Genomic DNA, 86015 nt, shown 5'->3' with positions numbered 1-86015 from the left:
GCCTCTTTTGTTTGTTATTTTACTTAGCACGCAACGTGTATTGTGTTCAGAAACACATATCAAAAACACTTAGGATTTAATTTCTCTTCTTCCTCTCAAAATACCCCTGCAATCGATACTCACAAATCTGCTTCGTGAAATCATAAACAATTCCTTCATCTTCTGCCCCAACATCAAAAGTAGGGCCGAACACACCTTTTTGAAACTGCAACATACCCTTAGAACTTCCACTCCACTTAGTCATTGGCATTTTTTCAATTAACCCTGCAACCTTGCTTTCGTTGTAATTCCACAGTTTTTTCGTTGTATTGTCACTAAAATCAATACGTTTACGATATTCTTTTTCTGTTAGATATTTATGAAAGAAGTAAGCCACTTCCTTAGCTGTAATAGGCTTCATCCAGTTACTAGGTCCTCTTTCGAGCATAGCTAATAGCAATATCATCTTATAACTTTTTGCCATTCCTGTTCTTTCTACTTCATAGAACCAGTCTTCATACCGTTGGAAGACTTCTCTTTCATGTTCATTTAATTGATCTGCCCACTGTAGGAAGGCAAAATACGATTTAAATTCTTGCTTGAATAATCGACTATCTTCAGAGCCATGCATATGCATTTCTAAATATGATGGTCTTCTTCCTAACTCCAACTTTACTTGCTCATAGCTCGCTTTAAGCATGTCTTTGCGTGGCATCTTTTTCTTCGCTAGTTCTTCGATTAATTGCTTCGCTTCTAGCTCAATCTCTACCAGACAACCTTCTGGTAATACTCGCTCTTGAGCTGTTTTTTTCTTCTCATCTCCAGGTAAGTAGAATAACGACTGTTTGATGTCAGCATTTCGATAATTGGCAATTAAATCAATAATGACACAATACGATTTTCCTTCTGCGATTCGCAAGCCACGACCAATTTGCTGCGTGAAGACAGTTAATGACTCTGTTGGACGAGCAAACAATAATGTATCTACAGTAGGAATGTCCACTCCCTCATTAAATAGATCGACTGTCATAATGCAATCAAGCTTACCTTCAGCTAATTGTTTAATGGCTTTTTCACGAGCAATAGATGATTTCGAGTGCAGACTGACTGCCTCTACACCTTGTTTATTAAAGTATTGAGATAAATAATCCGCCTGTACAATACTAGAACAAAAAACGATAGTTCTCGTTTGACGATATTTCATCCACGATTGAAATATATGCTCAGCAACTTCTTCCTTCAATTGTGCAACAGCAAGCTCAGCTGCATCATATTTTGTTCCTAACCAACGAATTTGCGAGTAGTTCGTTTCATCGTAGACTCCATAGTAATGGAAAGGAGCTAGCCACTGCTTTTGAATTGCTTCAATAAAGTCGATACGGTAAGCCACATTCCCATCACAAATGGCATAAATATCTCGGAAATCATTGCGATCTGGTGTTGCAGTAATCCCTAATAAAAATTGTGGTTGAAAGTACTGCAACGCTTTCTGATACGTATTTGTTGCTGCGTGATGAAATTCATCGACAATAATTAAATCAAAATCGTCTGGTGAGAATATTTGTAAATGACGCTTTCTACTTAAGGTTTGAATAGAAGCAAAGATAACTTCTGCATCAGGATTTTTTTGTTTTCCATTATAAATACCAGTTGATTTATCGGAAATAACCTTTTTAAAGGACGCTTCTGCTTGATACAGAATTTCCTCTAAATGAGCAATAAATAAAATACGTGAATAATGTTTGGCAAAAAAAGCGGCCAAATACGTTTTTCCTAAACCAGTGGCCATGACAATCATCGCTTTGTCATAACCTTCTTCTCTACTATTTTCTAATTCTGCTAGCGCATCGATTTGAGCAAATCGTGGAGCGATAACCGTATATGGCGCAGTAGGCTCAATTATTTGTTCTGTATACTCAGCACCATCTTCTCCTTTATCAACTGGTAGTGTCATTTCAATTTCTTCTCGTTCTGACCATACGCGGACTAAACTAGTATTCTTTTGATGGAATTGATCATACTCTTCCTTATATTGTTTAGCCGTTTCTTCATTTAAAGAGACAGTAGATTCATGATAAAAGACGTTAAAGAATTCAGTTACTACCCGTTCAAAGGCTGTTCCTTCTTCACCCTCTTGTACAGAAATATTCCACTCTACCCCTTTTGTCAAAGCCGATTTTGAAAGATTAGAAGAACCTACAATGAATGAACCATTCTCTTCACTCTCAAATATATAAGCCTTCGGATGAAAGGAAATTCCTCTACTTTTCCATAAGCGAACTTCAATCGACGGATGAATTGAAATCAAGTGCTCCAATGCTTCAGGTTGCGTAATATACAAATAATCACCTGTCACAACCTTGATATCCACACCTCGTACAGCTGCTTCTGTTAAGATAGGATCCAATAGCTTTACTCCTGAGTTCATAACAAAAGATGTTAATATGTAGCATGATTTAGCATGACTTATATTCTCTTTCAAACTCGCTACCAAATCATGCGTAATTAATTGAACCTTACTTGTCATCTTCAACCTCAATTAAATAAATCTTCTCTTGAAATCCACCACGCTTAGCTGCCTTCTCTTTACGAACCTGCTCTAGCTTCTCAGGAGTTGAACCATGACAATATGTTAATGTATGAATTATTTCAAGCAAGTCCGCTAATTCTTCTACAGCATCCTCATCATTTTCTGCTTCAAAATACTCATTCAACTCTTCCTTACTCTTAATCTTTAATTCTTTTACATATTCTTCTTCATCCAAAATTCTTGTTGTAAACTTCTTTCCTGTTTTTTCAATTATATTTGGAATTAAATCTCGAACTAATTTGTTATGTACTGGCATAACAACACTTCCTTTCTGTTATTGATAATTAATTTTTTACTTTTGAAGGTTGCTTATTTCAGTAAAATCCTCTAACAGGATTTGTACAAGAAAATCGAACTACATACTCCTTACCCGTTATTTTTTGAAGAGTTTTCTTAATCAGTAAAGTATACCTCTCTTCTAACTAGTCTCGTGCAAATTCGTTAGGAGTCGCTACGATAATTGTATCGAATTCTATTCTTAATACATTTGTATTTTTTAACCAATTTTCAAAGCTTGGCTTACTCACTATTTTCTTCAATTCTACTAATACTTCTGTCCAAATTTCTTGAATATTATCTAAAGGTTTTTCACTTTTTGCTTTCGAAGAACCTTCTTGCACTTCCTCTTTAATAGTGTCTACCTTATATTTTCTTGATTTTTCAAGAATTCCTGTAGCAATACTATATTTTTATTAAGAATTGTCTTCATTATATTCATCTCTTCTATCATATCTTGGACTTGTTCAACTGTTAAAGGTTCTTTATTCATAGGATTTAACTGCCTCCTTATTTGTAATAAACATGGTGTGTCTCAACTATATACAAACTTCTAGATCTCAGCTTCAATGATGTAAACCTAAATAATTATTAACCTTCATATACGTTATCAATTATAACAAGAACTAGAACTATACGTTGTTTTCTCAATTTTAAAAAGTACTCTTATAAATCAATATAGTCCGTATAGCCTAATATTATTTCTACTACTAAGCTCTACTTTTTCTTTTTTAATACATTAATTCCTTACCAGTGTAAATAGTTGATCCATTTGTCATTAGCCACCACCTTTTCAACTATGCTATATTGAAAATAAGAGGTGACATAAGTGATTACAAATGAAGAGATAAGAAGTTTATTGAAAAACAAAGAACTGCTTGAACTTTATATTCAACAAAAAGAAGTAAACACGTTAATTAAGCTACTCATTACAAATTTAGATCCGGCTTTACCAAACATACAAAATGTTAGTAGTGCATTTGAAAACAATCAGCCCTCATCACTGTCAGACCTTCTAAAAATCTTACTTCCATCCGAAGACATCCATTTTTATAACAAAAAAAATAAAGAAAACAGAATCCATAAATTTCGCAAGCTTCCTATAAAAGAATACGATGTGCATGAACTGTGGTCTCATATTCTATTAGATCTTAGTAAAATAGTGAAAAAACCTAGCTTTGAAACATGGTTATTATCTGCCAACGCAGAAGCAATTTCCAAAACCACTTTGACTGTATCTGCTCCCAATGAGTTTGCTAGAGATTGGCTAGAAAATAGATATAGAACACTCATAGTCTCTTCACTTCAAGAATTAACAGGTCAATCATTCACTATTTCTTTCATTGTTAAACAAAAAGAACTAACTTAATTAAGATTACAGCAAATATAAATAATCGTTAATTATTCATTAAAAAGCGATTGGGCCAATTAATCCAATTATCAAGCAGCAAGATTAATCATTAAATACATATATTTTTACACATATGATATAAGTATTAGCAAGTTAAAAGGAAGTACCTATAATTCAAAATTATTCTATACACATACACTTCAAGGACAGAAAGTCTGTTACAAAAGTTTTCTGTCCTTAAAGATACTTTTAATCTACTTAATTCTTCTTATTTTTATAAAACGGACTCAAGTTCATAAATAATCCCTTCATCTCTTCACTAGTCACCCCATTATTAAATAGATATTCTAGCAAATCTTCCTGCCGTGCTTGACCAAGGCTTAGTCGATAAAGAGATAAGATTTTGATCAGTCTTTCATATTTTGCACCATCTCGACTTAGTGGGTAGGATGGAACAATTCGTTCAATTTTATAAGGTTGATTACCAGGCAGACACCAGAATGGAATCAGCTCACATGAATCATCTGTTCTTTCTTGCTCATTCGCGACGGCGAACAATTCATTCCAAATGTCTTTTTCAAAATGAATCGTTTTATATTTTTCCGCTATGTTTTTTCGAATCGCTAGGCATTTGTAACGATTGATTCTTCCTTCTCTTTGCTCCAAATCAATAGGATTCGAAGGTAGATTCCAATGAACAATTTTCCGACAATAATGGTGAAAATCTAGACCCTCCTGTCCAATGGACGTGCTCGCTAATACAAATGGTCTAAAAGGCGAGTTAAAAGCAAGGCGAATATTGTCTTTTCGCTGAGTGCTTTTTTCATCTATTTTCACATCAACAAATCCGACAGCATAATTGGTTCTCATTTTCATATAGCTGTCTCTTGTTCCTTTTTTCCGTTTTTTTGCAGTACTGATTCGATTCTTAAATGTATTGAAATTGTCGACATTATAGCTAGCCGTATGGGTTCTTAGTGAGTTGGTCATTTTGTCGGTTAGTATCTCATTAGCGAACTCTTTGCCTTCTTCAGATACATCCAGTCCTTCAGAAAGCATGTGAGCGTACTCATCTAGCATCGCTTGCATATTGCCATCGACACAGTATTTCAATACATTTTGCCAATGCGCTCCTTCTTTTCCAGTCCCATATTCTAATTCAACGATAGCAATCGCTTCTTGTCCGTTGAAGCGGTCAATTATTGTTTTAGCAATCGCTACTGCTTGCATAGGTGCTCGCGGAACATTCACTCCCAGCATACGCAAGGCGCAAACCGCAGGTGAACCAAGCACCATATTCGTTAACACATCCACTAAATCACTTGGTTTTTTCCCTAATACCGGTCGCTCTTCACTTTCATATAATTCTCTTAAACGATCAAAATGCTTTCTTAATGCCCCTTGATCATCTGATTCATCTGTTTTTCCTGCCATCATTTGTGGTTCTTCAAACCAGTTTTGAATCACTTCTTCCTTTAAATCTAATAATAGTGGTGCCATGTAATACCAGCGCTGATCCTCTCTTCCATCCTCATCCTTGGTTATATATGAAATTTGATGTAATAATTGGTTTATTTTCTCTTTGATTTGATGCTTCCATTCCGCTAATGAACGCTTTTCATTAAGTGCTATAATTGGATTAAAAAGTTTGGCCAACGTTACAGACGGATACAATAAGCAAAGAAAATTCATATTGGCCGGAAGCTGATCTCTCATTGTAAAGGTTAAACGTGGTGCTGGAAATCTTCTCTGTGCAAAATATGTTCGATTATCAACTTGTTTATTTTTGATTTTCTTCTTCGTTTTCGACGTTACCGAAATTAATTGCCCTACCGTTCGCTTTTCCGCTTCATATGAAACCAAAGTGGCAATCGAACGAGGTACCATTTCCCAAGCGGAGAACACTAACACCTTTGAAAAATGCTCGTGATTCTTAAAGGAACCACCAAACTCATAATACGGTAGAGACGGTGGAATCCACATAAGCTTTTCTGCTCCCTTTGGAAGTGCATTTTCCTGTAAATTTTTCATGCGGGCATTCGTAATCGGTAAATCACCGTATTTATTAATGGTCGCTCGATTTACCCATAACTTCGCATTTTTTGCTTTACTAATTTCATTTGGATGCTTGATGAAATAGTTCGTGATTTTTTCCTTCAATTTATAATGCTCCATATACGACATCGTGTATGGTGCTGATTTGATGTATTCCACTGGTAGATTTTCTGGTAAGCCGATGTTTTTCAATAAATGATTCATTTCTACATATGACAAAACATCGTCCTCAGAAATTTCTAGCTTTCCATTGTGATTACTCACATCAATTAAATCGGCTGATCCTTCAATGACTGATCTTTCTGTTCGGACAATGCCTTTATACAGCATGTCCTCGGCAGCTGTTTTCTTAGCGGTAATCATTGCAAAATGATCCCTTGTCATCTCTCCTAATGAAATCGAATAATCCTGCCAAATCGCCGTGAACTTTTCCTGCTGTTCAGGATGATTTTCAAACAAAAACTGTGTGACCTGCATAAATTCTTTGTAGTGACTATCCTCTTGCTGCTCATTCATTTCTTCTAGTGTTGAATACAGCTTATATGGAGTAGCTGACAACAGTAAAATTTTCACTTTTTCATTATTCTCTTGCTCTATATTGAAAAATTTCTTTGCTAATAAAGCTGTTTCGCTATCACTATCCGAGTGAATCAATTCTGGAAATCGTTGAAACTCATCCATAATCACTAAATCAGGCTGTATTAAATCCACACTAATTTCAGCCATCATTTTTCGAAGTCGATGAATCACTTTATTTCTTTCTCGAGTATTATTCTCACCCTTTTTTATGTGATTGCATGCTAAAATGATTTCTTGAAGCATAGATTCATATTGTTGAAAATACAAATCTATTTTTTCAATCATTGTTAGAAGATAGTTCCCTTCATTACTTGCATCACACTCAGCTACCTTTCGTTCATACTCTGGTGCCCAATATCCCCACCCTATGAACGCTTCATTGATGAGTAATGTCTCTAATTCAGTAAGATGTCTTTGAAATGCAGGATGTTTCTTTAACACAGCAAATATAAGAGCTCGCTCATTTACATTTCCAGAACCACTAGTCAAATTAAAAGAAGTAGAAGGTGTTAAAGGAATCAATTGAATATAATTGTTCTTAAGCTTCGTATCATGTATGCTTTCAAATATTTTCAAATGCTGCATCGATAGTCGAGTATCAGAAGAATTTTCTACCGTTACATTTGGATCAATTTTCAATTTATTAAGGTTTTGCCCAGCAATACTTTGATTCGAGCAAACATAGACCACCTTAAATAAATCATCGTCCAGTACCTCGCGATGATATCGTGCCATTTTCGCTATCACACCACGGCCAATTAATGTTTTCCCAAGACCTACCTCATCTGCAACTAACACACGTGAATAGTCATGAATAAACAAATCGGATACTCGATCAACTGTGGCCCGTTGAAAGTCTTTTAATCCTGCTAAAATGTTATCCTCAATTCTTTGTATATCCATTATCTTTTCACCTTCTTCGCTACTGCTAGAAACGTTGTATATACCGATTCAAAATCTTCTGGAATAATTTCTTTATCCCGAATCATTTCGATGATTTGATGGATATCCTCTAGCTTGTGTGGTGCTTCTGCTGTTGCCTTTAACATATTCTCATATATAACAGGCTGACTTGTTTCACTAGCATGTGTAAGGACTCCCAATGAATGACGTTTTAACTCCATTTGTTCCATTGCTGACAATAAATAATCATCCGCTAATAAGAAAGAGACATATTGAAGAAAGGTTTGCTTATCTTGAATAATAAGCTGATAGACCTCAGAATCTCTTTCTTCAGGAATTCCTTCTGTAACAATTTTGATTACTCTTTCAAGCGATTGACCATCCTTACTCACTTTTACTGAATAAAATTCACCTAATTCAATTAAACTTAAGTTATCAAAAACTGTGATTTTTTCTAGTGCTTGTTCTCGCTTACTTAATAATGGTGATATCGTTAGCTTTACATCCAAAGGTATTTCAGCTAGATGAACTTCGACACGATAGATATCATCTTTTTGTTTGACCTCTGCACTAGGCTTTGTGCGACAGATTTGTTTAATCGCTTTTTGTAACTGGTTTGATAGCTCATCGTCTACTTGTTCAAAATTCGGTCGTTCACTTACCAATTCAAATGGACTTTCTGCTTCATCCTCACCGAATAAATCATCCAAAAGCTGTGTAATTTTAAACCCGTATTTTTGATATTGAAGCTTCAACAAAAACTCGACATTTCCATTAAAGGCATTGTGGGAGCAGTTGGCTGAACCTATATAAATATGATGCTGACTATACTTTGTTCGCAAATACATTTTAGCGTGAATATCCTGTAGCTTAGCGACACTTTGTTGTTCATTGTTCTCACTTAAGCTACTCTCACCCTCAACCACAAAATCCTTTAGTACATAGATAGTAAAACCGTCAAATATCTCATCACACAACTTAGCTAACTCCGCTCTTCTCGTTATTAATATTTTCGTAGCATTTGTTAACGAAAGAGAATGGAGCTCCTTCAAAGTACCTTCACTTAAAAAAGGAGAAAAAATCAGCAGATGATGATACGTCTGAAAAATTTCTGTTTCTTCTTTTCCATATCCTTCAATGCCAATAGGGTGAAAATCAAAGGACGGGATGTTTTTATCAAGCGGATTAAAATGAACATAATCTAATTCTTCAATCAGCTTTTTCATCTTTTTCGTTTTTCGATCCCGTTTCGCAAATGGAATGAGAAAGGAAAGAAAATCAGCTAATGGTCTATTCTTTAAGGTTTTACGTTTATTTTTCTTGCCTTCTAAGCAAACAACCATATCCCAGCTTCGATCAAAGGTTAAGTTTCGACTTAAAACAATTAAGCGAAAAAGCGATTCTCCCTCGTTATTCAAATATTTAATGACCCATAGCTTTGGATGAAAGGATTTTTCATTTTGTAACGCCACTTCAAAGACATTGTTTTCAAGTAGCGAAAAGATAGAATTACTTTTTTGCGGTACTTTAATTTGACCGGCCTCACAAAAAACCGCGAACTTATCCGTACTTTTCCGCAGACCTTCTAACATAAATAAAGGATTCGATGTAAAGGTTTCATCCATTTCCTCTGATAAGCTTAGAGATAAAGGAATCCCAATCAACGCCTCTAGATCTAAGGAATACGTTGTCCCCATTGCAAAGTCTAACTCATAGCCTTCGGCTGGAATGAGCAAATCACTATAGTTCAGTCTATTCTCAGCTGGTTTTAACATCATGCCTTCTCCAATCCATTGTAAATATCTGCAATAATTCTCTTCGCGTCATGAAATCTATACTGCAAACGAGTATGTCCACCGTACCAGTCGCCATCCTTATAGGCATACACCTTATAGTTTCGTAGCTTTGCTCGTTCTTTTCCTTTAATACTCATTTCTCGCTTTATAATAACCTGATCGATAGCCTCTTCATTATTCGTTAGAACAACTTCTTTCCATTCTTTAATAAAATGACGAAGCTTGATATTCGTAATGTCTAATCGAGAAAATATGCTTTCATAATCAAAAGTAGCAAGTTCCTTTTGTACATATGAACTATTGATCCATTGCTGCCACTTTTTATTTGCTTCTTCATTTTTCCCATCGGATAAAATAACGTTATATCGAATAATCGCTCCAAAGATAAACTCACTGAAATCTGTCGCCATCTTAAAATCAGCTTTTATATGGTCAGGCAAATCATTCAGATGAATCGACTCGAAATAGCTAGCGTCAAAAATGGACTCTCCATCCTTTTGCAAAATATGAGCAAATAACGAGTCTTTGGTTGCTTGTGCCTTTAGAATGCGATCCTTTAAAAACTTTGCCTCTTCTGCTGTTAACTCCATCGAAATATCTTCCTTCCAATCCTCATCAGGAAGAAGGCTTCTCCAAAACGTACTAGAGATTTCTCCAGAAAGAGCATCTGAATCATCCTCTTGCATTCCTTCCTTTTCAAATCCACTTGATTTCAACATATCTTTATGGTTCTTTATCTTACAAAATTCTTTTGCATAGCCATCTAATGATAAAAGTGGATATTTGAATATTTCAAACGTCCGCAAGCCACTCCAATAAATACTGGAAGGCTTTCGTTTTAACCCTTTTCCCGCACGTGCACCAATCACACCTTCTGTTCCCTTTTCCTTTAAAACTGGAATTAACGCTATTTCTTCGCTATATAATTTTTTAAGAAATTTCTTCGAATCTCGTATATTACCTCTTTCTAGTTCCATTAGAATATACGGTACAATAAAGAAATACTTCGCTCTTGTCTGGATCGTAGAAGTCCCTGGAAAAAATACATCCGCAAATCCATCCCTAATTAATCCAATTCCTAGTTCATCAATTGCCTCTGGTGTCGCTAAAGCTTGAAGGACTGACATCACTTTATTTCGATGTTCATTCGAATAATCAATCCAACCTAGTTGTATTTTTTGTAACATCTTCTATCTCTCCATTTTTCCTTGATTGTTTAAGTTTATAGGACAAAATTCATAAATCTATTATATCAACATTTTTTTATCAACTAGCGATAAATCCGATGAGCATTACTTCGTTTATTAACATATAGAATACGTTATATAACCTTTACATGCGAAAGAAAGTCTTCCATCAAAAGAAGGAAGACTTTCTGTTTAGTATCTTTACAAAATAAGATTTAATATTTGATAATGACTTCAATCTTGGTAAATCTAAAGCCTATCAATCGGCTTTCAAATCGAAAACTCCTCCCGATACCACTTCCAGAGTTCTTCTGTCGTTGTAAATTGTTGAGCTAATTCATGACGATTAACTGCTGAAATAAAAGGATCATTTTTAAATGTATCTAAATCAACTTCTTCTAAAATCCATTCACCATTTCGATCATCTTGAAATGTAAAACCATGGTCAAAGATCTCTTTTAGTTCTCCAGGAAACATATGCCCTCGATTTGTATCGTAAAAACACAGTTCTTTTCTGCCAGGAGAATCATAACTGTCCCGAATGATGACATGTAAACATAACTGTCCACCCTTATTTTCATTAGATATAATTGGATTTTTTCTTATGACATAAAGTGCTTGGCCATTTGGCTGCTTTGTTATTTCATTCACTCCAATATTCCTATTTACCCACACACGTAAAAGGCTAATAGCTTTTGAATATCAGCAATGCTATTTCCTTTTTTAAAAGTCTTTTCAATCGGTGTGGTAGAGCTTGAAATCCAAATTTTCAGTTCAGCATCTAAATCAAATGTACCCGCCGTTTCCGTACTAAAGTGAGAAATGCTTTTGTATGGAATCGAATGATATTCTACCTTCTTCCCTGTGATTCCTTGTTTATCAACTAAAATTAATCGATTCCCTGTAAATACGATTAAATCCCTAATTAACTTATATGCTTGCTTTACTTCTTCTCCTGGAAATAAAACATCCTTTAGTTCGTCTGCCACTGCTTCAACATTAACTGAAGACGAATTTCCTAATAAACCATCCATAATACCCATTTCAGGCACCTCCATAAGATTCTTTATTTTTTCGAGTTATCTTTTAAATTTCTTTTTTCAAAATAGCTGTTCCCCATTGAAAATGCACATTTATCATCTAGCTTCACAATGGAATGGATAAAGCAAAATACATGCTCAACACATCATTCTATGAAGGATAAACATTTCTTTATTCCCTTTTTCTATTCACTATATTAGCAAAGAACGTGGCAATATACATGTCACATTAAAAAAGTTTCAAAGTAATAAAATTGCGACTATTTTATAAAGCATACAGAATATTTCATCAACTAAGACTAGAATTCTATCAACAGACTAATGTATAGTAATATCACAAAATCATAAAAGACTGTTTCCTAAAAGATTGTTGTATAAGATTAGTTGAATCATACATCATGAAAGGGAAATGGAGTTGAGAGGAAAGTGCGAGACTCCTGTGAGATCAACGAGACAGATTAGCCCCCACAAGAGAGCGTTAAGGTTCATCATCCGCTTTGTGGAAAGCGAGCATCCTGAAGCAGATTTTTAACTTTTACTCCATTCCTGTTCATAAGCAACAATATTTTCCAAAACGGTCTAATCCAAATATAGGAGGAGTTACTATTGAAATATGAAAGCCAAATTCTTACGTATTTTGACTATTTTCATGCCCATCCTGAAGTAAGCTGGAAGGAGTATAAAACGACTAATAAAATTGCTGAAATACTAGATGACCTAGGGGTAACTTATCGGCGTTTTTCTGATGTAACGGGACTTATTGCCGAGATTGGTGAAGACGATGAAGTAGTAGCCGTACGTGCTGATCTAGATGCTCTTTGGCAGGAAGTGGATGGCGTCTGGAAAGCGAATCATTCCTGTGGACATGATGCTCACATTTCCATCGTTCTTGGAGCACTTTTATACATAAAAGATCAAAAACCTCGTAAAAGGATTCGTTTTATTTTTCAACCAGCTGAGGAAAAAGGCAACGGCTCGATTGCTATGATTCAACATGGGGCCTTAGATGAGGTTCAGTATTTATTTGGAGTTCATCTTCGCCCTATTGAAGAGCTACCTTTTGGAAAAGTGGCCCCTTCTATACAGCATGGAGCAGCTGTTTTTTTAGAAGGAAAAATCAAAGGTACGGATGCACATGGTGCAAGGCCTCATCAAGGTCAAAATGCTATTGATGTACTTGTTGCTCTTCATCAATTCGTGAAAAGTATTTACGTCTCGCCTTTTGAGCCACATTCAGTCAAATTCACAAAAATGATGGCTGGTGGAGAAAGTGTCAATATAATACCCGGAACAGCTGAGTTCTCCCTTGATGTACGCGCACAAAATAATGATGTTTTACAAGCTTTACAAAAACAAATTGAAAAAGGAATAGACGGTTTAAAAACTTTTTATGGAAGAGAAATCGAATATAACTGGTTAGACTTTACACCTGGTGCGGTTATTTCAAACGAGGCAGAAGCCATTGCTGAAGCGGCGATTAAAGAAGTAATGGGTGAAGAAGCTGCTGCGCCTTCTGTGATTTCTAGTGGCAGTGACGATTTTCATTTTTATACGATTAAGCATCCTACCGTAAAAGCGACAATGATTGGATTAGGTGCAGATCTTTCACCAGGCTTACACCACCCTCATATGAGCTTTAATAGAGCTGCTCTTGATTATGGCGCTCGTATTTTAGCCGCAACATTGATGCGGGCTTAGATCACCATTTTGGATATAAAAGGATGTTAAGGAATTTTATATAATAAATTGACTAAATTTACAGAAAAGTATATTATTACATTTAACGACTATTTAAAGACGTTTTTAAATAGTCGTGTCATTTTTAACAGGCTGTTTTCGATAAGATGGTTGTTTTACATGCGTTCGGTATATAAAGCCAGTTGATTAAGACATTGGCTGATTGAAACGTTGCTGCGATATTTCAGAAGCTGGTTTTCATTTATACTCACTACTTGGTATAGACAACGAAGATCACGAGCACAGCCAATAAAAAGAACAAAGGGATTTGGGGGAAAACATATGAAAAAAGAAATCAAGTTTAGTGTAGCCATCATACCATTAGTGGTTATGATTATTGTGATGGCTATAGCCGTTGTTAAACTAGAGCAAGGTCCTCACATACCATTAATCATCGGGACAATCACAGCTGCTCTTGTCGCATGGCGCTCTGGCTATACTTGGAACGAAATTGAACAATCAATGTATCACGGTATTCGTCTTGCTCTACCAGCTGTTGTCATTATTATGCTCGTTGGCTTAACAATCGGTGCATGGATCGGTGGAGGTATTGTGGCAACCATGATTTATTATGGTTTACAAATTATTACACCTTCCTTCTTTCTCGTTTCCATTACCATTATTTGTGCTGTTGTTTCTTTAGCTATCGGAAGTTCTTGGTCAACGATGGGAACAATCGGTGTTGCAGGAATGGGCATTGGTTTAAGCATGGGTATTCCTGCTCCAATGATAGCTGGAGCTATTATTTCCGGCTCATATTTCGGCGACAAAATGTCACCTCTTTCAGATACAACAAACTTAGCCTCAGGCTTAACTGATACGGATTTATTCGTTCATATTCGTCACATGCTGTATACAACTATTCCAGCACTAATCATTACCTTAATTGCTTATACGTTTATCGGTAAAAAATTCGGTGATAATCATTTAGATTCTGCCAACATCGATCAGACGATCCAAGCCTTACAAGACAACTTTGTTATTTCTCCATTTCTATTACTCATTCCATTACTTGTTATTATTCTTGTAGCACGAAAAGTACCAGCCATTCCTGGACTCATCATCGGAATCATTCTTGGTTTCTTTGCACAGATTTTTATTCAAGGAGGTTCTTTCGCAGAAGCATTTACAGCGCTTCAAAGCGGCTATGTGATTGACTCCGGAAATAAAATGGTGGACGACCTCTTTAACCGAGGTGGATTAGATTCCATGATGTATACGGTTTCCATGACGATTGTCGCTATGACATTTGGTGGTATTCTTGAAAATGCCGGCATGCTTGATGCCATTGTGAAACAAATTTTGAAGCTAGCTAAATCAGCTAAATCTTTAGTTGTTTCTACCATTTTATCTTGTTTTACAACAAATGCTACCTGCTCAGAGCAATATATCTCTATCGTTATTCCTGCACGAATGTATGCCAAAGCCTATAAAGATAAAGGATTACATTCCAAAAATTTATCACGAGCACTAGAAGACGGTGGTACATTAACCTCGGTATTCATTCCATGGAATACATGTGGTGTTTTCATCTTTGGTACACTTGGCGTCAGCGTTTTTGAATATGCACCTTATGCCATATTGAACTATGCTGTACCAATTCTTTCTATCATTTTCGCACTAACTGGCTATACGATTACAAAGCTTACAAAAGAAGAATTAGCTACCTTGCAAAATGACGAGAAAGCCATCAATGTAACGAATTAACCATAATACTTTTTAATGAAAAAGATGCTATAGGACTTACTCAAAAAGTCATTTTCATTATTTCATAATGCTCAAAGGAAATAGCTTTCTTTTTTCTACACGATTATTGTTTTCATTAAGAAGGAAAAATAATACTTATTAATTAAGGAAGTGGATTGGAGCGGAAGATGCGAAAATCCTGCGGGAGCAGCGGGACAGGCGAGATCCCAGGTGCTTACGCTGAGGAGGCTTACCGCCGGCCCCGCGGAAAGCGAGCAACCTATAGCGTATTTTAATCGATACTTACGTTTTGTTCATTTGCAACAAAGTTTGTGAAAACAGACTATGTAAGAAGAGATCATAAAGCGAAACACATTATAAAAGCGTAATACATCAGCTTTTATTAAGAAGAAAGAATACACATAAATACTACAGTATGAATCGTAAAGGCGTCTAACAAGGGATTAAAAATCCCTTGTTAGACAACCTTAAGCCTCTTCTTGATTTAAATAATGAATCGGTATTATTGATAAATTTGAGGTATACTCAACTCGTAAATTGCACGAGGGCGTCCTTGATGATAGGTCATTTCTTCACCAACGATTTTTACGTAACCGTGATCTAGTAGCTTTTTAATAGTGCGTTCAGCCGTACGTTTCGTAACTTGTAGATAGTCTGAAAGATCTCCAGCTGTAAAAGTAGTTGACGATCTAGATTTACTAAATTGCATAACTTTTGAAAGATTGGATGGGCTAAGCTTGGTTTTTTTAGCTATTTCAAGCAAGCTTGGATCATCAATAACTAATCGGTTATGCTTCTGTTCATTTGGATACGGACCTAGTAGATTTTTCTCTTCAGTTAAAACATATATACAACTTGTTTCGCTATCCCTTTCAGCAAAACGAAGAGCGATTAATGCATTTTGATTGGCATCCTTAATGGTTAATCCATAACCGAAGCCAATGGAAATACCCTTTTTATATTGAGACACTATATGAGAGAAATCATTTTGTTCTAATAGTAATTCTGTTTCACCACGGCTGCTGTATAGAATATATGAATGCTCATCAAGCTGTTGAATACTACCATTCAATCCGCGTAACATCTCATCAAGATATGAACCTTGTAAATCTATCGATTCATGCGTAGAGATGTATGCAACAGCCACTTGTGCAGCTTTACTTTTTAGGTAATTGGCTTGATTCATAGCTGCTTGAAGGCTATTCATGATATTTTTAGGTGGATCTGTCATTTTCATAACGGGGATATGTAGTTGTTGTAATTGATTGAAAATAGCATGAATACTTGTTAACACGAAGTCAATTTTCTTTTGCTCCCATAATAATTGATGGAAGTGAATAATTCGATCAATATCGAAATCAGCTTGATCTAGTCTATTTTTATAATCAATCATATACATAGATGTTGGATCGACACCTAACATTGTCAAAACTTTCTCCATAATGTTAGAATTAAACAAATCAATCGATACACGCTGTAAGGATGCTTTTTTATGATACAAAATCGAAAGTAAAGAAGTGGCGATTGTCATTTCATCTTGTTCTAAATAAAAGGTAGGAATTTGGAGCTGTTCTCGTTCCGCTTTTGCGAAATAATAAGGTAAAGCCCCTGAGAAATAGACAACATCACAAGGCTTAAGCTGTTGTACCAGTTGGGCTGCTTCTTTCGGCTCCTTATATACATAAGGAATAATTTCAATCGAACTCATTTGATTAGCTACAACGTAGAGTTGCTCCATAAATTCAGTTGAGCCAATAACAGCCATTTTTATATTCATAATCCGATCTCCTATTGCTATGTTATTTTTAAACAAAAAATTTTCTTTGTTTTACGTCTATATAACGACAATTATAGAGAATAGAAAAAATATTGTAAATGAAAAGAGTGAATAGAATGAAAATTACAGCCATACATCTCTTTAAGATTCATCTCCCGCTACATGTTCCTTTTGTGATCAGTTATCATACCTATGACTATATGCCTTCTGTCATTGTTAAAATGGAAACAGATCAAGGCATTATCGGTTACGGAGAAGCAGTAGCTGATGAACATGTAACAGGCGAAACCTGTGAAGGTGTTTACGAAATTTTGAAACACACATTGGCACCTGCCGTCATCGGGAAAAACCCTATGGAAATCGAGAAACTACATGACATAATGAACCATACCATTTATGGGTCTCCATCAGCCAAAGCCGCTATTGATATTGCCTGCCATGATATTATCGGTAAAAAGGTCAATCAGCCTATTTATCAACTTATAGGAGGACGTTATCATCGTGAATTTCCGATTACACATGTATTAAGCATTGATACTCCAGAAAATATGGTGAAGGAAGCTCTAGCAATGATTGAACAAGGCTATCAATCTTTTAAAATGAAGGTTGGTACGAATGTGATGGAAGATATAAAACGAATTAAAGCTGTTCGGGAACAAGTAGGAAATGACATATCCATTCGAGTAGATGTCAACCAAGGCTGGAAAAACAGTTCAACAACCCTGATGGCTTTACATCAATTGCAAGATTGTCAGATTGATTGGATCGAACAGCCAGTACTAGCAGATGATTTAGAAGGAATGGTAGAAGTAAAAGCAAAAAGTATTTTTCCATTAATGATTGACGAAGGCATAAAAGGGTCTCGTGAAATGTTAGAAGTCATTAAAAGACGAGCAGCAGATAAAGCAAATATTAAACTAATGAAATGCGGTGGCATTTATCCAGCTGTTAAACTTGCCGCTCAAGCTGAACTTGCAGGCATTGAATGTCAAATTGGTTCGATGGTAGAATCATCTATTGGCTCTGCAGCAGGATTTCATGTAGCCTTCTCTAAAAAAATCATTACAAGTGTTGAGCTAACAGGTCCTTTAAAATTTTCTTTAGACATTGGTGATTTACATTATGATGTTCCATTCATTCGTTTGACAAATCAACCGGGGTTAGGAATCACGGTGAACCATGATATATTAAAGCGCTTAACAAAGTGCACAGATTCTATTCAATAAGGAAGCTAATAATATGAAGAAATTGTATGAAGGCACACTAAAGAAAAACAATCAAATCGTAAATTTTTACGTTAGAACTCTAGACATTAAAGATCTTACTACTATTCTAGATGTTCAGCAGCAGGTTATCGAACATTTGCCAAACCCAGCCATTCTCTCTCCCCTTTCTAAAGAGGAGTATACGTATATTTTAGAAGGAAATGGCCTTATGATTGGGGCTTTTGATCAGGAGCAATTAATAGCCTTTCGGGCATTATTAGTACCTCCAATGGATGATGCCGATCATTTAGGTAAAGATATTGGTCTTGATGACAATGAACTTTCGAAAGTCATTTATCAGGAAATATCTAATGTCTTACCCGCATATAGAGGAAATAAGCTACAAAAGCTACTTGCTAATCTCATTATGCAAGAACTAGATCACTCGCACATTCCTTATCGATACATATGCTGTACCGTTGCTCCCTTCAACATGCCTAGTTTAATCGATAAGTTTTCACAAGGAATGAAAATAGTTGCATTAAAAGAAAAATATGGTGGAAAGCTCCGCTATATTTTTGTAAAAGACATAGAAGAACCTAACCAACAAAATTGGATTGAGCACATATCTATACCTATGGACGATATCAACGCTCAACAAGAAATGCTTTCAAAAGGTTTGATAGGAATTAAAATGGAGAATGTGGAAGGTAAAGCCTCCATTGTTTACGCTAAGCCTGCAATCATTTAGTGAAATTTCATAAAGAAAAAAGCGATAGGAGCTTGTAATCATTTCCTGATTACGAGCTCCTATTTTTATTTAACACCTTCAGTATGACTATCACATATATTCTATTTTCTCTTATTTTTTATTGACATTGATAATCGTTATCAATAAAATATAAAATTATATTAGAATAACTATTGGAGGATTAACATTTGGATATACCTATTATGATTCATAAAATCGCACTTGTTTTCACAATATTAGTAGGCTTCTTTTTATTATTCAAGAAAAATAGCATTTTACAAAAAACTCATTTTATCTTCGGAATAATAACAGTCGTTTCCATGATTATTTATTTATTTCGCAGTTCCTTTAGCACGACGGGATATAGCATTTATACCGGTCTTCTTATCATAGCTTTTCTTACACCAAAGGTATGGAAGCATAAAAAAGCATTTTATAGCCATATCTTATTTACTATATTAGCTATTACTTGGCTCATTCTGATACATCTTATCTAGATTAGGAGTTTACAACATGAAAAGAATTGGATTATTTCTATTAGCTTGGGTGGTTTTTGCCATTGGAATGATAGGAGTCATTCTCCCAATTCTCCCAACCACTCCATTCATTTTATTGGCTGCTTTCCTATTCGCCAAAAGCTCAAAGAAATGGGAGACATGGATTAAAAATAAAAAAGTATATAAAAAGTACGTGTTGTCCTATAAAAAGAACAACGGGTTAACGATTAAACAAAAAGCGGAAATACTGACTTCCGCTTATCTATTGCTGTTTATTAGTGGATGTCTAATGAATCATATTCATATTCGTCTTTTTCTTATCGCATTAGCAATTGTAAAATTTATTATCTTATGGAGGGTTATCCCTTCCATACAAGTGAAAGAGGTTACAGAATGATTCAAAAAGAAATGATGGTTTATGCCAAATTCTATTCATTGTTCAAAATTCTAGGGTGGATCACCGCTCTACAAATAATCAATTTGCTAGCAAATATCCTGATTGCAGTAGGAATAGCCGCAATCCTTTCAAAAATGTTTTCACAGCAAGCATTATCTATTAGTTCAAGCTTCTACCTTTTTGGAGTATTGATAGTAATCATAAAAGGTCTATGTCATTATTACTCTACAAAATTAACACATTATACATCACATGAATTGAAATATAAATTACGAAGAGAGTTATTAGAAAAGCTTCTATCTCTTTCACCTCAACAAATCACGCAGTTACAAATCAGTAAAATTAGTCAGTTAAGTGTTGAGGGAATTGAGAACATCGACATTTATTACAGCCGATATTTACCACAATTGTTTTATAGTCTTCTGGCTCCAATCCTACTTTTTATCACATTAGCGTTTATTCATTGGAAAATAACCCTATTCCTTTTAATAAGCATGTGTGCGATTCCAGTAGCAATTGTAGCGGCAGTCAAAATAGGAAAACAGATTTTCCATTCCTATTGGAATAAGTACTTAAATGTTGGGAAAAAGTTTGTTGAGGGCGTTCAAGGTCTCCATACTCTAAAAATGTACGATGGAGATCAAGAGTATCAACAACTGATGAACAAAGAATCAGAGGATTTTCGAGTTATGACTATGAAAGTACTACGTATGCAGCTTCAATCCATAACCATCATGGATCTGGTCTCTTATTTAGGAACAGCGGTAGGAATTGTCTTTACCATCATTGCTTACAGAAACGATCATTTAACTTTGTTCGGTTTTATTTGCTTTGCGATCTTAGCCGTGGAGTTTTTTGTACCGATGCGATTACTAGGTTCTTATTTTCATGTGGGTCTAAACGGTATGAGTGCCTTAAAGCTACTTACATCTATTTTAGAAATGAAAAGTGAAACAAGCAAAAAGCTTTCTACTGAACCGCTAGACGGTGAGATTCATATACAAGATGTTTCCTATACGTATCCTGACAAAAGCTCTAGCTTTACGCTGAATCCATGCACCTTTACCATTAAAAAAGGCGAATTGATTGGTATCGTAGGTCAATCCGGTTCTGGCAAAACTACTATAAGTCAGCTTTTGCAAGGTTTTATACAGCCATCTACAGGGACAATAACAATTGGTCATAAGAATATGAAAAACATTTCTCCAGAAGTCATCCATGAGTATATTGGTAGTGTGAGTAATCATTCACACATTTTTGAAGGAACGATATTCACAAATTTACAAATGGGCTGTTCAACATTAACAGAAAAACAAGCTATTGAGATGTTGCAATTCGTTAAACTACATGAATTTTGTGCTAAACTTCACGCTCCTGTCCAAAGTGAAGGAATAAATTTATCGAGCGGTCAACGTCAAAAGCTAGCTATCGCTAGAATGTTAGTAAAAAACCCATCTGTGATTATCTTTGATGAAGCAACAGCTAATATTGATCAACAAAGTGAATATGACATTTTTCAAATGATTAAGGACCTTCAGAAACAAGGAAAAACAATTATTGTGATTACACACTATCTCCCAAATATCATACATTCTGATGAGATTTTGGTCTTTAATCAAGGAAGTTTAGTAGAAATAGGAAAACATTATGAACTATTAATTAAAGAAGGGATTTATGCTCATCTATATAAAGAGCAACATTCTCTTGAGGTGAACGCGTCATGAAAGATTTAAAACAATTAGTTTCTATATTAAAGCCATTAGTTCCTCATATGATAGTAACCATTTTACTAGGAACATTGGGATATTTAGCGATTACAGCTATAAGTGTATTCGGCGGAATGGCCATTATTCAAATTGGAGGTTTTGCTGAATATGGCAGCATTTCGTTCCTTATGACGATCATCATCCTTTCCGGGATATTTCGAGCTATCTTTCGTCTTAGCGAGCAATATTGTACACATTATATAGCATTTCGATTATTAGCTATCATTCGAGATAAAATTTTTTCTATTACACGCTCATTGAGTCAAGGACAGCTAAAAAGATTCCAAAAGGGCGAGTTTATGAATATCGTAACAAAGGATGTCGAGCTTCTAGAAGTCTTTTATGCTCATACAATCGCACCTGTTTTCATAGGGATATTAACAACGATTGTTTACGTTAGTCTTTTTACTCTATTACATCCTTTATTTGGTGTAGTCGCATTACTCGCTTATGTAATGATTGCTTGGATCATTCCAAAAGCAGCCTATCGATTTGGTAAAGACGCTGCAGAATCCTATCGTAACCGATTTGGAATATTAAGCAACTTACTAATGGATTCTATGCGAGGCATAAAAGAGTTAATCATTTTTGGTTATCAAAAACAAACGGTAAATGGAATGGACCAACATAGCAAACAACTAAATAGCACGACTAAATCTTTGAAAAAACATGAAGGTATACTAAAAGCATTTACGGATTGTGCGCTATATGTAACTATTTTTATTCAAGTCATCCTATCTATTTATTTATATCGTAATCATTCTATTGATGGAGCAACAGCACTCCTTGCTCTTTTACTTTTGATTTCATCCTTTGGGCCAAGTCTAGCGCTATCACAGCTCAGTGCAAGCTTAGTGCATACATTTGCTAGTGCAAAACGCGTATTACAATTGCTCAATATTAAACCAGAGTTTGCGAATGAAGGTACTGAAAACATTGATGATATAAAAAGTATTTCTTTTCATAACGTGTCCTTTGGTTATGAAAATTCGGACATCCTATATCAACATGTCAATATGGAATGGAAAAAAGGAGAAATCGTTGGCATTAAAGGATCGAACGGTGTAGGGAAATCTACTTTAATTTCTCTTCTACTCCAAGATATACAACGTTCTACAGGTCAAATTTTGATCAATAATCAACCGATTGAAAGTTTTCAATCAGACCAAATACGTAATCAATTCAGTACAGTTGATGCTCACACGATTGTATTTTCAGATACATTCCGTAGAAATATAACGATGTTTAAGGAAAATTATCATGAAGATGAAATTATGGAGGCTTGTAAAAAAGCAGGCTTACTAGAATTTATATCCTCGCTCTCAAATGGTTTAGATACGTATATGCAAGAATATGCCGGTAATATATCAAGTGGTCAGCTTCAACGCATTGCCTTAGCTCGACTATTTCTAAAGAACTCACCTGTTTATATTTTGGATGAACCAACAAATAATTTAGACGTTATGAATGAAAAACATATTATAAAGACAATCCAAGAACATGCTAAAGATAAACTAGTGATTATTATTAGCCATAATGATTCCATGTTATCGATAGCTGATCGAATCTATCACATTAATCAACAAACTATTGAAATAGCTTAATAGACTGAGGCTGTCTCAAAAGGGATTTCCAATCACTTTTGGACGCCTCAATACTCTATAATTTATTCTTTTTTACGAACAGCATTGTTCACGGGTGTATTTTTACTTTCTTATAAAAGTTCATGTTACGCACGTTGTCATGCATCATTTTGTTGTATTCACTTTTGTTTCACCTACAACGAATAATTTCTTTCTAAAATACTCCTAAACTTTCTAGTAAAAGATAAACCCCCGTACTAATCAGCAACACATATGTAAAGATCCGAAAGACCTTTTGACTAATCCATGTAAAAAGGATTTGTCCAATATACAAACCAATACATACAACGGGAATAGCATACAGACTAGATTCCCATACTAACTTATTCGTCCCCGTAAAAATAATTTGAGTAATTAGGCTAATAAAATAAATAACAAGGAAGAATGCAAGAGTAGTAGCTCGAATCTTTTCTTTTTTTGCATTCGTACCTGTAAAATAAAGCAAAAGCGGTGGACCTGGCATCCCTATACTCGTTGTTAGAATGCCCGAAATACCTCCAACTATGAAATCTCTCGTATTTGTCGCCTTAATTTTAAACTGACAAATGAATAAGACCGTTAAGAGTAATAAAATAAGGCTGACTCCTAGTTTAATCGTATTAATATTCATCGTCATAAAGATTGCAACACCAAAAGGTACGCCGACAATACTTCCGATTGTTAGTCTTTTTAATAGCACCAAATCAATCTCTTTTCTGATCTTTCGTATTAAAGAAACGGATATGAGTAACGATAAAATAATAGTAATTTGTACCGCTTCTTCCGGTGAAAATAATAGCAGTAAAAAAGGCGTAGCCATAATCGAAAAGCCAAAGCCTGTGCTGGTTTGAAGTATCGATGCAACTAAGATAATAGTAAAAAAGAAGATATACGATCCCAAAATCCCCCTCCTCTATTGAACAACTTATGATTAAAATAGTTTAAACCATGCTCAATACACCAATTATATCCATTCCAGATTACAGCTTCAATGAACTGACATAATAAAAAGAGAAATCTCATAAGAAGACTTCTCTTTCTTTTCCAATGAAATTATGTACTTTTACTCATTCTTTTCTCTCGTTTCATCTGTGGTAATTGCGGCAGTACTAAAGCTAGTAAGATCAATAGCACACCAAGCCATTGAAGCAAGGACACCTCTTCTTTCAGCACGAACATTGATAGTAGTATAACAACTGGTAATTCTGCTGATCCAAGAATTGTTGCCAATCCAGTACCGATTTTTGGAACACCTGCTGCAAATAGAATCGGAGGAATGATCATTCCAAAAATGCCGAGCATAATTCCATACTTCCATAATCCTGTATAACTTTCTGCATGTGCGAGAAAAGTTGGTGGAAAAACAATGGTTATTGTGATTAATGCGCCTGTTCCGATATAATAGCCCTTTGTTAGACTTTGCATATTAGGTGAGATAACCCCATTAAAATAAATAGAAAAAGCGTAAGAAACAGCAGAAATTAGTCCTAAAACGACACCAACCATATTCCACTCTACGTGACTACCAATAAGCCCACCTGATAAAGCTGTTCCAATCAGGATGATGATAATTGTGATCACATGAATTCGACTTGGAAGCCTCTTATTGGTCAAAGAATCTAATAATAATCCTATCCAAGTAAATTGAAAAAGCAATATAATTCCGAGTGAGGCAGAAATGTGTGAAAGAGCCATATTATAGGTGATACCTGTTATAGCCGTTACGATTCCCGCTGCCATAAGCTGAAGTTTTTCTTTCTTAGTTGTAGATACACCTTTGATTAACATGATGATACTAAGCATGATCCAACCACAAATATATTGAGAAAAAACAACCTCTTGTGGCAGAAAACCTTCACCATAAGCAAATTTTACAATCGTTGAAAGAACACCGAAGCTACAGGAGCCAATTAAAACATATAATGCGTATTTCATATTTTTCCTCGTTTCTAGCTGTGTACCTTAATCATTCCATTAAGAGCTTTATATCATATGAATTATTCAATACCTATTTGAGATTATAACACTCTAAATCTAAAAATATAATGTTTTATATAGCCGTATTCTTGATCTTCCTTATAACAATCTTTCGATACATTCCATTCATCATGATAGGTGTATCCTCTTCTATACGTAATAGCTGATTGTTTTTTTGAAAGATGTCTTCAAATACCAAACTAATATCTGTTCCTAATACTTTAATAACTCCCTTCATTATCTTTTTTGAAATAGAAAGTCTTTGATTGACCGGAGCAAATTTATTGAAAATAATAATCTTCCCCTGTGGTTTAACCACTCTAGTCATTTCCTGTAGGCATCGCTCTGGATTTGGAACCACTGATAAAATCAGACTAGCAACAATTATATCAAAATCTTCATCCTCAAATGTTAGATTTTGCGCATCCATTTCTTGAAACACAATTGATTTTTTATGATATTTAGCTTTTGCTTTATTAAGCATGTCTTTCGAAAAATCTATGGCCGTTATGTTTAAGTTATGATGCAGAACCATTTCAATATCCGCTCCCGTTCCCACTCCTACAAATAAGATCTTTTGCCCTTCTTGAAAAGAAATATTTTGAAAGACACTCTCCCTAGCCTTCAAGAAGGCACCCGTATTAAAAAAATAATCATAAAATGGTGACCAAATTTTATAAATGACTTTATTCCATGAATTAATTAATCATTCTACTTCACCTCATCTAGCCTTTTAGATTCGAAAAATGCCTATGCACTATCTGTATGCAGTTTTCCATTAAAATCCACACCTATTATATAATATATGTGCATATTAACATATATTATATAATTTGTATTCATGAAATAAGCATTTACACTTCTATCTGATTTTCATAATAATTAGTGAATACAAAAAAGAAGTAAGGAATCCATTCCTTACTTCAACTTATGAAAACTTAATCATGAGCTACCTGTAAACTTTTCACCTCTCCAACAAATTCCGATTCTGGTCTAAAAATAACATTATTTTCTGATTGCTCTAAGATATGAGCCGTCCAGCCTACAAATCTACTTGCTGTAAAGGTTGGAGTAAATAACTCTTTTTCTAAATTTATAGCTTTCATAATAGCTGCTGCATAAAATTCTACATTTGTATATAATTTTCTCCCTGGTTTTAGTTCACCAAGTAGCTTCGTTCCTATCTTCTCCACTTCCATGGCAAGATCTAACCATGGATCTTCTCCTGAAAATTCCTTCAATTTATTTTTTAAAGCTACTGATCTTGGATCAATCGTTTTATATACTCGATGTCCAAAGCCCATCAAACGCTCTCCACGTAAAATTTTCTCCCTTAAAGTTGCTTCTATATCGTCCGTATGAGAAACTTCATTCAATAATTGAATGACTTCTGATGGTGCTCCACCATGAAGTGGCCCTTTCATCGTACCAATGGCGGATGTTAGTGCCGAAACGATATCGGATTCCGTAGAAACGGTTACTCTTGCTGAAAAAGTCGATGCATTCATGCCATGCTCCATTGTTAATATCATATATGTTTCCAAAGCATTAATATGTGCTGATGAAGGAATAACACCATTTAACATGTACAAATAATTTGCAACATGATTCAAATTTGGATGTGGCTTCACAAATTCCTTCCCATCTATATATCTTTTTCGATAGGCAATAATGATGGGAGCTACAGCCGTAAGTTTCATGGCTTGCTCAACCGTTGGCTTCCATCCATAAAAGTTCAAACCTAATGCTGAAATAGCTGTTCGTAATACAGCCATAATTTCCATGTCTTTAGGAAGCTGAGTAATTAATGACTCAATATACTCTGGTAAAACACGATTTGCCTTCAACAATTTCTTTAATTCACTTAGCTGAGATTCATCCGGAAATTCGCCGTACCATAATAAATATGCGATTTCTTCAAACGATTTTTTCCCAACAATTTCTCCAATTTCATAGCCTCTATATAATAAAATTCCCTTATCTCCATCAACATGACCGATCTCTGTTCCAACCGCAACTACACCCTTTAAGCCGTGGTGAATCATTTCCAACTCCCCCTTTTGTATTTATCTATAATCATATATAATTTATTTAATTAAGAAAATTAAATAAATTTAAATTAATAGATTAATATTTTTAATTAAAGGAGAATCATCATGGAATTCAGCTGGATTCAAACGTTTTTAACGGCAGCGAAATGTGGGAATTTCAAAAGAACCTCTGAAATTTTATTCATTTCACAGCCCTCGGTGACAGTTCATATTCAAAACCTTGAGAAGGAATTAGGTGTTCATTTATTTCAAAAGGAAGGTAGGAGGGTCAAGCTTACAGAAGAAGGGAAGAGATATGTATCTCATGCTGAACAGCTAATGAAGGTATATCAACAAGGCTTAGAAGACTTACAAACCTTTAGTCAAGGTTATACCAGTAAGCTTACTTTAGCTATTTCTCCTTTAAATGCTGATACAATCCTGCCCTCGGTATTAAAGAAATTCATGAAGCTGCATCCGCATGTAGAGCTTTCCGTTAAGGTACTCGATTCAGAAGATATTGAACAAGCTGTACTACGTGAAAAAATTGATTTAGGAATCTCTTGCTTACCAGCAACTGATTCAAATTTGTTTTGTCAGTTTTTACACACTGATGATGTCAAGCTCATTGCTCCACATGATGGTTTATGCTCAGAATCTGGACCTCCACTAGATGAAGAAGAAGTGCTAACTTCAAACATTCTTTTAACCGATAACCATCCTGTCTATTGGGATCATCTGAACAGGATGGTTAAGCATCATTTTCCGAACACAAGGATGATGAAGGTGTCCCAAATTAATATAACGAAACGATTTATCGCCGAGGGGCTAGGCATCTCCTTTTTACCTGAATCCACCGTTCGACGTGAAATTTTAGAGGGGCGATTAATGGAGGTTCCTTGTCCTACCATTAAACTTCCACAAGCAAGTACGTATGTTGTTCTGAAATATGAACATACGATGCAAAAGCAGCTCATGAAATTTCTACAGCAGTTTAAAATGTAAAACACTTAAAAATCCTGAAGGTGTTTGGAGTAACCCAAACACCCTCAGGATTACATTTCTGTTATTGTAAAGAAATATATAAATCAATGGTCTGATTATTCATATCGGTAGAATCATTATGATACACCTCAAAATCATAATCATAGGCTCTAGGTAAATCCATCGACCATATTTTTTCCCATGCTTCCCCAACAGCTGTTTGCATATGTCCAACTACTGTAAACTTTGCATATGTACCACTAGGAATTGTGACATATTGGATTCCATCGATTCCTATTGGGCTCTTCACTTCAATACCCGCTAAAAAATCATAAGGCTTGGATGCATCACCTTCATAGTTACTATATACCCCGTAGGCTAACGCATTTACTTGATTAGGAATGCGCTCCATCCACTTTTCTTCAATAAATGTTTGCCAAGTAATCCCGATATCCTGCATAGATTTCCCATTTTTATTTGTTGTACGAATACCAATACCTGCTATCACTTTTTGTTCGATATTAACTGTTGTATATTCCATCGTAAGCACCAACCTTTCGTTTGATATAAAGATAACAAATAAAAGCTGACATCTATCTGTCAGCTTTTATAAATTTCTTTGATTTTTTTTATTTCCATTTGAAGCATGTCAATTAATTCAAGTGGTTCAATAATTTTCACTTTATCCCCAAAGCTTAAAAGAAATGGAATGATATCAAAATCATATTCATATGTAATTTGTACTTTCACATAATCTTCCGTTACTTCTTTAATCTCTTGCTTACTAAAATAATCGTATAATAATCCCAATCTACTTTTATCAAAATGGAGAACTACATTCATTGGAGGCTTCTTATCCTCCATAGGAAGATCTAGACTTTTAGTAAGAGGAGTCGTTACTTTCTTTGCTTCTATCACTTGAAGATCTTGCATTCTCGTAAGTTTAAACATTCTATCGCTTTGTCTTAAGTGACAATAGCCCTCTACATACCAGCTACCATTTTGCAAAAGCATGGTATTAGGTCGCACTGTTCGCCTCGTCATTTCACCTTTATAGCTAACATATGAAAAAACAAGATCAAACCCTTGATCAATAGCTTCAAGTATACTTTCCATCCGATTTTTCACTTCTACATCAATTTCAGGACGGTTAACCGAAGGACTAGATAATCGAATGGGTATAGGAGAAATATTAGTTGATAATTGCTCAATTTTCCCTTGTAATTCTTCAATAGGCTTACTTTCCAACAATTGCATTCGATTATCCAAGCTATGATAAAGTAATTGCTTTTCTTCTTCACTAAAAGTAAAAACAGACATTTTATAGGAGTCTACTAATCCATATCCTCCCCCTTTTCCACTAAAAGTAACAATTGGTATACCTGCCATCATTAATGATTCCATATCACGATAAATCGTCCGCTTCGTTACCTCAAAACGCTCGGCTAAAAAATCTGCTGTTATACGCTCTTCCTTCAATAATAATAGTAATATCGATAATAATCTTTCTAGTTTCATCCATACTCCTCAACTATTTATGATTTTTGATATTTTTCTTTTATTATAAAGGAACAAAGGATGAAGAAATCTCTAAAATATAAAAAGTTTCTAAGATTCAAGATAAATGAAATGCTAAAATGGAAACATGAGGGCTAGTAAAGGGAGAGGTCTTTATTTGAAGAAAGTCATATTGATAGTTGTTACACTTTTACTTTTAGGAGGCTGTAAATCAACAGCAACCCTTCACAATTCTGCTTTTGAAGAAAAGATAAATGAAATAATAAAAGAAAATCGTTCAAAGGAAATCGACATAAATAATTTGGTAGATTTCACATGGGATCGTGCCTACATTTTTCCACCTTACACCACACAAGAGAGTATCAATAAAGAGCTAGGCATTTCCTTTAAAGATCCTAGTGACATTGAAGTGAGAGATGATATTCATTTAATCGTTTTTAAACACGATAACAAGGTAGTCCAATATGCAGAGATCTTACGTAGGTATGGCGATCTTGTAGCTAAACATCTAGACAGGATTACTCCTTCAGATTCCATTATTTTAATTAGAAGAAATTAGAATCGAAAGGTCTATGTATTGTAACCCTTTCGATTCTATTTAACATTCCTTACATCTCAAATCTTACTTTTCACCATTTTTTTCATAAGAGTACGAATATTTCATAATTCTATTCCAGAAGTATTTCGTATTATCGCCGATTTTATTTAACTCTCTTTAACCTGCTTATTCGTTTTCCACTCTAAACCCTGAGTTACACACCCCATACTAATGATTAAAATAATCACGTAAAAAGTATTATTTAACCAAGACGGGACAGGTAGTGGGTATTATTGTGGACGCATTCTACATAATCACTCGGAAGTGTATTCCCTATCTGATTTCCCACCTCATTTATATATTCTTCGGAAACTGGTTCATCCGTAGATTGGATTGTAGTTCTTTGACTAATGAAGTAGGATCGATGACATTATTTAATGTGTTAAACATCTACATTCAGGAGTTAATCGAGGTGGAATAGCCTCTCGACATAGTAATCGTTCTATATACGTCAAAGTTGCGAAAAAGTTTAATTAGTAGTAAAAAACATAGATTGGTTATTGGAGAGTTTGTAATGATAGTAACTAATAATAATATGGTATTTACTGAGATGAAAAAACGTGAATTAGGGTATATATTTTGTAGTTGTTGTACGTACTGAATAATTTGGTTAGAGATCTTGTAGGGCTTTCAATAGTTATATCTATTCTCATAATTAAGGCAATTTTATTCGGCACTAGATAGCCCCATAATAAAAAATAAAAATGACCTTGTTTAAGCTTAAAACAAGGTCATCTTCATATTAAAAATCTTCTTCCCATGCTTCTTTAGCATCCAATAACCTTTGTGATAAAAACTCATAAAAGTCATTTGCAGTATTGTAGTCATCAAGCCCACCTTGTCTATTCCACGCTATAACTGGGCACTCATTATTCTCCATATTACTTGTAGCTAAACAATAAGCATACTCCCCAATATCTTCTATAACAACTAAATTTCTATCCATCCCCAAATCTCTATAACTCTTCGTTTCAATAACAACAGAAGCAATATTCGACTTAGCAACTCCTAAAATATCAACTCCAAATAACCCACCAGATCCATAATTAGTTAAAAACCACTTATAGCTTTCAGGTAATTCTAACTCTAGTGTATCTTGAACATAATCAATCTGTTTTTCATTCGCTCCGCCAGTAAAGTCATCTGATTCCATATTTCTCTTAATAAAATTTGTTAGTTCATCTTTATTCATTCAAAATCCTCCTTTTATAATTCGTCTTTATCTATTTGTTTAGCTCTCCATCTCCAATATTTCGCCCTAAAGTTTTCATATTGCTTTTTTAAAACAGGATCATTTCTAAAACTTCCACCATTCTCCACTAGCCCATGCAAGATCTTATCATATTCCTTATGCATACTACTTGGGAGCTCTACCATTGATCCTGGCTCTCTTTGAATTAAATGATGAAGTTCTATTTTAGTCCCATCTTTCCAAATTGGCGTTTTTCCACTTTTCATTAATTGGTAATTTGTCTTACCAGTCATAGGGTCGACTCTCTTATAATCAATATCTAACCTTTGAAAAACCCTTCTACTAATATCCCTCACTTCACCATCAACTTTGGTTGTCCCGTTATATTCTACAGCCTTATAGTTTTTATATTCTTTATTTTATATTCTTTACCAGTACCCTTAGATAGCTTAGAAGGTACTCCTTTAACTAGTTTGCCTAATTTATCAATATTCCCTGGTCCCCATGGTAGTTCACCTTTTAGAATCACAGGCTCTTCCATTTCAATATCTTTAATATACTCAAAATCAGCAAAAGATTGCTCTTTCTCTTTTACTACAGCAGGAGCTGCATCCTTCACTTTCCCCGCCATCTGCACAATGGTTTCCTCGCTTCTTTCATCGTTTCACCGATGGTTTTCGTGAAAGCCATGCCGTTTGTGGTGGCGAGACTTGGGGTGGTTACTGGTAAATCGGCCACTTTTTTGACTAAATCTTTGAATACAGAAGTACCTTTTTGAATGCCTGTTTGGATGTAGTCGTCATAGAAACCCTTCGCCAATGATTTCACTTTATCAGGATTAAAGACATTCTTCACTTTCGAAAGCTGCTTCATGCCTGCTTTTCCTAATTTTGAAACACCTTTAACAATCGGACCACCGAAGATTGCGGCCAACGCGATTCCCCGTTCCACATTGCTAAGTTCTCTTCCAGTAATGATGTCCTCTCCGACGCTTGCCTCTATGGCGCCTTTTATGTTGGAGATGCCCGGAACGATGTCAAGAATGGTGGATAACGCTGCTGAACCAGATTCCTTGACACCACCGATTCGTTCTTCCGGAATGCTGTCGGCATACTCATACTTGTAGACCCCCGTCGGGCTAAAGTATTGCCGCAAAATCCTGCCATCACCTAATGTATAGTAATGGCCACTAATGGTACTGACTTCGTTCATACCATTGTATTCGTCAATCACTTCGACAGAATCCTTCGCATGACGCATCAACGCTTCTGCTTCTCGAGCACTCATATCAAATAATTCAAATATACTAGGTATATATGGAATAGATGATTGATATACAACTAGGATTGTACAAGATAGAATCTATTGTGAACAATGTCCGTTTGGAGCTTAAAAAAGGAGGGATACGTATTCTATAGTATCTTTAAGTACAAACTAGTGCATCAAACGAATTATAAATTGAGGGAAGGATGAGGGTTAATTATTTGTTTAACATACATGAAATCAAAAAAACTTGAAAGGCGTAAAAACATTCAAGTTTTTTTGATTATCGTTCTTTAATCAGCTAGTAAATCCAAGTAATATTTATCATTTTCTTCTATCTTTCTTAAAAATTCTTCAAGAGAAGTCGCAATTTGAATATCATAATAGTAAACTGCACTTCTATTATTTTCATTCAATTCTATAGACATTAAAGCCGATTCACTGCCTTCAAAAAATATTAGTTTGTTATTCTTAAATTCAGCATAGATTTCTATGTCGGGATAAAATTCAAAATCATTAACTCTTAATCGAAAATCTCTTACTGAATATGGGTCCATAATACGATTAATAGTAAACTCTGAACCTTTAATAAATCCGTAGCCAACCTCTATATAAAAATTAACTAACTCTTTAGGAAATTTCAAATCAAGTTCCTTCTCAACCTCCTTTATTTCGTTTTCAGTCACTGGATAAAAACTATTTTCTTGATTTGCCTTAATGAATTCATAGCTCATTATTTTTTACCTCCTTTAAATAGTGTATTTGCTGGTGAACCTGCTCCATGAATACTAGCTTGATGATCATTTGGGAATTTTGCAGGATGCATATTCCACCATTCATGTTCTCCGCCAAAAGTATTTTCAATTATATGATGAGCATCATACTTATCTCCTTGTTTCCTAATTATTTTACCTGTTTTTTCTGAAATAACATTTTCATTATACATAGGCCACTTTTGCCCAGTATTTTCTTCCCACTCTTTAATTACTTTATTTTTTACTTTATCAAATTCTGCCCTATGCTTAGCTGTTTCTATTGGTGACATTTTTTTATATTCCTTATTTCTTAAGGCTTCCTTCAACTTCTCTATTTGGTTTTTAGGTAACTCTCTGCCTGTTCGCCCTTCTATATCTCTAATATATTTTTTTATTAAATCAGAATCTATTTTATTACCCGTACCCTTCACTTTCCCCGCCATCTGCACAATCGTTTCTTTCGCTTCCGTCATTGATTCGCCGATGGTCTTGGTGAAAGGCATGCCGTTTGCGGTGGCAAGATTCGGACTCATTGGCATCGGCAGATTGGCTATTTTCTTCACCAAACCGTTGACAGCGGAATAGCCTGCCTGAATGCCTTTCTTGATGTAGTCGTCGTAAAGATCCTTCGCAAATGTTATCGCTTTGTCGGGATTTAAGACATTCTTTACTTTCGACAGCTGGCTCATGGCTACTTTTCCAAATTTCAGAGAACCTTTAACAATCGGACCACCGAAGATTGCGGCCAACGCGATTCCCCGTTCCACATTGCTAAGTTCTCTTCCAGTAATGATGTCCTCTCCGACGCTTGCCTCTATGGCGCCTTTTATGTTGGAGATGCCCGGAACGATGTCAAGAATGGTGGATAACGCTGCTGAACCAGATTCCTTGACACCACCGATTCGTTCTTCCGGAATGCTGTCGGCATACTCATACTTGTAGACCCTCGTCGGGCTAAAGTATTGCCGTAAAATCCTGCCGTCCGGCAATGTATAGTATTTCCCGTCTATACCGCTCACTTCGTTGATGCCCTTGTATTCATCAATGACTTGTCTTTCATCAACCGCTTGATGGATGAGCGCTCTTGATGGATGAGCGCTTCCGCTTCTCTAGCGCTGATTAATGGTTCCACTTTAGGATTCGGGTTGCTTTTTAAGTAATTCAAATAAAAATTATCCCAGGCACTCAATTTGTTCAACGTTGCAGTAGAGTAAGTGAACAAAGATAATTGAGGCTGAAATACATCCTGACTGTAGAAGATGGATTCTATCGATGACACGGAGCCATTTCGTGCTTGAAAGAGTGTCGAGACTAGTTGAACATATTGTACCATGGCTTGCACATTATTTTCCAAAGGTAGTAAGGCGGATGTTTGCTGTTGATCGTAGGTGTGAAGTTGACCAATCGTTAAATCTCTTTTCTGATCGGCCTGCGTAATTCCTTGAAGGACATAAGAATCATCCAGTTTAGGGAGAGACACAATATCTGATACACCTGACATAATCGAATTGGCCTCTTCTGTTAAAGACATGGTTCTTTCCTTTATCATTTTCAAGCCGTCAGAAACCTCATACTCTAAAAAACTTTCCCTGATAAAACCTTTATTGTTCGGCTCCAACAAATCTAGGTTAAGCTTCATTTGTGACAAGGTTTCTATGTATTCTCCATAAAACGACAATAGTTCCTTTAAAAAAGGAAGATGATACGACTCGTAAAATCCCCTGATTGCTTGCCCTCCCTCTCCTTTAAAAGAGTCTTGTAAATCAATGATTCCCTGTATACTTTGTTCAATTTGTTGTAACTGTTTTTCCTGTATGTTTAGGTCGTTCTTTACTTTATCAATTCCAGATTGCAATATGTTTACTTCTAATACCTTCAATTGACAACACCCCTTTTACGTACCGATCATGACCGCTACCTGTTTCTCATCCCATTTGTAAAATATCCTAAAGAAAGAGAAAGCAACGGCTACTTTCTCTTTCTTATTTCGCTATTTATCTTAAAAACATTTATTTTCTATTCAACAACAAATTAAAATCACCCAAAAAATGACATCATAAAAACCATAACAAGTTATATACTTCATTACTATCGTCAATCTGTCGCTTTTTTTTATGAAATACGCTTCAACGAACAGTAAAGTCATCATACTTTTAGGCTATTCAACAAAGCATCAACTAGTAAATCGTTAACCGTTCTTTTTAACTAATGATCTTCTGTAGTTAACATTTACGCAGGAAAAAATAAAAAACCAACCACAAAGGCTGGCTCAAGACTAAAATATGCTCTTTTTAAACCGGCGTCTTCTTCTCTTCTTTCGCAAAGAAGCTCTTCATCGCATAAAACACATCTGTCTTCTGCTTCAAGATATAATGATAAAACTTGTCATGCTTGATGTTTTTGTAGGCACTCATGAGTGTTGAGTGGCGATTATATTGGTTGACTTGGCGAGGATATACCCTACTTGTAAGTGCCCACCTTTAAGAATATGGTCTTTGTCATTCTCATATGAAAAGACAGACCAAGTAGTAAAAAGTGTGTTCTTTTTATTTCTGAACCACTGGAACTAATCTCATAAGTCTGCTTAACATCCTATAATATAGGATTCAAATAATGGCCGAATTAATTATTAAAAATGTTTAAAACATAAAAACTTTGAAAGACGTATAGCCAATCAAAGTCACAAAACAATGATTTTCTTACTTGTATAAATATTATCAGCTAAAAGTTCGTTATGGTTAGTCAACTAAGTTCAATTAACAAATTTTAACACCCATAAAAAGATCTATACTAGAGATTTCACTACAAAAGAGTTGTTTCAAATGCATTACTTAACATAAAATCAAAACTTTCAAATGACTGAATTAAAGTTCCGGAGGGTTTATCGAGTTCTACATATACATTCTCTTTTTGGTCATAGCAATACCATGCTGTATCAGAATCTCCAAAAAATACATATTGCTTTTGCCAATCATTTTCATACCAGATCTCATTTGTCTCAATAAAACCATGGATGTCTTCATCTACTTCCTTATCAAGTAGAATTTTATCCACACCATAGATTACTAATCCATTAAAGTCTAACCCATTCATTTTCTTCAAAAATTCAATATATGACTCAGGTAATACAATATTCCCTAATTTCTGCTGAATACTATGATTCATTTTTTTAATTTCTATATCTGATACTGGATTTCTAAGATAACTTCCATATTTTTCTTCAATCTTTTCTATTTCTACCAATAAGTCTTTCCATTGGGTCATATCTACTCTTCCCTTCTTTTAAAAGGTTTTGCTGGGTAAACATCATCCTCAAACATTGGCCAATTTATCGTTTTACTTTGTTTTGGGGCTAATCCTCTTGTTAAAGAGATTTGTTCATAGTAACCGCTTTATGATAAGGATCGTTCTTTATCAATACTAAGTTAGTAAAATCATTTGTACCACCATCATCTAAAGGTAAATTGTGATGCACTTGCCACCCTTTAGGGTTAAGTCCATCTTTCATTCTAGCAATATCATCTTCACCTAAACTAGCTTTTCTGAGATATTTAACTCTTACAGGATCGTTAGCAAATTCTTTAAGGAATTTTTTCCTGATAGAACTATTAAATTCCTTTCTAAGTTTAGCTGTATCTTCTGGAAGTCTTTTAGTGTAAATAATTTCTTCTACCTTTACACCTTTTAAATGAATTTTTTCTCCTTTTAACGTTCCTATAAAGTAATTATCATTTTCACCATTCCCCTTCCCTTTCCCCGCCATCTGCACAATGGTTTCTTTCGCTTCTTTCATCGTTTCACCGATGGTTTTAGTAAAAACCATGCCGTTTGTGGTGACGAGACTTGGGTTGAATTGAGGCACTGGTATATCAGCCACTTTTTTGACTAAATCTTTGAATACAGAAGTTCCCTTTTTAATGCCTTTTTGAATATAGTCGTCATAGAAACCCTTCGCCAGTGATTTCGCTTTATCCGGATGAAAGACATTCTTTACTTTCGGCAACTGCTTCATGGCTGTTTTTCCTACTAATTTCGCCCCTTTGACGATTGGCCCACCAAATATGGCAGCCACTAATACCGCTCGCTCTACATTGCCAATTTCTCTTCCCGTAATAAAATCTTTCCCACTAAATGCTTCTATTGCTGCTTTGATATTCGATAGAATCGGAATAAAGTCAAGAATGAAGGAAACGACTTCTGAACCGACTTCCTTCGCCTCACCTATTCGATCTTCTGGTATACTCTCCACGTACTCATACTTGTAAGCACCCGTTGCATTATAGTATTGACAAAAAATTTTGGCATTTCCTAACAAATGCACAAAAAGTTAAGGTATTTGAGTCCCACTCAATACAAACTAAAACACTAAAAAAATTAATTAGTTTTTTGTTGCCATTCATTTTGTATTTGTTTTATAAATAGTTAATAACAGTAATCCAATGTCGTCTAAAGTTTAAATTTTTCACAAAAAAGAAACCTTGAAAGGCTGTTCATAGCCAATCAAGGTCCATTGATTTTTACTTCTTCTACCAATTAAGCCTAATCCTCAATTAAATCTATATAATATTCATTATTATTGAGAAACTTTTCAAAAAAATCCTCTAACGATTCAGCTATTTGAATATCGAAATAATATATTGGATTATTAACTAATTGTAAATCTAATGAAATATAAACACCCTCGTTTACTTCAAAAAAAATAAGTTTATCTTCATCGTCAAAAAGTTCATCTAAATCTGGGTCAAATTCAAAAACACCTTCTCTTAATCTAATATCTGCTACAGCCCCTGGTCCCAATATTCTATTTATTGCATTAGCACTTTGACCTTTAATAAAACCATAACCAACTTCTAAATATAACTGTTTTAAATCATTTGGAAAACTGATGTCCATTCTTTGTTCAGCTTTTAAAATATCATCTTCAGATACCTTGTAAGTTTTATTTCCTAGTTCATTAATAAATTCAAAATCAGCCATATGCTATTTTACCTCCTTGGAAATAGTTTACCTGATGGAGCTCCCTTTCCATGTATCCCTGCTTGGTGTTCGTTAGGATATTTTGCCGGATGAATATTCCACCACTCATGAGGACCACCAAAGTTGTTCTCTATGATATGATGGGCATCATACGGTTGACCAATACTCCGAGCAACCTCTCCATTCTTATCAAGCACTTCTTCTGTATATCTCGGCCACTTTTGGTTGGTTTTTCCTTCCCATTCTGCAATCAATTTATCTTTCAAGCTCGATGTAAATTTGCTTCTATGCTTAGCTGTCTCTTTTGGTGTCAATTTTTCATAGTTTTTGTTTCTCAAGGTTTCTTTTATAAGATGAATCTGCTCTTTATTAACCTTCCGTCCAGTTTTAGCCTCTATATCCCTCAGATAAGCTTTTGCTAAATCCTTATTAAGTTTACCCGTACCCTTAGGAATATCTGAAAATGTACTTTATAAAAGGATGGCAGTTTGTTCAACCGCCACCCTTATGATTAACTAGCTATTGATTTAGGTTGATCTGGCATAATATAAGCCATTTTATTTTTCATCATACCATAGATAATTCTGACTAATCTTCTCATAATGCAAAGAAGGGCTTGTGACTTTGACTTCCCTTCACTTAGCTTACGGTTATAGTAAGCATAAAAGACAGGGTTTCGAGGTATTTTACTACCTTTACTAACTTGGACTTGTTGGACAGATAGGTTGTAAAAGATGTCATATAGCTTTCTATTACCTTGTTTTGTTTTCTTCATCGTTTCCTTACCGCCCGAACCCATCTTAATAGGGGCAATTCCTGCGTATCTTGCGAGTTTGTCTGAATTGGCAAAACGATGAATGTCACCGATTTCTGCAATCAAAGCGGAGGAAGTAACAGTATCTATCCCTGGCATAGTTTCAAGCTGCATACCTAACGTTAGAATGGTAACCTTTAACTCTTTATCTACCTTCTTGATTTCCTGCTTTTTAAAACGAATATCTCGCACTATACTTTGAATGATAAAGTCTCTAGATGTCTGATATTCTCGTTTTACTTCTCCATCAGCTTGGACAAATGATAGTATCTGTTCTGCTTTCCTAGTTGAACAAGCATTACTACTGGCTTCTAATAGAAATGCTCTCAATCCCTCTACTGTTTCCCCCTCCAAATGAGATGGTGAAGGATAACTTTCCCAAAATGCTAGAGCAGTTTTGCCATCAACTTCTGAAAAGAAATCCTTATAGCTTGGATAATGATAGTTTAATTGCATATGCAGTTGGTTTTTCAAGGCTGTTTGTGCTTTCACTAAAGCTTTTCTTCTACCAACAAGTTGAGCAATTATCCAATGAATATCAGATGGTGTAGCGTCAGGTAAATACGGTAATTTACGAATTAAAACATCTGCCACACATTGAGCGTCCCAACTATCATTCTTTTCTGTCATGGCATAGCTATTCCGCTCTGCATTGGATAAAGAGGAATTAACGAATTTTACAATGTAGCCTTGTTCAATCAGATACAACGCTAAATCTCGTCCATAACCACCCACATCTTCTAATCCAAATACAGGGGTCAAATCTTCTGTAAGATACCTGTTTACATATTCTAATAAACTAGGAAAGATGGAAGGCTTATTTTGAAATGTCATTTCCCCTAACTTCTCAAACCAACAATCCACTATCACCGCTGTATGTTGGAACTTGTGTAAATCTAATCCTATATAAATATGCTTAACTCGTTTCATGAGAAAACCTCACCCCTATTTTAGATTTTAACGGTAAAAAGTTAGACAGAGAATGTCGGCAACCTTAGGTCTCAGCGTTAGTCTGTTAAGACTCGCAAGGGTACGAAAGCCTATCCATTCTCTATCTGTTAAACGTTATAAAATGGCTTGATGTTTGCCATTTGCTGTTATGTCTCCATAGCGGTACAACCCACTATAAAACGCTTTTCTATCTAAAATCCGTTTGATCTGGACTTTCGTAAACAACTTTCCTTGTTTCGTTCTGTGTCCTTCTTCATTCAATCGTTCTGCAATTTGTGTTAATGTCCATGAAGGATACTGTTCCTTTAGGTCAAACACTCTCTGTACGGTTTTTGCTTGTCTATCATCTATGACAAGACTTTTCTTACCTTTCTCCACTTTGTAGCCTAATGCAATATTTCCTCCTGCATAGCCGCCCTGTTGGGCTTTCTTGTTTCGTCCTCTCCCTAGCTTTAACGAGATTTCTAATCGTTGATATTGGTCTAATAACTCCATTAAGCCATTGATTAAAAAATCGCTAGGGTCTTTCTTGTGGATACTGTATTGCGGTTGTTCAATACTCCGAATGTCCACTCCATACTTTTTCATTTCTCGATGAACTAACACTTTCACAATGTCTGACCGCCATAAACGGCTTGTGTTCAGCGTAACAACATAATCCACCTCATGGTGGGTGAGATACTCCAACATCTCCTGAAAGCCTATTCTGTCCACTTCTAACGCTTCTTCATCGACTTTAGCCCCACTGATACCCTCGTCTTTAAACAAGCGTAAAAGCGTGTATCCTTGAGCCTGACAATATGCCTTAATTTCATCTTCTTGGTAAGCAAGGCTGTATCCATCCTTTGCTTGTCCTTGTGTAGATACACGGATATATCCAATAACATTCATGGTATTTTCCCCCTCCGTTACGCTAATTAAGATTAACGTAACGCTTAGCCGCTATATTCATTATAAATCCATTGTATGCGGCTTTAGCGATACATTCAACCCCTTTACCGATACAAGTTTATTGTGTATCGTAAAAGTAATATAAACAGAGAAAGGGAAATATCATGCCAATTTCAATCAAACTAAAGGAAATCCTAAAAGAACGTGACCTTTCACAGCGTGAATTAGCACGAATGACAGGGCTGCGCCCTAATACAATTAGCCATCTTTGTTCAGACAACGTAGACAGGGTTTATCTATCAACATTAGAAACGGTATGCAAAGTGTTAGACATCGACATTCAGGAGTTAATCGAGGTGGAGTAGCCTCTTGCTGTAGTAATCGTTCTATGTACGTAAAAGTTGCGAAAAAATTTAAAAGGCAGGGAGAAAGCGAAGGTAAGGTTTTGAAGAATTGAAATGGTGGTAACTGATGAAATTATGGTTATTTCCTTAATATAATAAAGAGTAGATAGAGCATACGTTTTAAAGATTTGTACGTACTAATAAATTTGTTTAAACATCATATAGTACTTATAAGTGTTATCTCTATTCTCTAAATTAAAAGGAGTTTATTCGGCACTGGGTAGCCCAACAAAAAGAAACCTTAAAGGTTATCCCTCTAAGGTTTCCTGAAAAATTATTAGATATTTCTTATTTCTAGAAATTCACAGCCAGTAATATTACTTTCTTTAACTAATCGCTTAAAAGTTTCTGACACGAATAATGGAATTTCATCTCCCTTTAATTTGAATAAATTTTTGTTATTAATTTTGTCTTCTGATACTGCATATTTTCTGACAGAATATATCTTTTCACCGTCTAAATCCATAACACTATAATCAGAGTTTTCTAGGTTTAATGCGTCAACTATCCCTAATACATTTGCAACAAAATATTCATCATTCTCTATTTGATATTTACTTTCAAAATCAACTACATTTACAGGTAGAAATTGGACATCTACTTCAATTTTTTTTATTAAATCCTTAAACTTTTTTGATACAATGAACCAGCCTAAATTATTTGATAAATAGTCAGTAAATCTATTTCCATCATGTAGATTAAAATAAAAAGTGATATTGTCATTCCAATTCTCTAAAAAATTCCCTTCTTTTAACTCATACTGCTCAAATCCATGTGTATCCTCACAATGAACAACTACATCATTATCGTTGCTGTCATCTAAAATTAGTTTAAAATATTTCATTTTGACCTCCAATATTCTTTATAAAGCATATCTGGATTATCCCTTACTTCCTGCTTTAATCCTTCATACAATTTAAGAAATTTCTCCCTATCTCCTTTAGCTAATCTATCATAAGTACTCAGTTTACCTAATACATAATCATGATATGCATTTGGGTGTCTCCCTTGATGAGGTAATAATTCCTTATTCCATTCTTCATCTAAATCTAAACCATACTTTTTTGTTATATTCTCCATTTGAGGAGTGTATTTCTTACTTTTATTTGTTGCATAGTGGTGTTTTTGTAAAGGTTTAGTAGTACCCTTATTCTCAACACCAACCCGTTCGCCACTTACATGTTTAACATCCTTCTTCTCCGTCCCGCCAACAATCCGAACAACTGTATCTCCCGCTCTCTTGAATGCATCTATTCCATCACTGACGGTATACCATCCTGGAGCGCTTTTTCCTACTCCAGCTAAGGCATATTCTTCTCCTCTAATCGGGAAAAGCTTGATTTCCTTCATCGATTCTATTCGCTTATTCAGCCAAGCTTGCGTTTTAGAGAGATTGGTCGTGATCGATGTTTTCAGCTTGGATTGTAAGGCTTTGACTAGTGGTAAAGGGTTGAGGACGTTTTTCGCTTGGTGTAAGACGTTTGTTGTTTTGTTAGCGAATGATTTCACGTCAACGGCGAGTTTTCCAATGCTACCTCGTAGGAGATCGAGCTTGCTTTGCGCTGCTTTTTGAATATCTTGCACCACTCCATTTTTCAAGAGGCCTTTAAGCTTATCTGTGCGAAAGGCATTATGTGGGATCGGTGATGTAATAGTTTTCCCTCGTAATTTGGCAGCGGCACTACTCATTTTTGAAGTCGCTGAAGCACCTTTTGCCGCTCCACCTGCGCCTCCTGTTCCAATAGTCAGGGCCACATTGGTAAGCGCATAAGAGAAGAAAGCCGCGCGACTACGTGCATCTCCATGAACAACGTCCCGTTCCCATACAGATTCAACGGATTCCCAGACAGCTTTTGCCGTTACGACTGGATGTCTGACCATATTGTACAGACTCTTAAAGGTTTCTCCAGGATTGGTAAACAAATCCTTCAGCAAAGTAAACAAGCCTTCAACGATATCCCAGACGGCTTTTAAAACACCTTCAATTACACCAATTATAGCATCTCCTACCACTTCGTACCAACGCTTATCCTTCGTTAGCGTCGTGTAATAGGTTTCATCTATGACGAGGTCATCAATAGATTGTAAGCTAGTCGTAAGTGGTGAAACCTGACTGATAAATTTAGCATCGAGACTTTTGATTTTACTCGAAAACTCTGTGATTGCTTCCTCAATGGAATCAAGCTTCCTGTTTTGTTGATGATCCATTTCCTCTAATCGATTGATCGTCACGTTTTTAAAATCTCGGGACTGAATAACATCTCGTTGAAAAGAGGCGTCCTCAAACCGAGGAAGACTAACGATGTCTTGTACAGATTGAATAATAGAGTTTGCTTCGTTTGTCAATTGAGCCGTTACCATGCTCGTTTGAGAAAGACCTCTTTCTAATTCACTCTCTAGATAGCTTTGTCTAATGAAACCATTTGCTGATGGCTCCAACGTTTGGATAGCTACTTTCATCTGCTTTAATGTGTTTGTATAATTGCTTAAAAATGTCTGATAGCTAGCCAAAAAAGTCAGATGATCATTTTGATAATAGGAGAGTATGGCCTGTCCTCCCATCCCTGTAAAGGAATCGGATAAGTTGACAACGCCTTTGACCGCCGATTCCACCCTCTTCATCTGCTCGGCTTGTGTAGATAACCTCTGAAGAATCTCATCGATTCCTGCGTGAAGCACATCAACATCTAGCAATTTCATTGTCCTATATACCCCCATTATCTAAAGTTTTCGAATATAGGATGAAAGCTGTAAATCTGTTTCTTCCATCATGTCAACAGAATCAACCGTTGCCTGCTCGTTCCTCATCAATAAATCCTTGTATGCCGCTAAGGTCTCTTCTAATTGACTGTTCAATTTATTCAACCGCTCCACTATATCTAATACATTCTGCCCTCCAATGTTCGAAGGAATATTCGTTTCTAATGATTGAATAGCTGATCTTAATTGGCTTAGTGCCTTTTCGACTTCACCATATTGAATTTTTACTTCAGTAGACATATCCACACTTCCCCTTCATCTAAAATCCCAATATTCAGAAATCAAAATATATAAAACCTTCCCATTTCCATATCTTCCCTAGTTCATTTTAAACTTTAAGCCTATTGCTTAAAATAGGTTATTGTTATTAATTTCCATGTAGTGGATTTACAAAAGCATTATCATGGTCCTGTTCATCCATTTATTTTCAATACCTACATAAATCGTAAGTCCTATATACTGATGAACACGTCATTCGAATCAAATCAGTTCGCAAGATTTTCTCCAAAGTCATCACCTAAACAAATAGACCTAAGTACTGTACCTAGGTCTTTCCTTTAGAAATATTATTGTCCTTTCGCACATTATTCGTTCTTTTCATCATTAGTCAAAAAAAGGAAAACACAACTTTTTCATCATGAAGGATTATTTTTACAATGATACAGTTAAAGTATGTAACTTTTGAACGAAGAAAAATCTATCATTCGGATTTGATGGGAGCGATTCGATGTCTTTATCCTATTATTATGCATTATTACGTCAAAAAGAAATGGAGCTACAACGGTTACAAAATTGCAGTAATCAGCTGAATGCTCATCAACAAGAATTTATCCATTATGAAAGAAACGTGAAGGAGCCTGAACTAACTCCTACTACTTGGCATGGGAAGCTAGCCACTACTTTTGAACAATTACGAAATGATGGTATGCTTACTAGTTATCGAGACATTAGCTACAATCAATTTGCTGATGTGTTTACAAGAATAGCTGAAAAAATCCAACAACTACAAAATGAAATTGTTTCAATTAAGCAAACCATCGCTGCCCTTGAAGCAGCGGAAAGAGCCCGTGAAGCTGCAGCCCGTGCTAAAGCAAGTAAAGCCTAGTATCATTACAATAATCCTGCATATCCTTACATAAGGATCGGTAAATTTATAAGTTGAATAGAAGCCAACGCTTATGCTTGGCTTTTTCAACTATATCTATAAATCTAGTGTATTCTTAAGAGTCATTTAAAATATGAAAAGGCGTCTAAAGCATGATTACTCACCCTTTAGACGCCTTTTCTTTTAACTTTTTATAACTTTTCTTTTGGCTTTCCTTCAAATATATTCATTTTGAAAAATAATAAAACGAATATACTTAATAAGAATAGAACAATCATAGCGATTAAAATGGTCTGAAACGTCCAAAAGGATTCCTCATTCCCTAAATCACTGTCAGAATCACTATAATGCTTACTTTCCGCTGTGAATACTTGAAGCTGTTCTGCTTTTGTTTGTATAACCGTTTGTTTATTCACTTCTGATTGGAAAATCTCTTCTTTTGCTTCCTCACTTACTCTTTGTTTCTCTCCAGAAAATGTGATCTTTTCTTGTTCTGTAGGAAGAGATTGTTTCCGCTCTAATAAAGAATCGTCATGAAAATATTCGGTTTTTATTTTCACTTCTTTTTCTTTATATTGATTCGGTTCAACTTCAGCATGAGCAGTACCAACACATATAGACAAACCGACAATCAAAAAAGCAATCCATATCGCACTATGCTTCATGTGTAGCCTCTTCTGACAAATCCAAATCCTTCCCTTTTAAATAAGGAATAAGCGACGATATGATCGAAACGATTAACAAAATCGAAACAATCAAGATGAAACCATCACTATTTCCTAATTGAATATTTAAATACAGAGTCGAAATAGGATGCTCCATACTAAAGTTCGGTAATATTAGATCTAAAATTGGCATTGTGAAAAATGCGACTAATAAAATAGTGATTAATGAACCGACAAATGAACCAATAAAGAAAGCAAGTCTTACTAAAGAAACAATCGACCATAATAAGATCACTGTGAAAACGGTCCATTTAACCGCTTGGACATCATGCATTGGATACATTTTCAAACCATACATACTAATAATTAATCCAACCGTAACGGTTACTAGTAGGTTTAATAATATATGTAATAGCTTGTTAAGCTCTGAATAGTGATGTAAGAAAAGACCAATAAGCACCCCGCTAATTAATACAATAATAAGCATGATTACCGGAGGAGTTGGTGTCACTTTTTCCTGGAATTTATCACCGCTCAGCTTTACAGGATTAGATAAGAAATGGTACATAAATGGATTTTCCTGTTTATCTACAAGCGTATTATTTAAGATTCCATATACGTCACCTTTCACTTGCTTTGTTGTTTGAACATTTTGTGCCCACTTATCATTTAAATCATCTACTTGTTGTTGAACTGTACTTACTTTCGAGTACAAATCACTCGTATTACTTGTGATACTATCTTGCTGTTCTGCTATGCTATTGACCATTTGTGAAATGACTTGTAATGCCCCAAATGATTGATCCTGAATTTGCAGCATAAACTCCCCATTTGTTTCGCTTCCTGGTGCCAATTCAAATGTCGGAGCTGTAGTCTTCTGTGTAAGATTTTCTGAAACTCTCGCTACATTCGTTTCCATAGTAGATAAATTTGAAAGGACATCCGTATGATACTTTTTAAACTGTGTCTCATAATTATCTATTAAATCCAAAATACCATTTGTATATTTATAAAAATCTCCTTCTAAATGGCTAGCATTTTTTGCTGATTCATCAATGGTTCCTTGAAGTTGATAAAAAAGCTGTGTTTCAGCTTTGACTCGATCAAACGCTTCCTGAATGATTGCTTGATCTTCACCTTTTCGAATAATCTGCTCGATTAACGTATCATCTACTGTATTTTTATGTGTCAATTCCCCTTCAAATTGAGAGAGATTAAAATAATAGGACAATAAATCATCCACATTATTACTTACAATCTTATTAGAAAATATTGCATGAAACACTTGCTTTCTTTCTTCAGTCAATCCATCCAACAGTAACATTTGCTGTTCTTTTTGATTGATTTTTTCAACAATTTCACTAATGATGTTTTGTTGATTCTCAGTGACTTTTGTATTATTTTCTTTTGCCGCTGTTTTCCATTGTTGCTGTTGGCTTTTTTGTTTTTCTACTTGCTGATCAATCGATAACATCGTATCTTCAAAAGCTATTATAGATGCATTCAATTGTTCAAAAGCAGTTGGATTTGTATCCTTCAATGTAGCAGCTATTGTTTTCAATTGTTCAATTTGATTTTTCATTCCGCTTACATCAACAGTTGCTATATCCATACTAGAAATGCTAGCCGTAGCACCACCAACGGGCGCACTACTGCGAAGAAGATCATTTCTACTATTTATAATGGCCATTTGAATACTATCTAATCTCAAATCACTTGAACGAGCTTTGTAGGATTTCATATTGTCTTTTTGTAGCTCTAACAAACGCTCAAATTGTTCTTGTGCATTCGAGCTGCCAATCGTTTCACTTAATTCCTTTAATGTTTTACTACTCGTCTCCAATTGTTTCTGAATATTTGATACATCCTTTTGAAGCTTTTTACCATCTTCTTTGTTATTCGTAAAGTCAGTAGGTGTTTGTGCTGTTATCGTACTAACGCCTTCCTTAATAACCGAATCATATTCCTCGATACTATCATTCAATAATTTATGATTTTCGGCACTTATCTGCTCTATTAGCATTTCCTGATTGAGTTGATATTCCTTGAAAGCGTTAATATCTGATATAAACCTTTCGATTTCGGCTTTATTACCAGATGAGCTAGTAAGCGATTCTCCTGTTGCTTGACTTGTTGAACTAGCTGTAGACAAAATTCCTTCTAGCAATTGTTTCTGGTTACCAATTTCCGCAGTTAAAGACTGAGAGCTCGGTGTATAGAAATCATACATGGTACCTTGAAATGCTACTTCTTTCTCCAAAATCCCATCAAATTTCTTTCGAATATCATCAACAGATTGAGAAACATAACTCCAGTAAATCGTTGACATATTCGTATTGATTTTGTTTTTGGCAGCTTCCATTTCCTTTTGAACTTTTTCTGCTCTTTCAGCGTTAACATTTGGCTGTATTTCATAAGTAACAGTCGATTCTATCGGTCTATCATCTGTGAAGCTTAAAACATTTTTGGTAAAATCTGACGGTAAATAGACTACCGCATCATAACGTCCGTTATTTAATCCACTCTCTGCTGTACTCCGGTTTACAGTAATCCAATTATAGGAAGAATCTTTCCCCAAAATCTCAGAAACATCTTTTCCTAATGTTAATGAGTTTTTTTCAAACTCATAGCCAATATCTTCATTAACTATAGCAATGCTCCGAGCATTTTTATTTATTACTTCTCTCATTGGATCATGTCCTATATAGGAGAAGAAGAATGTTGGGATTACTAGGATGACGATTATTTTAACAAGCATCATCATACTCTTACCTTTGCTGTTCAATTAACTCACCTCTTTCTACTAAACAGTTCGGAATTTGAAGCAATCTTTCCGCACCATTTTCCACTAAATAACCAAACCCTGGTTGAATCTCTTTCTCATTTCTTTGGAAAGGCAATGTAAATAAGTTTTGATCTGATTTTTTCATTAACAGAAGCGCCTGTCTGATCTGTTTTAACTCCGTTGTAAATGAGTCATATCCTTTAGAGAAATCATTCGCATTTCCTGCAACGATGACACTAAATCCTAAATGACTAGATTCCTTCATGAGCTTTGCTAGACGATCCTGCATAATAGAATCAGAGTTTTGCTGGAATCTAGAGAAGCTATCAACCATGAAGACAACTTTATCGAAAACAGGAGTATCTTCATTATTTTTCAAGCATTCATGATATTGATCATTTCTAATTTGCATCATGCCCTCTACCATATCAATCCAACTCGTCATCTCTTCTTTTGATTCAATGTAATGAATATTTTCATATTTTTTGAACGAGGATAGACCGCGATCGACATTATCGAATACTCCTACTTTAATGTCCTGGTTTTTCACAAGTGCATGTAGGATGACTTTCAAACTATTCGTCTTTCCTTTTCGAAATTGTCCTACTACCAATAAATGAGGATTCACATCTAATGATAATGGGACAGACGTAACCTTTTCTTCACAGAGTCCTATAGGTATGACGTTTCCATTTACTTCACTTGAATATTGTGTTTCAAAATCCTGTATAGATAATGTTATTGGAAGCATCGGAATTGGTTTTGGTGCTTGAACATCATTATATTTAGCCTTGAATTGTTGAACGAGCTCTTGTAAATTTTTCAATAGTTCTATATCATTATTTCCTTTAGTTGGTAAATACATTTGTGAGAAATAAGCATCGTCCTTCTTAATGATAGCTCTTCCAGGTACTGGTTCTTGTTCAAATGTCGTTCGACCGATAACTCCTAACAACTCTGTTGAGTCCATTAAATAATGAAAGACTTTCGTTCTAAAATTATTTAATAATGGTTGTCGAACTGAATTAACCCTTGTAGCCGTTAAAATAAAATAAATTCCAAGAGCCTGTCCGTCACGCGAAAATTGCGTAAAGAGATTTTCGTAGTCTGCCATTTCTTCTCTCACTAAATCATAGTTATCGATCACAATAAAAAGAATCGGTAGTTTTTCATCGAACAATGCGTTATAAATGGAAATATTACTCACTTCTTTTTGTAAAAAAAGCTGCTTTCTTTCATCCATTTCTTGTTTCATAAAAGCAAAAAACTTCATGATTTTTCGCTCTTCATCAATTCTGAAATAATCAGCTGTGTGTACTAATTGTTTAAGAGGTAGGAGCGTCCCACTTCCGAAATCAAAAATATAGAAATGTAGCTGTTCTGGACTAAAAGCAGTCGCAAATTGTGTAATAAGTGAAATGGCTGTCATTGATTTGCCATAACCAGAGGAACCAAAAACAATGACACTACCATCCTTTATCCATTCATATTCGTAATCATCTTGCGATTGTCTTTCTGGTTCATCCTTTAACGCAATTCTGAAAACTGGTTCATTCTCTTCATCAATCATCAGAGGTGGACTAAATAAACGATCCTGTAAAGGTGGCAACCACGGACTCGCTACTTTCTCAATTCCAAGTTCATTCTGTGTCTGAACAATCCGATCTACAACTACATCAATTTCTGAGACTTTTTGTTGTTTTCTCGTAGAATTCGTTTGTACCTCTGAAATTTGTATGAGCCCCAAATCGGTAATTAAGGCAATTTCATCCTCATCTTCAATCGATTCTTTTGAATAAGAAGCACCACTCCATGCAGACTGGAACAATTCATACACTTCATTATTTCCAACTTGTAAGTATCCACGTCCAGTTGTTGTAATATGGGCTGCATCAGCATTCTTCAAAATCTCTTTACTATCCGATTCATCCTGAACCTTTAAAGATATTTTAAAGCGAGAGTTGCTCCATATCTGATTATCAATAACTCCACCAGGTTTTTGTGTAGCCAAAATTAAATGTACCCCTAAGCTTCTCCCTATACGAGCTGCACTGACAAGCTCTTTGATAAATTCTGGCTCCTCACTTTTTAGCTCTGCGAACTCATCAGAAATGAGAAATAAGTGTGGTAAAGGTGTACTAGCCTTCTTCTGCTTGTACAAATGTGTATAATCGTCGATATGATTCACTTGAAACTCACTAAACAGTCTTTGTCTTTTCTTTAATTCACTATTAATAGATGCAAGAGCTCTATTACTAAAATTCTTACTTCCTTCGATATTTGTAATGGTTCCTAATAGATGAGGCATATTTTTAAATGGCTGAGCCATTCCTCCGCCTTTGTAATCTATTAACAAAAACGCTACTTCATGCGGATGAAAATGAACTGCTAAGGATAAAATGTACGTTTGTAGCATTTCACTTTTCCCTGAACCTGTTGTTCCAGCCACTAAACCATGTGGTCCATGTGCTTTTTCATGTAAATTTAAATGAACCAGATCATCTTTCCCTTTTAATCCAATAGGTACAGCTAATGATTGCGATGATTGCTGCACTTTCCAATTTTGCTTAATCTGAAGTTCTTCTACATTTTTCGCATTAAATAGCTGTAAAAATGAGACCATTTCAGGAATCGAGTTCTGCATACCGATTTGATGTTGTAGAGAACCAAGCATTCTAGCAAACTCTTCATTTCCTTGATGTACATGTTGATCTAAATAAAACGGTGAATGAACAGCTTTTTTATTTTCAATTAATATCTCACCTTCTCGTTCATTAATATATTGAACAAGAGTATGGATATTCTCCGTTAAACTTTCTTTTGAGTCCGATACAAATATCGTTGAAAAACCTAAATTTGTTTTTTTACCTTCTAAATATTCCATAATCACATGCTCGGCAATTAATTGACGATTAGACACAATAAAAATATAATGAGGCATGTATTTTTTCTTGTCATTTTCAGGATCTAAATCTCGTTCTCTTATCTTCTGATAAATAGACGTTAATAATTGATCACGTGTTTTCTCATTGTAAATTAACCCTCTCGCAAAAGAATCTGGTAGTTGAAAATGAGGTAACCATTTCAACCATTCCCATTCTCTATAATCATCTTCATCAAAAATATGAACGAATCGAATATCATGATAACTATGAAAAAATGCAAGTTGTCCAATTAATTGCTGTAATTCATGCATAACAATCGCTTTTTTACCGACGAGTCCAATACTTCCCGTCGATACCTGAATAGATAAAGGAACATTTTTTACTTTTTGATATTGCTTAACGAGCTGTTGAGATTCTTCGATTAAATGGTCAATCTCTCGATTGGCTAAATCACTGCTGCCAAGATTCACATCATAAGTAGAATCAACATCAGCTCTACCAATTCTTAATTGAAGGAAATCGGCATTATCAAATGTGCGCTCCCATATTCGATCACTTATTTTTGTGACAGATGTTTTCATTTCTTCAAAAGAAGGAAAATGATAATCAGCTACCTGCTTTTGCTTTTGATAGAGAGCATCTAATTCTTCCCTTTTTTCTTCTAAATAACGTGTATAGACCCTAAGTCGCTTTTCACTTCGTAACTTATGCTTCTTTTTATCTCGAAAATATTGAATACTTGATGTAAAAATGGTCATAACAAACATGACAAGCGAAATCAGCATAAATATTCCTCGTGGGTTTAGAATAGCGATAAACCCTATTACAAGAAGCATAACTAACGGAGGTAAAATCATGATCCATAAACCTCTGGAATCTTCCTCTGCGTCCTGCATTGGGAAAGAGAGAGTCACTTTCTCTTTTGGAAAATCATAAATCAATCTCGGTGTGCGTTGAAATAAAGGGTACCTCATTTTCATTTTTGAGGTAGGAATCGATGTTTCAATCAAAGAGCTCTTATATTCATTTACTGTTGAAATTCGTAAAAAATCACCTTCTAATAGGGTGACAGTCATAAAAGGAAAAAAGATTTGATCCCCATTTTGCACCTTGTGAATAGTAAGAATGTTCATCCCGTTAAGAAATAATTGTTCATTGTTTTCCGGATGAACGAGCCACTTTTCTCCTTGTTTAATCAGAGATAAAGAATCACTAAACTCAAAATGCCGATTTGGAGTGACTAATATATCTCCTTTTTTCTTTGAAAAGGTTACTTCCGTTCGATTACCCAAATAATACAGCTTTTCTTCAGATGCTTTTGTGATAAAAAAGCTAACACACTCATTATGTATCTGATATTTAAACGGTTTATCTTCGGTTAATATGCCAATCTCTCTATCTAATTCCTGCACACTCCACTCATTTTTAACCTTTTTTAGTTGTAATGATCCGTGGCTGAATGAGATGGAACGAATCTGTATCGTATCCTTTAAGTCTTCTCCAACTGATAACGTTTGCTGCTCATGATCCTCCAAAGCATATTTTTGAAGAGATGAACCAGCCATAATCCATAAATCCATAAACAAACCTCCTACATAGGAAAAACCGGCACCGGTCCTTTTGGATGTAGCTCTTTCTCGAAGAAACCATGAATCTATTTTTCGTTTCATTCTCTAAAGTTTCTCCATTCAGAAAGGAGACATGCGGTAGAAATAAGACAAATCTTGCAGAAAGTCAGGTTATGACTTTCGAAAAGAGATGGCTTATTTCCGAGCGTGGCAGGTGCAAGGTTAGACACTGAACTGAAGCTAGACAATAATAGATCCAAATTTACATACTTTCTATTCTGTGAACCAAATGAAACAAATGATTTACGCATTTACTTAGTTCCATCTGACTCTGATGGTTAATTATTTTCGTTTGTATTCGTATTTGGCTGTTTACCTGCTTCAGGATTACTATTTACAGGAGAAGAATTTGGTGTAGAGTTAGGTGTTGTATTCTTCTGTTCTGTTTGTGAGTCTTGTTCAGCTTGTTGTTCCTCCTCTAACTGTTTCTCTTCTTGCTCCTTCTGAGTTTTAAAGTCAGCTAATTCTACTTTTATTTCATCCAAAAGCTCTTGTTTCTTTTCAGCTTTTAAGCCTTTGTCTTTTTTAATTTCATCCTCATAATTTATAAGTGCATAGATAACTAAATCTTGATCTTCTAGAGTTCTTGCAATTGTCAGTGCTTTATCACTTGTGCCACGACCTATATAGATCCAGTAGAGAAAGAATTGTTCATCTGCTTGCAGTGTTAATGCATTGTTTACATTTTTTCTTTGCTCTTCTTGCAATGCTTCACTCGCCACATACGATGAGGCTAGTTGGTACTGCACAACATAAGGCATTGATTCTGGATTATAATTTTGCAAAAAAGTAATAACTTCGCTATATCTTTGTTCTAAAAAGGCTTGATTACCTTTCACATAGGCTTCTTGCTTTGGATGAACAAAAACAAGAGAATAAATGGTATAGAATAGTGCTGGAATAAAACAAACGATAAAACCAATTAAAAGATAACGCTGAAGCTTCCACTTTTTATTTGGTATCGTAATAAAGCTTTTTGCCTTTTGCTCTAAATCTGCCATTTTTTCCTGTAAATATAGTAACAATTCATCGCATGAGGAGGTTCCCATAATCTTTTTTACTTCTTCACTAGCTTTTAATATTTCATGAAATCTCATATATTCTTCAAAAGTATGTTTCCCCTCAATGACATAACAGAGTGTAGCTTTTAATTCTAAAAATAGTTGTTCCTCATTATTTTCAAAAGGAACTAAACTATCTTTAACTCCATAATGCAACAAATAAGGAGTGTAACTAGAATCAAAGATAATATTCTCAGGACACACAAAAGGTACTAACCTTTTCAATGAATGATCCATTACTTCCTTAGTTAGTTGATAGGCTAGCATCCATTTAGCTAATTCTTTCTTTTTCTGTATCCTAGAAAGCGGATGGTAGGATGGTGGTATTTCAAAGCTAATATTAACCTCATCATCCGTTATAACAATTTGTTTATTTATATGTATATTTTTCTCTTTTAAAGGCTGAATCTCTAAGTCATTCTTAAGCCTTAACCTAGCTCTTTGAAAATGATAAGTAATGGTATTATTCTCTTTCGTAATGACTGCTTCTAATTGTTGCTTTATATATGAATCTTTCTCTTCTGCCATTAAAAACTCTCCTTCATAACAGCATATACCTAGAATCGATTTATAAGATTTCTATTCGATCACCATTCGTAATTCCACTATCTATTAAGCTTGCATAACCGGAGCAAACCTTCTCTTTATTTATCACTCTTATCCAATATCCATCTGCTGGGCATTCCTCAATTCTCTTAATTTGCCAACAAATATCTATTACTTTTTTTATTGTCAAAAAATTAGAAATTCGCAAATCAAACACTTCACCAGTATAGTTTTTCATATCTACGGTAATTCCGATGTACATATTGTCTCCTTCTTAATAAGACTCAGCACTTGATTATAAAGGTGCTGAGTCTTATTGAAATGTTTATTTATCCACGAATTTGACCAGCAATTTGGCGATCTGCATCTTCCAATGCGTTCGCAGTGCTTGTAAGCTGTGATTGAATATCTTGTAATAAATCTGCCATTTTTTGGAACGAAGGTTTCAATTCATCATATTGTCCTTTAAAAGCTTCACTCGCTTGACCTTCCCACATACCTTGAAGGCGACCCATTAAATTATCCATTCTGCCAATTTGAGTGATTACTTCTTGACTTTCTCTACCATACTCCGTAGCTGTTTGAGATAGTTCAGCTGGTGTAACACGAATTTGACCTGACATTTCCCATTCCTCCTAATTCATTTTCTTTACTAAGACAATGATTAAATGTTTGGATAACTAGGCTTAGCATTTTAATCTTTGTGAGTAAGAAGCCATTATTGTTTTAATTCTCGACAATATGTCATAATAGTGTGTAAAGTTACGACATATTTTTTGAGCATATCAGCAATAATCGCCATCTCATTTATTACAGAGATTCTTTGCATAGTATTTCCACCTATATCCAATCTTTATTTTCTAATACCCATCGAATTTTTCCAATTGATTTTGTCACTATTTTTCAAAAAAGTAAATTAAACCCACATCAAAAGACCTATATTTCTTGTCTTTTTTCCAAAAAACGGGACCTTCTATTTAGCTCCTCCTTTTAATTGAGATGTTATAGTTCACATTTGACTGCATAATAAGCACTGCGAATTTATATCATTATTTTGCTCTTTCATATAATCGTTTCTCTATTCAATCACTTCTCTCACACTTGATTGTTCCAATCAACCTCAACTTATACAAATGATGCAAAATAAGCCTTTAAGAAATCCAATTGGATTTCTTAAAGGCTTAAGGCTAATCTTTCAATCTATAAAACGAATTAAAAATGTATCAGCTTGCCTCTGTTTCTTGAGAATGAACTTTTTTCATAAATTCATTTACATCCGCAGGTACTTTACGATCAATAATTGATACGATCCAAACAGATAAGAAACCAATAGGTACTGTTATAAGTCCAGGAATCTTAAATTGTAAGAATGTTGGTAACGTATTTGGTAAGAAAATCATATACATTGAAACCGCTAAACCAATGACTAAGCCAGCAATCGCACCTTTTTCTGTCATACCTCTCCACCAAATACCTAAAATGAATATGGGTGTAAATGTACTTGCGGCCACTGTAAAGGCTAGAGCGACTAAATGTCCTATAGATGCATCTTTTACCAATAAACCTAATCCACCATACAAGAAACCAAGAATAACAATAGCTACTTTACCAGCTACTACTCGTTCTTTCTCACTGATTTTTTTACGGAAAATTGTTGCATATAAGTCATGCGCAAGTGCACCAGAGCTTGCGATGAATAAGCCTGATAAATTTGAGAAAATCGCAGCAAAGGCTCCGGCAATTACTAATCCTAATAGCCATTCTCCACCTAAGGCTTGAGCTGTTGAAGGAATAACCATATTATTACCACCTGTCACTAAGTCCTTCATGACTTCTGGGCTAGCATCACCTCCAAGGAAAATGGAACGACCTACAACACCTAAATAAACAGCTAATAAAAAGAAAACGCTCGCAATACCAATTGCCATAAGAGCTGATTTACGTGCAGCCTTTGCACTTGGATTTGTGTAAAAACGTAATAGAATATGTGGAAGTCCAATTGTTCCTAGAGCGAGCCCTATTGTCATACTAATTGTTTGCCAAAAGGTAGGAAAATAGAAACCTGTACCTGTCCAATCCTGTCCATTAAACATTTGATCCTTACCATCTAAAGCATAAGGAGAAGTACCTTCGATTGGACCAGTGAACGAATTGATAGCAGCGAGAATTTTATCATAATGTAATCCCCCATAAACGGCTACTACTAGCATAATCACAAAGGCACCAAGACGAATCCATAACTCTAAAGCTTGATTCAAAGTCGTTCCTTTCATACCACCGATTCCAACATAAAAGACCATTACAACACATGTAAATATAATTCCAAATTCATAGCTTGTACCAAAGAACATACTTAAGATTTGTGCTGCACCAAGAAGTTGAGGCGCTGCATAAAATCCTGAAATTGCTAGTACAACTGCAACAGCTGCTAGCCTTGCTCTTTTACTATGAAAACGATACGCTAAAAAATCTGCCACTGTATAAGCACCAAATTTTCTCAAAGGTCCAGCAACAAATATAGCTAAAAGTGTTAAGCCAATTGAGAAACAGAAGGCATAGTACGCCCCATCATATCCAAGCTGAAACGTTAAGCCCGCAATACCTAAAAAGGTAGCAGCACTTAAGTAATCTCCTCCAATAGCAGAACCATTGGTAAACCAGCCAAAGCTTCTACCACCAACGAAATAGTCTGAAGCTGTCGCATTTTTCTTAGACAAATAGGTAATATACACAATAGTCCCCATCAGGAGAATGGTCATTAACATTTTGGGCTCAAATAATAAATCCATTACATCGTTCTCCCTTCAGATTTGTTGATACTATATTTACGGAGACGCTTTTCATATAAGCTTGTATGAATAAAAGCAATAATAAATGCCATAGCCATCGCTACTATACTTGTAATAAACCAAGATACCGTCATACCTCCCCAAAACTTAGAAAAAGCAAATTCAGGTGCATACCAATTTAGTACAGGTATAGAAAAAATAAAAACAAAATAAAAAATCGTTAACTTAGACCCTGTTCTAAATTCTGATTTCATTACTTTTTCTGTCTCTGAATCTAGTGGTGGTAGTTCACTTACATCAATCGTTCCAGCTTCAACATAATCGTAGTCTGAATACTCATTAGCCAATTTTTAATTCCTCCCAAAAATTCAAAATATGAATATTTCCGCCTATAAATAGTCCCCTCCCCAAGCGGAAATACGTCTGTAAATAATTGTATTTTATAATCCAATGTATTACCTTACAGTTTTCTAGCATAAATATACAAAAATTTGCCAATGTTCAGAATTTTGTTGTAGAATAATGTATACATTTTTTTGGATGGAGGTGCTCATTGTGTTAAGAGTTAAACTAAACATAGCGAATAAAAATGAGCTTGCCACAGTTATAAAGTGGCTACATGAGGCCCTATCTGATGAGTTTCAAATTTTAACTGATGATGACCAGCAAGTTGATATATTCATTGTTGAAGTGAATAAAATGTTTGATTGGGTTCGAATACGACGGTTACAAAGAAGATATTCTAAAAGTTTAATCTGTCCGATCTTGGCTAAAGAACTTTCCTTTTCATCTGCATTAGCAATCGATTTGAAACTACAAACCATACTTGTAAAGCCTTTACAGAAAAGCGTATTTTTACGAACAGCAAAGAAGTTACGTACTCGCTATTACCAATTCAAAAAGATTACGTTTACCTATAGTGATTTATATGAACAAATTACAGATGGAGATAATACTCCTTTTCAAGAAGCTTTTTTAAGAAGATTAATACGAGGCGAAATAGGTTCCGAACAAGAGGTCATAGAAGCAAGAGCTTTCCTACCTACTCAGGCCATCCCTAACGTTGTTTTACTTCTACAAGGCTTTTCTTTAGAAAGATTGCCGAACGGCATAGCACCAAGTGTCATTATTAAGCAATATATCCGGGAGCAGTATAACCAATGTAATTCCCATACGTCCTTTTTATCTTTTCAAAAGCACTTATTGATCTTATTAAGAGTTCCCAAATTGTACTCTTCCTTTAAACAATGGCAACAAGGTGTTGAATATATGCTAAAGGTCATACAACAATTACGTGAAGAGTTTGGAATTTATGTTTATATCGGTGTAGGTGATGTTTACGATGCACCTCTTAATTTGCATTTCTCTTATGGAGAAGCAAGAAAAGCGCGAAGAAAACCGACGATAACGCATGTTCAATTACGCTTTTTTGAAGAAATCACAAAAAATCCAGCATTGTTAAAAACGATCGATTATATTGTGAAAAACTGCTGTGAAAATATTTCCATTAGTGATGCAGCCACCTATATGAATTTTAGTGTTCCCTACTTTAGCCGAATGTTTAAAAAAGAGACGAAAAAAAGCTATGTAGATTATGTTACTTTTTTAAAAATCATGAAGTCCTTGCCTTTATTGCGTATGACAAATCAGACAATGGAACAAATTTCTGCAGACACCGGTTTTAATACACCAAACTATTATAGTAGTACCTTTAAAAAATACGTGGGATTATCTCCTAGCGAATATCGCGCTACATATGAGATTATCTTTAAATAAGTCTGGTGAATACATTTAGTATAAAAAGCTCAAATGGAGCGTTAGGCGCAAGAGACTGCTGTGGAAGTAGCGGGATAGGTGCACTCCATGGAAAGCGAGCATCCTGAAGCGGGATTCAACTCAGTCTATATTCACTACTTGTTCATAGGTAACAAAGTACCAAAAACAGCGTTAAATAATAGCTAATTGTGGTCTCGAACCAGCATAAGCCAATCCGACTAGAAGACTATTTCTTACCTCCTAGATAGATTGGCTAATTGTATGTACTTAATTCTATAAACCTATTAAAGTAACTTTTCCACGACAGCTGAGGCTGTACGTTCCTTGTTCACGACCGACTCTTTATATGTCCTATTAAAATATTCTGCATATAAAACATCCAACAAATACAATTGAGACAGCTTAGCGGAAAGACTTCCACCTTGAAGAGGTCCTTCATTTGCCCCACAAAGTAGAGTTATATCAGCATAATTCATGATTGGTGATTTTGAAAATCGGGTGATAACAATTGTTTTAGCTCCTCTTTCCTTCGCAACCCTTGCAACATCAATTGTATCTTTAGTAGAACCAGAATAAGATATAATAATAGCTACATCATTTTCTGTCATTAAAGCCGCTGTCATCACTTGTAGATGTGAATCGATGGAACATTCGACCTTATTTATGATCCTCATAAATTTATTCTTTGCTTCCATTGCTGTCATTAATGAAGAGCCTACTCCAAAAAAATGAACTCGTTCAGCTTTCATCATATAATCAATTGCTAATGCAATTTTTTCAACATTTATTAAGTTTTGTGTTTCTGTTAAGGCACTTATATTAGTGGTTAAGATTTTTTTCGATAGCTCCTCAATGGTATCATTCAATGTCACTTTACTTGGTAATTGGTGTGTTTCATCATCATCGAGTGATATACTATGTGCTAGTTCAATTTTAAATTCTTGATACCCTTTTAGCTTTAATGTTTTACAAAACCTAAACACACTTGATTCGCCTACATTACATGCATCGGCAAGATCGTTAATAGACATATATATCACATCTCTATTATTCTCAAGTATGTAGTCTGCAACTTTTTTTTCTGCATTTGTAAATAAATTATATCTAGAACGGACCAAAGTAAAGATATCCTGATTTCCCATACATTTATCACCCTTTATCTTTTTCAGTATGAAGTGAAACAGCACCTAATAAACCAGCTTTGTTCCCAAGAGATGCTTTTACAAAGTTAACATCTGAGAAGCTAGGCATAATACTTTTTTTCATTCTTCTTGAAATCTTTTCAATAATTTGATTTCGCTCCATAATACCACCGCCTAAAATAATAAGTGCTGGATTAAAAATATGTACTAATGAAATCAATCCCAATACGACTTCATCAATCCAATTATCTAGTATTTCTTCTAACAGTACAGAGCCTTGACTGATTTTATTAAATAATACCCTTCCATTAAGACAGCTTGAATCCAATTCTTTAGCTTTTTGAATAAGAGCTGTCGTTGAAGCATAAGTTTCATAACATCCCTTATTTCCACAATTACAGTTTAATCCATTAGGATGTAGAAGAACATGTCCAAATTCCCCTGCTAAACCATTTTTTCCTTTGTATAACTCCCCTTTTGACACAATTGCGCCACCTATTCCCGTTCCATAGGTTAAAAATAAAAAATCTTGGGTCTCTTTTACACTACCAAAATATTTTTCACCTAAAGCTGCCGCATTGACATCATTCTCTACTTCAACAGGAACCTTAAATCTTCCCTCCAAAATAGATTTTATTTCTGTACCTGTATAATTGGGAATGTTTTCATTAGCATAAATGATTGTTCCATTTTCCCTGTTTACTTGACCAGCTGTACTAATACCAATTGCATCTATACCCTGATAACTTGCAATCGCTTTTGATAATGTTTCAATGATAAACTTTCCACCTTTTTCTGCCTCGGTCCTAATTTCCTGAAAGTCTTGTAAAGTACCATATTCATCGGAAACAGCTATTTTTATCGTTGTACCTCCTATATCTGCTGCTACAATTCTCATCTATTTCACCCCTATTTCGTCTGAAAGGTAATAAATCCCCAAGTATTTTGGGGATTTATTTATTCTAGTTTTTGTTTTTAAAATGCGATAAAATCATCCATTAAGTATTTAATGTCTTATTGATCACATGAACAAACCTTTTAGTAATTTCCTTTGGTCTAGTAATAGCAGATCCAATTACAACAGCGTGTACGCCTGTATTTATAACCTCTTTCAAGTCTTCCTCTGTCCATATTCCACCCTCAGCAATAAATGGCACCGGGATATTTTCAACAGATTTCTTTATGAAATTTATATCAGGTAAAACGCTATCTTTTGTATATTCCGTATATCCACTTAACGTTGAACCAATACAATCAAAGCCTAATCGATAAGCTTCTACAGCCTCCTCATACGTAGAGCAGTCAGCCATAAAGATTTGGTTAGAATATTTTTCACGAATGTGTGGAAAGATTTGACTTATCGTTTTTCCATTTGGTCTCTTTCGTTTTGTAGCGTCTAATGCAATTATGTCCACACCTTCTTTATAGAGAAGGTCAATTTCTGAAATAGTTGGTGTAATAAACACGTCCGATTCAGATTCATCGTACACCTTTTTAATAATACCTATTAAAGGTAAATCAACTACTTCTTTGATTGCTTTTATATCTTCGACACTATTTGATCGTATGCCTCCTGCACCTCCTAGCTTTGCAGCAATAGCCATTTTACTCATAATAAAAGAGCTATGAAGCGGTTCATCCGGAAGTGCTTGACAAGAAACGATTAGTTTTCCTTTTATTTGCTGAAATAATTCTACTTTTTTGAGCATCATATTCTTCTCCATATTTAATTATTCCTTTACTCCGCCAATAGAAATTCCCTTGGTAAAATATCTTTGGAAAAAGAAAAAGATAAGTAGCATTGGAATAGCAGCAACAGTAGCTCCTGCCATTTTGTATGCGAAATTCGGATTAAGATCTTGCATTAAGGTTGCAATTCCCACCATCAATGTCTTAGCGTTTGCTTCTTGACCAACTACAAGCTGCCATAAATAATCATTCCAAACCTGTACAAAGTGAAGGATAAACAATGCTCCTATTCCAGGCTTAACAAGTGGAAGCATAATCTTATAAAAGATCGTCCATTCGCTTGCTCCATCCATTTTGGCAGCTTCTCGAAATGAGTCTGGTATGCTATCAAAAAACCCTTTCAACATAAACACACCAAAAGCAGTCGCAATATTCGGATAAATCATTCCGCTTAACGAGTTTACCATTCCAATGTCTTGAATTAATCTAAATAATGGAACGATTAACACTTCTTTTGGAATCATTAAGCTTGAAATGAAAATAACAAATATAATATTTTTAAATTTAAAATCTAACTTTGAAAAAGCATATGCAGCCATAGAACTAACAACTACAAGTCCTATTGTTGAAACAGTCGCTACAATAATACTGTTAAATGTCCATTTTAACGCCGGTTGATTACTGAATACATCTACATAGTTTGAAAAATTGATGCTTGTCGGAAACCAATCTGGTGGCATTTTTATGACATCAGAGCTTTTTTTCAATGAACTAGTGATCAGCCAGTAAATAGGAAATAGACTTAATAGAGCACAGAAAATAACTACGATGTTTGAAAATACATCAATAAATTCTCTCTTCTTTTGCGTTTTTTTTCTTAACAAGGTCCTTCCTCCCCCCTAATTATTCTTAAACATAGCTCTTAACTGAGGAATAGATAAGACTAATGTTATGATGAACATGATTACACCTACTGCTGATGCAACGCCTAATTGATTGTATTTGAAAGCATTATTGTATAAATAATACATTAATGTTGTGGAACCATTATTTGGTCCACCACCAGTCAGAAGTTGAATAACCACGAATATTTTTAAAACAGCAATAATATTCATAATGATGATATATATCGTCGTTGGCTTAACCATTGGAATAATAATTTTCATGATAATCTTTACTCTGCTAGCTCCATCAACCTCAGCAGCTTCCAGCAAATCTTTAGGAATACCAATCATAGAAGCTACATATAGGATAATCGCTTGACCTACATTTATAGCAAAAGTAATAAAAATAATAACAGGTAATACGGTATTTTTATTACCCAATAAATTGATTGTTGGCATTTCCATTTCTCTAGCTAAGTAGGGAATCAACCCGTTACTTGGATTTAATAAAAAACTCCATACCATGGTCATTACAACCATTGAAACCATTACAGGAATATAGTAACTACCTCTTATAAAAGAAACATACTTTGCATTTTTATCAAAAATTGCTGTTGCAACAAAAAGGGCAAAAATAACCGTTAATGCCACAATACAAATAACAAAAATGACAGTATTTATCGTAGATTTTACAAACACTTCATCATTAAACAAGCGTATGTAGTTATCTAAACCTACGAATGTAGCATCGGAATAACTGATTTTAAACAAACTTAATCGGATGCCTTCAAAAATTGGATATACAATGAAAATCGCAAACAAGAGCAATTGTGGCAGTATAAATAAATAACCTGTAAAATTCTCCTTAAACCTTTCAGTTTTCACTAGCATCCTCACCCTTCAAATGCCAATTCCTATTATCTGTTAAAAGACGATATAGTGTGGATACAATCCGATTTAATCTCCTATAACGGAATCCGCTTTCGCATTTTTAATTATTTCATTACCTTTTTTCTGATAATCTTTTATCGCTTTTTCAGGTTTTTTCTCACCTGTATAGATTGCTTGTAACTCAGGATATAAAACTTGTCTTAGTTCATTGTATCCAGCAACATTCCCAGTAAAAGTAAACAAGTATTTAGAATTCTCATCATAAGCCTTAAATAGAGGTTGCTCATTTGCAAATTCTTCTGCTACAGAAGATCTTACTGGAACACCATTTTTCGATGATTTTACTAATTCTTCATCTGTTGAGAAAAACTTCACAAAGTCTTTACTTACTTTTGTTTTTATTTTATCTTCGGATTTAAAAACAGCTGCACCTGTAACATAAGTGAACGTTAAAGGATCTCCACTTTCAGAAGGAATATTAGCGAGCCTCACATCAAATTTCGGTAAATCACCATTCTTCATATCATTCTTTGCATTTGTGTATAAAATAGCATTTGTGAAGTTTATTGCTAGCTGTTGATTTTGGAACATCGCATTCGTATCATTTGAAGACACTGATTCCGGTCCTGGATTTGTTAACCCCGATTTATAAATTTTCTCCATCCATTTTGCTGCTTTTATCCCTGAATCCTTTGCAACTACAATCTCATTATTGGAATTAAAGAATTCATTACCGAACATTCTTAAGTAAGCAAGATTCCATGTATCTGCTTGATTGTTTAAAGCATACAATCCCATTGGGTATGCATTTGGAAACTGATCTTTTGGTAATTTAGTTTTTAACGCATTTAAAATGGTTTCAAACTCTTTTAATGTCCACGTTTTTATTTCATTTTCTTCTCCAATATAACTTTCTAGCCCTGCAGCTCTTAACATATCAGCATTGTATGCAAAAGTACCTGGATTTTGAGAGAATGGATAGAAGTATATGTCTTTTCCAAAAGTAACGTTTTCCCAAATACTTTTAGGAATATCTTCTTTTGCCTGATCATCAACGATATCCGTTATAGGTTCCAAAGCCCCTCTATGTACATAATCTCCCATTGCAAAAACGCTTTCAAAAAAGATATTAGGAGGTGTACCACCGTTTAAATTTACATTTAGCAACTCATCTCTCTGATCTCCAGCAATTACTTCTATATTCACTTTCACATCATAATCTTCATATTGTTCCGAAAACTTTTTGGCTGCGTATTTTAAGAAACTGTCATAATCTGCTCCTTCTTCGGAGCCATCAAGTACACCTTTCCATTGAGGTGTTAACCAAGCTGTAATCTCTACTTTTTCTTTCCCATTTGATTTTTCATTCTTACTATCCACTTTTTCATTAGAGCAACCTGCTAAAAATACTGTAAGTAATAACACAAAGCTAGACAGAATTGTTATAAGTCTTTTGTTATTCATTCCTAGTTCCCCCTTTTAAAATACTTTGAACTTTTTCATAAATAATTTCAGAAAGTTGTTTATGTCCTTCTTGATCTAGATGCATATAGTCAACGTGGTTCATTGAAACAATTCCTTTTGTATCAAGAAATTCTATATCATGAACTTTCAATAATTTTTCTAAATGAATTGAAAGTTCTTCCGATTTGCAATCACAATCTTTTCCCATTGGTAGACCAATAGATGTGTTCATATAATCTTTACCAATTGGAGGTGGAGCAACAACTAGGACTCTACTCGACTGACTATCTATAGAGACCGCGTTCTTTGCTTTAATAGCCAGTCGGGTTATTCCCTGCGCAATATTATAAGCAGTTAAATTAAATCTTTCCTTCGTATCATTTGTTCCAAGCATAATAATAACTAACTCAAGAGGTGAATGACTTAATAAACAAGGATGTATGAAAGTAAGTCCATTTAACCCTTCAAATAACGGATCCTCAATCACACTTGTTCTTCCTGATAAACCTTCTTCAATAACCTGAAATTCATCTCCAAGGTATTCATTTAATAAACAAGGCCATCTCACATTCTCTGGGAATCTTTCCGTTGTTTCAGCATTGTACCCCCATGTATTTGAATCTCCATAACAAACAATTCTTTTCATGGCACTATTACCCTTCGTATTTAGCAATCGTTTCATCTATCAGTTTTTTTAATTTTCCTAATTTTCCAAATTCTTTTTCTGGTATGGCTTCTAGCGGTTCTCTTACACTCCCTACATTGATCCCATTTAATTTCAAAACTTCTTTTATTGCTGAATACATGGAGCCTTCAAATGAACATAGAGCGATAATAATATCGTTGATTTCTTTTTGGATATTCTTTGCCTGTTTAATCTGTCCATTCGATATAAACTCTTCAGCTTTTAAAAATAGTTCAGGCATAGCCCCATAGGTTCCACCTATTCCACTATCAGCTCCCATTAGTCTTCCAGCAACAAATTGTTCATCTGGACCATTAAAAACTAGTATTCTGTCTTCATCAACAGATTTAAATCTTTCAATATCCAGTACTGGCATTGAAGAATTCTTAATTCCTATTACTTTTTCATTTGTTAGCATTTGTTTAAATAGATTCATTGAAAGTGAATAACCTGTTGTTTGAGGGATATTATAGATTACAAATGGTAAATTTGTAGAATCAATAATAGTAAACCAATATTTTGAAATTGAACTCTCAGGAAGTTTGAAATAAATTGGCGGTATAGCTGATAATGCATCGTAACCTAATTCTTCTGCATATTTTGCCAAAGTAACACTATCTCTAGTTGATGGAGCACCCACATGTGCTATTAAAGTTAGCTTGCCTTTTAGACACTCCGCTACATATTTAAGCGTCGCTTTTCTCTCAATAATATTCTGATAAATACATTCGCCCGAACTACCACCCACGTATAGACCTTTTACTCCCTTATGATAAAGATAGTTTGCTAATGCCTTTGTTCTTTCTTCCGACACCTCTCCATTTTCATCATAGCAAGCATAAAAAGCTGGAAATATTCCTTTAAATTTATCATTCATACATTTCACCCCATATCCAATAAAACTAACATTTATAAACAACCTATCCTAAAATTACCATACACTATTATTTTTGTAAACATTTTCCTTCATTATATTTTTTTTGAAAAAAATTTCCACTATTTCAAGTCATGATCATGCTTCTACAATCGTTAATAGATAATAAGACTAAATTAACTCCTCACTTAACCATTATTTTCATCACTATACTTTTGAACAGGTATGCGAATCATAACAATTGTTCCATCAACTCGACTACTATATATTTGTAATCCGTATTCCTCACCAAAATGTAATCTGATTCTCTCATGAACATTTTTTGTACCGATATGATTTGTTGTGATCGTGTAATGATCTTGAAATAGGTTTTGATTAAGTTTCATTAGTGTATCCTGATCCATTCCTACGCCATTATCATGTATTTCAATTACAAGACCTTCATCAGATAGAAACACAATAACAGAAACTTCTATCTGTTCCGTCTGACGCTCAAGCCCATACTTCAAAGCATTTTCCACTATTGGCTGTAGCATAAATCGAACAACGAGCAAATTCTCGCATCCATTTTCAATAATTTCATGATAATCTATATTATTCGCATATCTCATCTTTTGAAGTTTAAAATATAACCGTACATACTCCAACTCTGTTTTCAAAGGAACAAGATCTTGATCAATTTTAGTGTGCAAACGGAACAAATGCCCTAGTGTACCTATCATTTCACCTAACTCTCGTTGATCATTTAATACCGCTTTCATCTGAATTGATTCCAACGTATTTGCAAGAAAATGAGGATTAATTTGACTATGCAAAGCAATTAATTGTGCTTCCTTTTGTTTGGCTTTTGCAGAGGCAATTCGTTCTACGAAGCTTTTTAAATCGCTAACCATTTTATTAAAGCCGTGATATAGTGTTCCTATTTCATCATTGCGACTAGTCTTAAGATCCACGGTAAAATCTCCTGTTCCAATAAGCCGAACCTGTTTACTGAGATGAATGATTGGTTTTGAAACTCTAGAAGAAATGAAGAACATTAAAACCGTTGCTAACAACGCTGAACTTGCTGCAACCAATAAAATAATTCGACCAATAAAAGCTGACTTCTCTGTAACATCTGTCGAATTGATATATTGAATAACCTTCCATCCCGAGTATTTGGAAGTAACAAAATTCACATATACAGCTTTATTGTTTATTTTTGTATATAATTGACCATTTTCTTCCGCTAAGATACTCTTTAATGCTGAAGGTTCGATCTTTAAAGCCGTTGTATTTTGCTGAAATTGAGAAGAGTATATGAAACTACCTTTATCATCAACCATTATGAAATTCCTCTGATTATGTTCCATTAATGAAAAAATGTTGCGGAGCATATCTAAGCGAATATCGAGAAGAATCACTCCAAGTATTTGATCCTCTCCAACTTGTCGGATTGCTCTTGACATGGAAATAACATAGTCATTTGAAAACTTTCGCTGAAACGGCTTGTGAGTACCAAACAAGACCATTCCTCCATCTGCTTCAATCGTCTTTTTATACCAGGGCTCATTGAAATACGAGTAATCATAGTCAGCACCAACATAATCATAACTACCTGCATAATATACTCTGTTACCCAAAAAAATTTGTACCCCATTGACATTATTAATTAACAATTCAATTCCTTGAACAAAATTATGTATACTTGTTTCATTTTCAAGCTGGTTTGAATTAGATGGATTGTTCATTGTTTTTTTAATGCGGAAAGTAATTTAGCATCATTAAACGCAAGTAATGTACCTTTTTCGATTGCTTGTAAATATTGATCCATATTAAAGGATAAGTTTTTTAAGATTAGGGAAGAGTTACTCTGGAATTCTTTTTCTACTGCATTTAACGACACCCTATACGTTACTACTGATACAATCAACAATGGAATCGTAACACTACAGATAATAAGAAAAAATATTTCTGTACGGATGCTATTTCTCATCGAACACCTCGCATTTTGCGATATTCAGAAGGAGTAATTCCAGTAATTTTTTTGAAAGTTTTTACAAAATGCTTATAACTGTTATAACCACACATGTTAGCAACTTCTAAAACAGAATAGTTAGAATTCTTCAAGCATTCTTTAGCATAATTCATTCGAATTTCTGTAATGTACATTACATAATTAATGTTCATTTTATTTTTAAATAAGCGGCTTAGATAAGTAGGGTTATAAAAAAATACATTGGCCACTCTAGTCAACGAAATGTCCTTATCTATATTTTCTAAAATGTACGCCTCAATTTTTGAAAAAATCCGTTTCTCCATAGAGTTTCTAGAACTATAATCAAAATTCAAACTGATTGTCAAAATAAAATCAGTAAGCCATTCAAATAAATCTGTTAGTGTACAAAAGTCATCCAAAAAAGCACTGGAAAACAATTTCGTATGATACATTTCTCTTATATTTATTCCATGCTTGTGAACAAATCTTATACAAACCCCAATCAGTTCTTGGACAAAGGCAAATAATATTTCAGGAGTAGCCTGTTCAGCGTGTTTTTCTATTAGTTGTTCAAACTGTCCCAACAATTCCTTTATTGTGATTTGATCAGCCTGTTCAAGCGCAATTACTAGTTTTTGCTTTTGATTCTCTGTCAAATGGAATAAATAACCTTTTACGTGACTAGGCTGACTGTAATAGAAAATTTGCTCTCTACTATCAAAAAAACGATAAGTTATTGCTTGCTGAGCTAAGAGAAGAGACTGCTTTACATGGCTACCACTATTAACTTGAGGTCCGACACCACAATACAGATTATTACTTATTGAACTAACTTGCTTTACTATTTTCCGTGCTATATCTGTAACCTTGTCTATCAATAATGGATTTTCCTTAGAAGCGATGAACATAAAACATTTCATCCCTGATGTATATATAAAAACTTGACAATCTAACTCTGATTGAAATAACTCTTCCCAACTTGAACGTATCTTCGCAACTACGTCTCCCCATAATTGTTGAATAGAATTTCTGTCCCCCATTTTTGAGATGAGAGTGAAAACGACTGTATAATAACTTTCATTCACAATAGGAAGATTGAACATTTCTGAACGTCTTTTCCATTCTTCCTCACTATAATTATTCTCCATCAAGTCTTGAATGCATTTTTCCTGCATCAGTGTCTCTTTTTCGCTTAGCTCTTTCCTTATTTCTTCTTGTCGTATGATATCCTGTTTTTTTTCTTTCATTTTGGTAACAGCTTCTTGAATCGTTTTTATGCTTTCTTCATATTGAAGCGGCTTTACCAAATACGCTGTCACCCCTAGCTGAATTGCCTTTTTGGCATAAATAAAATCTTCATATCCACTTAAAATAACAAAAATACAGTCAGGTAGATCTACTTGAAGTCTTTCAATCATTTTCAAACCATCCATATTAGGCATTCGAATATCGGTTACAATTAAATCGGGTTTCCATTTGTTTGCTTTTTCAATAGCATCTAATCCATTCTCAGCTTCGAGAATAGTTGAAAATCCAAGCTCTCCCCAATTAAAATACTTTACCAAACCTGCACGAATGACTATCTCATCTTCTACAATCATTAAATTATACATATATCACCTCGAATACAATTATATGTCAATCTCAGCAAAACAAAATAGTCTTAAATATCCTAAAATGTAAAGATAAACCCTAAAAAGTAAAATAAAGGGTATTTTTTCTCGTGATCATTTTAGATAAGATTAATCCAAGTAAGAAAGCGCTTTTATTCGTAGGGTATAAAAATACATTTTATTGGAGGGATTGAATTGAAATTGTTCAAAAAAATAGTAATTCCACTACTTTCTGCTTCAGTTATTCTTGGAATTGTTGGCTGTTCAAAAGATTCTAGCACAAATGAAAAGACTTCTAATGACAAAAAGCAAGTTGAAATCACATGGTGGAATTATCCGAACTGGGATGCATTGGATGGAGAATTAGGGAAATACGAAAAAGAGGTAATTAAAGCATTCAATAAGAAAAATCCTACTATCAAAGTTAACCTAGAGATGATTTCATTCGAAGGTGGTCCAGAAAAGGTAAACGTTGCCCTTGCCTCCAAAACAGCGCCTGATCTCATTTATGACGCTCCAGGCCGTATTCTTGACTACGGTGAAAAAGGTTACCTTGCACCCTTAAATGATATGGTTGATAGTGAAATGGAAAAAGATATATCTGAAAGCATTTGGAATCAATCAAAAGTAAAAGATGATGTCGTAATGTATCCACTTAATACAACTCCATTTATGATGGCTGTCAATAAAACACTATTTGAAAAAATTGGAGCACTTGACTTGCTCCCTCTAGACCGGCCAGAACGCACCTGGAGTGTTGCAGAATATGAAAAGGCTTTAGAAGCAGTTAAAACAAAAGCACCTGACGTTTACCCATCTGCTTTTTTTGCTAAAAGTTCTGCTGGAGACCAGGGAACAAGAGCTTATTTAGCTAATTTAGCTGGAAATAGCTTCTTAAACAAGGATATGACGGAAGTGACTATTAATAGTGGTGATGGCGCTAAAGCACTTCAATGGGTTGTTGATGGAGTTTCCAAAAAACTAGTTGCACCTGGTGCAGAGTCAATGGCAGCAAGTGATACTCTCGATTTATTCTTACAAGGTAAACTAGCAACAACAATAAATTATTCTACAGTTGTAAAGAAAATATATAGCTCTAAAAAAGTCGTAGATTTTGAAGAAGCATTTGTTTCATGGCCAACACCTGATGGTACAAACCCTTCGTACGAGCCATATATCGGTGGTATGGCTGTATTCAATAATGGTGACAAAGATAAGATTGAAGCTGCTAAAAAATTGATTAATTTTATTGCAAATGATCCTGAGTGGAAAGATAAAAACCTTAAAGCTACTGGCGGTTTCTCTGTCAGAAATTCAGTAACTGGACTTTATGACGATGCCGAAATGACATATGTAGAATCCATGAGAAAGTATATTATTGACGGACCTACAAGAGCAAAAGGATTTGTTGAACTAAGAACAGTATGGTTCCCAGAACTTCAACAAGCATTAATGGGGAAATCATCACCTAAAAAAGCATTGGATTCTTTTAAAGCAAAAGGAGATGAAATCCTAAAGAAAAGTCAATAAAGAGCATCAGTAATCGTTGAGGGAGTTCGTTAATCCCCCAACGATTACTAAATGTCTCTCTCCAACGGCAATCACATTAGAATGCATAATTCTTTTCGCTTCAAAAGGGAAAATGAAGTTCTTTTAGAACTTTCTTACTTAACTTATCGCTAAACTGGTAGATACGAAAATTTTTTTTGACCAATTGGGTTTTTACTAGCACTAAGACTCCCACCTAAATGCCTCTTTTCTTGCTGTTTTTTTCATTGGGGGTCTTAGAATTAGTTTGAACGGTATACGGGACCTTTCTCATAAATAATATAAAGACCTAGATTATGACGAAAGATCTCTTTTTTAATGAATGTAAATAAAGGAGGTAAAACTTAGTGAGAACCTTCACTCAAAAGCGCTTTTTTAAAAGAGAATGGCTAACTAGCTATCTTTTTTTATTACCTGCACTTAGTTTTTTTGTAATATTCGTCGTAATACCTATGATTAAAGGAATATATATAAGCTTTTTTAATTACACTGGAGCTCAATTTGATTTTATAGGACTAGATAATTATATTTACTTATTTCAAAATGAAGTTTTTCTAAAAGCACTACGTAATACCGTTCTTTTAGTCTTAGGTGCCGTACCAATTGTTATTATCTTTTCCCTTTTTGTCTCAATCAATATTTATCAAAAAAATGAAAAGCTGAGATCCTTTTTTCGAGCAATATTTTATTTACCAGCTGTTTCTTCCGTAGTAAGCATAACCGTTGTCTGGGGCTGGATTTATCATCCTAATTACGGAGTACTCAATTATATTCTAAATTTATTGAACCTAGAGTCCATCAATTGGCTTGGCGACTCGAAATTTGCCTTAATATCCATCATTATCGTACTTATAACAACATCTGTCGGTCAGCCAATCATCCTATATACAGCTTCCTTAGGAAATATTCCTTCAACCTATATTGAAGCAGCAAAAATTGACGGGGGAAGTGATTGGCAAATATTCCGAAAGATTATTTGGCCTCTTTTAATGCCTACTAGTTTATACGTTATTATTGTAACTACGATTAACTCCTTTCAATGTTTTGCATTAATTAAATTACTGACATCAGGCGGCCCCTTCTACAGTACAACTACAATTATGTATGAAGTATATGAAAAGGCGTTTACTCTAGCACAATTCGGCTTAGCTTCCGCAATGGGTATCATTTTAGCAGTGGTGATCATTACTATTTCAATCATACAGTTTAAATACTTCGGAAAAGAAGTGGAATATTAGGAAAGGAGAACTTGAAATGGAGCCTACTATACAATCAAAGAAAAAAATAATAGTAAAAAAACAAAAGAAAATGCCCATTCCAATTGGTAAAAAACTATCGATGTTCTTAATGATATTTTTCGTTTTATTATTTCTATTCCCCTATTATTGGGTTATTACTGGATCATTTAAATTACAGCTTGTAGCAACTACGATTCCACCTGAATGGTTTCCACTAAAACCAACCATGGAAAATTGGGTTGATTTATTTAAAAATCCAATTTGGCGTTGGACTTTTAATAGCTTTTTTATTTCTTTTGTAGAGATGATATTAGTTTGTTCAACCGCCGCTCTCGCAGGCTACGCTTTAGCCAAAAAACGTTTTCCTGGCAGAAAGGTGATCTTTTGGATATTAATTGCAGCAATGACTCTTCCAAAACAAGTAATCCTAGTACCCCTTTTTACTATGTTAGCGGATTTTGGATGGGTTGATACATTTCGAGGACTGATCCTTCCAGCTGTTGGGTGGCCATTTGGGGTATTTCTCATCAAACAATTTGCTCAAACCATACCTGATGAATTAATCGAAGCTGCCAAAATAGATGGTTGTTCCGAATTACGCATCTTTTACTCAATTGTATTGCCTATGCTGAAGCCTGCTGTTGGTGCTTTAGCCATATTCACTTTTATTGCTTCATGGAATGACTATTTCATGCAATTAATCATGGTTCGTTCTACTTCCATGCAAACATTACCACTCGGAGTTGCTGCCATGCAATCTGAATTTGCAACAAACTACGGAGTCTTAATGGCAGGAGCAACCCTTTCTTCTATACCTATGATTGTGATTTTTCTTATTTTCCAAAAGAATTTCACTCAAGGAATTACAATGGGTGCTATAAAGTAACAACGTATGAATCGGTATATTTTTAACATAAACAGATAAAAGTGCAAACTATCCGTTCAGCCTAAAAATAAGAAGGGACAATGAGTTATCTTTTTTTGGATACATCAAATGTCCCTGCTTATTTTCTTTTGAATAGCTTTATCACACTGATGAATCTCTACTAACTATGGAAAAACACTCTAATTACATCCATTGATGGCTACTTTATTCCATAACTTATTAAGTTTGTTAGTATTCGATAACCACCAGGAACTTGATTTTGAATTTGTCTATATAGTACTAGATTTGTATATAGATAACTACCTTTCCCATAATTCGCCATTAGAATACCACCATCAAATGGCGCTTCATTTGGATCCGCCATTGTTATAAATGTCTCATATCTACTGTCCCATTTCATTGGGAAATAAAGTCCTCTTTCCTGAACCCAATGACTCCAATCATCTTTTGTTATTTTGTTAGGATAATTAAATAGAGGAGAATCCGGCTTCAAAAGATTTACCGTTGCATTCTCATCCGTTACTCGCCAACGTATGGAAGGATTTCCAATTGTAAGCGGATATGGTGCAGTTTTTTGTGCATCCCATCCATCGCCTGGCTTGTGATATTGAACAACAAGATATCCGCCATTTTCTACATATTTTAAGAGCCTTGCATTGTTTAATTGTAAATCCTCTCGGGATAAATAAGCACGAATACCTACAACAATCGTATTATATTGATTCAAATCACCAGTTGCCAAATCCACTGGGGTTAACTTTGTGATATTAAGACCTGCATTACTTAAATAATCGGCCACTTTATCAAATCCACTTTCAATATAGCCTACTTTCAAAGAATCTGGCTTTAGTAATTCAAATGCAACAGCATTTATATTTGCTGGATATTGATAATAGAAAGTTCCAATATGGTCATATGATATTTCTTGAATAGTAGATTGAAAGGTCTTTCCATTAACAGTTGCAAAAGCTTTTATTTCATATTCATCATTCTTTACGGTTGGCGGTGGAGTAAGGATGAATTTCACTTGTTTCTCTTCATTTTTTCCAGAAAATGAAACCGTTGATTTTGTAGGTGTAACCTTCCAATTTGGTGGTATTTTTATTGCTATATTTGCTGTTGTCTTCCCTTCTCGATAATTTTTAGCTGTTACTGTTATCGGTATTTCTTTTGGCACGTTTGCCGTATTTACAGCAAGATCCTCAGGTGAAAGTGTGAGACCTACATCAGGAAGTACAGCAATCGTGCCATTTAATTCTTCTTTAAATGTCGTTTTTGTATGACCATATTCAAAAGAAATGTTTGCTGAAATGGCAGATTTATTATACGCATGATAGTCATTTGCCTCTTTAGGAACATCAACCTGATACGTAATAATCGTTGATTTTTTTGGAGCTAGATAAACAGATTTTGTTTTTGTTTTTGCTTTCCAGCCTTTTTCCATGTCCAATTTCACAGAAACATTTTTTAGCGTATGTGTTCCATTGTTTTTAAGTGTAATTGTCACATTGGTTTTTTGACCTTTTGTCAGTATATTGGAGGAGGATTTAGCTTGAACATCTAAATTTGAAGATACAAAACTAGCATTTTGCAATTGCTCTTCTTTTAATGAAAGCTTGTGAAGCAACTCATTTTTGACTTCATTACTTAGTTTTGCTTTTTTGACTTGTTTTGTAACTGTTCGAACATGAGTTAGAGCTGTTTGAGATGAGGTAAAAACACGCTGACTATTTGGATATGCTTTAATAACAGAATCCATTTTTACTTGTAGTTTTTTCAGTTCGGATCTTAATTGCGACTGTGATACTGGTAATTGATTCGCCCAATCAGTAAAGTTATATGGAATTCCAGCAAAAAGATCCTTTTTATCTTTCGTATTCACGGCACTTTGCTTCAAATCCAGATGTACCTGACGTGGTCCTGCTGGAATATCTGATCCCATTCCTTGACTTTTATGCATATATCGAGATTGTTCGCCAAGCTGCGGATATGTCATCCCATAAACGGGGTCATATGCTCCAATTTCAATCGATGTTGTTGCTTTATCTGCAGAGGAAACTGGTAAATATAACTTTTTTACTTGCCATACGGATAATCCTTGCTTTAAATGCTGCGGGAAAATAGTCGGATTTGCTGCATCCTTAAAAGCTCGTTCACTTAATATGGTCATCGTTCGATGATGACCGTGCTGAGTATCATCATTTTGAAAAGATGGCATTACAATATCGGGCTGATATGTACGAATAAAGCGAATTAAACGTTCATATGTTAGTTCCTCGCCCCATTTTCCCAACGTTTCTTCTGGTGTCTTGGAAAAACCAAAATCGTAAATAGGATCAGATGTTGTTTTACTTAAATGATAAGCTTTTACTCCAGTAATTTTTGCAGCTTCAATCATTTCCCTTGAGCGAATGATTCCAAGTGCGTTATCCAATTCGTCGCCTATTTCATTTTGCCCTCCTTCACCTCGATTGGCAATTAAGCTAGATGTCTTCACTCCTAATCCTCTTGATAAATAAGCTAGAAAATCACTTCTTTCATCATCAGGATGAGCACCACTATTCAAAAACGTAACAGTTGTACCAAGTGGTTTGACAGCATTCCATAGTTCTACATTAGGTTTGTTAGTACTTGCTGTACCTTTTGCGAACGGAAAAAATGATACAACTAAAAATAGTGATAAAATAATCCGCAATAATCTCCTCATCATGAAACCCCTTTCATTTTATAAAATTTTCACTTCATAAACTAATAGATGATATGTAAGGTAGTAATATTCCTTAAACCAAGCTGCATATATAATTTATAGACTAATACTTTATTTGATAGGTATTCTTTTATGCCTCAACAGTGATTAGTTAAAGTAAGCCATTTTATACTGGCGCTTCCCTTTCCACTTAAAATCTTTTTGTAGTATTTCAAAAAAAGAGACTTGTTGCCAGTATGAACAAGAAAAATGTTGATAATAAGGGGGTTTTTTAATGAAAAGCAAGAAGTTATCCATTTTTTCCATACTTACTCTTTCCGCCGCATTGTTGATATCAGGTTGCAGTAGCTCAGATACTTCAAATTCAACGCCGAAAAAAGACGATAACAAGGAGAAGAGTAGTAAACTTGAAGATAAAATTGTGGTGTACTCTCCTCATGGAAAAGATATCTTATCGAAATTCGAAGCACAGTTTGAAGCGAAATATGAAATTGATGTAGAATGGCTTGATATGGGCTCTCAAGAAATTCTAGACCGGATTCGATCAGAAAAGAATAATCCACAGGCCGACGTTTGGTGGGGAGCTCCTTCTACCAACTTTAACCAAGGAAAGGCTGACGGCTTATTAACCCCTTATCAACCTTCTTATTCTGATAGCCTTGATCAAAATTCTCATGATCCAGAATGGTACTGGTCTGGTACTAGTAAGACGCCTGAGGTCATTATGTATAACAGCAAAGAATTATCAAAAGAAGAAGCTCCAAAAGACTGGGATGAACTACTTGATCCTAAATGGAAGGATAAAATCATCATTCGTTACCCGCTTGCTTCAGGTACAATGAGAACGATTTTTTCCGCAATGATCTATCGAACTTATAAAGATACGAACGAACCAAAAGCAGGATATGAATGGTTGAAAAAACTTGATCAAAACACAAAAGAATACTCGGCAAACCCAGAAATGATGTATAACAAAGTAGCTAAAGGAGAGGGTTCACTCTCTGTTTGGGCAATGCCGGATGTTGTGAATTTAAAAGAAAACAAAAACTATCCTTTTGAGTTTCTTATTCCAGAGAGCGGTACTCCTGTTTTAACTGAAGGAATCGCTATCGTAAAAGGGGCTAAGCATCCAAAGGCAGCTGAAGCATTCTATGAATTTGTTAACACTCCTGAAGCAGCTAAGTTATTAGCTGAAGAATTTTATCGTATTCCAACTAGAAACGATGTGACTGGTCTACCAGATTGGATCACAAAAACAGAAATAAAACCGATGGATATCGATTGGACTGTTTTCCAAGAAAAAGGAGACGAATGGATGAAATATTGGGACGAAAACATAAAAAATGGAGCTAAAGAAATTAAAGAGTAAGGAAGTGTCGCTCTAATGACATCAATAATAATCGAAAATGTCCAAAAATCCTTCGGAAAAACTATAGCCGTCAATCATCTTAATCTATCTATTAAAGACGGTGAGTTTTTTACCCTTTTAGGTCCTAGTGGCTGTGGTAAAACAACAACCCTTCGTATGATTGCAGGATTTTATTATCCATCACAAGGATTGGTTCGATTTGGAGAGAAGGATATGACTCGCATACCTCCGGAGAAAAGAAATACGGGCATGGTTTTTCAAAACTATGCCCTTTTTCCTCACATGACCGTATTTGAAAACGTTGCATTTGGCCTAAGGGTTAGAAAAATGACTTCCGTTGATTTAAAGAAGAAAGTAGAGGAAGTACTGAGCAAAGTGAAACTAGAGAACTATTCAAATCGTCAGGTCAGTCAATTAAGTGGTGGTCAACAACAACGTGTAGCCCTAGCAAGAGCACTTGTAATCGAACCAGAAATACTATTATTAGATGAGCCATTAAGTAATTTAGATGCCAAACTACGGGATGAAATGAGAGCTGAAATTTTACGATTACAAAATGAGTATAAAATAACAACCATTTATGTTACACATGATCAAGCAGAAGCACTATCCATGAGTGACCGAATAGCTGTTTTTAATAACGGAATATGCCATCAAATTGGCACTCCTACTGAAATCTATAATAATCCTTGCAATGATTTCGTAGCCCGTTTCATTGGAGAAATTAATCTTTTTCCTGCTCAAGTAGAACTTATTAATTCCGACCATATTATGGTTTCATTAACACAAATCCGAGAGCCAATCAAACTCCAAGTTCCCTCACAACATCATAGCAATCACACTTCACTTGATGATAAAAACCTTGCCATCTCCATTAGACCAGAAGCAATCAAGATAATAGACTCTTCGGAAGAAGGCTTAAACATTTTAAAAGGAAAAATCTTATCTCTCCAGTTTTTAGGCGCTATTGTAAATTTGCTCGTCCAAGTTGAAGCTTTGTTACTACGAGTAAATGTGTTAAATACACATACATTTGGACACTTTTATCAGGGAAAAGAAATTTACGTACAGCTCCCAGAGCAGCAATTACGTATTATTCCTATACTAAATGGTGATACACCATGATGAAGAAAAGAGATATGCGACTCACTCTTTGGCTACTCCTCCCAGTTATTATCATTCTAATTGCCTATGTTCTCTATCCATCCTTACGAACTATTATTGAAAGTTTACAAAAAGGAGGTTCACTTTCACTCGGGAACTACCAGGATTTTTTCGTTCAAGAATCAAAAACAAATTTAGAAGCTCTGTGGAATTCTGTCTATATTTCGATTTTAAGTGTGTTGGTTAGTGCGTTAATCGGAATTCCTTTAGCCATTATTTTTAATCGATACGATTTTCCAGGTAGAAATTTCTTCTCTACAGCAGCAATCTTACCAATCGTTTTACCCTCACTTGTTGGTGTTATGGCGTTTATGTTTTTATACGGTGAAACTGGATTAGTTCCGAATGCCATTAAGGATTTATTTGGTTTAGAAAAAGTTCCTTTTAAAATAGGTGGCGTATCAGGAATATTAATTGTCCATGCTTATACGATGTATGTCTATTTCTATATGACTGTCTCAGCAGCTATACATAAAATTGATCCTTCTCTAGAAGAAGCTGCTTATAATTTAGGGGCAAATAGATTTAAAGTGTTTTGGAAAATCACATTTCCTTTATTAACACCTGCTATTATTGCTGCTTCCCTACTCGTTTTTATGATTTCCATGGCATCCTTTAGTGCACCCTTTTTGTTAGCTGGCGGATATCGAGTATTAAGTCTACAAATTTATTTTTCAAAAATTAATGGTGATATGGAAATAGCTGCTACTCAATCTGTTATTCTCTCGATCGTTTCCATTTCTTTTCTATTATTCATGCGTTGGTATCAAAATAGGAAGGATTATCGAATGGCTTCAAAAGGGATTGGAGCTCATCGAAGTGAAGTAACCAATCCCTTTATTAAATGGATTTTGGTTGGAGCAGGCATGATTGGAGTTTTGATTTTACTATTACCTCATTTAACCATTCTATTATTATCACTAGTACCAGATGGAACCTGGACTTGGCAAACCTATCCTACCATCTTTAATCTAGAAAATTATCGTCTTTTATTTGAAGATCCAAATATTTTCAAACCATTACGAAATAGTTTAGTCATGGCGATTATTGCAACAATCGCTAATTTAATATTTGGTGTCATTACATCCTATGTTCTTGTCAAAAGAAAATTTATTGGAAAAAGCTTAATCGATATACTCGTTATGATTCCATGGGCTTTGCCAGCTACTGTAATTGGGATGAATCTAATATTTGCTTTCAACGAACGCAGTATTTTTTCTTTTGGTCAAATTTTAGTAGGAACCTTCTGGATTTTACCTCTCGCCTATTTTGTCAGACATATTCCTCTTGTTGTTCGCTCAACGAATGCTGTTCTAGAGCAGTTAGATGACTCCATTGAAGAAGCAGCGAGAAGCTTAGGAGCAAGATGGTTCTATACTTTTAGGAAAGTAATTCTACCTATCATTATGCCCGGTGTTTTATCCGGCACATTATTAGCATTCATTGAGTCTGTTGGAGAATTTCCAACATCCGTACTTTTATACACCATTTCAAACAGACCGATTTCTATTGAAATTATGAACCAGCTACGAATGTTCAATATGGGGCAAGCAGCTGCTTATGGAATGATTCAAATTGCCATCATCATTTTAGTCCTTTTTGTATCTAATAAATTTTTTGGAATTAAAGCGGAGAAAGCCCTCTAAGATCATCTATTTGCCCTAGTCAGTAAGGAAGAATTTAAAATTGGTTAGTCTTATACAAGAGATGTAAGTCCAACAACCACATTTATAGTTTCGCATCTTGCAATAATTGAATTAAGGTCATATGCAAAAAAACAGAAAGCATCTTTATGTACTTTCTGTTTTTCTTTATTTAAATCTTTAATTGCAAATCAAAATGCTTTTCAAACCAAAGTTTATTATGTCGCCATTCTGAAACAATACCATCTCTGCTATAAATTAAAAAACGATATTCATACCATGCCTTCCGTTGAAAAAGCGAACGATTTTCTTCAAAAATATATTGTAAAAAATAATCGTTTATAATTTCTGCAACATCTATACTGCCCGTCATATTTAAATCTAATATATGCACGGTCCCCTCATCTTCATCTACATAAAATTCATAAATCACCTTTTCATCGTCAAGTGGAACAACCCTTATTTCTTGTCCCATATAATGATACATGGGAAATTTATCAGAAAGCTCATTTCGATATTTTTTAATTAATTCTTGTTTCCTTAACGGCTCTTTTTGCAAAGGCGAATTTTCACTGGAGTCGCGCCATTCCTTAAAGGATGGAATATTCTTTTTCTCATAAGTATGTGAATCTATATTAAAATAGAACTTTTCCATACTAACACTCCTTTAAAGCTATCCGAAGTATACTAGCCTCCTTATTTATATTCCCAATTTTCAGAAATAAAAACCGTTAGAAATTTCTAATGTTATATAAAAATAGTAATTTGCTCAAAAAAATTCTGACTAAATAAGAAGGTATACTCTTATCCGTCAGAACTTTACTTTGATCACATAAACTATTCTTTTCTCATTAAGTGGATATGTTTGTTTTTATTTACTTCGATTCCACTACTGTCATAAGCTCTTTAGCTGATTTACGAGGTTGTGCTTTTGGTACCATTTCCGCATACCCCATATGGAGGTTAGCTAGAATTCGCTCACCAGGTTTAATACCGATTGCTTCGCGAACGATTGGTTCATGAAGCCATCCTTGTGTATGCCAAGTCATCCCTAACCCTTGCTCCCACGCCAGCAAACTGAAATTTTGAATTAAACAGCTTGTCGCAGCCAAATCTTCTTCTCTTTTAGATAGAATCGGATGTTCTTCCATTACAACCAACAAGAAGGCTGGATTAGCCATCAGCTTGTCATAAAGCTTATCACCCTCCTCTTGTTTTTTAGCAGGATTTGGTTCCTTGGAGATTTTCCACTCACGAGCTGCATTGGCGAGTTTTTCTCGACCTTCTCCATTAAATAAAATGAAACGCCAAGGCTGTGTAACATGATGATTTGGTGCCCATACGGCTGTATCAAGCAAATCTATAATGAAATCCGTAGAAACTTCTCGATCCTCAAAACGTTTAATGGAACGTCGACTTTTAATCAACTGTACTAAATCCATATTACCCCTCCACCCCTAATTGATAATGATAATCATTCATATCTTATCATATTATATAATCTTTACTATTCATATCGCAAACAATTAAATTACATTATCACTATACGAAACGTAAAAAAAGCTCTCTAAAAAGTGATTTTTATCACTTTTCAAAGACCCCCTACACTTTATGTAATTCCCATTTTTTATGGATTGTTTGTTACGCGCGTTTTGTCCTGTGCATGGCTCTATTCTATTCTTTAGTTGAGATAGGATAGTATGAAATTTAAATAAAATATAAGAGGATGTCATCGAATTTTTCCTTTTGAACATCCTCTTTACTTCTATATCTTTTTCGGATGATGACTGAATGCCCTTACGATTATTTGTATAGCATATCCACCGAACAGTAAAACAAAGATAACCGAAGGCTTAGTTACTAAATAGAAACAAGTTACCTCGATTAATAGAAGTAGACCAAACAATATTGAAACCATCTTTCCCTCAAAAAAAGTAGCTTGCTGTTTCATTTCTTTTTTGTAATATTTAATCAACCATTCAAGAGCAATAATGATAAGTAAAAAAATGAATATAACAGTATAATGCTCATAAGCGGCAAATGGTACACCTAACAAATAACATATCCTTACGAACAGCTCTAACACCCAAATAATCGATGACTTATTCAATGATCATTCCCCCTTTTCCAATCATAGCTTAACCAACATTAGATTGTAAGGAGAATTTAGAATGAAGAAAACTTTTATCCTTCTAAAAAGTCAACTACTCAGTAAATATTGTAATCCCTTTTCTACGACAATATCTTGAATAGCTTGATGTTTACTTAATGCACTTGTTAAGATAATTGACTCACCACGTTTCTTCCTTTTTCGTACTTCTGCTTGAATCTCAGATAATAACAAACCACCAAATAATAAGTATGGAATAACGACAACTCTACCAACAGTTGTTCGACTCATATGTTCTATTCCTTCAGAAAATGTGGGAGTTGTCGCGGCCAAATAGCAAACGTTGACTTTTGAAACAGTTAACCTACTAGCTATACCTGTTACAATTTGTAAAAAGTTTTGATGAATTGCTGTGTCACTGCTACCTCTTCCAACAATTAATAGCGAATCTTCCAGCATAAGCTCTCCAGCTGTTTCCTTTATTAGCTCGACTATACCGTCTAAAATGATTTCTTGTACTCCAAACGGATCTGCTACTATGACCTGAACAAATGGATGCTTCTGTTGAAGATATTTCAATTTTTCAGGAATATCTTGTTTAATATGACCAGCAGCCAATAAGAAAAGAGGAACAACAGTTATATTAGTTGCCCCTACTTCGATACAACGTTCAAATGATTCTTCAATCGTTGGCTCTGTTAACTCAAGGAAGCTGATTTCCTGAATTTCAGCTTCCACTCGATTCATCACTTCGTTCAAAAAAAGCTTCGCCTCCTCGGCCCCTTTTGTTGAACGTGTTCCATGACCTACATAAAGAATGGCTTGCATAGCCATACCTCCTTCGCTATTGCACGATTGGAATTTGCGATTGAATTTCATCCTCAAACCAGTGTAATTTCTCATGTAAACGAACTACTTCACCTATAATAATCATACTTGGATTAGTAACGTGTGCCTCATGTACTTTTTCCACAATCGACTTTAGTGTTCCAACTACCGTTTGTTGTTCTTTATACGTTCCCCAGTGAATAAGAGCAATAGGTGTATCTTCTCTTTTCCCATTGTGTATCAGCTTATCGACAATACTTGCTAAATGAGAGACACCCATGTATATACAAATCGTATCAACTGAATTCACCAGATAAGACCATTGATACTCAGCTTCCTGGTCCCCTAGCTGATGGCCGGTAATAAAGGCAAAGCTTTTACTTAATGTCCGATGTGTAATGGGTATGCCCGCATAAGCTGGTGCTGCGATTCCTGACGTTATCCCAGGGACGATTTCAAAAGGAATCTCCTGATTGGCACAAGCTTCAGCCTCCTCTCCCCCACGACCAAAAACAAAAGGATCGCCTCCTTTTAAACGCACTACTTGTAACCCTTTTTTAGCATACTTCACAAGAAAATGATTAATTGTTTCCTGCTTCATCGTATGATAATGAGGGAGCTTTCCACAGTAGATTAGCTGGGCACTTGACTTCGCATGCTTTAGCAATTCTGGATTAATCAGTCTGTCATACAAAACCACATCTGCCTGCTGTAAATAACGTAAGCCCTTAACTGTCAATAAGTCTGGATCACCAGGACCCGCTCCAATCAGATATACTTTCCCTGCCATTTCTACCACCCCTTCTCATCTTCATCTAAAATATATCCTGCTCTCTTTGTTAGACGTTTCTTTTCACGTAACGTTATTTCTTGAACATCAGGCAAACGTAAATAAAACTTTTCTAGTTCAACTTCTAAATGCAAAAAAGCCGCTTCATCATTTTCAGCACTAATGATGGCTACCACGTCTTTCTTGCCTAGATTGACATCAAACCTATAAAGATACGCCATGCACTTCTTGCTCCAAGATTGTTTCAAAAACTTGCTGAATTGTTGGTACCCCTAATCGCTCCACAAAGTCAAAAAAAGATTCTCCTTTAGCTTTTTCATCTTTAAAATAAAGCAATAGCTTTTCTAAAACAGAAGACAAATATTCAGAGGGTACTTTCCCTTTCAATTTTTCGTTGAACTTACCACCTGCATTTAACGTACCTCCAACATATATTTCATACGCTTCAACAAGCTTCTTATCTTTATTTCGAACCTTCATACCTTGTAGACCGATATCAGCGATTTGACGTTGACCGCATGAGTTTGGGCACCCTACCATATGCATACGTACTGGTACATCTAGTGAAATCTTCTCATCCAATTGTTCAGCGATCACACGCATAAATTCTTTCGTTTCAACAAGAGCTAAATTACAATATTCAATTCCTGTACAAGAGACTGCGTGACCAATGAATGAGTTTGGATTAATCGTTATTCTTTTAAAAATAGGTTCTGCCAATAACGCATCTACATTTTCTGATGGGATATTAGGAATAATTAAGTTTTGTGAATTACATGTACGAATTTCTCCATTCCCATACTGTTCAGATATTCTAGCAATCTCAAATACTTCATCAGCACTTAATCTGCCGACAGGGACATTGAAGCCCAAAAACTTTAATCCTTCTTGCTTTTGGTTATGAATTCCGTAAAAATAACCTGCATTCCACGACTCTACAGGT

77 protein-coding genes and 3 pseudogenes (1 of these 80 only partly in view) are annotated in these 86015 nt (G+C 34.9%); 19 read left to right on the top strand and 61 right to left on the bottom strand.

Annotated elements, in window-relative coordinates; genetic code table 11:
• Positions 1-76: 76 nt before the first annotated feature.
• The 4 genes from BN349_RS03505 to BN349_RS26570 form a co-directional block, all read right to left on the bottom strand.
• Positions 77-2506 (bottom strand): DEAD/DEAH box helicase family protein, encoded by a 2430-nt coding sequence (locus tag BN349_RS03505; protein ID WP_019240894.1) that lies wholly within the window; start codon positions 2504-2506, stop codon positions 77-79.
• The gene (locus BN349_RS03500) at positions 2496-2825 is read right to left on the bottom strand and encodes a nucleoside triphosphate pyrophosphohydrolase (RefSeq protein WP_019240893.1); all 330 of its coding nucleotides are present in this window, start codon (positions 2823-2825) and stop codon (positions 2496-2498) included. The genes BN349_RS03505 and BN349_RS03500 overlap by 11 nt, the downstream gene beginning before the upstream one ends.
• A gap of 166 nt (positions 2826-2991) precedes the next feature.
• Positions 2992-3189 (bottom strand): DnaA N-terminal domain-containing protein, encoded by a 198-nt coding sequence (locus BN349_RS03495; protein ID WP_019240892.1) that lies wholly within the window; start codon positions 3187-3189, stop codon positions 2992-2994.
• A gap of 17 nt (positions 3190-3206) precedes the next feature.
• Positions 3207-3338, bottom strand: a complete 132-nt coding sequence (locus tag BN349_RS26570; protein WP_019240891.1) for a hypothetical protein — start codon at positions 3336-3338, stop codon at positions 3207-3209.
• Positions 3339-3674: 336 nt separating this feature from the next.
• Between BN349_RS26570 and BN349_RS03485 the strand changes: the two genes are divergently transcribed.
• Positions 3675-4214, top strand: a complete 540-nt coding sequence (locus BN349_RS03485) for a DnaA N-terminal domain-containing protein (RefSeq protein WP_019240890.1) — start codon at positions 3675-3677, stop codon at positions 4212-4214.
• A gap of 240 nt (positions 4215-4454) precedes the next feature.
• On the opposite strand, the gene BN349_RS03480 is transcribed toward BN349_RS03485, so the two are convergent.
• From BN349_RS03480 to BN349_RS03460, 5 genes are all read right to left on the bottom strand, one after another.
• Positions 4455-7733 (bottom strand): DEAD/DEAH box helicase, encoded by a 3279-nt coding sequence (locus tag BN349_RS03480; protein WP_019240889.1) that lies wholly within the window; start codon positions 7731-7733, stop codon positions 4455-4457.
• Positions 7733-9511 (bottom strand): phospholipase D family protein, encoded by a 1779-nt coding sequence (locus tag BN349_RS03475; RefSeq protein ID WP_232423511.1) that lies wholly within the window; start codon positions 9509-9511, stop codon positions 7733-7735. Before BN349_RS03475 ends, BN349_RS03480 begins: the two co-directional genes overlap by 1 nt.
• Positions 9508-10716 carry a DUF6361 family protein gene (locus BN349_RS03470; protein WP_019240887.1) on the bottom strand — a complete coding sequence of 403 codons (1209 nt, stop codon included), beginning with the start codon at positions 10714-10716 and terminating at the stop codon, positions 9508-9510. The genes BN349_RS03475 and BN349_RS03470 overlap by 4 nt, the downstream gene beginning before the upstream one ends.
• Before the next feature lie 270 nt (positions 10717-10986).
• Positions 10987-11367 carry a hypothetical protein gene (locus BN349_RS03465; protein WP_019240886.1) on the bottom strand — a complete coding sequence of 127 codons (381 nt, stop codon included), beginning with the start codon at positions 11365-11367 and terminating at the stop codon, positions 10987-10989.
• A 14-nt stretch (positions 11368-11381) separates the two neighbouring features.
• Positions 11382-11759 (bottom strand): PH domain-containing protein, encoded by a 378-nt coding sequence (locus tag BN349_RS03460; protein WP_019240885.1) that lies wholly within the window; start codon positions 11757-11759, stop codon positions 11382-11384.
• Between the two features lie 603 nt (positions 11760-12362).
• Here BN349_RS03460 and BN349_RS03455 point away from each other — a divergent pair.
• Both BN349_RS03455 and nhaC read left to right on the top strand, forming a co-directional pair.
• Positions 12363-13454, top strand: a complete 1092-nt coding sequence (locus BN349_RS03455; protein WP_019240884.1) for an amidohydrolase — start codon at positions 12363-12365, stop codon at positions 13452-13454.
• A 321-nt stretch (positions 13455-13775) separates the two neighbouring features.
• Positions 13776-15200 (top strand): Na+/H+ antiporter NhaC, encoded by a 1425-nt coding sequence (gene nhaC / locus BN349_RS03450; RefSeq protein ID WP_019240883.1) that lies wholly within the window; start codon positions 13776-13778, stop codon positions 15198-15200.
• Positions 15201-15702: 502 nt separating this feature from the next.
• Here nhaC and BN349_RS03445 read toward each other — a convergent pair.
• Positions 15703-16977: an HTH domain-containing protein gene (locus tag BN349_RS03445; RefSeq protein WP_019240882.1), complete on the bottom strand. Its 1275-nt coding sequence runs from the start codon at positions 16975-16977 to the stop codon at positions 15703-15705.
• Between the two features lie 116 nt (positions 16978-17093).
• Here BN349_RS03445 and BN349_RS03440 point away from each other — a divergent pair, with 116 nt between their 5' ends.
• From BN349_RS03440 to BN349_RS03415, 5 genes are all read left to right on the top strand, one after another.
• A complete protein-coding gene (locus BN349_RS03440) occupies positions 17094-18203 on the top strand; it encodes a mandelate racemase/muconate lactonizing enzyme family protein (RefSeq protein WP_019240881.1) in 1110 nt (369 codons plus the stop codon).
• A gap of 13 nt (positions 18204-18216) precedes the next feature.
• The gene (locus BN349_RS03435) at positions 18217-18933 is read left to right on the top strand and encodes a hypothetical protein (protein ID WP_019240880.1); all 717 of its coding nucleotides are present in this window, start codon (positions 18217-18219) and stop codon (positions 18931-18933) included.
• A 513-nt stretch (positions 18934-19446) separates the two neighbouring features.
• Entirely contained in the window at positions 19447-19827 is a 381-nt protein-coding gene (locus tag BN349_RS03425; RefSeq protein ID WP_019240878.1) for a YbaN family protein, read from the top strand.
• The gene (locus BN349_RS23230) at positions 19824-21551 is read left to right on the top strand and encodes an ABC transporter ATP-binding protein/permease (RefSeq protein WP_019240877.1); all 1728 of its coding nucleotides are present in this window, start codon (positions 19824-19826) and stop codon (positions 21549-21551) included. The genes BN349_RS03425 and BN349_RS23230 overlap by 4 nt, the downstream gene beginning before the upstream one ends.
• Entirely contained in the window at positions 21548-23197 is a 1650-nt protein-coding gene (locus BN349_RS03415) for an amino acid ABC transporter ATP-binding/permease protein (protein WP_019240876.1), read from the top strand. The genes BN349_RS23230 and BN349_RS03415 overlap by 4 nt, the downstream gene beginning before the upstream one ends.
• A gap of 193 nt (positions 23198-23390) precedes the next feature.
• On the opposite strand, the gene BN349_RS03410 is transcribed toward BN349_RS03415, so the two are convergent.
• From BN349_RS03410 to BN349_RS03395, 4 genes are all read right to left on the bottom strand, one after another.
• Complete coding sequence (locus BN349_RS03410) at positions 23391-24116, bottom strand: sulfite exporter TauE/SafE family protein (RefSeq protein ID WP_019240875.1); 726 nt, start codon at positions 24114-24116, stop codon at positions 23391-23393.
• A 152-nt stretch (positions 24117-24268) separates the two neighbouring features.
• A complete protein-coding gene (locus BN349_RS03405; RefSeq protein ID WP_019240874.1) occupies positions 24269-25150 on the bottom strand; it encodes a DMT family transporter in 882 nt (293 codons plus the stop codon).
• A gap of 115 nt (positions 25151-25265) precedes the next feature.
• The gene (locus BN349_RS03400) at positions 25266-25874 is read right to left on the bottom strand and encodes a class I SAM-dependent methyltransferase (protein ID WP_425457755.1); all 609 of its coding nucleotides are present in this window, start codon (positions 25872-25874) and stop codon (positions 25266-25268) included.
• A 256-nt stretch (positions 25875-26130) separates the two neighbouring features.
• Positions 26131-27237, bottom strand: coding sequence for a citrate synthase/methylcitrate synthase (locus tag BN349_RS03395; RefSeq protein WP_019240872.1), 1107 nt, complete (start codon positions 27235-27237; stop codon positions 26131-26133).
• Between the two features lie 111 nt (positions 27238-27348).
• Here BN349_RS03395 and BN349_RS03390 point away from each other — a divergent pair, with 111 nt between their 5' ends.
• The gene (locus BN349_RS03390) at positions 27349-28227 is read left to right on the top strand and encodes a LysR family transcriptional regulator (RefSeq protein ID WP_019240871.1); all 879 of its coding nucleotides are present in this window, start codon (positions 27349-27351) and stop codon (positions 28225-28227) included.
• A 61-nt stretch (positions 28228-28288) separates the two neighbouring features.
• On the opposite strand, the gene BN349_RS03385 is transcribed toward BN349_RS03390, so the two are convergent.
• Positions 28289-28747, bottom strand: a complete 459-nt coding sequence (locus BN349_RS03385; RefSeq protein WP_019240870.1) for a GyrI-like domain-containing protein — start codon at positions 28745-28747, stop codon at positions 28289-28291.
• A 59-nt stretch (positions 28748-28806) separates the two neighbouring features.
• Entirely contained in the window at positions 28807-29724 is a 918-nt protein-coding gene (locus BN349_RS03380; protein WP_019240869.1) for a helix-turn-helix transcriptional regulator, read from the bottom strand.
• A 157-nt stretch (positions 29725-29881) separates the two neighbouring features.
• Between BN349_RS03380 and BN349_RS03375 the strand changes: the two genes are divergently transcribed.
• Positions 29882-30283 carry a hypothetical protein gene (locus BN349_RS03375; protein WP_019240868.1) on the top strand — a complete coding sequence of 134 codons (402 nt, stop codon included), beginning with the start codon at positions 29882-29884 and terminating at the stop codon, positions 30281-30283.
• Between the two features lie 781 nt (positions 30284-31064).
• On the opposite strand, the gene BN349_RS03370 is transcribed toward BN349_RS03375, so the two are convergent.
• From BN349_RS03370 to BN349_RS03315, 15 genes and pseudogenes are all read right to left on the bottom strand, one after another.
• A complete protein-coding gene (locus tag BN349_RS03370; protein ID WP_019240867.1) occupies positions 31065-31514 on the bottom strand; it encodes an SMI1/KNR4 family protein in 450 nt (149 codons plus the stop codon).
• A gap of 14 nt (positions 31515-31528) precedes the next feature.
• Positions 31529-31807: an HNH/ENDO VII family nuclease gene (locus BN349_RS26260; protein ID WP_019240866.1), complete on the bottom strand. Its 279-nt coding sequence runs from the start codon at positions 31805-31807 to the stop codon at positions 31529-31531.
• A 95-nt stretch (positions 31808-31902) separates the two neighbouring features.
• Positions 31903-32145, bottom strand: a complete 243-nt coding sequence (locus tag BN349_RS26255; RefSeq protein ID WP_232423510.1) for a hypothetical protein — start codon at positions 32143-32145, stop codon at positions 31903-31905.
• Positions 32130-32801 carry a pre-toxin TG domain-containing protein gene (locus BN349_RS03360; RefSeq protein ID WP_081591161.1) on the bottom strand — a complete coding sequence of 224 codons (672 nt, stop codon included), beginning with the start codon at positions 32799-32801 and terminating at the stop codon, positions 32130-32132. The genes BN349_RS26255 and BN349_RS03360 overlap by 16 nt, the downstream gene beginning before the upstream one ends.
• Positions 32802-33070: 269 nt before the next feature.
• Positions 33071-33511, bottom strand: a complete 441-nt coding sequence (locus BN349_RS03355) for an SMI1/KNR4 family protein (RefSeq protein WP_019240863.1) — start codon at positions 33509-33511, stop codon at positions 33071-33073.
• Positions 33511-34089 (bottom strand): annotated as a pseudogene (locus BN349_RS26820) (LXG family T7SS effector ribonuclease toxin YxiD); the annotation flags it as partial. The gene BN349_RS03355 and the pseudogene BN349_RS26820, both read right to left, overlap by 1 nt.
• 147 nt (positions 34090-34236) lie before the next feature.
• Positions 34237-34551, bottom strand: a pseudogene (locus BN349_RS26815) (pre-toxin TG domain-containing protein); the annotation flags it as partial.
• Positions 34548-35411 carry an LXG domain-containing protein gene (locus tag BN349_RS23215; protein WP_019240861.1) on the bottom strand — a complete coding sequence of 288 codons (864 nt, stop codon included), beginning with the start codon at positions 35409-35411 and terminating at the stop codon, positions 34548-34550. The gene BN349_RS23215 and the pseudogene BN349_RS26815, both read right to left, overlap by 4 nt.
• Before the next feature lie 412 nt (positions 35412-35823).
• Positions 35824-35979 (bottom strand): annotated as a pseudogene (locus tag BN349_RS26240) (sporulation protein YhbH); the annotation flags it as partial.
• Positions 35980-36334: 355 nt separating this feature from the next.
• Positions 36335-36796 carry a YrhA family protein gene (locus BN349_RS03340; protein WP_019240860.1) on the bottom strand — a complete coding sequence of 154 codons (462 nt, stop codon included), beginning with the start codon at positions 36794-36796 and terminating at the stop codon, positions 36335-36337.
• 100 nt (positions 36797-36896) lie between these two features.
• On the bottom strand, positions 36897-37781 hold the full coding sequence (locus BN349_RS26235; RefSeq protein ID WP_222860262.1) for a pre-toxin TG domain-containing protein: 885 nt from the start codon (positions 37779-37781) through the stop codon (positions 36897-36899).
• Positions 37782-38071: 290 nt separating this feature from the next.
• Entirely contained in the window at positions 38072-38509 is a 438-nt protein-coding gene (locus BN349_RS03330) for an SMI1/KNR4 family protein (RefSeq protein WP_019240858.1), read from the bottom strand.
• An 8-nt stretch (positions 38510-38517) separates the two neighbouring features.
• On the bottom strand, positions 38518-38847 hold the full coding sequence (locus tag BN349_RS23205; protein ID WP_019240857.1) for a hypothetical protein: 330 nt from the start codon (positions 38845-38847) through the stop codon (positions 38518-38520).
• Between the two features lie 173 nt (positions 38848-39020).
• Complete coding sequence (locus BN349_RS03320; RefSeq protein WP_019240856.1) at positions 39021-40253, bottom strand: IS110 family transposase; 1233 nt, start codon at positions 40251-40253, stop codon at positions 39021-39023.
• Positions 40254-40388: 135 nt separating this feature from the next.
• Positions 40389-41165 carry a recombinase family protein gene (locus BN349_RS03315; protein WP_019240855.1) on the bottom strand — a complete coding sequence of 259 codons (777 nt, stop codon included), beginning with the start codon at positions 41163-41165 and terminating at the stop codon, positions 40389-40391.
• Positions 41166-41329: 164 nt separating this feature from the next.
• Here BN349_RS03315 and BN349_RS25205 point away from each other — a divergent pair, with 164 nt between their 5' ends.
• The gene (locus BN349_RS25205) at positions 41330-41530 is read left to right on the top strand and encodes a helix-turn-helix domain-containing protein (protein WP_026089141.1); all 201 of its coding nucleotides are present in this window, start codon (positions 41330-41332) and stop codon (positions 41528-41530) included.
• Between the two features lie 316 nt (positions 41531-41846).
• On the opposite strand, the gene BN349_RS03305 is transcribed toward BN349_RS25205, so the two are convergent.
• From BN349_RS03305 to BN349_RS03295, 3 genes are read right to left on the bottom strand one after another with little or no spacing between them, the layout of a single operon-like run.
• Entirely contained in the window at positions 41847-42413 is a 567-nt protein-coding gene (locus BN349_RS03305; RefSeq protein WP_019240854.1) for an imm11 family protein, read from the bottom strand.
• Positions 42410-44269: a T7SS effector LXG polymorphic toxin gene (locus tag BN349_RS24710; protein ID WP_019240853.1), complete on the bottom strand. Its 1860-nt coding sequence runs from the start codon at positions 44267-44269 to the stop codon at positions 42410-42412. Before BN349_RS24710 ends, BN349_RS03305 begins: the two co-directional genes overlap by 4 nt.
• A gap of 21 nt (positions 44270-44290) precedes the next feature.
• On the bottom strand, positions 44291-44569 hold the full coding sequence (locus tag BN349_RS03295) for a YwqI/YxiC family protein (protein ID WP_019240852.1): 279 nt from the start codon (positions 44567-44569) through the stop codon (positions 44291-44293).
• A 487-nt stretch (positions 44570-45056) separates the two neighbouring features.
• Here BN349_RS03295 and BN349_RS03290 point away from each other — a divergent pair, with 487 nt between their 5' ends.
• Positions 45057-45434, top strand: a complete 378-nt coding sequence (locus tag BN349_RS03290; protein ID WP_019240851.1) for a YwqH-like family protein — start codon at positions 45057-45059, stop codon at positions 45432-45434.
• Between the two features lie 191 nt (positions 45435-45625).
• Here the strand turns inward: BN349_RS03290 and essA are convergent, their stop codons facing one another.
• The 8 genes from essA to BN349_RS03245 all read right to left on the bottom strand — a co-directional run bounded on the left by essA (position 45626) and on the right by BN349_RS03245 (position 58140).
• Entirely contained in the window at positions 45626-46099 is a 474-nt protein-coding gene (essA, locus tag BN349_RS03285; protein ID WP_019240850.1) for a type VII secretion protein EssA, read from the bottom strand.
• On the bottom strand, positions 46089-48884 hold the full coding sequence (gene esaA, locus BN349_RS03280; RefSeq protein ID WP_019240849.1) for a type VII secretion protein EsaA: 2796 nt from the start codon (positions 48882-48884) through the stop codon (positions 46089-46091). The genes essA and esaA overlap by 11 nt, the downstream gene beginning before the upstream one ends.
• Entirely contained in the window at positions 48868-53349 is a 4482-nt protein-coding gene (gene essC / locus BN349_RS03275) for a type VII secretion protein EssC (protein WP_019240848.1), read from the bottom strand. The genes esaA and essC overlap by 17 nt, the downstream gene beginning before the upstream one ends.
• A gap of 326 nt (positions 53350-53675) precedes the next feature.
• Entirely contained in the window at positions 53676-54986 is a 1311-nt protein-coding gene (essB, locus tag BN349_RS23195) for a type VII secretion protein EssB (RefSeq protein WP_019240847.1), read from the bottom strand.
• Positions 54987-55026: 40 nt separating this feature from the next.
• Positions 55027-55266 (bottom strand): EsaB/YukD family protein, encoded by a 240-nt coding sequence (locus BN349_RS03265; RefSeq protein WP_019240846.1) that lies wholly within the window; start codon positions 55264-55266, stop codon positions 55027-55029.
• A gap of 67 nt (positions 55267-55333) precedes the next feature.
• Positions 55334-55627: a WXG100 family type VII secretion target gene (locus tag BN349_RS03260; protein WP_019240845.1), complete on the bottom strand. Its 294-nt coding sequence runs from the start codon at positions 55625-55627 to the stop codon at positions 55334-55336.
• A gap of 600 nt (positions 55628-56227) precedes the next feature.
• Positions 56228-57793 carry a sodium/solute symporter gene (locus tag BN349_RS03250; RefSeq protein WP_019240843.1) on the bottom strand — a complete coding sequence of 522 codons (1566 nt, stop codon included), beginning with the start codon at positions 57791-57793 and terminating at the stop codon, positions 56228-56230.
• The gene (locus tag BN349_RS03245; protein WP_019240842.1) at positions 57793-58140 is read right to left on the bottom strand and encodes a hypothetical protein; all 348 of its coding nucleotides are present in this window, start codon (positions 58138-58140) and stop codon (positions 57793-57795) included. The genes BN349_RS03250 and BN349_RS03245 overlap by 1 nt, the downstream gene beginning before the upstream one ends.
• Before the next feature lie 208 nt (positions 58141-58348).
• Here BN349_RS03245 and BN349_RS03240 point away from each other — a divergent pair, with 208 nt between their 5' ends.
• Complete coding sequence (locus BN349_RS03240; RefSeq protein ID WP_019240841.1) at positions 58349-59569, top strand: helix-turn-helix domain-containing protein; 1221 nt, start codon at positions 58349-58351, stop codon at positions 59567-59569.
• A 284-nt stretch (positions 59570-59853) separates the two neighbouring features.
• Here BN349_RS03240 and BN349_RS03235 read toward each other — a convergent pair whose 3' ends face one another.
• From BN349_RS03235 to BN349_RS24705, 11 genes are all read right to left on the bottom strand, one after another.
• Positions 59854-60711 (bottom strand): MurR/RpiR family transcriptional regulator, encoded by an 858-nt coding sequence (locus BN349_RS03235; RefSeq protein ID WP_019240840.1) that lies wholly within the window; start codon positions 60709-60711, stop codon positions 59854-59856.
• Between the two features lie 7 nt (positions 60712-60718).
• Positions 60719-61609, bottom strand: coding sequence for an ROK family protein (locus BN349_RS03230; RefSeq protein ID WP_019240839.1), 891 nt, complete (start codon positions 61607-61609; stop codon positions 60719-60721).
• Positions 61610-61709: 100 nt separating this feature from the next.
• Positions 61710-62435, bottom strand: a complete 726-nt coding sequence (locus tag BN349_RS03225; RefSeq protein ID WP_232423509.1) for an N-acetylmannosamine-6-phosphate 2-epimerase — start codon at positions 62433-62435, stop codon at positions 61710-61712.
• Between the two features lie 6 nt (positions 62436-62441).
• Positions 62442-63284 (bottom strand): carbohydrate ABC transporter permease, encoded by an 843-nt coding sequence (locus BN349_RS03220; RefSeq protein ID WP_019240837.1) that lies wholly within the window; start codon positions 63282-63284, stop codon positions 62442-62444.
• A gap of 15 nt (positions 63285-63299) precedes the next feature.
• Positions 63300-64175: a carbohydrate ABC transporter permease gene (locus tag BN349_RS03215; RefSeq protein ID WP_019240836.1), complete on the bottom strand. Its 876-nt coding sequence runs from the start codon at positions 64173-64175 to the stop codon at positions 63300-63302.
• Positions 64176-64241: 66 nt separating this feature from the next.
• Entirely contained in the window at positions 64242-65639 is a 1398-nt protein-coding gene (locus BN349_RS03210) for an ABC transporter substrate-binding protein (RefSeq protein WP_019240835.1), read from the bottom strand.
• The gene (locus tag BN349_RS03205; protein WP_019240834.1) at positions 65632-66285 is read right to left on the bottom strand and encodes an SGNH/GDSL hydrolase family protein; all 654 of its coding nucleotides are present in this window, start codon (positions 66283-66285) and stop codon (positions 65632-65634) included. The genes BN349_RS03210 and BN349_RS03205 overlap by 8 nt, the downstream gene beginning before the upstream one ends.
• Before the next feature lie 7 nt (positions 66286-66292).
• On the bottom strand, positions 66293-67201 hold the full coding sequence (locus BN349_RS03200) for a dihydrodipicolinate synthase family protein (RefSeq protein WP_019240833.1): 909 nt from the start codon (positions 67199-67201) through the stop codon (positions 66293-66295).
• A gap of 185 nt (positions 67202-67386) precedes the next feature.
• A complete protein-coding gene (locus tag BN349_RS03195) occupies positions 67387-68928 on the bottom strand; it encodes a cache domain-containing sensor histidine kinase (protein WP_019240832.1) in 1542 nt (513 codons plus the stop codon).
• Positions 68925-69173 (bottom strand): hypothetical protein, encoded by a 249-nt coding sequence (locus BN349_RS03190; protein ID WP_019240831.1) that lies wholly within the window; start codon positions 69171-69173, stop codon positions 68925-68927. The genes BN349_RS03195 and BN349_RS03190 overlap by 4 nt, the downstream gene beginning before the upstream one ends.
• Entirely contained in the window at positions 69170-70789 is a 1620-nt protein-coding gene (locus tag BN349_RS24705) for a response regulator (RefSeq protein ID WP_019240830.1), read from the bottom strand. Before BN349_RS24705 ends, BN349_RS03190 begins: the two co-directional genes overlap by 4 nt.
• Before the next feature lie 195 nt (positions 70790-70984).
• On the opposite strand from BN349_RS24705, the gene BN349_RS03180 reads away from it, so the two are divergent.
• The 3 genes from BN349_RS03180 (at position 70985) to BN349_RS03165 (ending at position 74461) form a co-directional block, all read left to right on the top strand.
• Entirely contained in the window at positions 70985-72319 is a 1335-nt protein-coding gene (locus tag BN349_RS03180; protein WP_019240829.1) for an ABC transporter substrate-binding protein, read from the top strand.
• Positions 72320-72684: 365 nt separating this feature from the next.
• Positions 72685-73575, top strand: coding sequence for a carbohydrate ABC transporter permease (locus BN349_RS03170; protein WP_019240827.1), 891 nt, complete (start codon positions 72685-72687; stop codon positions 73573-73575).
• Between the two features lie 16 nt (positions 73576-73591).
• The gene (locus BN349_RS03165; RefSeq protein WP_019240826.1) at positions 73592-74461 is read left to right on the top strand and encodes a carbohydrate ABC transporter permease; all 870 of its coding nucleotides are present in this window, start codon (positions 73592-73594) and stop codon (positions 74459-74461) included.
• Between the two features lie 199 nt (positions 74462-74660).
• On the opposite strand, the gene BN349_RS03160 is transcribed toward BN349_RS03165, so the two are convergent.
• On the bottom strand, positions 74661-77171 hold the full coding sequence (locus BN349_RS03160) for a PIG-L family deacetylase (protein WP_026089138.1): 2511 nt from the start codon (positions 77169-77171) through the stop codon (positions 74661-74663).
• A gap of 271 nt (positions 77172-77442) precedes the next feature.
• Here BN349_RS03160 and BN349_RS03155 point away from each other — a divergent pair, with 271 nt between their 5' ends.
• Genes BN349_RS03155 through BN349_RS03145 form a run of 3 tightly spaced genes read left to right on the top strand, consistent with a single transcriptional unit; the run spans position 77443 to position 81347 of the window.
• On the top strand, positions 77443-78537 hold the full coding sequence (locus BN349_RS03155; RefSeq protein WP_019240824.1) for an extracellular solute-binding protein: 1095 nt from the start codon (positions 77443-77445) through the stop codon (positions 78535-78537).
• Between the two features lie 15 nt (positions 78538-78552).
• Positions 78553-79662, top strand: coding sequence for an ABC transporter ATP-binding protein (locus BN349_RS03150; RefSeq protein ID WP_019240823.1), 1110 nt, complete (start codon positions 78553-78555; stop codon positions 79660-79662).
• The gene (locus tag BN349_RS03145; protein ID WP_019240822.1) at positions 79659-81347 is read left to right on the top strand and encodes an ABC transporter permease; all 1689 of its coding nucleotides are present in this window, start codon (positions 79659-79661) and stop codon (positions 81345-81347) included. The genes BN349_RS03150 and BN349_RS03145 overlap by 4 nt, the downstream gene beginning before the upstream one ends.
• Positions 81348-81516: 169 nt before the next feature.
• On the opposite strand, the gene BN349_RS03140 is transcribed toward BN349_RS03145, so the two are convergent.
• From BN349_RS03140 to BN349_RS03110, 7 genes are all read right to left on the bottom strand, one after another.
• Positions 81517-81999, bottom strand: a complete 483-nt coding sequence (locus BN349_RS03140) for a hypothetical protein (protein ID WP_019240821.1) — start codon at positions 81997-81999, stop codon at positions 81517-81519.
• Between the two features lie 220 nt (positions 82000-82219).
• Positions 82220-82786, bottom strand: a complete 567-nt coding sequence (locus BN349_RS03135; RefSeq protein ID WP_019240820.1) for a nitroreductase family protein — start codon at positions 82784-82786, stop codon at positions 82220-82222.
• A gap of 323 nt (positions 82787-83109) precedes the next feature.
• Positions 83110-83454, bottom strand: a complete 345-nt coding sequence (locus tag BN349_RS03130) for a hypothetical protein (RefSeq protein WP_019240819.1) — start codon at positions 83452-83454, stop codon at positions 83110-83112.
• Positions 83455-83544: 90 nt separating this feature from the next.
• Positions 83545-84282 carry a sirohydrochlorin chelatase gene (locus BN349_RS03125; RefSeq protein ID WP_019240818.1) on the bottom strand — a complete coding sequence of 246 codons (738 nt, stop codon included), beginning with the start codon at positions 84280-84282 and terminating at the stop codon, positions 83545-83547.
• 16 nt (positions 84283-84298) lie between these two features.
• Entirely contained in the window at positions 84299-85072 is a 774-nt protein-coding gene (gene cobA, locus BN349_RS03120; RefSeq protein ID WP_019240817.1) for a uroporphyrinogen-III C-methyltransferase, read from the bottom strand.
• A gap of 2 nt (positions 85073-85074) precedes the next feature.
• The gene (locus BN349_RS03115; protein WP_019240816.1) at positions 85075-85293 is read right to left on the bottom strand and encodes a DUF3906 family protein; all 219 of its coding nucleotides are present in this window, start codon (positions 85291-85293) and stop codon (positions 85075-85077) included.
• On the bottom strand, positions 85277-86015 hold the 3' portion of the coding sequence (locus BN349_RS03110) for a nitrite/sulfite reductase (RefSeq protein WP_019240815.1). Its footprint extends 893 nt past the window's final position; 739 of the gene's 1632 nt are visible here — the last part of the coding sequence; the start codon falls outside the window, past its right edge — the gene reads right to left on this strand; the stop codon is at positions 85277-85279. Before BN349_RS03110 ends, BN349_RS03115 begins: the two co-directional genes overlap by 17 nt.

The organism is Bacillus sp. AP8, from assembly GCF_000321185.1.
GTDB lineage: Bacteria > Bacillota > Bacilli > Bacillales > DSM-1321 > Bacillus_AD > Bacillus_AD massilioanorexius.
This window is presented reverse-complemented; position numbering and strand designations above follow the sequence as displayed.

Bases quoted from the DNA above. Each gene is read 5' to 3' on its own strand.
- BN349_RS03460 (WP_019240885.1), bottom strand. From the start codon at position 11,759: ATGGGTATTATGGATGGTTTATTAGGAAATTCGTCTTCAGTTAATGTT.
- BN349_RS03505 (WP_019240894.1), bottom strand. From the start codon at position 2,506: ATGACAAGTAAGGTTCAATTAATTACGCATGATTTGGTAGCGAGTTTG.
- BN349_RS03150 (WP_019240823.1), top strand. From the start codon at position 78,553: ATGACATCAATAATAATCGAAAATGTCCAAAAATCCTTCGGAAAAACT.
- BN349_RS03470 (WP_019240887.1), bottom strand. From the start codon at position 10,716: ATGTTACAAAAAATACAACTAGGTTGGATTGATTATTCGAATGAACAT.
- BN349_RS03190 (WP_019240831.1), bottom strand. From the start codon at position 69,173: ATGAGAAATAGCATCCGTACAGAAATATTTTTTCTTATTATCTGTAGT.
- BN349_RS03135 (WP_019240820.1), bottom strand. From the start codon at position 82,786: ATGGATTTAGTACAGTTGATTAAAAGTCGACGTTCCATTAAACGTTTT.
- BN349_RS03390 (WP_019240871.1), top strand. From the start codon at position 27,349: ATGGAATTCAGCTGGATTCAAACGTTTTTAACGGCAGCGAAATGTGGG.
- BN349_RS03205 (WP_019240834.1), bottom strand. From the start codon at position 66,285: ATGAAAAGAATTGTTTGTTATGGAGATTCAAATACATGGGGGTACAAT.
- BN349_RS24710 (WP_019240853.1), bottom strand. From the start codon at position 44,269: ATGAAATTGCTAGATGTTGATGTGCTTCACGCAGGAATCGATGAGATT.
- cobA (WP_019240817.1), bottom strand. From the start codon at position 85,072: ATGGCAGGGAAAGTATATCTGATTGGAGCGGGTCCTGGTGATCCAGAC.
- BN349_RS03380 (WP_019240869.1), bottom strand. From the start codon at position 29,724: ATGAAACTAGAAAGATTATTATCGATATTACTATTATTATTGAAGGAA.
- BN349_RS03475 (WP_232423511.1), bottom strand. From the start codon at position 9,511: ATGATGTTAAAACCAGCTGAGAATAGACTGAACTATAGTGATTTGCTC.
- BN349_RS03140 (WP_019240821.1), bottom strand. From the start codon at position 81,999: ATGGAAAAGTTCTATTTTAATATAGATTCACATACTTATGAGAAAAAG.
- BN349_RS03215 (WP_019240836.1), bottom strand. From the start codon at position 64,175: ATGCTAGTGAAAACTGAAAGGTTTAAGGAGAATTTTACAGGTTATTTA.
- BN349_RS03370 (WP_019240867.1), bottom strand. From the start codon at position 31,514: ATGAATAAAGATGAACTAACAAATTTTATTAAGAGAAATATGGAATCA.
- BN349_RS03235 (WP_019240840.1), bottom strand. From the start codon at position 60,711: ATGGGAAATCAGGATATCTTTACTTTGGTCCGTTCTAGATATAATTTA.
- BN349_RS03395 (WP_019240872.1), bottom strand. From the start codon at position 27,237: ATGATTCACCACGGCTTAAAGGGTGTAGTTGCGGTTGGAACAGAGATC.
- essB (WP_019240847.1), bottom strand. From the start codon at position 54,986: ATGGCAGAAGAGAAAGATTCATATATAAAGCAACAATTAGAAGCAGTC.
- BN349_RS03425 (WP_019240878.1), top strand. From the start codon at position 19,447: ATGAAAAGAATTGGATTATTTCTATTAGCTTGGGTGGTTTTTGCCATT.
- BN349_RS03415 (WP_019240876.1), top strand. From the start codon at position 21,548: ATGAAAGATTTAAAACAATTAGTTTCTATATTAAAGCCATTAGTTCCT.
- BN349_RS03435 (WP_019240880.1), top strand. From the start codon at position 18,217: ATGAAGAAATTGTATGAAGGCACACTAAAGAAAAACAATCAAATCGTA.
- BN349_RS03405 (WP_019240874.1), bottom strand. From the start codon at position 25,150: ATGAAATACGCATTATATGTTTTAATTGGCTCCTGTAGCTTCGGTGTT.
- BN349_RS03480 (WP_019240889.1), bottom strand. From the start codon at position 7,733: ATGGATATACAAAGAATTGAGGATAACATTTTAGCAGGATTAAAAGAC.
- BN349_RS03440 (WP_019240881.1), top strand. From the start codon at position 17,094: ATGAAAATTACAGCCATACATCTCTTTAAGATTCATCTCCCGCTACAT.
- BN349_RS03340 (WP_019240860.1), bottom strand. From the start codon at position 36,796: ATGACCCAATGGAAAGACTTATTGGTAGAAATAGAAAAGATTGAAGAA.
- essA (WP_019240850.1), bottom strand. From the start codon at position 46,099: ATGAAGCATAGTGCGATATGGATTGCTTTTTTGATTGTCGGTTTGTCT.
- BN349_RS03265 (WP_019240846.1), bottom strand. From the start codon at position 55,266: ATGTACATCGGAATTACCGTAGATATGAAAAACTATACTGGTGAAGTG.
- BN349_RS03250 (WP_019240843.1), bottom strand. From the start codon at position 57,793: ATGGATTTATTATTTGAGCCCAAAATGTTAATGACCATTCTCCTGATG.
- BN349_RS24705 (WP_019240830.1), bottom strand. From the start codon at position 70,789: ATGTATAATTTAATGATTGTAGAAGATGAGATAGTCATTCGTGCAGGT.
- BN349_RS03355 (WP_019240863.1), bottom strand. From the start codon at position 33,511: ATGAGCTATGAATTCATTAAGGCAAATCAAGAAAATAGTTTTTATCCA.
- BN349_RS03230 (WP_019240839.1), bottom strand. From the start codon at position 61,609: ATGAGAATTGTAGCAGCAGATATAGGAGGTACAACGATAAAAATAGCT.
- essC (WP_019240848.1), bottom strand. From the start codon at position 53,349: ATGGATTTATGGATTATGGCTGGTTCATCTCTTCAAAAATATGCTTTG.
- BN349_RS03385 (WP_019240870.1), bottom strand. From the start codon at position 28,747: ATGGAATATACAACAGTTAATATCGAACAAAAAGTGATAGCAGGTATT.
- BN349_RS03160 (WP_026089138.1), bottom strand. From the start codon at position 77,171: ATGATGAGGAGATTATTGCGGATTATTTTATCACTATTTTTAGTTGTA.
- BN349_RS03165 (WP_019240826.1), top strand. From the start codon at position 73,592: ATGGAGCCTACTATACAATCAAAGAAAAAAATAATAGTAAAAAAACAA.
- BN349_RS03195 (WP_019240832.1), bottom strand. From the start codon at position 68,928: ATGAACAATCCATCTAATTCAAACCAGCTTGAAAATGAAACAAGTATA.
- BN349_RS03295 (WP_019240852.1), bottom strand. From the start codon at position 44,569: ATGTCTACTGAAGTAAAAATTCAATATGGTGAAGTCGAAAAGGCACTA.
- BN349_RS03155 (WP_019240824.1), top strand. From the start codon at position 77,443: ATGAAAAGCAAGAAGTTATCCATTTTTTCCATACTTACTCTTTCCGCC.
- BN349_RS03360 (WP_081591161.1), bottom strand. From the start codon at position 32,801: ATGAGTGCTCGAGAAGCAGAAGCGTTGATGCGTCATGCGAAGGATTCT.
- nhaC (WP_019240883.1), top strand. From the start codon at position 13,776: ATGAAAAAAGAAATCAAGTTTAGTGTAGCCATCATACCATTAGTGGTT.
- BN349_RS03225 (WP_232423509.1), bottom strand. From the start codon at position 62,435: ATGGAGAAGAATATGATGCTCAAAAAAGTAGAATTATTTCAGCAAATA.
- BN349_RS03125 (WP_019240818.1), bottom strand. From the start codon at position 84,282: ATGCAAGCCATTCTTTATGTAGGTCATGGAACACGTTCAACAAAAGGG.
- BN349_RS03445 (WP_019240882.1), bottom strand. From the start codon at position 16,977: ATGAATATAAAAATGGCTGTTATTGGCTCAACTGAATTTATGGAGCAA.
- BN349_RS03330 (WP_019240858.1), bottom strand. From the start codon at position 38,509: ATGGCTGATTTTGAATTTATTAATGAACTAGGAAATAAAACTTACAAG.
- BN349_RS03290 (WP_019240851.1), top strand. From the start codon at position 45,057: ATGTCTTTATCCTATTATTATGCATTATTACGTCAAAAAGAAATGGAG.
- BN349_RS03260 (WP_019240845.1), bottom strand. From the start codon at position 55,627: ATGTCAGGTCAAATTCGTGTTACACCAGCTGAACTATCTCAAACAGCT.
- BN349_RS25205 (WP_026089141.1), top strand. From the start codon at position 41,330: ATGCCAATTTCAATCAAACTAAAGGAAATCCTAAAAGAACGTGACCTT.
- BN349_RS03305 (WP_019240854.1), bottom strand. From the start codon at position 42,413: ATGAAATATTTTAAACTAATTTTAGATGACAGCAACGATAATGATGTA.
- BN349_RS23230 (WP_019240877.1), top strand. From the start codon at position 19,824: ATGATTCAAAAAGAAATGATGGTTTATGCCAAATTCTATTCATTGTTC.
- BN349_RS26255 (WP_232423510.1), bottom strand. From the start codon at position 32,145: ATGGCGGGGAAAGTGAAGGATGCAGCTCCTGCTGTAGTAAAAGAGAAA.
- BN349_RS03500 (WP_019240893.1), bottom strand. From the start codon at position 2,825: ATGCCAGTACATAACAAATTAGTTCGAGATTTAATTCCAAATATAATT.
- BN349_RS26570 (WP_019240891.1), bottom strand. From the start codon at position 3,338: ATGAATAAAGAACCTTTAACAGTTGAACAAGTCCAAGATATGATAGAA.
- BN349_RS03315 (WP_019240855.1), bottom strand. From the start codon at position 41,165: ATGAATGTTATTGGATATATCCGTGTATCTACACAAGGACAAGCAAAG.
- BN349_RS03320 (WP_019240856.1), bottom strand. From the start codon at position 40,253: ATGAAACGAGTTAAGCATATTTATATAGGATTAGATTTACACAAGTTC.
- BN349_RS03115 (WP_019240816.1), bottom strand. From the start codon at position 85,293: ATGGCGTATCTTTATAGGTTTGATGTCAATCTAGGCAAGAAAGACGTG.
- BN349_RS26260 (WP_019240866.1), bottom strand. From the start codon at position 31,807: ATGACTGGTAAGACAAATTACCAATTAATGAAAAGTGGAAAAACGCCA.
- BN349_RS03210 (WP_019240835.1), bottom strand. From the start codon at position 65,639: ATGAATAACAAAAGACTTATAACAATTCTGTCTAGCTTTGTGTTATTA.
- BN349_RS03200 (WP_019240833.1), bottom strand. From the start codon at position 67,201: ATGAATGATAAATTTAAAGGAATATTTCCAGCTTTTTATGCTTGCTAT.
- BN349_RS03145 (WP_019240822.1), top strand. From the start codon at position 79,659: ATGATGAAGAAAAGAGATATGCGACTCACTCTTTGGCTACTCCTCCCA.